This is a genomic window from Mucilaginibacter yixingensis (genome assembly GCF_041080815.1).
GTDB classification, from domain to species: domain Bacteria; phylum Bacteroidota; class Bacteroidia; order Sphingobacteriales; family Sphingobacteriaceae; genus Mucilaginibacter; species Mucilaginibacter yixingensis.
Window position 1 is genome coordinate 3,287,275 of sequence record NZ_CP160205.1, and the last position, 115,343, is coordinate 3,402,617.

Sequence of the window (115,343 nt, forward strand, 5' to 3'; positions counted from 1 at the left end):
CTGGCAGCTTCATTATCGCCTGTTAATGAAGGGAACTTTACCGTCGCATCAGCAGAGCATCTGCCCCTTGCAGATCATTCTTTTGACCTGGTGATTAGCAGTGCGGTGCTTCACTTCGCTAAAAATCCGGAACATTTTGACGATATGCTCCACTCGATGTGGCGGGTACTGAAACCCGGCGGCTATTTTTTTGCCAGGCTGGCCTCAGATATAGGTATTGAAACCCTGGTGCGTCCCCTGGATAATGGGCGTTATTTATTGCCTGATGGCAGCGAGCGTTTTCTTGTGAATCAGCAGATGCTCCTGAACTATACCGAAAGCCTGAACGCGCGGCTGCATGAACCCATCAAAACAACCAATGTGCAGAACCTGCGATGTATGACCACCTGGTGCCTGCAAAAAATCTGATCAAATTAGCCTACTAAGTATGAAAACATTAAACGCATTTAAAGCCTCCCTTGAATTAGCGGCCCCTCCTGTTGGATTGCCGGTACAACTCAAAAGCCTTTGGTATGACGGCAAAGGCGACTGGCACCAGGCCCACGCGCAGGTAGATGAACTGGACGACCAGGCATCAGCATGGATACATGCCTACCTGCACCGTAAAGAGGGAGATATTTGGAATGCCGATTACTGGTATAGACGGGCCGGAAAGCTGCGCCCCGATCTTTCTTTGGACGATGAATGGACACAATTAGCCTTACACTTTCTGGACCAACCTGCACTGTAAAGCTATTAGATAAAGGTTCCAAATAATAAACTTGCACTTGTTAGGGCACCTCTTGAAATTCCGATTCAATTTAACTCCGTAAATAACTGACCATTTGCAACTTGCGCTTGTTTTTCCGGGTATTTTTTCATAGCTTTAATAAAAAAAATCCCATGAAAAGAGTATTCACCCTAATGATCGCGATGATCCTGTGTGCTGCTACTTTTACTTATGCAGGCACAGCTTCTGCAGCCCTGAATACCAGGACCGCCAAACAGGTTAAAAAGAATGGTACGCCAGACAAGCGTTTTAAAGCCAATAAAACGGCAACGACACCTGCCGGACCACTCAAGAAAGACGGAACGCCGGATATGCGTTACAAAGCCAATAAAGGAGCGGCGGCAACAACGGCTCCCGCAGGACCGACCAAGAAAGATGGCGCTGCAGATATGCGCTTTAAAGCCAATAAACCCGCTAAAGCTGAACCGGCAAAAGCTGCTGCGCCCGCTAAAGCTGCACCTGTAAAAAAAGCGACCAAACCAGCAAAGAAGAAAGCCAAATAATAAACGAAAAAACATACAGTATGATAAAAGGCCGGCTTATATAGCCGGCCTTTTTAGTACTCCCCTTACTCCAGAAGAAATGGGATTTACACTTAATTCAATGGTTTTGTACTGTAAACATGATACTCACCCGGGGCCAAACTCATGCTATTGGTGGCCGAAGCAACATTGATGCTCTGTCCTGAAAAATTATCGTACCAGCTACCAGTTGATGGAAATAGCAACAGTGTGTTATGCGCAACAACGTCAAAATTGGCTACTGTCACCACGTTATTGCTGGCATCAGAAAGGCTGATGCTTTTTACCGGTCCGTCTAAACTATAGCTAAACGTGGATGTGTTGAACACCGCATTATTGATCTTCCATTTAATCATTTTGGAGTAAACGCTGTACAAATGTGCACGGCTGGCATCTTGCTGATATTCCCAGTGGATGGGTTTCTCGCCCGTGCGCCCGTTCTGGTCTATACTGATATCATAACCCAATTCACCAAACTGCCAGATCATTTTCGGACCGGGAGCCGATAGCATAATCACTGCGCCGGCTTCATCGCGGGCAAGGCCCGTAGCCTGGCTCTTCACATTATACGTACCTGAGCTGTTGCCATATTGCTCATTCTTGTATTGCAGGCGCTCTTCATCATGACTTTCAAAATAAGGGATCAGGCCGGCGGCAGTGCTAAAACCGTACCGGTCATAAAACAAACCAGAAACGTCCCAAACCGGTCCGGTGGCATAGCCCATGGTGGCCTGCTGGGCGGGAGTGCTCAGGTTGCTCCACATCATCATACCCTGGTTCACCAATTCGCTTTCTTCCTGGTTACCGGCAAAGTACTCTAAGATCACGTAAAAGTTGGGATCGATGCTTTTCATGTAACTGTTATACATTTTCCATAAAGCCACGCGACTGGCATCATAAGCAGCCCAACTGGCTTCGTCGGTTGTGTTGGTTTGCGTGAACCCCTTAGCCTGATCAAACCTGAAACCATCAATCTTGTACTCCTGCATCCAGAACTTCATTACGTTTTTGGTAAAATACTGGGTAGCGACGCTCTGATGATTAAACTGAAAACCAACCGCGTCGGGGTGCATGTTCTTTACGTCAAACCACGGATTATCTGCGCTCGGCGCATTGGCCGCGCTGTTGTAATACATCTGCACCATCGGGCTTGAACCGAAAGCATCTTCCAAAACAATATCCTGTATTACGGCAATGCCTTTTCCGTGGCAGGCGTCAATAAATGTCTTCAGATCATTCTTGGTACCGTAATATTTATCGGGCGCAAAAAAGTAGTTGGGATTATATCCCCAGGATGAATTGCCCTCAAACTCATTTATAGGCAACAGTTCTATGGCGTTAACGCCCAAGCGAGTGAGGTAGCTCAGCGTATCAGTCAACGTTTTATAGTTGTGTGCGGCAATAAAATCACGCACGTGCAACTCATAGATCACCAGTTTCTTTGGATCAGGCCGGGTGAATCCCGTATTTTTCCAGGTATAGGCCGGCTGGTTGGCCTGCATTACGCTTACAATACCAGTCTGCCCTGTTGGATACGCCTTGAGGTTTGGATAAACACTTGCAGGGATATTTTTATCATTATCCGGATCAAGCACCTTCTCGCAATAAGGATCGCCAACTTTTAGTGAACCGTTGATGAGGTATTGGTAAGCGTACTCTTTGTTTGGGTCGATGTTATCGATCTGCACCCACCAGCGTGTGCCGTCGGGGGTTTGGTTCATGGTTGTGGGCTGCCAGTTGTTAAACTCGCCAATCACACTAACCGACGCCTTGCCCGGCGCATAAAGATTAAAAATAACCGATGTGCCTGAGTTAATAAACGTTACGCCATCGTTAGCACCAGAGGGCAAGGGCTTGCCATTGGTTATGGTGGTAGTGCCGTTAGTGCCATTATCGGGCGATACATCCATGCTTTTTTTGCTGCAGGCTGTACCTAACATAGCAATTGAGGTAATTAGTAAGAGCAATCTTTTCATAGGTACAAGGCTTAAACCGGTAATTGATTATTGCTAAACTTATCATCGTGCTCGTCATGCACATAAAGCACAGACACCGCGCCGCAGAACATAAACAGGCCGGCCAGCACAATGGCGTAGATGGCCTGTCCGCCGAAGATGGTTTTCACTACCCATCCCCCGAAAAAGCCGTTTACTATTTGCGGCAGGGTGATGAACAGGTTAAAGATGCCCATGTAAACGCCCATCTTTTTGGCTGGGATAGCGCCAGAAAGTATGGCATAAGGCATGGCCAAAATGCTGCCCCAGGCCAGGCCAATACCCAGCATCGGCAATAGTAGCCAGTTGGCATTATGGATAAAGAACACCGACAACAGCCCTACCCCACCCGCAGCAAGCGAAAAAGCATGCGCCGCCCTGCGACCGGTAACCCGCGCTATTGCGGGCAAAAACAATGCATAAACAGCCGAAATTCCATTATAGACACCAAAACAAATCCCCACCCAGTTACCGGCATCGGCAAACTTGGCTGAGGTGGTATCGCCGGGTTTTACGTGGTAAATATGCTCGGCCACGGCTGGCGCCATAAATACCCACATAGAGAACAGGGCAAACCACGAGAAAAACTGCACCAGCCCTAACTGACGCATGGTGCGGGGCACATGTGCCAGGTCTTTAAAGATGGTGAGCAGCCCGCCCTGATGTTCTTCGGTTGCTTCCCGACTAAAGTGCTCGTAAACCTCCGGAGGATACTCTTTGGTGGTAACCATGGTATACACGAGGCTCAGCACCAGCACAGCGGCACCGGTATAGAAAGAGAACAGTACGTTATCTGGAATATGCCCCTGCGGCGCCGTTTTGGCAACGCCGAAGTATGACGAAAAAACATAAGGCAACCACGACCCCAACACCGCCCCTACGCCAATTAAAAACGTTTGCACAGAAAAGCCCAACCCTCGCTGGCTATCGGGCAGATTATCTGCCACCAGCGCCCTGAACGGTTCCATCGCCACGTTAAAGGTGGCGTCCATCAGCATTAGCATGCCGGCTCCTACCAGCAACGGCGGCAAAAACAACAACAAAGACGAGTTGGGCATTAGCACCAAAGCAATAGCTGCCAGTATGCCACCAGCCAGAAAGTAAGGTTTACGCCTGCCCAAACGGTTCCACGTACGATCACTATAATGACCAATAATGGGCTGAATGATCATGCCTGTTACCGGCGCTGCCAGCCAGAATAACGACAGATGCTCTACATCGGCGCCAAAAGTTTGCAGGATGCGCGAGGCATTGCCGTTCTGCAGGGCAAAGCCAAATTGTATGCCCAGAAAACCAAAGCTCATGTTAAAAATTTGCCAAAAGCTAAGGCGCGGGCGTTGCAGCAAACCACTCCCGGCGGATGCTGAACCTCTCATTTCATCAAGTGAAATCATCTCCTCAATTCAAAAACTAATGTGGTTTTAGCGGGGATAGTTAACTGTGTAAAATTGCTTAGCTGCCGGCCGGTAATAATGTTGGTGGCGCTGTTAAAGCCGGTCGTTCGTTCGCTATAGCGGGAGGTATTTGCGGTGGTTTCCTTATCGGTACTGTTGTAAATAACCATGATGGTTTGCTGCGCATCATACCTAAAGTAGGCATAAACCCCGTTTTGCGGGATAAATTGCATCAGCTTACCGGTTTGCAGCGCAGTGCTGGTTTTACGATAATTGGCCAGCGTGCGGATATAATTGAAAGCTTCGTTTTCTTTTTCAGTACGACCCTGAGCGGTAAACTTGTCGGCCTTATCGCCCGGCCAGCCGCCCGGAAAATCCAGGCGCACTTTGCCGTCGGGATCAGAGAGATTTTTCATCAAGATCTCGTCCCCATAATAAAGCTGGGGCACACCACGCATGGTGAGCAACATGGCCATGCCCGATTTAAACTTGGTAAAATCATCGCCCACGATGGACAGGAACCGGCTCATATCATGGTTATCCAGAAATACGGTATTGCGTGTTGCATCCTGGTATAAAAAATCCTGAGCCAATACCGAGTACAGGCGATTAACGCCATCGGTCCAGCCTTCTTTACCGTTCAGCGCTTCGGCAATGGCATCTTTTATTTGTGAGTCGGTTACGCCGGGCAATTGCGTGTCAAAACCGCGGTTAACGGTATTGCTCTGCGTAAAATAGGCCTGGTTGGCCACACTCCAAACCAGGGTCTCTCCAAAAATAGACAAGCGGGGAAACTCTGCCTTTACCTTACGCGCCCAATCGGCCATGTAGGCCGGATCATTATAGGGATAAGTATCGAGCCTGAAACCATCTACCCCGGCATACTCTACCCACCAGATGTGGTTTTGGGTGAGGTAGTTTTGCACGTAAGGGTTGCTCTCGTTCAAGTCGGCCATGCTGTGGTCAAACCAGCCGTCCTGCATCACTTTACGGTCCGCAGCCGAGGCATGAGGGTCCATCACCGCCGCATCCCTGAAGTTTGATTGGGTGTATTGCGGCCATTGGTGCACCCAACTTTTCATCGGCATATCTTTAATAAACCAATGCTCGGTACCCACGTGGTTGTGCACCAGGTCTTTTACTATTTTCAAGCCCATGGCATGCGCTTTGTCTACCAGCTCTTTATACAGTGCGTTGGTACCATAACGCGGGTCGACCTTGTAATGATCTGTCACGGCGTAGCCGTGGTATGAGGCATGGGGCTCGTCATTCTCAATCTCCGGCGTAAGCCAGATGGCAGTTGCACCCAAATCTTTCAGATAATCCAGGTGATTGATGATGCCCTGCAAATCGCCACCATGACGATAATACATGCTATCTCGATTCAGTGTGGTTTCGCGCATGCTGGCTACCACATCGTTAGACGGATCGCCATTGCTGAAACGATCAGGCATCAGCAGGTAGATCAAATCTTTGCTGGTCACGCCTTGCGCCCTGTTTGGTGAGCGGTCGCGCTGTTTCAATTCATAGCGATAGCTCAGGTTGCCACTGGCTTTTTTGAAGTTGATGGTAAAAGCGCCGGCTTTGGCCGATGGCGAGATCAGCAGATCTAAGAACAGGTAATTAGGGTTGTCCACCTTATGTACGGCAGCCAGCTTAACACCGGGATAAGCCAGAACAACGCTGCTTTGCGCAATGCCTTTACCGTGCACAATCAATTGCAGTTTGGGGTTCTTCATCCCTGCCCACCAAAACATGGGTTCTATCCTCTCCAGCGCCGGTAAGCCTTGCGCCCAAAGGTTTCCGGTTAAGGATAGTAATATAAAGGTGATGAATAGCCTGATCTTCATGCTGATGGATTGTTTTTAGTAGCTGATGGTAATTTGTTCTGATGTATTTTTGATAACGGCACTTTTCACTTTTGCTCCCTCAACCGGGTTATCTGAGCCTTGCGGATCAAAGCGCGAGATGGGTTGAATCATCGATGAAAAATCGTCTTTTACATTCAGCGCTTTACCGCCCATTTTAAAGGTACCGCCAAAGCCGTGCATTACCAATTTGATATTTTTAAATTTAGACGACAGGCTGCCCTCTGGCTTGGCTAGCGTGATGCTGTGTTTGGCCGCATCATAGCTAATGAGGCGTTTGTAATAATCGCCCTGCTCGTATTTATAGCTTTCGCCGTCATCTTCATAATAGGTAAAGCTGTTGTTGGCGTTACCTTGATAGATGTGGATGGTCAGCGTATCGGTTGGTTGTTGGGCTGTGCTTTGGATGAGCGATTGCATAGGGATTATGCTGCTCTCTTTTACGTAAACCGGCAGCTTGTTCATCTTCACGTCGATGATTTTCTGCTGGCTGCCTGTTTGCACCTCATCGTTATACAGATCATACCATTTACCTGCCGGGAAATAGACTTTACCATACTGTGCACCGCCCTCAAACGGCGCCACAAGGAAGGCATGACCAAACAAGTACTGATTCTGGAACAACGTGTTATAGATGTTCTGATCGAAGGTATAATCAATAGCCAGCGAGCGCACCACCGGATGCCCATTCTGCGTGGCCTCATAAAATGTGCTGTACAGGTATGGCAGCAAACGGTAACGCAGGTTGACGTAATTACGGGAGATCTCGGTCACCTCCTCGCCGAACGACCATGGCTCTGCCGATTTGGTGTTCACCGCCGTGTGATTGCGGAAATAAGGATTAAAAGCACCGATCTGCACCCAGCGGGCAAATAAAGATGGTGTGCCGTTACCGGTGAAACCGCCGATGTCCATGCCGGTAAAGGCCACACCACTTAAACCAAGACTACTTAACAAACGCACGCCTAAAAGCATGTGGCTGTCTTCGGCCCGGTTATCTCCGGTCCACATGGCCGAGTATCTTTGGAAGCCCGCATAACCTGCCCTTGTTAGCACAAATGGGCGTTTGCCAAAAGCTTCCTTAGCACCCTCATAACTGGCGCGTGCCATGTTGAGGGCGTAAACATTGTGCGCCTGCAGGTTAGATGCCTGGCGGCCATCATAATCATAAAGAATATTGTCGGGCGTTTTTTGTCCCCAGGTGGCAATCTCGTTCATATCGTTCCAGATGCCGCTTACACCGTCTTCGCCGTATTTTTTCAGTTCGGTACCCCACCAGGCCCTGGCTTTTGGATTTGTAAAATCAGGGAAATGGCACCAGCCTGGCCAAACCTCGCCGGTGTAATTGGTACTGTCAGGGTATTTGGCAAAAATGTTGGCGGCCAGGCCACGCTCGTAGGTACCGTAGCCTTTCTCTACCTTAACACCAGGGTCAACAATTACGGTTATTTTGAAACCCATCTCCTTCAGCTTGTCCGTCATTTTACGCGGATCGGGGAACCGGGCTTTATCCCAGGTAAACACTTTGTAATGATCCATGTAATGGATATCCAGCGTAATACCATCAGCCGGAATCTGCTTTTCGCGCAGCGTTTGGGCAATGCGCATCACCTCGGTCTCGGGATAGTAACTGTAACGGTTCTGCTGGTAGCCCAGGCTCCAGAGCGGCGGCATTTTCATCCGGCCGGTTAGGGCAGTGTATGAGGTAATGATATCGGCCAGATGTTTATGGTAGATGAAATAATAGTTCATCTCACCGCCGCGCGCCCCAAAAGATGAGAAGCGGTTATTGCTGGCACCAAAGTTAAAATCGCTTTGGTAGGTATTATCCAGGAAGATGCCATAGTTAAGGCCGTGGTGAATACCGATATAGAACGGAATGGTGCTGTAAATAGGATCTTGCCCGGTTGAGTAACCGAAAGAATCGGTATTCCAGTTGGTATACCCACTGCCGCGGCGATCAAGATCGCCGGTTTTTTCGCCCAGGCCAACGAAGCGTTCGCCCTCTTGCATTTTTTTATAAGTGGTTACCGATTCGTTTACCCATGAGGTAGCCAGTCCGGTTTCATCCTGGTTGATCACCTTGCCGTCAGGGGTGTAAAAGGTTACCGAGAAAGGCGCCTTACCTATCACCGCCTTCAGCGAATCTGTAACGATGCTGATCTGGCTGGCATCCTGCGTAATGCTGGCCTTCACCTTTTGCGGCTGCTCGATAACCGCGTAAGAGAAATCGGGCGTCAACTGCTGTTTATCCATCCTGATGCGGATCACATCGGGGCTGTACACCGTGATCTGCGCCCAGGCATTATCGGTTGTCAGCGAGATCTGCTGGCCATCTATCGTCACGTTCTTTACGTTGCCCGTCTTCTTCACCGGACTATTTTGGGCAAAACCCGCAGCGTATCCGGCCAGCGACAGTAACATTACAGCACAGTAGAATTTGATATTCATTTTTAAATTCTTTTCAGGGTCGACGCATTTCAATTAAAAATCTGCATAAAACCCTACGTATCAAACTATCAAATAAACAATCTTAAAACTAACCCACCCCGTAGGGCGGGCTAGTTATCAGTCTAGTTAATCGTGTTTTATTTTTTTACAAGGGTGTATGTAGGAGCTATAGGGTTGCCAAAGCTGAGTGAAATCAGATAGTTACCATTTGCAGGTACCGCAATATTGCCACCGTTGCTGCTGGTTAGCTGACCGTTCACCGGCGATACATCGCCATAGCTCAAAGCCCAGTCATGGTCTGCCCTGAATTTAATGGCCCCGGTTTTAACCAATGCCGTTGTAACCTGGTAAGCGTTGGCATTGATGCTGAACGTCAAGTCCACATCGTTCCCGGGGTTCCAGCCCTGGGCGCCGTCGCCAATTACGCTCCACAAGTGCTCAAACTTGGTGTAGGTAACCGTATTGGCATTCAGATCCACTGTAACCTGGTACAGACCAGCCCCCGGAGCAGTAAGGTTAGTGCCAGATGATAAACTGATCTTACCGCTACCAGCATCGCCATAAGATGTACTCCATGATTTGGCAGGCGTAAATTTGAACTGATCGCCGGCAGAGAAATGCAGGTAACCGGTATATATACCGTTACCGGTTGCTGATACCAAACTATCTGCCGTAGTAGGCTGCCATTGTAGCGTTGCATCGGTGTTTTGCATCATACCCGGCGCGTAGATGTAAGAGATGAGCGCGTAGGGCGTAACAGTTAGCGTAACTACGTTGCTGTAAACCGTTTTAATACTGCTGCTGGCGCTATACATAATACGGGCAGAGATTTGCGATGCTTTACCGGTAGGCAAGTTGAGCCTTAACAGCAGGCTGTTAAAATCATTAGTAGAAAAGCCCTGGCTATAGGTGTTGGCCAATAAGGTGACCGACTGCGGGCTGGCCCAGTTATCGGCCGTAGCATCAATTTGCAGGGTATTGGTTACTGCTGCGCTAAAGCCATAATCGGCCTTGCTGAATTTGAAGCTGACAACGGTGGCGGTATCCGCAGCCTTTGCTTTGACTAACACCACCGTAGTGCTATTAGCGCTTAACGTACCCGCCGTACCACTTGTGGCCGTAACCTTCATTTCATCTTTTTTGCAAGATGCCATGATGAGCAGCGCTATGCTGCCGGCGGCTAAAAACTTATTTAAAATCGTCTTCATTTTGAATGTCTTTAATATGGGTTAATAGCCTGGGTTTTGTTTCAGGTTGCTGTTAGCGTTAATATCATCTACCGGGATTGGGAACAGGTTGCGGAATGAAGGCACACCTGTACCTGTTTTCACCCCACCTTTCCATTGCCACAGGTAAGTAGACTCTGCAAACCGACCGTAGCGCACCAGGTCTGTACGACGCTGGCACTCCCAGTAAAGCTCGCGGGCACGTTCTTGCAGGATGAAGTCGGTAGTTAAGTCGCTGGCCGCAATGTTGCCGGTTGTTTTACCTGCATAAGCACGTGTGCGCAACTTATTGATGTAGGTTAAAGCTGTGGCAGCATCGCCACCGGTACCGCCGCGCAATACGGCTTCGGCATAGATCAGATACATCTCAGCCAGGCGGAAAACCGGAAAATCAACATCCGAGTAATCTTTGCTTGAGCCGGATTGTGCCGCATTGGTAGACAGCACGTTGCGGTATTTGTTTACGCCATAGCCGCCACCGGTAAAGTTGGTAACATCGCTAATGTCTGCAGTCTGTCCATCGGTCCAGAACTCGGCGCGGGTATCAGGGTTACCATTGTTAGGGAAGGCAGTGCTGGTATTAGCCGGAAACAGATCGCTCAGTGCGCGGGTGGTACGCATACCGCCCCAGCCACCATTTAAACCAAAGGCTGCTGCAGGCATGCTGCCGCCTACCTGGGCATGGGTCATAAAAGTGGTACCGCCGTAGCTGGTGGTTTTTAAACCATCGTAGTTGATGGTCCAGATAAACTCGGTGTTGGCTACGTTGTTATCGGCCAGCATCAGGTTATCATAAACCGGCATCAGCGTGTAACCTGCATTAATTACTTTATTGGCGTAGGTAATGGCATCGGCATAACGGGCAGTGCCTGTGTAAACCTGCGCATTCAGGTACAGACGGGCCAGCAATGCCCACTCTGCCGCCTGATCTGCGCGACCGTATTCGTTCGTTCTTGGCGCTTTCAAACTACCATCAATCGCTTTCAGTTCGCTCTCAATATAATTGAACAGCGTTTTACGGTCTGTTTGTGGCGGCAATGCAGAACCTACTGCATTGGCATCGGTAACAAAGGGTGGGTTACCAAACAAATCCATCAATACCCAGTACTGGAACGCGCGAATGAAGCGGGCTTCGGCAACGTAATAGTGCACATCGGTAGCATCACTACCGGTAATGCCGCGGCTGCTCAGGTTGGCATCGCTTGACTGGCGGATGAAATCGTTACAAAGCGTAATCTGGTACATACTTCTGTAGTATAAACCTTTCAGGAAGTTGTTAGACGAGTTCCAGTTCAGGTTATGGAAGTCAGCCAGACCGGCATCGCCCCAATTACTTACCGCCTCATCTGTAGAGAGCTCTTGTGCGCCCCACCAGGTACGGAAAAAATCTACGTTCTGGCCTTCATCGCCAATAGGCAAATCCGGGCTTCCAGACGGACCGGTGTTACCGGTAAGGGCCATGCTACCATAAACCTTTGCCAGCGCTTGTTTATAGCCAGCCGGGGTTGAGTAAACGCTCGACGCGGTAACCTGGTAGTTTGGTGTAAGGTCCATACCCTTTTTACAGGCTGATAGACTGCCCGCTACCAGGGCGGCCATCATTATATATTTTATTGAATTTCTTTTCATTGTCGTAATGTTTATCAAAAATGAGCTGCACTATTATCTAACACTCAGGTTAAGACCCAACACAAAGGTTCTGGGGCGCGGGTAGAAATTATTGTCTACACCGTTAGCAATCTCCGGATCGACACCGCTGTATTTGGTAATGAGGAACACGTTGTTAACGTTAGCGCTGATCTTCAGATCGGCAGAACCATTGAACAACTTGCCCACATTATAACCGATGTGCACATTATCCATACGCAGGAAAGAAGCGTTTTCAATGTAGTAGTCAGACAGGCGATCATTAGATGTATTGCCCGTCAGGTTGCTTTTCAGCACCGCCGTAGAGCCATTGTTGACGAAACCGCCCGATACACTTTGCAGCATACTGGCAACCACGCCTGCGTTAGATGCAATGTTGTTATAAGCGTAGTTACCCAGGTTGGCCCTTGCCACAAAACCGGCGTTCCATTTTTTGTAGTTTACGTCAGAGCTGAAACCGAAGTAGAATTTAGGGTCGGGGCTTTTGTAGAAGTACAAATCGCTGGCGTTGATGGTGCCATCGCCGTTACGATCAACAAACAAGTTTTCAATCGGCTGACCGGCAGCATTATAAACCTGCTGCAACACATAAAACGAGTGTACAGGGTAGCCGGTAAAGCTGGTTTCAATTTTAGAACCGGTACCGCCAGAGATAGCACCATCAGCAATACCCGGGTATGATACGCCTGGCAAACTGGTTACCTTGTTGCGGTTGTAGGTTACGTTGAAACCCACATTCCAGCTCAGATCTTGTTGTTTGATAACCTGGCCGTTGATGCTAAACTCAACACCGCTGTTGGTCATATCGCCCACGTTACCGGTAATCTGGTTAGAGAAGTTGGTACCGGCAGGCTGGTTGATCACGGCCAGCAGGTGCGTGGTTTTGCGGTGAAAGTAATCGATACTACCGGTTATGCGGTCTTCCAGGAAACCATAGTCAAAGCCTACGTTAGCGGTGGCTGTTTGCTCCCAGGTACGGCCAGGGTAGTAAGGTGACGGTCTGTAACCTTGATAATAAGTATTTCCTAATTGGTAGGAACCTGTTTTACCACTCAGCGTGTAATCGGCCAGGTAATCATAGTTGCCAATACCGTCCTGGTTACCTGTTACACCATATTCTACACGCAACTTCAGGTTAGACAATACCGGGTTATTTTTCAGAAAATCCTCTTCGCTGATCTTCCAGCCCAGGGCCACAGAAGGGAATGTACCGTAACGGCCAGACTTATCAAACTTAGAAGATCCGTCTCTACGGATGGTAGCCGTTAATAAATACTTATCGGCATAAGAGTAAATTAACCTGCCGTAGTACGACTGCAGCTTGTTCTCATCCAAACTGTACGCATAGTTTGGCGTACTGTTGGGTGTTTGTGCGCCATCATAGAAATAGCCAGGGTAATTGAAAACGGTTACCGCAACATCCTGATAAGAGTAGCCAGCAATTACGTTGATGTGGCTGTTGATGCTTTTAATCTGTTTATCATAACTCAGGTAACCCTCAAACAGCTTGTTGGCGCTGGTTTGTTTATAGATGCTCCGTTTACCGCCATGGTAAACTTTATTAGAATCAAGGTATGATTTTCTGTAGTTAGTGGCCGAGCTGTCAGAAATGTTATCATGCCCCTGTCCCCTGGTGCCGTCATAAGCAAAGTTCACGTTGGCATGCAAGTCAGGCAGGAAGTGGAAACGGTAATCCAATTGCAGGTTGCTGATCAATCGGTAAACATCGCTGCGGTTATCTTCCTGGTTAAGCAGGCCAACCGGGTTTTTAGGCGTATTCAGTTTCAGGTAAGTTGGCGAATTATTAGGGTCCAGCCATTGCCAGTAGCCACCGTAGTTGCTGTTTCCCGAGTAAACCGGCACCGTTGGGTTCATAAATACGGCACTGCTGATGGCGCTCTCATTAGCAAAACGCTGATGAACGTGCGCGCCGCTGGCATTAAAATTAATTTTCAGGTGTTTATCAAATAAGCTTGGGCTCAGGTTAATATTAGCGGTATTTCTTTGTAACGAGCTGGTTTTCAGAATACCGTTCTGATCGGTAAAACCAACAGAAACACGATACGGCAGTATACCGGTGGTACCAGAAACACCCACGTTATCATCTGTACTATAAGCGGTTTGATAGATCTCTTTTTGCCAGTCGGTATTGGCGTTGCCTAAAAATTTGGTGTAAAAGCCAGAACTATCATGTGCCGCCACAAACGAGCGGAACTGGCTTGCGCTCAATACGCTGGCCTCTTTAGGAAGCTTAGACATTGAAGCCTGTGCACTGAACGTGATAACCGGCTTGCCAGACTGTCCCTTTTTTGTGGTGATAATGATTACACCGTTGGAGGCACGGTTACCGTAAATAGCAGCGGCCGACGCATCCTTCAGGATAGAGAATGATTCGATATCGTTAGGATTGATCAAACTCAGCGGATCTGCCACGCCTGAAATTCTTGAAGTACCGTCAGGGTTACGCGTGTTATCAATCGGCACGCCATCAATAACAATTAACGGATTGTTGCTGCCGCTAATAGAAGCCCCTCCCCTGATGCGAATGGTGCTACCAGAACCCGGCGCGCCACTGTTAGAGATAATAGATACGCCTGGTACCTTACCCTGAATCAGTTGCTCAGGTGTTGTATTGGCGCCCTGGTTAAAATCTTTGGCTGTTACGTTGGCAACAGAACCGGTCAGATCGGTTTTTCTAACGGTACCGTAACCAATTACCACAATCTCGTTCAGTGCTTTTGATGCCGGCTGCAGATCAAAATCTACCGCCACGGTGGCACCACTCAGTGTAACTGATTTAGTTAGCGAATTATAACTTATAAAGCTGGCCACCAGATTGTAGGTACCGCGTTTTACATTGCTTATTCTAAAAACGCCGTTTGCATCTGTAGTAGTACCAATGGTGCTACCCTGCAAAACAACCGTTGCCCCGGGTAAAGGCTGCTGATGCTCGTCAACTACCTTACCGGTAATGCTTCCGGTTTGCGCAAATGTCAGTCCCGACATGAGCAGCAAAGCGAAAAGAAGCATGCATTTTTGTAAAATTTTATTTCTCATTGAGTTATATAATTTGGTTTATATCGTTTAGTGTATCCTAAGTTTGGTGTGAAATAATGGTGTTATTTCAGGTTGGGTAGAGTTTGTTCATACGCAGTTTTAATTAGTCAGGTTTCTATTTTCTTAAAGCTGCAACGGCAAAAGCTTAGCGAATAATAGGGCCGTTCATCCCTGTCCTCACGTTGGGGATAATTTGCCGGTTTCAGCATTTTGCTTTATGCGCTTTTAAGAAAGTATTTAATTGGTTTATAAGTCATGGTTGTGCACTGGCAGACATCCGTCTTCTGTAACAGAACCGTGACGATACAAATTAAGAGCGGGAAAAAATCGAAAACTACTTTTTTATAAAAAATTTAAATAAAATCGCCATTTTAAAAAATCAACTAATTGATTTACAGATAATTACAAAACAACAAGTGTAAAAAAATTTAACGCTTATTGCGAGTTTTCAACGATAAGAATGGGCTTTCAATGCCGGTTTTAGCTATGATATTACGTGTTTTGACACAGTAATGGCGAGATTATAAGGGAGTAAGAATAATTGTTAAAATTTGCCGCTAACATCAACCGCTTTTATGGCCATGATATTCTCCTCAAAACCATCTGCATTTATGGCTTTGGCCTTAATACGCATCTTATATACATAGATGGTTTTGTCTGAGTACTCCAGTATTTTGGCAATGGTTTCGGTATCTGTAATACCCATACGCATCAGGGCAAATATGCGCAGGTCTGTAGTAAGCACTTCATGCTCTTTGGGCCAGATCTGATCTTCTTTTTTAAATAAAGCGTTAAAGTCTTCAATAAAATGCGGGAAGATTTTCAGGAACACATGATCAAATGTATAGAACAAGGTTTCGCGTTCTTTTTTGATGTTGATCCTATCGGCCATGATCTGGATATCCTCATATTTTTTGAGTGATAACCGGGTATCTATAGAGCGCTTAATTTTTTCTAACTGAAGAATATAGCCTGAAATAAGATTGAAGAAGTAACCAATATATTCTTCTTTAATACGGGTGCCTTCCATCAAAGCTTCATTAACCTTCTCCAGCTGATTGTTTTTATCATCGATGATCTTCTCCTTGGTCTTCAGCTTTTGCAATTGCTTGAATAATATGACCGAGGTAACAATAACCAATATGGCCAAAACGGTTATCAGGCTTAAAAACACAATAAACCGGTGCTCCTCGCGCTCAATGTAAGTTAATTTCTCTGAAGCCACGATGGGCAACAAACTACCTATCTGGATCTTGCGCTGACGGGCGCCATAAAACTCGGCATCAACCAGTGCATGCTGTAAAGCAACATAAGCATTCTTGATATCGCCTTTTTTATAAAGCAGCTCTGCCAACCAAAAAAGGGCCAGGGTTTCTTTGGTAGATGAGCGAATATCGCTGATGGTGGCTTTGATGAGCAGTTCGGTACACTTATCGCGCTGCGAGGTATTAAGATAAACGTTGCTTAATGTGGAAGTAACGATGGCGTACTGGTGCTCGGTCAATTTTGTTCCCAACAGCTGGTTGAAGATCACCGCTGCCGAATCATAAGATCCGTTACGGAACTTCTTATAGCCCGTGAGATAAATATGATCATACGATCCAGGCTTACTCAAATCAATAGCCGAATCAATATACTGATTGGCCAGCCGGGTATAGTTGGGCGCATAGTTACGGTCGTTATCATAAGTAGCCAAGTCATAGTAAGCCCGCGTAATAATAGAGTAATACTCCATCTTAGAGCTATCGGCAAGGCGTTGCACATCAATGCCGTGCATACTATCAAAGGTTTCCTTAAACATTCCAGACGATAGCAGAATAAAACCCATCTGTATTTTACTCAGATCGCCGCGCTGTTTATCGTGCATATTGATACTCAGCTGTTGCAGCTTGTTAGCGTATACATAGGCCGAATCGAACTGATAGGATTTATACTCGTTATACAGATGATTGCTCAGCGTAAACTGCGATTGAAGGTTAACCGCATGAGTATGAATGAGCTGATCTTTGAGTTTTTGAATCCGTTGCTCCTTTTGCAGGTCGTAAGTGCTCTTTTTGTCAAATTCTTTTCTCAAAGTATCAAACAGCGCATCCGTGCGCGAGTCAGCAAAAGCCGGCACAAGGCCCAGGGTGCACAACAATAAAACAGCCAATAAACGCTTCATCAGGGGATAACTAAATTCGGTTTATGATTTAGTAGGATGGAAAAGTAGATATTTTTAGGCTTAGTAGAAAGTGCGATTTTAAATAATGGTTTAATACTTTTTCCACAACCAGCATCTTCGCCTTGTCAGATTTGTCCAAGTAATGGCCAATATCGTCCATTCTCAAAAGCTTATCGGCAACGTAGCTTTGAGTTATTCAATAATCACCTCATGAAAACATCAATTGTAAACGGCATTGCCATTAGCGGAGTTAGTGTTTACCAAAGCAAATATTCGGTGAAGAATACAACGGATAGGCTGCAAGCCGCACTGCAAAAACACAATGTAACCATATATGCCAGAATAGATCAGCAACAGGAATTACAAAAGGCGGGGTACACTATTTTACCGATGGAGTTTCTGCTATTCGGCAACCCTAAAGCCGGCGGACCGGTGATTATTGAAAATCCGGTAGCTGCGCTTGATCTGCCGTTGAAATTTATGATCTGGCAAGATGATCTGGATCAGGTACATGTTGCCTACAATGACGCTGAGTATATAAAAGATAGGTATCAACTCCCGGCAGACGTAGCTGCCCCGCTAAATCTTGATTCATTGATTTCTTCAGCATTATCATAACAGATCAAAATCATCAAAAAAATAAAATCACAAACACTCATTATAATCACCTTATAAAACTTATACTATCATGGCACAAACAGCAGAAAGACCATACCAAGGACAGGATGATCCGATGGTATTTAGCGAAATCAGACCGTTTTTAAAAGCACTGAACACCTCAGGCGGGCAGCCGCTTGAACAACTGAGCCCGGCAGATGCACGCCAGGTGTTAGTTGGCGCACAGGCATCTGTAACGGTTGACTATTCCGGAATTGAGGAAACAGAGCGCACCATCTCTCAAAACGGTTATGAAGTAAAAATCCACATCACCAAGCCTGAAGGCGCAAAAGCGGGTGCACCGGTTTTTATCTTTATTCACGGCGGCGGCTGGGTACTGGGAGATTACCCTACGCACAGGCGATTGGTTAGAGACCTGGTGGTTGCCAGTGGTGCAGTAGCTGTATTTCCAGACTATACGCCATCGCCAGAGGCCCAATACCCCACAGCTATTAACCAGATTTATGCAGCAACTGAATGGGTGGCAGCTCATGGTGCAGAAATTGGTGTAGATGGTAAAAACCTGGCCGTAGTTGGCAACAGCGTTGGCGGTAACATGACGGCGGCAATAGCTCTGATGGCTAAAGATAAAAACGGCCCTGAAATTAAATTGCAGGCCATGCTATGGCCGGTAACCGATGCCGGCTTTGAAACAGAGTCATACCAGCTTTTTGCCAATGGCCGTTTCCTCTCAAAAAATATGATGAAATGGTTTTGGGATAATTACCTGCCGGACGAAGCTAAAAGGAAAGAGATTTATGCTTCGCCATTACAGGCTACCGTTGAGCAACTGAAAGGGCTACCTCCGGCCCTGGTGCAAACCGCAGAAAACGACGTATTAAGAGATGAGGGCGAAGCCTATGCCCGCAAACTAAATGAAGCCGGCGTACTTGTTACGCTAACACGCTACGGCGGACTGATACATGATTATGGCTTGCTAAACCCCATAGCCCATGTACCGGCTATTAAGACAGCCATACAACAGGCAGCTGTTATAATTAAAAATAGCCTGAGCGAATAACCCATCAATATTAGAAATAAAAAAACCAGCAATTCAAATTGCTGGTTTTTTTATTGTGTGTTAAACTGCGGTGCAAATATGGTTAGGGCTTGCTCATCCTGAAAATTCATCCAGCATATCAAACGTAGGCACAAAAAACAGGGTGCCCGTTTTAGCAGTACTAAAGTCCAGTATACGGTCATAATTTCCCTCTGGTACCCCAACAAACATGTTAGTCAGCATTTTTTGTACAGTAGTGAACGTGCTGGCATAGGCAATAAAATAAGTACCCATCTGATTGGTTGACATTTTGCCGAACGGCATATTGTCGCGCACAATCTTCAGGTCATCACCCACATTGGCTAGTGCAATATGCGAGTTGGTGGGCTTAACATCATCGGCCATTTCTATATCATCTGCCTTTGACCGGCCAATCACGCGCTCTTGCGCTTCGGTAGACAGGTTTTTCCAGGCCTGCAGATCATGGATATATTTTTGCACAAACAGGTAACTACCGCCTTTGTAAGCCTCATCTTCATCACCCACTATTGCAAAAAGCTCACGGTCTACGCCCTGCGGATTTTCGGTACCGTCAACAAAACCCAGTATGGAGCGGCTGTCCCAGTACCTGAAACCATAAATCTCTTCAATACCATCAGCCACCGGTGCTAATATATCGGTCAGCGCAGCGGCCATATCGTAACAAATGCTGGTATCATCTGCACGGATATGCAAATGAATATCGCCTTTGGTAGCTACTGCTGTGTGCTTATTCCCGGCTATAGGCTCAAAATCAATCAGTTCTTTTGGCAAAGGCTGCGGAAGCCCCAGGCGAAGCCAGGCACCACGCCCAATACCCATTACACAACTGGCCCGCGACACCGGAAAACGCACATTGGCCGAATTATTAAGGTTAATAATCATTTTACACAGCCGGGCAAAAGCATCGCCAACAGCTATGTTTTCTTTAAAGTTCCACACCATGAAGATGGTGTTATTATTGGTATAATCTGTAACGTTCTGCGGATCAGGTGTCATAGTGCTGCTGCTTGTAAATGGCAACAAGATAAATAATAATTGGCTATATTCAGGCTCAATAAATCCACTTTATCCCCTATTACAAAATGCTACAACGTCAAAAAAACTGGTTCCAAAGACACATTGATTCCATGGACTTCGGCGAGCGTTTAGCCGACGCCGTTGCCGCCGGAATGGGCTCATGGCGATTCATTATAATTCAGACCATAATTGTCGCCGCATGGATGGTGCTCAATGCGGTGGCCTACATCTCCCACTGGGATCCTTATCCTTATATCCTGTTAAATCTGCTTTTTTCTACCCAGGCCGCTTATGCCGCGCCCATCATTATGATGGCCCAAAACCGCCAGAGCGACCGCGACCGTGTTAAAGCCGATGAGGATTTCCAAACCAATATTGATGCTAAAAAAGAGATAGAGCAGCTACAGATCAGGCTAAACAACATTGATATAGAAAAGCTGGACAAGATTATTGCCCTGCTTGAAAAACTGGATAAACAACAGTCTTAACCATACCTGATATCTATAAAAAAAGGGAGCAACCAATTAAGGCTGTTCCCTTTTTATGGAAACTTGCTATTGCCGCTATCTTGCCTTTGCAACAGCGTTTTTTAACTGCTCGGTTGAAGAAAAGCCTTGTTTACGCCATACCTCTTTACCATTCTGGTAATAGATCAGCGTTGGCAACACGTTTACTTTCAGGTTGCGTGCCAGAGCGGTATTATCATACTGCTCAATACTCACAATTTTGGGGGCAAAGCCTTGGGTTGATTTCAACGAATCTAAAACTGGCACCAATTTTTTGCAGGCCCCGCAGTAGCGCGAGCCAAAATCAATTAACACCTGCGGTGCTGATGCTGCCAATTGCTGATATTGTGAGGCTGATAATGACAAGCCTTTTTTAGTGTTAGACACAACCGGATAACCCGAGCCTACCCAGTTGGCCAATCCACCTGGCAATTCATATACTTGCTTAAAGCCTTTTTCGCGCAGTTCTGCAGATAGTACCGAGCTGCGGCCATTAGCAATGGAGTAAACAAACGTAGGCTTGTCTTTAGAAAGCGCCGCCAGTTGCTGTGCATATCCTGCAGCTTTGGCATCAAAGCTTACAGCACCCTTGATATGATTTTGCGCATATTCTTCGGCCGAACGGGCATCCAGTATCTGCGCGTTGTTACCGGCTGCTTTTAGTTTGCTTTCAAACTCGTTGATGGTAATCTTATTAGTTTGTTTGCCTGCCGTTTGCGCATAAACACTACCTACGCTAATGAACAGTGCTAACAGGCCAAGTTTTATAGTTTTCATATTGATTTTAGGTTAAATGATAAAAGGAGCCGCCCCGTGCGACGACTCCCCTATCCTGATTGTTTTATTGATTGTTTTCCAGGTGATGAATCTGTTTATTGCTGGCCTCAGAACGGCTGATAAACGGATAGATGTTGTTCTTTTTAGCCTCGGCATCAAACAGCGCTTTTAATTCGGCCAGTTTCTGCGGATACTTTTTGGCCAGGTCGTTACGCTCGTTAAAGTCGGTGGTCAGGTCATACAGTTTCCACTCGTCTTTGTCATAGCTTTGATCTGGTGGCGTTTTGCCGCCGGTAAACTGGAAGTCTACGTTGTCAGGATGATGCGCTGCTTCGGCTTTCCAGCCATCTTTATAAATAGATCTTGAAGCGAAGATGTAATAATACTGAACCTTGTGCAGCGACGGCGCCTGCGCATTGTTGAACGATGAGTATAGCGATTTACCCTGCAGCGTATCCTGCTTAATGCCTTTTACATACTCAGGCAATTTCAGGCCAGCTGCTTCAATAGTGGTTGGGAAGATGTCGCTCACGTGACCATATTGAGTACGGATACCACCTTTCTCTTTGATCAATTTAGGATAATAAACAATCAGCGGATTATGGGTACCGCCCTCGGCGTCAGCGTCAGATTTCCAGTATTTAAACGGCGTATTAGCTGCCTGCGCCCAACCCAGCGGATAGTTGGTTGAAGCCTCTGGCGTGCCAATCAGGTCAAACTCGTTCTCGTTGGCTTTAATGTAGGCGTCCTCTGATGCTGTAGCAGGCGAGTTTTTACCCGGACTAATCACACCGTGCAGCGAGCCTTCTTTACTGGCGCCGTTATCACCTATCATTACAAAGACCAGCGTGTTATCAAACTGTCCTGATTTTTTAAGGTAAGTAATCACCCGGCCCACCTGGTCATCAATATAGGTCAGGTAACCGGCATATACTTCCATAAAGCGAGCGTACAGCTTTTTCTGATCGGGCGACAGGCTGTTCCAGGCTTTGATGCGCTCGTTACGCTCTGGCAGTTGTGCATAAGCTGGTATTACGCCCAGCTTTTTCTGGTTGGCGAATACCTTTTCGCGGTAAGCATCCCAGCCGTCATCAAACTGGCCTTTGTACAAGTCGCTCCACTCGTGGCTTACCTGGTGCGGCGCATGGGTAGCGGCCGGGGCGTAGTACAGGAAGAACGGTTTATCGGGCGCAGCTTTATGGGCGGCATCAATATAAGCAATGGCCTTATCGGTAATCTGCTCGTTCAGGTTGCGGCCATCTGGTTTTACATGGAAGTTATCTTCAACCAAGTGCGGCGGGTGATACTGGTCTGTAGCCGATTCCAGGAAACCGAAGTGATGATCAAAACCTTTGCCTGTAGGCCAACGATCAAACGGACCGACGGCAGTGGTATCTTCATCTGGTGTTACCCCCCATTTACCCACAGCAAAGGTGCTGTAACCGTTCTCGCGCAGGGCTTCGGCAATAGTACCCTTATCTGCCGGGATGCGGCCATCATACCCCGGGAAACCGGCTGCTGATGAGGCATGCGCAAAATTGCCCATGTGCACATAATGATGGTTACGACCGGTTAACAACGATGAACGCGTAGGCGCACAAATACCAGCTGTATGAAAGTTGGTGTAACGCAAGCCATTGTTAGCCAGCGTATCAAAGTTAGGCGTACGGGCCAACCCGCCAAAGGTTGACGAGGCGCCAAAGCCCACGTCGTCCAGTAAGATCCAGACAATGTTTGGAGCCCCCGCTGGTGCATGGATAGGCTTTGGCCACCATTCTTTAGATTCTGACAGGCTTTTGCCTATAACTCCCTTGTAAGTGGCCGGTGTAGACGGCGGAATGTTTTGCTGTGCCGATGCCGAAAGCGCCAGCCCCGCCAGTGCGGCAACAAAGCCCAGTTGTTTAATTGTTTTCATGTTTTTTGTGATGTATTGTGATTGTTGTTATTGTGTTTTTTGTTTATGAGTATTGATTTAAAAGATTCTCCAATCCCTCCCTCGGGAGGGGCGCGTAAGAATATGCGGTGGCAGGGAGGGGTTTCGCCGCTTTGTTACATCGCTTGGCTAAACCCCTCCCTACACCCTCCCGAGGGAGGGAAGCGCAATGGCCCCGCGCTTTATTCGGATACCTTCAGTTTAAATTACCAGCCAGGGTTTTGCGTCAGCTTGCCATTGCTGTTATCAATCTCCTGCTGCGGTATGGGGAACAGGTAGAATTTACCTTTCACTCCATTATTTACATTGGTTTTGCCCACTTTTAGCATGGCAGCTTCCAGGATGCCGTTACCACTGGCGTCACGCTCGCGGATGAGATCAAACCAGCGTTGATACTCAAATACAAACTCCAGGCGGCGCTCCAGGTAAACCGCGTCGCGGAATTGCGCCTGTGTCAGTCCACTTAAAGGATCAAGACCTGCGCGGGCACGCACCCGATTGATAGAAGTATAGGCTTTAGTTGTAGGGCCATTTAACTCATTCTCCGCTTCAGCATGGATGAGCAATACTTCAGAGAAACGGATGATAGACACATTGGCACTCGATTCGGCTTCGTTTGATACCACACCTGGGTCCCAATATTTATTAAAGAAGGGAATTGAGTCATTAGCTATTTTGGTATCGTTCAGCTTGCCATAGTATTTGCCATCGGTCGGGCTCAAAAAGCGGGTAACAAAGGTGGCATTACGGCGCTTGTCTTTAGCCGAATAGAGTTTATAGACGCTGAAGAAATGGTCGATACCATCGGGTTTGGTAGCATCGGGCTGCGAGTAAAACACTACCTGTATGGCGTAACTGCCCACAATGCCAGGTATGCCATTCAGCACAGACCGAGGAGCCTCATTATTGCCCTGCCCCTGCGAGTTTGATTTAAATTGTGCCGAGAAAATATGCTCTTTACCATTTTTTGTAGCCGGCAGAAAAACGTCGGCATAACTGCTGAACAGGTCATACCCGTACGGGCCGTTAATTACTTCTTCGGCTTTGCTTACGGCATCGCTCCACTTGCGTTCGGTCAGGTAAACCTTGGCCAGGATAGATTTGGCGGCTCCGGCTGTAGCACGGCCAACATCGGCCCCGCTGTAGCTATTGGGCAGTGTGACTGCGGCTTCGGTCAGGTCTTTTTCTATTTGCGCATAAACTGTTGCGGCCGGTGCGCGTGGCACTTGCAAATCAGACAGGTTAATGGATGTTTGGTCATGCAGTACCAGCGGCACATCGCCATACAACCTTACCAGGTTAAAGTAGTAAAGCGCCCGCAAAAATTTGGCCTCGGCAACCAACCTGCCTCTAAGCGTAGCATCAAAGTTGATATGCGGAATAGTATCTATGGCAATGTTGGCCTTTTTGATACCGGCATAATGCTGCTGCCATAACTGCAACACGCGCAGGCCTGATGATGAATGCCCGAGTACCGATTGCGAGCGCACATCGGCATTGGTAGCGCCCGGGCCAGGACCAATATCATCAGACATAAAATCCATACCCGTATTGAGCAGCGTATTATAAGGCGTTTGCACCGAGTTAGAGCCTGCGTTAAGCAGCGAATAAGCCGCAGTTACGGCCGACACCGCATCGGCCTGTGTTTTATAAAACTGACTAGCCGGAATGAAGGACGACGGATCCTCCTTCAGCTTGGCGCACGATACCGCGCCCAAGGCCAGCAGCCATATAGCATATTTAAAATTCTTCATAATCATTACTTCTAAAAGTTTAAAGGGTTACCGAAAGGCCAGCCAGGATAGATTTGCTGTTTGGATAAGCCCCGTTATCTACACCAAGGTTAATAACCGATTGCTCGTTACTGCTCACCTCGGGGTCATACCCGGTATATTTTGTCCAGGTGATGAGGTTAGTGGCGGTAACATACAGGCGCACTTTTTTAATCTTAGAGATTTTCAGCAACGATTGCGGGAAGGTGTAGCCCAGCGTCAGGTTTTTGAGGCGCAGGTAAGAACCATCTTCCAAAAACCGGTCTGATATGGTTGCCGCCGGGTCCTGGAATGCGCTGTGCACATCGGTATTGGTGTTGGTTGGCGTCCAGCGGTTTAGCAAAGTGGTGGTAGCGTTGGTGTAACCGGTACCCAGTTCTAACACACCGCGCTGCTGATTGTAGATCTTGTTACCGTAAGATGTCTGCAAGAACACCGACAGGTCTACTCCTTTGTAAGTGAACGTATTGGTGATACCCCCCGTAAACTTAGGCTGCGCGTTACCCAGAATAGTGCGATCATCTGCCTGGGTAATTTTGCCGTCGCCGTTTAAGTCCTGGTAAGCCTGGCCGCCTGGCGAAGTATTGGCAGCCGGGGTAAGTGCCGGTCCGCCGGCTTTAATTAACCCATTGGTTTTGTAGCCGATGAAAGAGCCGATTGGCTGCCCCACGCGCAGAATAGACGGCAGTGATGAATCTGGAATAAACTGATTTACCCCATTACCCCCCAGGCTAAGCACTTTATTGCGGTTAACGGCAAACACAATGCTGGTGTTCCATTTAAAATCGCCAATCAGGTTGCGGGTGTTAATGCCTAATTCAAAGCCCTTATTTTCTACCGAACCCACGTTTTCATACTGCTGCGGGTTGGTAATGGCCGTATTGGTAATAACCGTCAAACCGCTGGTTGCCGGTAGCGGCAGATAAAGCAGTAGGTTGGTGGTTTTTTTGTAATAAACATCGGTAACCAGGCTGATGCGGTCTTTGAGCAAACCCAGATCGATACCAAAATCATACTGAGCAGTTTTCTCCCAGGTGAGGTTTGGGTTTGATAAACTGTTTGGCGCAAAGCCAGCAACCGTAGTACCGCCAAAATTATAGCGGTAGTAACCCAGCTGCGAGTAAGATTGATAGGCAGGAATATCGCTATTACCAGTACTGCCCGCGCTTAAACGGAATTTAAGCTGACTGATAGCGCTGGTGTTGCGTACCCAATCCTCATCGCTGGCGTTCCAGGCGATGGCTGCTGAAGGGAACGTGGCCCATTGGTGTCCCGGTGCAAATTTTGATGAGCCGTCAGCACGTAAGGTTAGGGTAAGCAAATACTTGCCATCAAAGCCATAGTTTACTCTACCCAGAAAAGAGTTAAGCGCCCAGGCACTGGCAGATGATGACGGTGCGATAGCAAAGCCACCTGCGGTGATAGATGTTACCGCGCCAGAACCCAGGTTGTTATAGGCTGAGTAATCGCTCACAAAACCAGATGAACCGGTTACAGACCCCTGCGCCTTAAACTGCTGCTGCGTAAAACCACCCAGCACGGTAAGCGAATGCTTGCCAAATTTATTATTGTAGGTAACGGTATTCTCATTCAGCCAGTTGGTAGAAAATAAGCTGCCTACCTCGCCCAAACCACCATAGCCAGAACCCTCATAAACAGTCGATGGCAGGTAACGGTTCTGTTTGTTGTCGATGATATCTACCCCGAATAATACCCGTGCGGTTAAGTGTTGAGAAAAGCGATAATCGCCGGCAATGTTTCCCAGTATGCGGTTGGTGGTGGTAGTATTCAGTTGATTATAAAGCGTATTGATGGGGTTGCCATAAACACCTTCAAAAATATTTTTCAGGAAGAAGGTACCATCGGCATTATAAATCGGCGTAGTTGGCGTCATTAATAAAATGGCAGGCACCACACCCGCAGGAGCCACTTGTGCCGAGGTACGACTAACGGTAACATTGCTTGATATTTTGAAGTCATCGTTATAATCGTGCTCCACATTTACCCGGCCGGCAAAGCGTTCAAAGTTGGTATTGTTAAGTACACCGTTCTGCTTAAAATAATTACCCGAAAAAGCCAGACGCGTTTTCTCTGTACCCGAGAGGATAGACAGCGAGTGATTCTGTTGACCAGCAGTGCGGAAGGCAGCAGCCTGCCAATCGGTGTTTACGTGGTATGGATTCAGTTGATCGGCTGTTTGGGTTGATTTGCCGCTGTTCACTAAGGCGTCGTTACGCAAAGCCCCCCACTGATCAGCATTGAGCAGCGAGATGGTTTTGGTAACCTTTTGCCAGCCATAACTGGCATCGTAACTAACGGATGACACACCTGCCTTACCTTTTTTTGTGGTGATGATAATCACCCCGTTTGCGCCGCGTGTACCATAGATGGCAGTGGCCGATGCATCTTTCAGCACCTCGATACTTTCAATATCTGCCGTATTGAGTGATGCCAGCGGGTTAATTTTCGGTCCGTTGGTTACGCCAGCATCAGTTAGTGAATTACTGTTAGAGGTTGGGAAACCATCTATCACGTACAATGGCTCGGCCACGGCATTGATGGAGTTTACCCCCCTGATCTGCACTGTGGCGCCAGCTCCTGGCTGACCGGTAGCCTGCGTTACCTGTATGCCGGAAACGTTGCCTTGTAAAACCCTATCGGGCGAGGCCACTGTTTGCTGCAGCGCCGCCGGAGATAAAGACGCAATGGAGCCGGTAATATCTTTACGTTTCTGCGTACCATAGCCTACCACCACCACGTCATTTAGCTGGTTGGTGGTGGCCTTTAACTCAACGGTAATAGGGCTGCCGTTGGCCGTTATCTTTTGTTGCTCATAACCTATAAAGGTTACAACGAGCGTGTACGGGAATTTTTGTCCGGTAACAAACTGAAACTTGCCATCGATATCTGTAGATACAACGTGGGTGGTTCCTTCAATGCGCACAACGGCGCCGGGCAGTGGATCTTTAGTAGCGCCGTCAAGAACACGGCCTACCAGTTTAGAATTAATAATGGGCGGATTTTGCTGCGCCGCCGCGCTTAACGGAACAAGAAAAAGTAGAAGTATTTTAAAGTACCTGCGCAATGTTTGGTATAAAGCCGGGGCATACCCCACCTTTATATCTGCATTATTTTGCATAATTTTGATCGAGTTTAAGATGTAAAAAATGGAAGCGGCTTCAACGCCAATCGATACCCGCTCCCGTTGTTTTAAGCTTGGGGGAAGAGCCTTGCTTTTCCCTTTTTTATTCAATTTATGTTTCCTTCATCATCAGTATTAACTGTTTAAAAACTACTTACTGATCACACACCTGAAACCCAGGTGCTCCATACCGCTGTCTTCGCTGGTTTTCATGCGGCGGGCCACGCGGTAGCCGGAGCAGTAACTATCATTACATAAAAACGAACCGCCGCGCACTACGCGTTTAACCGAGTAAGGCTCGTCAGGGTCATTCGAGCGGGCCGGTCCCTGTGGATTAGTTACCGTACTGTTACCTACCTGCCGGTAGTAATCAGCCGCGTAATAATCGCTGCACCATTCCCACACGTTGCCAGCCATGTCATACAAACCATAGCCGTTATGGTTAAAAGACGCTACCGGCGCCAGGTAATAAAATCCATCGCGCTGTGTATTTCGGTATGGAAAGTTCCCCTCCCAGGTATTGGCTTTTGCTTTACCCTGGCCAACGCGCTCATTTCCCCAGGGATAAATGTTGTTTTGCAATCCCCCACGGGCAGCCCACTCCCACTCAGCCTCAGTTGGCAGTCGTTTACCCGCCCATTTGCAATAAGCCTGTGCATCAAACCAGGAGATATGTACTACCGGGTAACGCGCCTTGCCTTTCAAATCGCTACCCGGCCCATGCGGGTGCCGCCAGCTGGCCCCGGGTTTCCATGCCCACCACTGACTGTAATCATTCAGCTCGACAGGTGTTTTTGAGGGCACAAACACCAGCGATGCAGGCACCAGTTCGCTATCAGCCGGTTTTGGTGTTCCGGGTGGCAGTTGCTTTTTCAGCTCGTTCCAGTCGGGTTTGCGTTCGGCCGTGGTCACATAGCCCGTGGCCTTTACAAAACGGGCAAACTGCTCATTGGTTACCTCGGTGGTATCCATCCAAAAGCCATTTATGCTTACGCGATGCTTGGGAAACTCATCTGGTTGTGCCTCGCTGTTATCGCCGCCCATCTGGTAGTTTCCCGCGGGAATCCATACCATCCCTGTATGTGTAGCCGCGCTATTAGCAACCTTGCCATCGCCTTTACCTTCCACATTACTGGCAAAACTGAACCGCTTCGGGATATTCTGTTCGCAGCACAACGCCTTTTTTGACAACGCCGGTAGTGGAACCGACGTAACCGCCTTACCTGCAGACGTTGTGCGTTCGCGGCACGCCGAGAAAGTCAGCGCCAGTAAGATCAGCATCAGCCCTGTTTTCATCCGCATTATGCGCCTGCGTTTACGGTTTGCAGCACTGGTTCGCCATTGGTCTGGGTAAACCCCACATCATGGTAACGTTTATCATTATACTGATGCGGTTGCAGCGGAACGTCCGCCCGTACCATTAACCCATCGGCAGCCAGTTCGCTCCCCTTAACCGGCGATTTAAAGATGGGCCACAATAACTGCGCATGCCACGGATCGCCCTCGTAATGTGAAATACCATAAGCCTTTGGATACTGGCGTGATATTAACGCCGTACCAAAAATGATATCCCAGAAAAAGAACATGTTGCCAAAGTTGCCTTTGTAATACCCCACACCATCGTCGGTTGTGGCCGCGTGATGAGCATGATGTGTAGCTGGCGTTGATATGGTGCGCTCTAATATCCAGGCCAGCGGATGCAAAGCTTTGTATTTATAGAAAGGCTTGTCCCACGGGATGCTGGAGTGCGCCAGCGTGGTAATAGTGCTTTTAATGCCCTTTACAACTATGGCAGGCGCACCCAGGCCCAGGTAAACCAGCGCCGCTGTTAAATAGGTTTGCGAGAAGAACAGTGTGTAAATAGCGTTCTGTCTGCTGGCCATAGCCATACCCATATAGCTGGCCGAGTGGTGCGTGCGGTGAAAACGCCACAACCACGGTATTTCATGATGCAGGCGATGGTACCAGTACTGGGTCAGATCATCTGCAATAGCGATGATAATTACGCCCCAGAAGAAAGGCACCCAACCGAAAACGTTTTTCAGATCGGCAAAGGCCCAGGGTAAAAAGGTAAGCGTGTAGTAAGCCACCAGCGGACGGATAACAAACTTTGGCAGTGTAAAGCAGGCAATATCTACCCAACGCTCATTTTTGGGCCACTTGCGCTTGTAAAGTCCGAAAGAAAACTCCAGGATGCCCAGCACCAACACCAGGGTTGAAAAGCCGAGGGCGTTAATGTTGTCGATGAAATGTTTAATCGTTTGGATCATGTTGATTAAGTTTTAATGATGATTGACTTTGATTAGGCTGCTTTCCTTTCGGCTGATGCTCCCAGGGGCGCTGGCCGCTGATATAGAAAGAGACAAACATGAGCGCCAGCGGCAGGAAGTAGATAAAAATGCTCAGCAGCACGTTCTTAACAATGCGCTGTTTAACGGCAGGTTCTATTTTCATGTGCGGGACGATTGAATTTGTTTAACAATCGGGGTATCCCCTGCCGGGCGCGATAGCAGTTTCTGCGTAAACCACAATCCGCCGAAAATGATGGTAAACGGTACTACCGTTACAATAATGCCTACCAGTATTTTTTTACCCAGCAGGCCTACGTCATTTAACGTCATAATTAATTATATAAAGTGAAACATAAATTGCAGGCAACATCAGCGCATAGCTATGCCAGGCGCATTTAGATAGCGTTAAAATTGGCCAACCTTACCGGTGGGCGCCATTAAGCTTTAAAAGGAAGATCTGAGAGAAAAATTTAGCAGCAACAACAACCGCTGCCAAAAATGAGGGCTTTAGCAATTGCGCCCCGAACGGGCATTGATGAATAATGATTAAGTAGAAGTTGTGTGCTCATATGCTGTTAAATAAGTTGAGTGATTAAACTTATGGTAACATCTTATGCAGCAAATGTAGCAACATTTTTGATATATACTACTAAATCTATAGATTTTATATAATTAATTACACAACTAGCAGCGCTTACCCTGCAAACATCATTATAAAAGCAAGGTATCATAAACAATGATGATGTAAAACAGGAGGATAATAACATAAACAAAAATGCAGCAATGTGTATTGCTGCACTTTTGTTTTGACTGCATTGAACTTGTCAATCTTTACCAGGACAATGCTTAAAAATTAGGATCGAAGTTAAAGTAGATAGGGTTTGACAAGCCCACCATTCTACCGCTCAATTGAGTTGATTGCGGTACTTGCGGGAATGGCGTGCCCGGGCCTTCAACCGTTACGCGGTAGTAAGTGCGATTAATCAGTGCAGGGGTGTCGGTAAACTCAATTACCGGGTTTTTGCCGGTCACTTTGTAGCTATTGAACGGATCGCCGTTTTTAACCACATTAACGGTATAAGTACTATCGGCCTGGGTTTTACCGGTTAGCTGCACCTTAAACTTAACCGGTTTGCCGGTAGATTTTACGTTGTCGCCCATCATCATATCAGGTTTACCGTCCTGGTTAACATCAGCGTAAAACTCAACGCGTGGAGCAAACGGGTTAGAGGATACACAAACACGGCCATTGGTCAGCGCATCAACCACGGCTTGTTTGGTACGGGCAGTAGCATATACCCAAGTGGTTGGGGTACCTACATAGTTAGCTTTGCGCTCAAAAGTATGGGCGCTTGCTTTATCCGGGCTATCAGGCTCGCCATGGTGCGCATCGCTACCGCCCCGACCGGTTAATTTACGGCCCGATGAAAGCATATCATCCCAAATCATAATAGCGTTGGCATTTTTTGGCCATACAGAAGAGTTCCATACCTCAATTGAGTTCACAATATCATAAGAGTAACCAAAATGATCTTTACCACTCGGGTGATTGGCAGACAGGTGGATACCCAGTTGTTTCTTGATAGAACCAATTACCACGTCGCGCTGATCGCGCACGTCAAATAAACGCTGATGATCATACGGCACGGCCGAAAATACGTTACCATGGCCGCGGGTGGTTGTCCACTCGGCACCATAAAGCAACAACACGGTGTCTGATTTAAACTCCGGATCTGCCCAGGTGTGATGAGCAACATCTCCTTTTACATGCACGTCATGGTCAGTAATAGCTACAAAATCTATCCCTACCGATTTAGAGAAATTGATGATTTTGGAGATCGGGTTGTTGGTTGACTCATGACTATGGCGCGAGTGCACATGCAAGTCGCCTTTCAGCCATACACCACCGGTCAGCGGTTGTACAGGCGGTAGCTGACCCAGTTCTGTAGGAGCCCAGGGGCTCACATGGCCGTTAGACTCATTTGTGGTTTGAGCAACAGCTGCGTTTAAAGAACCGGCAACCAGGGCAACGGTTAACGCCCAACACGCGGTGCGCAGGCGGCGTTTAAAAGATGGCTTTGTTTCCATGCGGGGTTTTAAGATTGTTTTTGATTGTAATACGCTACCCAACCACTTAGCCCCCACTTATTAATACATTCATAATACTCATTGGCTACTTTTATGGCATTACAGGCAAAATGTTACATTGATTAACAATTCCATAACCTAACACAGATCTTTTAGTCACATATTCATAACATATTTGCCCCGGGTTTATGGAAGGACAAATAGCGGCTTTAAAGAATGGCAACCTTGATGAGTTCAGGTTGGTTTATGCTGCTTATCACTCTAAACTCTACCACTTTATTTTCAGCCGCACTCAATCTGAGTATATAGCACAGGAAGTGGTTCAGCTTACCTTTATTAAGTTCTGGGAAAGACGCCAGCATATTTCTAACGATTATACGATTGATATCCAGCTATTCCGCATAGCCCGTACCGTACTGATTGACGAACTGCGTAAAGAGCGTACCCGCCAACGGCATAACGATCTGGCCAGCGCAGGCACCGAAGAAGCATTTGATCTGATGCGCGCCGAAGGCAAAGACGAGCTGAAACACGTGTTTGCCGCCATTGAGGATTTGCCGCCTGTGCGCAAAAAGGTATTTAAACTAAGTCGTATTAACGGACTGCCGTATAAAGATATAGCAGCCATTATGTCGTTATCGCCTAAAACGGTAGAAAACCATATCTCCAGAGCTATTAAACAATTGCGCAACGCCATCCATATTTTAATGCTAATGACATCGCTATTCGCGTTGGAACAAAGCAACCAGCAATGGGCTGCCATTAAAACCAAATTCAATCACTTAAAAAGTTATAAAAATATTTTCTAGCCCACTGGGGGTTACGCGTTTTTTGAACGTATGTTAATTATGGAGATGACCGAAGAGCTGATAAAGAAATACTTTTTGCAGGAATGCACATCAGACGAGCGCGCTGCGGTAAGCGCCTGGTTTGACGCGCACCCCGAAGAGCTTGACCGGTATCTGGATGATGACTCCTGGTTAAGGTTTGAGGCGCAGCAAACTGTGCAGCCACACCTGGCCGAGCAAATGCTGCAGCAAATTGAAGCGCACATTGCAAAAACAGAAGCAGAGCTTAAACCAATCAGATCTGTAAGTTATAGTCGCTGGGCTATTGCAGCGAGCGTGATACTGGCGGTAAGCGCTGGTCTGTTCTTTCTATTACGTGGACAGAAAAGTAACAACGCAAACCAAATGGCGCTGGCTCAACCATCGGCGGCAGCCATGGTTGATGACACAGTGGGCAATACTACTGGCAATATCAAAATTGTAACCCTGTCAGATGGATCGATAGTGAGTTTATCACCTCAAAGCCAGATCATCTTTCATAAAGACTTTGTTCAACCGCACCGCGATATCCGACTCACCGGCGAGGCCATGTTTAAAGTGGCCAAAGATAAAACGCGTCCGTTCACCGTTTACGCCGGCAGCTTGAGCACTACTGCCCTGGGTACCCGTTTCAAAGTAACGGCTTTTACCAAGGGTGAAATAAAAGTGATGCTATACACCGGCAAGGTGGTAATTAAGCAACATGACTCTGCTCAACAGATGCCCGATGTTTACCTGACCCCAGGCATGCAACTGGCCTGGCGTTCAAAAGATAATCGCCCGGAGGTAAGCAACTTTACACCCGAGGCAGGAAGCTCGGCGTTGGCGAACAATAACCGTACAATTATTAAAGGACAAACGATCACTTTCAATAACGAGTCTTTGACGCAGGTAATAGCTACGCTCAAGCACGCCTACGGTGTGGTAATAGAAGCTGACGAAGCATTGCTGAACAACAGTTATTACACTGGCACGGTAAACCTGCAAAAAGACGAAGCTGAAGACATATTGACAACCATTGCCGGCTTGAACAAGCTGAAACTGGTACACAAAAATGATGCTTACCTGCTGACGCGCTGATCAGCCTGCATCCCTTCTTGATTTTTAGACAGATACTCATTAAATGCATTAAAACAGGCATGACGCGCGCAAAAAAATGGCTACTCATTTTACTGATGCCATGGTGGTATGCCCTACATGCCCATGCGCAAATGCCACAGGTAACGGGCCGGGTGCAAGATGAAGACGGCGGCCCACTCCCTAACGTCGTAGTTACCCTTAAAAGCGCGTTTGCCAACTACCACACGCTTACAGATGCCAGCGGCAATTTCAATTTTAACAATGCTTTTTACGGGGGCCCTTATACCATCATTTTCAGCTATGTTGGATTTGATGAGCAGCAACTGAGCGACTATGTGCTCAAGCCCGGCAATCTCATCACCATATCGGTTAAGTTAAAAAGTGCTGTAAAGGCATTGCAACAGGTGGTGGTGGTGGGCTACGGAACTACGTTTAAAACCGATATCAGCAGTGCAGTAACCATAGTGCCTTCCTCAGAACTTAGTCGCGGCGTAGTCACTTCTGTTGGTGAGCTATTGCAGGGGCGGGTAGCCGGCCTGGATATCAGTAAAGATGGCAACCCCAACGGCTTGCCTATGGTTATTTTACGGGGGCCATCAACACTTAACCTGGCACAACAACCATTTTATGTGATAGATGATGTGCCCGATGCCGATATCTCGCTCGTCAGTCCGGATGATATTATGTCTGTAGAGGTATTAAAAGATGCCGCCGCAACGGCCATTTATGGTAACCGGGCAGCCAACGGAGTTATCTATATTACCACACGTAAAGGCAAGCCAGGCAATATGCAAACGGTTTATAATGGATATGTCGGGGTGCAAAAAATATCAAACACAATTGAGGTAGCCACAGCCTCGGAATTGCGCGATTTCCTAAAGGCCAACAACAAAGCACTTGCACCAGCTGATGACAACGGCGCCAATACCGACTGGCAAAAGGAGGTGAGCCGTACCGGTTTTGCCCAAAACCATAACCTGAGTTTTAACGGCGGCACCGATAAACTGCTGTATAGCGGCAGCATGAACTATTTTAAAAATGAGGCGATCCTGAAAAAATCATTCCTGGAACGGTTTGCCGGGCGCATTACCCTGGAGCATAAGGCATTGAATAATCGCGTGAAGTTTAAATATTCATTGTATAACACCATCAGCAATCAGGGTGATGTGGACTCGCTGGTGTTTTCTAACGTGCTCACTTTTCTGCCTACGCTAAATATCTACAACAGCGATGGCACCTTTCATGAAGATCTGACGCGCACCAAGACTTATAACCCACTGGCGCTGATAGAAAACAATCAGTACAACACCAAGATCAATACTTTTCTGGGCACTGCCGGCATGGAGGCACAGCTGCCGTTTGGTATCACCTGGAATTTTAATCTCGATTATCAAACCCGTACCACCAACTACAATAGCTACTATAACTCCTACTCCAAACTGGCCTACAGCTTAAACGGCGAAGCCCTGCGCTCAACCTACCAGGATCTGAAACGGGTGGTAGAAACCTATTTTGGCTATGAGTTTAAATGGCGCAAAAATCATCACCTGAAATTTCTGCTCGGCTACTCCTGGCAGCAGGATGATAATGGCGATGGCTTCCAGACCACCAACATCAATTTCCCTTCTGACGCTACCGGCTATTATAACCTGGGATTAGGGCAGCCGCCGCCCGGCTTCATCCCCAATTATGGCACTACCTCATTGGAAACCTTGCGCTTGATCTCCTTCTACTCGCGCATCAACTACAATTATAAAAACCAGCTGCTGTTCCAGGCCTCCCTGCGGCGCGATGGTTCTTCGGCCTTTGGTATCAATCATCGCTGGGGATATTTCCCATCGGTATCTGCCGCCTGGCGCCTGGTTGAAACAAAGTTTATCAAACAATTCAACAGCATCAGCGATCTGAAACTGCGCCTCAGTTATGGCATCACCGGCAATACCATTGGTTTTGACCCGCTCACGCCGCTGCTGCTCAATGGCTCTACCGGGGCATTTTATTATAACGGCACTTACATCAAATCTATCGGGCCAATCCAAAACCCTAACCCCAACTTGCAATGGGAAAAAACAGGACAGGTTAACGCCGGTCTTGATTTCGGTCTGTTCAACAACCGGGTTACCGGCACTATTGATGTTTATGATAAAAATACCACGGGCATCATCTACAAATACCAGCAACCGGCATCGGCATCATACACCCCCGGCAACGTAATTTATGCCAACGCCGGCTCTATGAATAACCGCGGCATTGAGTTTTCACTCAGCGCAACACCTGTTGATACCAAAACCTTTAAATGGAGCGGCAACCTCAACCTGGCCCATAACCGCAACGAGGTGACCACTTTATCCAACAACATTTACAAGGTTAATTACATCCTGACAGGATTAACATCAAACGCAGGGCAAAGCAGTGTTTACTCGCAGATCATTCAGGCCGGATATCCTGTGGGGGAATTTTATACGCTGCATTACCTGGGCAAAAATGCGGCCGGGGTATCTATGTTTGAAGATGCTAACGGCAAACCCACTACTGCCCCAAAGTCTACAGACCAGCGGTATATGGGCGATGCTCAGCCGCGACTGGTGTTTGGCTTCAGCAACAGTTTTAAGTTGTATAGCTGGTCGCTTGATTTGTTTTTCAGGGGCGTAACTGGTAACAAGATCTTAAACGCCACGCTGGCAGCCATTAATAGTCCCAGCGATGCCACCAACCATAATATTCCGAAACAAACACTATCAGAATCATATAATGATTTTAATGCCAATCTTTATTCAGACCGGTACCTGGAGAGCGGCTCTTACCTACGCCTGGACAACCTGACGCTGGGCTATACTTTTAACACCAAAAGCAAATACGTTAAAAGCATAAAAGCGCGGCTAACCGGCACTAACCTTTTCACACTCACCGGCTACTCGGGCATTGACCCGGAGATGAACGTCGGCACCATTACACCTGGCATTGATAACCATAACTATTACCCCAAAACGCGGTCGTTCATTGCCGGGCTGGCTTTTGAATTATAGATAGATTAACCATGCACTCCATAAAAAGATTTCTCAGACTGATCATACCGGCGCTTGCCCTGTTGCTGGGACTTACTGCCTGCACCAAGCTGGATGTTGATGTAAAATCTCAGCTGGCAGACAATAACTTCCCCCGCACTCCGCAAGAATATATTGAGGCTTCGGGCCCGGTTTATACGCAACTGCGTGATCAGTATGCCCAATCGTACTGGTTTATGCAGGAGCTTTGTACTGACGAAGCCATTATTGTAGCCCGCGCCGGTAACTGGTACGATGGCGGCAAATGGCGCGACCTGCACTACCACAGCTGGACCATTGACCACATACATGTTGATGGTACCTGGCAATGGGGGTTTAGTGAGGTGAGCGCGTGCAACCGCGTAATCCAACTACTAGACGCGGCCCCGGCAAGTGCGCCAAAAAAAACCACATTAGCTGAGGTACGTGCCACGCGCGCCCTTGCTAACTTTTTGATGATGGATCTGTTCGGCAACATCCCGCTCATTAAAAATTTTGGCGATACGGTTGCCCTGGCCACATCACAGCGCACGCAGGTTTTCAACTATATTGAGGGCGAACTAAAGGCCGTGTTGCCCGATCTGAGTCAGACTACGGGGGCTGCCACCTATGGCCGCCCTACCCGTTGGACAGCCTTCGCGCTGCTGGCCAAAATGTATATCAATGCCGAATATTATACCGGAACGCCCCGTTATAACGATGCTATTGCCATGTGCGATAGCATAATCCAAAGTCATCAGTTTGCGCTTGATGCAGATTATCTGCGCATGTTTGATATTGATAACGGTCCGCAGATCCGTGATTTTATCTTTGCCATTCCGTATGATAACATCCAGGCAAAAAACCAATACTTCGCCCGCTACAGCCTGCACACCGCGCTGAAAGACAAATACGGCATCCCTTTCATCCCCAGCGACCCGATGGCAACGTTGCCTGCCTTTTATAGTTTATACAATGATCCGAATGATATCCGGAACGGACAATGGCTGGTAGGTAAACAATATGATAACCAGGGCAATCCTATCATTATCCATACCACCAAAGCGGGGCTCGATCAAACTTATAAAGGAGCAGACGCTGATGCTTTAGTGGATTACCAGCTAACGTTCACCCCTGACCTGACGCTCGACCCCACCATCGACCCGTTAAAACTGGACGTGGGTAACGACGAACTGGGCAAGGCCAAAGGCTATCGCAACAACAAATTTTTCCCTGATAAAACCTCGCTGGACAGGAACCAGAGTAACGATGTCCCCGTCTTCCGTTATGCCGATATTTTACTTACCAAAGCCGAGGCCATTCTGCGCGGTGGCACACCAACTTTAGGCGATGATGCCCTTGGCCTGGTAAACCGCGTGCGGGCCCGTGCGCAGGCCCAACCGCTGGCAGCCGTAAACCTGCAAACTATTTTAGACGAACGCGGTCGCGAACTGGCCTTCGAGGGCTGGCGCCGTAATGATTTGATCCGCTTTGGCAAGTTTGAAGATAAATGGGGCTATAAAACCGATGCTGATCCCCGGCATCGTATTTATCCTATACCGGCTACGCAGATTCAGCTAAATCCGGGCTTGAGGCAGAATCCGGGGTATTAAAACACTTGACGGCCTTTCAACTTGTCATTTCGACCAACGGGAGAAATCTTATACGATTGCAATGTGGCAGCTTGCATGGTGAGCGGCTTAGTCCAGCGGTCGATCATCCGTATAAGATTCCTCCTCACCCAATCTCACATTCCCCGCTTCTGTTCGTTCGGAATGACAAACGAGCGCAACGTTATCCAATTTCCATCTTCGCAACATTTCTGCTCCTCTATTAAATAATTGTTAACAACTGGGGGATGTTTTTTTGACCACCGTATTAGTGATAGATCGATACCGGTAAACACTGATCTGAGCACTAAAAAGTAACACGTTAAAAAGGTCTATTAAACATCGCAACAATTAACAATTAACCTCCATGAAAAAATTATACGCCTTGAATAAAAGGCCATGGTATTTTATTGCGGTACGAGCGCTTTGTATGCTCCTGCTGTCAATTCAATTCTGTGCAACAGCATTTGCCCAGGGCCCTCAAACCGTAAAAGGTAACGTGGTAGACGAAAACAACAACCCGCTACCTGGTGTAACGGTAGCCATTAAGGGCACACAAAAAGCTACCACCTCAAATATCAACGGACAATATGTTATTAACGCCGATGCCAATGACGTACTGCGCTTTACCTTTGTTGGTTCTACCCCAAAAGAAGAAAACGTTGGTAATCGCAAAATCATCAACATAACCTTACGGTCTGACGCCAAAGCGTTGAAAGATGTGGTGGTTATTGGTTACGGTACCTCAAGCAAAAAAGAGGTAACCAGCTCTATCACCACCGTTAAGGCTGATGACTTTAATACCGGCGTGTTATCAACTCCGGCTGAGTTATTGCAGGGCAAAGTTGCCGGCTTAAACATCTCAAAAAGCGGCGACCCTAACTCAACCCCGTCAACCGTATTGCGTGGCCCATCTACCATAACCGGCTCAACCGAACCATTTTATGTGATTGACGGTGTACCCGGCGCTTCTATTGACCTGCTGGCACCTGCCGATATAGAAAGCATCGACGTATTGAAAGATGCCTCTGCATCAGCCATCTATGGTAACAGGGCATCAAACGGCGTAATTATGGTAACCACCCGCAAGGCTAAACCAGGCCAAACCCGTTTAAACTATAATGCTTACGCATCTACCGAAGCGGCGTCAAACCAGATCCATGTTTTAACCGGTCCGCAACTGCGTCAATACCTGGCCGATAACAAACAAACCCCACTTGTGCCAACTTTGAATGATGATGGTTCTGACACCAACTGGCAAAACCTGGTTGAGCGCAGAAGCTACTCGCAAAACCAAAATCTTTCGTTCAGTGGCGCATCTCCAACTGCTGATTATGGTGTTACCGCCAACTACATGACCAACAACGGCATCATCAAAACCACCTCCATGAGCCGCGTTATTTTGAAAGGCTATGTAAATCAGCGTTTCTTTAATAACCGTTTAAAATTAGGTTTAACGGTTACCAACAGCCACACCGTTAACAACAACGTACCTGTATCTTCGGTAATATCTGAGTCGGTATTTTATTTACCAACCGTAAGCCCATACAATGCAGACGGCAGCTACAAAGAGTATTATGACCGTACCGGTAGCGGCAACCGTAACCCGTTATCGTTAATTTACAACAACATTCTTAAAACCGACGACAGAAAAACGCTTTACAACGGTATTGCCTCTATAGACATTTTGAAAGGTTTGAAATATACCATCAGCGCTTCGGTACAAGAAGATCAGACCGATGGTTCTACCTATTACAACAGTCAATCGGGCCTTGCCATAGGCTTGAACGGTCAGGCTCAGAAAACCTCTTACCTGAATACCAACACCATTGTTGAATCATTCTTTAACTATGATCGTGATTTTGGTAAGCACTCTTTAAAACTGGTAGGTGGTTATTCTTACCAGTACGATAAACTGAATGACGGCTTTGGCGTAAAAACGCAAAACTTTATTGATGACGCACTGACTTACAACAATATCTCGTTATCAAACCCGGCTTCGTTATCTCAGATCCAACTGCAAACTCAGAATGTTTCTGCCACCAAGCTGATCTCATTTTACGGTCGTGCGCAATACAATTACGACAGCAAATACCTGTTCCAGGCTTCGTTACGTAATGATGGTTCGTCGGTATTCGGTACCAACCACAAATGGGGTTACTTCCCATCGGTATCTGCAGGCTGGAACATCAGCGACGAGGATTTCATGAAGAAGATCCCGGTTATCAACTACCTGAAACTGAGAGCGGGTTACGGTGTAACCGGTAACAGTGCCGGTATCAATGCTTTCTCTGCTATTGTGATCTACGGTCCGGCTGGTAAGTTTTTATACAACGGTAACATCACTAACACGGTAAGCCCTACTCAGAACGACAACCCTAACCTTAAATGGGAATCAACCGGTACATTAAACATCGGGTTGGACTTTGGCATCTTGAAAGATCGTATCAGCGGTACCATTGAGTATTACAATAAAAACACTTCCGACTTATTATTTGGCGGTTACTCGGTGTCAACCACTCAATACTTTGTACCTACAATTGCTGCTAACGTAGGTAAAGTGAACAACAAAGGTGTAGAGTTAACCTTAAACTTTACGCCTGTAAAAACCAGCGCTTTCAACTGGAAAACCTCCATGAACTTTGCGCACAACCACAACGAGGTAGTTTCATTATCAAACGATATTTTCCAAACGCCTTATATCAACACTGCTGATATTGGTGGCAAAGGTACCTCTGGTTTAAAAGCACAGCGTATTTTACCGGGCTATCCACTGGGCCAGTTCTTCCTGTGGCACTATGCGGGCAAAAATGCTGCCGGCGTAAGCACTTATCAAAAACCTGATGGTTCGGTTATTGCACAACAGCCATTAACTACCGATGCCATGCTGAGCGGCAACGCACAACCAAGCCTGATTTACGGCTGGACCAACAGTTTCACTTACAAAAACTTCGATCTGAACTTTGTGATTCGCGGTACACTGGGTAACAAAATCTTTAATAACACACTGGCCGCATTGAATGACCCTCAGGACGCTAAAGTGCAGAATATCCCAACCTTTACGCTGGGCGAGTCATACAACGACGTTAACGCTTACCTGCCTTCAGACCGTTTCCTGGAAAATGGCTCATACCTGCGTTTGGATAACGCTACCCTGGGTTACACCATCAAACCGCATGACCTGTCTATCAAAGCCATCCGCTTCTACCTTTCAGGCAACAACCTGTTCCTGATTACCAGCTACCGCGGTATCGACCCTGAGATTAACATCGGTGGCCAAACCCCGGGTATTGACAGCAACAACTTTTATCCTAAAACCCGCACATTCCTTTGTGGTGTGTCGGCTACTTTTTAATCAGAAAGCATAAAAAATACAGACATGAAAAAACTAAGTTATATCATTGCTGCTGTGCTGTTTATTGCGGTTAGCTCTTGCAGAAAACTGGACGTGCCGGTACAGTCGCAATACACCACGTCAAACTTTCCGGTAACCCAGGCAGATTTTAATGCACTGCTGGGTACCATGTACTCTAACCTGTCATCAACCTGGGGTATTACCTACTGGCGCACACAGGAACTATCTACAGACGAAGCCATTTTACCCGCCCGAGACGGCAACTTTGACGACGGTGGCGTGTACCGCCAGATGCACTACCACAGCTGGACGTTTGACCACTCTTACCTGATGACCACCTGGGCCTGGGGTTTTGGTACCGGCATTACCAACTGTAACCGTATCATTAACCTTATTGGCCAATCGCCTGCATCAGCATCAAGCAAAGCTGCTAGCGTGGCCGAAACCAGGGCTATGCGTGCGCTGTACTATTTCTTTATGATGGACTCTTATGGCAACGTGCCAATCTATACCGATTTTCCGGTTGCCAGTCCGCCGGCTACACAGCCAAGAGCCAAGGTGTTTGATTTTATTGAAAGCGAGTTAAAAGCCGTTATTCCGCTTTTACCGGCAAAAAGCAATAGCTCAGCTACTAATACCCTGCAATATGGCCGTGCTAACAAAGAGATGGCTTTTGCCATTCTGCAAAAAATGTATCTGAATGCTCAGGTTTACAACAATACCAACCGTTTGAACGACGCGGTGGCTATGGCCGATAGCATCCAGAAAAACCCTAACTACACACTTGACGCCAGCTACCGCAGTATCTTTTTGCCAAACAACGGTCCGCAGATTAGCGAAACTATTTTTGCTGTGCCGTATGACCAGCAGATCCCGGGCAACCAGTTTACCCGCTTTGGCTTCTTCCCTGCCCTGCTACCTTATTACACCGGGTTAAACTTTGTATCAGGCAGTATTGCCATGAGCACCACACCAGAGTTTTATGCACGCTTTAACCTGCAGGGCGATGTGCGCAACAATACCTGGCTGAACGGTCCGCAGTATATTCCTGACGGTAACGGTGGGTGGACAAACCAGCCTGCCATGTATAATGGTTCGCAAATTGTAATTACCGCTCCTATCATCCTGGTACCGGGCAAACCGTTTGACGTGGGTAACACAGCTGCTGCCCAGGCTGAAGGCGTACGCTCAATCAAGTACTATCCAGACCCTACTTATACCCAAACTGCCCGTTTAAATGGTAATGACATGCCGATGTTCCGCCTGGCCGACGTGCTGCTGATGAAAGCCGAAGCCATTTTACGCGGCGCAAATGCAACAACCGTAAACGGCGTACTACAAACACCAGATTATTTGGTTAACCTGATTCGTAAACGTGCAAATGCACCAACCGTTAGCGGCTTTACACTAGACCAAATGCTGGATGAACGCGGTCGTGAGTTATCATGGGAAGGCTGGCGCCGTAATGACCTGATCCGTTTCGGACAGTTTGAGAAGGAGTACCCGCTGCCAAATGACAACCTGAAAATGAATACCGACCCAACAAGACGCTTGTTCCCGGTACCATCAAACGAGTTGTTGCTGAACCCCAAACTGGTTCAAAACCCTGGTTATTAATTCAATAATCTCTGTACAAACAATATTTTGCAGAGCGTAAATTTGATATCAACTTTCTTGTGTTTTAATTAGCAAACAGTCCGGGGCCTTTTTGATTTGTGGCTCCGGCTGTTTATTTAAACTTCAAAAAACGATGAAACTACTTTTAAGTGCCTTACTGCTAGCTGCCATGCCAATGCTGCATGCCGATTTGGGTAAAGACAATACGCCCATTAACCAGATACAGGTTATTGGCTCGCACAACAGCTACAAACGGGCTATTGACCCGGCGCTGTTTAAAATGATGCTGGCTAATAACCCAAGAGTTAGCGCGCTGGATTACGAGCACATCCCCTTTGCCGATCAGCTGGATATGGGTTTGCGTAACCTGGAAATAGATGTTTATGCCGATTCTAAAGGCGGCAAATATGCCCACCCGAAAGGCCTGGATATGGTTCCAAACCAGGCACCTTATGATCCTAACGGTGAAATGAAAGAGCCGGGCTTTAAGATTTTCCACGTGGTTGGTTATGATTACCGCAGCAATGCACTTACTTTAAAAAGTGCGCTTAAACAACTGAAAGCATGGTCTGAAGCGCATCCCGGCCATAACCCTATCTTCATCACTCTTGAAGCTAAAGATGGTGAGGCCCGCTCTAAAGAAGATATTGCACCAGAAATGATGACCGATAAATTATTTGCTGATCTCGATCATGACCTGCTAACTTACCTGGGCAAACAGCACATTATTACCCCTGACGACGTGCGTGGCAAATACCAAACACTGGAAAGCGCCGTAACACACAGCAACTGGCCAACGCTGAAACAAGCCCGCGGCAAGTTCCTTTTCCTGCTGGATGACCATGCCCGCAAACGCGATCTATACATCGCCGGTCACCCGTCATTAAAAGGCCGCGTAATGTTTGCCTGTGCTGATCCAGGCACGCCGGAAGCCGGGATGACGATCCGTAATAATCCTAAAGATCCGAGTATTCCTGAACTGGTGAAAAAAGGCTATATCATCCGCACCCGTGCCGATGCCGATACCAAAGAAGCCCGTGTTAATGATCGCTCTGGCTTTGTGGCGGCCTGTAACTCAGGCGCACAGATCATCACTACGGACTATTATTTGAAAAGCACGCACTTCAAATCAGACTACGTGGTGTTTTTTGAAACCGGCGACAAGTATTTCCGTCCGAATCCGTTGTTTACAGATAAGTAAGTAATAGAAAGAGTTTGAGGCAGCCCCAGCCCTCATTACGCAAAAAGCCAGCATCTGTTTAGATGCTGGCTTTTGCATTCAAATAGTACTGTGCATCAGGCTTTATCCTGAATTTTAACTAACCAGGTTTGAGCTTTCGTTCACCTCATCAGTATACATACTTTCAATCTGGGCGTTGTATTTTTCTGTAATCACCTTACGTTTCATCTTTCCGGTCGGCGTAAGTTCGCCGCTGTTTAACGACCACTCGTTGGGGAGCAACTTGATCTTCTTCACTTGCTCAACATGGTTAAACTCGGGGTTGTATTCATCAATAATAGACTGATACATGGCAATCACCCTTTTATCGTGAATCATCTCATCGTGAGAGCCGCACGCAATCTCGTTTTTCTGGCACCAGGGCATTAAATGGGTGTAAGAAGGCACGATAAGCGCGCTGGCAAATTTCTTTCCATCGCCCACAACCATCATTTGCTCAATGAAATAGTTTTCTTTCATCCGGTTTTCAATCGGGGTTGGGGCCACATATTTGCCGCCTGATGTTTTAAAAATCTCTTTCTTCCGGTCGGTAATCTTTAAGAAACCGTCTTCGTCCAGCATACCTACGTCACCGGTATGAAACCAGCCATCCTGCATCACTTCGGCCGTTAGCTCCGGATTTTTATAATAGCCGGCCATAATGTTGGGCCCTTTGCATAGTATTTCGCCGTCTTCGGCTATCATTACCTGCACATCGTTGATCAACGGGCCTACGGTTCCAAACTTTCGCTTGCTTTCGGTATAGTGATTAACAGAGATAACCGGCGAGGTTTCGGTAAGCCCGTATCCCTCTAAAATAACAATGCCTGCAGCCGTAAAAATCTTTTCCAACCTAACCGAACAGGCCGAACTTCCTACCACTATCGCCTTCACATTACCCCCTATCGCGGCCCGCCACTTACTAAAGACCAACTTGTTGGCAATGGTCAGTTTAATATTGTACCACAGGCTTCTGTCGCCAAGTTCAAACTGATCGGCTACGCTGATGGCCCAGAAGAAGATCTTATGTTTGATACCAGTTAGCTTTCTGCCCTCCGTCATAATTCTCTCAAACACTTTTTCTAACACCCGGGGTACGGCACTGAATACAGATGGTTTCACCTCCCTTAAATTAGGCCCGATAGTCTCCATACTTTCGGCATAAAAAACAGAAAATCCTGAGAACAAATAAATGTAGGTGACTACCTTTTCAAAGATGTGATTTAAAGGCAAAAAGCTCAGCACCCGTTTTTCGGTAACAGGTATTTCGTTCAGTACCGCGCTTGAAGCTTCTACATTGCTTAGTATGTTCTTGTGGGTAAGCATTACACCTTTGGGGTGACCGGTGGTGCCCGATGTATAAATGATGGTGGTTACATCATTTTCAGTTACCGCATCGCTGGCGGCTTTGATGTTATGAAGGTCTTGCTCCTGCAGTGGTTTTAGCAATTCGGTCCAGTGCGAGGCGCCTACTATCGCATCAAGCGTAAATATAGTTTTGAGCGATGGCACGTGGCCTTGGATCTCGTTTACCTTATCATAAATCTCCTGGTTACTTACAAACACATATTTTACTTCGGCCTGATTCAAGATCTCTTCCAACTCATGAGCACTGCTGTTGGGATATAGCGGCACCAGCACGGCGCCAATCTGCTGCACGGCCAGATCAATAATCAGCCACTCGGGCCGACCGGCGCTAATCAAGGCTATTTTATCCCGCCCCTCGGTTGTACCATCGCCACTGGAAATGCCCATATTTAAAAGAGCGGCCGACAACTGGTTGACCATACCATGCACCTCCCGTGTGCTATATGCCTTCCATGTTCCGTTAACTTTGGCATTGAGCAAGCCGGACAGCGGGTTTTCTGCCTGCGTTGCCATGCAATCGAACAACCTTGTTGCCTTTTCCATGTGTACAATAGTTAATAAGGTAAAAAGTCACAAAACCACGAGAGCCTGAATGCCCGCCTTTTTATTGGTTACCTGTATCGCCCCTTATGGTTTATATCTATATCATCATAAAAGTTCAAATATGCCTGCTGCACCCTGGCCGGCCCCCACACACATGGTTACCATGCCATATTTCTTATTCCGTCTTCTCAGCTCATTAAAAAGCTGTACCGAAAGCTTCGTCCCCGTGCAACCCAGCGGATGGCCCAGCGCAATGGCTCCGCCATTTACGTTAACCACATCAGGATCAAGCCCCAAACCTTTAATTACTGCTACAGATTGCGATGCAAAAGCCTCATTAAGCTCTATCAAATCCAGATCCTGCTGGGTCATCCCCGCCATCTTCAGCACTTTAGGTATAGCAAACAACGGTCCGATCCCCATAATGCGCGGCGGAACGCCTACCACCGCATAGTTTACAAAACGGGCAATTGGCGTTAGGTTATGTGCTTTCAAAAAACGCTCGCTCACCACCATCACAAAAGCGGCACCATCGCTGGTTTGCGAAGAATTGCCTGCCGTTACTCCCCCCCTGGCATCAAATACAGGTTTCAGTTTTGACAGCGCATCTAATGATGTATCGGCGCGTGGCCCTTCATCGGTATCTACAATAAATTCTCTTTGTTTCTTTTTCCCCTGCTCATCCACGTAGGTTTCGGCAACGGTTATCGGTACAATCTCTTGTTTAAATTTCCCTTCCTGTATGGCGCTGACGGCCTTTTGATGCGAATGCAAAGCAAACTCATCCTGCTCGTCTCTACTAATCTGATACTCTTTCGCCACGGCCTCTGCCGTTAAACCCATACCCCAGTAATAATCAGGATGGGCTATGGCCACATCTGCATTCGGCATAATACGCCAGCCGCCCATGGGCACCAAACTCATGCTCTCTACCCCGCCCGCAATGATACAATCAGCCAATCCGCTATGGATCTTGGCAGACGCAATGGCAATTGTCTCCAAACCCGATGAGCAGTAGCGGTTCACGGTCATGCCAGGCACTTTGTCGGTATCCATCGCAATGAGCGAGATCAGGCGGCCCACGTTTAAGCCTTGTTCTGCTTCCGGGGTGGCGTTGCCTACAATAACGTCGTCAACCTGTTCCTTGTCAACGTTGGGTACATCGGCCAACAGTTGCTTGATCACGTCCACAGCAAGCTCATCCGGTCGTGTAAACCTGAAGCCTCCACGGGTGGCTTTGCCAACAGCGCTGCGGCGGGCCGCTACTATATACGCATTCATGATATCTGAATTTACTATATAAAAATCAGTTTCTCAATATTTTACCACCTGTTAAAATGGATTGTATCCGCTCCAGGGTTTTTCTTTCTGCGCAAAGCGATACAAAGGCCTCGCGCTCCAGATTTAACAGGTATTGCTCGCTGACCGGCGATGGCTGCGACAAGTCGCCGCCTGAAAGCACATAGGCCAATTTTTGCGAGATCTTCACATCGTGTTCGCTGATATAATTACCCGAGAACATGCTGTTAGCGCCAACATAAGCCAAACCCAACGACTGTTTACCCAGCACCCTGATATCTTTGCGTGGGGCCGGCTGCACATAGCCTTCATCTGCCAGTACCAGGCATTGCCGCTTGGCTTCTGCCAGTAACCGGTTGCGCGACATCACCACCACGTCTCTTCCTTTCTTCAAATAGCCCAAATCAAAAGCCTCATAGGCTGATGTGGAAACCTTTGCCTGCCCAATGGTCAGAAATCGCTCCTTAAAATTATTGAGTTCGATATCACCCTCCTGTAACTCATCCGACAGCCGGAGCGCAAACTCTTTGCTACCTCCCCCTGCGGGAATGAGGCCTACGCCAAACTCTACCAAACCCATGTATAACTCTGCGTGCGCAACCACCTTATCCGCATGTAAACAGATCTCACAGCCACCACCCAGGGTCATTTGATGCGGTGCCACCACCACCGGGATGGAAGAATAACGCACCCGCATCATGGTATCCTGAAAAGCTTTTACCACCATATTTAACTCGTCAAACTCCTGCTCAACGGCCAGCATCAGGATCAGTCCCACGTTGGCACCGGCACTAAAGTTGGCACCCTCGTTAGATACTACCAGCCCCCGGTAACTTTCCTCGGCAAGGGTGATGGCTTTGTTAATGCCTTCTATCACCTCGCTGCCAATGGTATTCATTTTGGTATGAAACTCCAGGTTGAGGATGCCATCGCCAATATCGGTAACAGTGGTGCCGCTGTTTTTCCAGATGGTTTTGGTTGGGCGGATGTTATCCAGCAGAATATAGTTTTCAGTCCCAGGTATGGCTTTATAGCTTTTGGACTGGATATCGTAATACAGCCGCATGCCGTCTTCCGTTTTATAAAAACTTTCTGCACCGGATGCCAGCATATCGTAAACCCATTGCGCGGGGATACTGCCGGCAGCTTCCATTTCTTTTATAGTACCAGCTACGCCCAGCGCGTCCCAGGTTTCAAACGGGCCCATTTCCCAGCCGAAGCCTGCGTTCATGGCGGCATCTATTTTGTAGAGTTCGTCGGCTATTTCGGGGATGCGGTTGCTTGAGTAAGCAAAAAGCGCGAAGAAGGTAGCCCGATAAAAATCGCCAGCCTTGTCTTTAGCACCGACTAGAATTTTAAGCCGATCTTTTAAGCTATCAACGGTCTTTGCCGTTTCTACCGATGCAAACTTTACCTTTTGCGATGGTTTGTACTCCAGCGTTTTCAGATCGAGTGCATAGATCTCACTACCTGTAGCTGTTTTCTCTTTTTTATAAAAGCCCTGACCGGTTTTGCTGCCCAGCCATTTGTTGACCATCATGGTATTGATAAAGTCGGGCATCTTGCACAGTTCGCCCAGCTCGGCATCCGGTGCGTTTTGGCTCAGCATGTTGGCTACGTGCACCAGGGTATCCAGCCCCACCACATCATTGGTACGAAACGTTGCTGATTTTGGGCGACCGATAGCAGGGCCGGTCAGCTTGTCCACCTCCTCTACCGTCATGCCTGTTTTATCTACATAATGCAGCACCGTCATGATGCTGAAAATGCCGATACGGTTGCCTATAAAGGCCGGGGTATCTTTAGCCAGCACCGTGGTTTTGCCCAGGTATTTCTCGCCATATTCTGTTAAAAAGCCTGCCACTTCTTTCGATGTGTCTGCAGTTGGAATGATCTCCAACAAGCGCAGGTATCGTGGCGGATTAAAAAAGTGCGTTCCGCAGAAATGTTGTTTGAAATCATCGCTGCGCCCCTGGGCCATTAAGTGGATGGGGATACCGGAGGTATTGGAGGTAACCAGCGTACCGGCTTTACGGTATTTATCTACCTTTTCAAATACCTTTTGTTTGATGTCTAAACGTTCCACCACCACTTCAATCACCCAATCGCATTCGGCAATTTTGGGCATATCATCGTCAAAATTACCTGTGGTGATCCGGCTGGCGAAAGATTTAAGATAGATAGGCGAAGGATTGGATTTTAAGGCAAAGGCCAGCGCATCATCTACTATTTTGTTCCTGGCTTTTTTATCGCCGGCGGCTGCGCCCTCGGGCACAATATCTAATAACAACACCTGCAGACCAATATTAGCGAAGTGGCAGGCAATGCGGCTCCCCATCACACCAGAACCTAATACGGCCACTTTCCTTATTATTCGTTTAGCATCCATACGGTACAAACTTTTATAGAAGGTTTATAGAAATTGGGCAGCACCAATTATGAAGTAATTTAAACATTAAGCATCGGCTTTAAAAGCAATATTTATTTTCGGCAATCATTTTTTCGGCAATGTTTCTGCGGGCCTGGGTGGTGTTGATATCGTCTGTTTTTGTGAAACGTTTTAACCCCATCATCATCATTTTCCTTTCGTCGCCCTCGGCAAATGAGTTGATGGCTTCCCGGCCCGAGCTGGCAATTTGTTCGGCAGCGTCATACAGATACACCCGCATCATGTCCAACTGTAGCTTGCAGTTCTCCTCTCCTTTTAAAGCGACGCACTTCTCTACCCGCAACTGCAATGATTCGCTTACATAAAGCTGGATCAACATATCGGCCAGGCACATCAGTACTTCCTGCTCTTTAGCCAGTTGTGTCATCAGTTTTTGCACAGCGGCACCAGCCACCAGCAACACGGCCTTTTTAAAATTGGCGATGTATTTTTTCTCTTTAGAAAATAAAGTCTCGTCATCGCCACTGCCAAAATCAGGAATACTAGTCAGTTCGCCGACTACCTTCTGCGCAGCGCTCATTAAGTCCAACTCACCTTTCATCGCACGTTTCAGCATCATGTCCACCGTTAGCAGGCGGTTAATTTCATTGGTACCCTCAAAAATCCGGTTGATCCTTGAATCGCGATATGAGCGTTCCATCGGGGCCTCGGCGCTATAGCCCATGCCGCCATAGATTTGTACGCCTTCATCGGCCACATAATTCAGCATTTCAGAGGCATGCACCTTGATAATAGCCGCCTCAATGGCAAACTGTTCTGTACCTTTCAACTTGGCCTTCGCTTCATCGACGCCCGAGGCGATGTACGCATGGGTGGCTTCTTCTATGTTTTGGCTAACGCGATATACCGCGGTCTCTGCTGCATAAGTAAGAATGGCCTGTTGCGCCAGTTTATAACGAATGGCCCCGTACTTTGAAATGGCCCGGCCAAATTGTTCCCGCTCGTTGGCATAGTTGAGCGCGGTGGTAATGATTTGTTTGGCTGCGCCGACTGTTGCACCTCCCAATTTTATACGACCTATATTCAGAATGTTTACCGCTATTTTAAAGCCGTTCTGCCGTTCAGACAGCAGGTTTTCTACCGGCACCTTGCAATCATTAAAAAACACCTGACGGGTTGAACTGCCCTTAATGCCCATTTTGTGTTCTTCGGGATTGAACGAGATGCCTTCAAAACTGCGTTCCACAATAAAGGCGCTCAAGTTTTCGTCGTCATCAATTTTGGCAAACACGGTAAACACATCGGCAAAACCTGCGTTGGTGATCCACATTTTCTGACCGGTGATGAGGTAATATTTACCATCATCAGAAAGCCTCGCCCGCGATTTCCCGGAGTTGGCATCAGAACCCGCCCCCGGTTCAGTGAGGCAATAAGCGCCCTTCCATTCACCAGTAGCCAGTTTGGGGATATATTTTTGTTTTTGCTCCTCGGTGCCATAGTATAAGATGGGCAAAGTGCCAATACCTGCATGAGCCGAAAAAGCCACCGAAAACGAATTACCGGCCCCCAGCTTTTCAGTCACCAGCATGGATGTTTTAAAATCCTTACCAAAGCCGCCGTAGGCCTCCGGTACAGAAATGCCTAATAGCCCCAACGCGCCGGCCTCTTCTACCAAGTGTGGCATTAAACCTTCCTCCTGCTCATCAATCCGTTTCAGGTTGGGGATAACGTTCTGGGCAAGAAAATCAGTGCAGGTTTGAGCAATCATCTGCTGTTCTTCGTCCCATTCTTCGGGGATAAAAATACTGTCGGCCGGGGTTTCTCTAATCAGAAACTCCCCTCCTTTAATGGCTTTTACTGTTTCTGTACCTTCCATAGTTAACTAATTAAAATACGGTAGATCAAGTGCAGGCCTTTTGTAAGACCTGGATAACGCCAATTGGCTATCTTTTAAATAAAATTAATCGCTTTTCCACTCGCAAAAAAGGGCTGTAATGCGGAGTTATTGGTCAAAAAGACGGGTAGAAAGGGAGACCCATCACTTATGACTTTGACGTGTAGATGCCGTTCGGTAATCTGAGGGTGATAAGCCGGTGTGTTTCTTAAAATATTTACCGAAGGTAGATTGATCAGGGAAGTTAACATTCTCGGCCACCTCAGCTACGCTGATCTGCTGATCTCTTAATAAAACTTTAGCCTCCAGTATCACGGCGTCTTCAATCCATTCGCCCGAGGTTCTTCCGGTTACTTCTTTTATGGTTTCTGTAAGATGCTTTGACGAAACGCAAAGCGCATCAGCATAAAACTGCACATTCCTGTGCTCTTTGTAAAAACGGAACACCAGGTTCTGAAAAAGCTGATTCAGCTCTTGCTTGCGGTTCTGGCCAGACTTTATGATTACGTGCTGTTTCTCGTAAATAAACTCCAGCTCGTAAAGCAGCATAATGAAAGCAGCACGGGTTATTTCCTGACGATAGGGATGCTCTTCCATTTCCAGTTTCTGCTGAATTAACCGGCAGGCATCAAGGATGATATTGGTGTCCCGGTGATCTGGATGGATGACCGGGTGCGACGTGCTTTTGAAATAACTGAACAGCTCAAGGAAAAGGCTATTGACATTATTGCCCGCCAGGAAATCTTTTGAGAAAACAATAAACCGGCATAAAAAATCATCGCTGCTGTTATAGATTCGCAGCACATGGAACGGTGTGGCCAGCAGCATGGCGCCGGGTGTGGCCTGGTAAACCTGCAGGTTTACCTCTACGCTGGCGCTTCCCCTGGTGCATATACCGATAATATACCCGTCAGACCGATAGGGATATTCGCTCAATTCCAACAACTGCTTCTCGTCTGTAATAAAAAACTCGGGGCCAATCATCTTATCTGCGTACAGATCCGCAAATCTTGATAAACTTAACTGTCCAATTTTTTTATTCATGGGTTGGTATTACGATTTATGCCCGGTTAATTAAAATTATTCAATTCTTCTTTTTCCTGGTCATGCCAAAACAAGCCAGCACATGATCTATCGTTGAACTATCTCTGGATACATTAAGCCGCAACTTGGTCATGGCATACTCAGACATTTGCCACCCCAACGGCAGTACCGGCGATAATGTATTTCTAGACAACTTGTCATCCGTTGGTCTGAACTGGAAAAAGCCGTAATGTTTCAGTTGCGCGTAAGAGTAGTTCCATCCGTCGGCCTTTTTGGTATAACCTATCCGGCTATCTAACAAACCCTTAGGCGGCACCAGCAGTTCAATTAAGTTCCCCGGCTTACCTATTGGTTCTGTGGCCAATATGGAGTTAGGCAGCGAAAAGAACTGGGGTTGTATGCGACCAAAAATGCTGTCTTCCTTCATCAGCTTACTGCGTACTCTTTCAAACACCGTCAGTACTTCGAGCGACGTTTCGGCGCCCGAATTATCCCAGGTTCCGCCGTCCATAAAATGGTGCCGCCCGTCCAGTCTGGCAGAAGGGCTGATGTAAGGGAACCGGGCACTCAGAAACGCCGCCGTACTGAGGCGCAAATCGCCTGGATCTTTAATTTCCTGCTCCAACATTATGGTCGACGGAAAATCCAGCTTATTCATTAATACCGGCGCTATAATGCCTTTTTTACCACTGTCTACATCAAAGGTATTGGCAAACAGCAGCGGTATTTCATAAGTTTTATTACGGTAAACCTGCCCTATGGTAAGCCGCATATTTATATGGTGGGCGGCGGTATGCCTTTCCCAATCCATCTCCATTAAACGGGCCCTGTCTGGCCAGGGCGCTATGCCTAGTGATGATGCCAGCATATCCCGCCCCAGCAACGCAGCCATGCTGGCGGTAAAATAGTCGTTCCGGTAAATGGCAAGCGAGTTTGACGGATAAAAGGCCGTATCATTTTTAGGCTGCTGCTCATGCTGATACCGGGCGCTGCAAAGCAACGTTAAACCAACCGTACCACCAGACGATCCGGAATAGGAGAATACATAATGTTGAAAATCGCGCAGCGAAGAATCTTTCTGTCCCCCGGCTCTTAACAGACTATCTAATGAACTGATCACCATGGTAGTCCACACGGTAGACCGCAAACCACCGCCGTAAGTATTGATAAAGAATACCGGATAAGGCTTGCCCGGGTGACTGGCCGTAAAATCTTTAATATCCTGTTTACGGTTGTTTAACCAGTGTTCGGTATAGCTATCTAATGAGTCTAGCGACTTACGGTAGTTCTTTTCTTTCTGAATATAAGCCTCATGATAAACCGTGGTGGTACTTGATGAGCGATATACCGCAAATACCAACATAAAGGTGATCAGGCTTAACCCCACCTTCTTACCCATAAACTGCAGAAATGAAAACAGCAACAGGTAGCTAACAAAAGCACATAATACCACCGGCATAGTAAAAAAGCGATTGTTGCGGGTAATGTTATTCAGAAAAGATGGGGAGTTACACAGGATGAAAAAGAGCAGGGCCAAAACTCCACTAAAAACAATTATAGGTGCCGCGTGCCATTTTGCTATTGCCTTGGAGGTGGTGCGCAGGGTAACGGTGATCAAAAACATCATCGACAGGAAAACCAGATCGAGCGATAAATAGGCCAGAAAATAGGGTTCGTGGTTCTGCCTGTCATAACCCCAACCCCATATCAGTAAAGGTAAGGTTAGTACCCCCATAGCAAACCAGTAACGCGCCCTGACTACCTGTCCGTCTTTTTTAAAGATGCGGTCAATCCACCGGTACTGCAATACAACCGTGTAAAAAGCCAGTACAGCTACCAAAATAATGATTGGCGGGATGCCACTGAGTTTATAGCCAATGTGGTACGTGGTCATGGCTTGCAATATGCCAATGGCAGGGATCAGAAATCCGGCCGCACCAAACAGGCGCGCGGTATTCACCTTTTCAGATGGTCTTCTGGCTGTCGGCCTTACTTTTGAAAAATCCAACGGGCCCATGAAAAACCTGCGGTAGCTGGTATTACGGGCATTATCAATTGCCTTTGGTAAATGCCAGCACAACAATGACAACAATGTGGTTGATAACAAAAAGCAAAAACTTGCCACACGGGATGTATTGATGGAAAAAAACAGATCCTGCACCTGGTTGCTAAAAATCCCCATTAAAAACACCACCAGCACCATTAATACAATACGGAACCGCCAGGCATAAAAACGCAGGCCACCCAGCCATACAGAAGTAAACTCCAGCCAAAGCCTGGGTTTGCCCAGTTTAAACGACTCATATAATAGCTTAACTGCGATAATGAACAGCAGAACGTACTTTGTCCACGCAAAAAGGCCGATGGTCCAGGCGTCGGGTAATGGTTTGTGAAGCCTGAAATGGTGCAGCATCCGGCTGGTGCCCAAGTTTACAACAACATCCATCAGCGCGGCAAGAATCGTTACAAAGCCTAATATCAAAACGATGGGCTGCGAGATAACAGACTTTCGGGGGTGCGCCTTCTGACAGCCCAGCCTGATGATGAGGATCAGCAAGATCAGCGTATAGTTGACAATAAAGCCGTAATCTGCTCTATTATGTAGTATAACGGCTTCAATACCGGTTACGGTTTGGGGTTGATAAGCATTGCTGGTATAGGTTTGCGTTTTTTTGAACCCGGCATGCCATTCTTTTAAGATAGAATCGCGGTGGGCGTTGCTCATATTGAGCTCCCAGTCAATAACCCCTGACGGCGTGTATTTGGTAACCACCAGGTAATGGTCTTTCCGGGTCATGCTTGCAATAACCAGCAAAGAAATAAGCAGCAATAAAAAAATAGGTTGGAAATGAACGTTAACCCGATATTGTAAACGCCGAAACATAATCCAGTGAATAAAGTTGCCTAATTAAAGTTACTGAAAAATTTATTTGTTAGCAGCAACCCTGAAATAATCAAAATCAGCAAATCCTTCTTTTTGCTCTGTGGCATTAGGGTCTATGCAAAACAGGCCCGTTTTAGCTCCAATCCAGTCGCCTTTTTCTAACTTGCAGCGCGTGCCAATGGTCTTGAAATCTTTACCATTGGTACTATACGCATACTGGCAGGTGGCATTTTCGTCAATCATGCCGCGCAGCCAAACTTGTACTGTATTTACTGGCTCACTGGCTAGCTCCGTCATCGGTTGGGTGCCTGCTTGTTTCTTGCCTTCATACAATACCAGCACAAGGCCGTCATCACGTTTCTCGATGCATAAACAAGTAAAATAGCTGCCCATCATCACCAGCCCGGCCCGCTCACCATTTTGCTCAGGTTTAAACTGCATTTGCGTGGTTACGGTAAACGCTGGTGCCGTTAGCTTTTGCAATAAGAGGTTACCGGCATAAAACAGGTTGCCATTACCAACGGGACGACTTGTAGCATTTAGTCTGATCTTCCCTTGTTGGGGCAGCAATGTGTACCACTTATCATCGGGTGCAGCCTGCCATTGCCACTGCAAGCCTAATTGATTGCTATTAAACTCATCTGTAGTTTGCGGTGCTGTGGCCGGGTAGGTTTTACCAACATTGGGTTTGCGGTAAGTCATTACGGGCTCGCCGGTGCCGTCGTGGTCATCATCCTGGCCGGTAACGGGCCAGCCGTTCTCCCAGTGAACGGGCTGTAAGTGTACAATGCGCCCGTACGCGCCTTTGGCCTGGAAGTGCATAAACCACCACTCGCCGGTTTGCGTTTCTACATAACCGCCCTGGTGCGGGCCGTTGATTTGGGTTTTACCCTGGTTCATCACAATCTTATCTTCATAAGGCCCGTAAATATTTTTTGAGCGGAAGATGGATTGCCAGCCGGTAGAAACACCACCGGCCGGAGCTGCAAAATAATAGTAGCCATCGCGCTTCTCCATAAACTTAAATCCTTCCAGCACGGGCTGCTTTTGCCTGTCCTGGTAGATCAACACTCCGGTATCTAGCAACGCATGACCGTCTGCCGACATTTTATGCAGTATAGCCGGACCAGCGCCTTTTTTGCCATGTAACAAATAAGCCTGCCCATCCTCATCCCAAAACGGACAAGGGTCTTCCCAACCTCTTACATTTTTAACTACATGCATCTCCCATTTTCCTGCAGGATCTGTGGTTTCGGCCATCAGCAGGCCTTCTTCGGGCGTGCATACGTACACGTAATACTTGCCGTTATGGTAGCGGATTGATGGCGCCCAACTGCCCTGCCCATGTTGCACCTGTTTATAGCGATCAAAGGGCAGGGTGATATACACGTAATTAATAATGGTCCAGTTTACCAAATCTTTAGAATGCAGTACCGGGATACCTGGCTGACAGGTAAAGCTCGATGCCACCAGATAGTAATCATCGCCGGTACGGATAACATCAGGGTCTGAATAATCTGCATACAACACCGGATTTTTGTAAGTGCTGTTGCCCAAATCGGGCATCCACACTTGGGCCCGACAGGTATATGAAAAGCTTATTAAAACAGTGGTAACTAGCGTTACTACTTTCAGTAGATTTTTGGCGGTCATTTTAAAGCTTGTTGGTAAGGTCTATCTGGTCAAAGCTAATAATTTCAATGGGCGCACTTAAGCCGGATGATAATAATTTGGATGTTTTATCAATTACTGGAATGGCGGCCGGATCATTCACCGCCTGTAAGGTTGAGGTGGTAAAGACGTTTTTATCTCCTCGCGGTTGGACAAAATCGCCAATAATGCGGTTTCTCCATGGATTCACGGCCCTGATCACCAGTGTATTTTTTCCGGGATGCACCAGTGCTGTAATATTTAGCGGGAAATTGGGTTCCCAGATATCACCAACAGATCTGTCGTTACATGTGATACCTGCCGCCGCACCGAAACGCGGGATCTTCAACTGAATGATCTTACCATTCCCGAAAAACGATTCAGGCAGATCAACATCGATTGTATAACGGGCGACGCCTGAATAATACTTGATTGCCGCATCTGTGGCATCGGTAAACGAGTGAAGTTTCATGTCCGTTACTTTCACATCAGGTTCACTCTCTAACTTAATGTCGGCAGCGGTGTCAAGGCTGATGCGTTGGGCCGCTCTCAGACTGATATCGATCGATTTTTCCTGGCTGGTCACCATGCGATAGACACCACCTTTCGGATTGCTGATGGTTAACTGACCGGCTGAATTGATGCTTGCCGACGGCATCGGCACCACCTGATTATCTGCCGACGGGAACAACGTGTGCCCTGCCTGATCTTGAATGGTCTGAATATGCGCCTTGTCTCCCGCCCCTGCTTCAAACACATAAAACAGCGATTGTTTTGGCCGCAAGGTAACCGGCAGCCATGTGGTACCGCTTTGTTGCGTATAAATTCCGGGATTAGTAACCTCGCCGGTCTCGGCATCCCAGCTGGACGGCGTTTTATCGCCAACTACAAAACCGGCTTCAAAGCTGACCGGTTTGAAATTATCAGTGTTGGTCAACTCATAAATTTCTGTTGTACCCGCCCGTTTGTGGAGCGTAAGCAATCCGTTTTGGCCGATGCCTTTTAATTGGACGTCTGGCACAATACCGCTGCTCTTAAGCGCATCAAGCGGATAAAAATGACCTTTGCCATAGTCTTTGTCAAAAATACTATCGGCTAGCGTGGTTAACTTTTGATCGTTAACCGCCTTGTCTTTAAGGGTGAAGGTGGTTTGCGGTTTCCGTCCATAAACAGTAGCACCTTGCTCTACCAGTTGAGCTATCCTTTCAAGCGTCCGCAGATCTAATTTTTCATCAGGCAGAATCAGGAAAACAAATGATGATTGGTTATCCAGCCATAGCTTGCCATCTTTAACGGAAAGATGGTTAAGCAGGATATCCCAATTGCAATAGTTATAAGTAATGGCCTCTGACAGTAGATTACTCGCTGGCCTGAACTGATCAAACGGCATTTCATCACCCTGATAGATCAGCACCTGCGGAGTAGCATCGCTATGCTGCAGCAAATATTGCATGCGGGCTTGTTCTTTAAAATAACTGCCTGCAAATGGCCACCAGGTATTATGACGGTTAAACGTCAGGCCATAAACGCCAAGGGTTAAGCCTGGCTTGCGCTCATTGGGCTGATGTACATAGCTGTGGAGGAACACCTGATTTACCCCTTGTGCAAAAACATTATCGCCATAGAGTTTAATATCCCACGGCGAATCGCTATACAGCGCTAAGCCGGTGTAAGACTCGGCACCAAGCACCGGTTTATGGTACAGGAAAGCCGCATGACTAACCAGGTTATGATTCATGACGCCAGACGGCACATATACATACGGGGTATCAACGGCGTTCCAGCGTGCCCAGAACTCCGTCATCGGCACATCGAAATATTTGTAGGCTTTCAGGATATCCAGCGGTGGATAGATCACGCCGCCGTAGATGCCCTCGCCATAAAACTTCATGCCGCTGCGGTGGCAGAGATCGGCCAGGTGTTTAAAGTAATACTCGCCAATCAGATCTGCAATAGTGCTGCGGTAATCATGCAGGAAGGCTTCTGATGATGGAACATCTTTTACAACCTCGCCACACAACACCGGCAGGTATGGAATCATGCTGTAGCCCCGGCGTTTTTCAAACTCGTGTTCAAAATTATCGGTCCAGTTTTGCAGCATGCACTCCCAGCTATCAACCAGGAAGTATTCAAAGGTTTTACCGGCATCACTGCCTGCTTCTTTAATCAGTTTTTCGGGGAAACTATGGTAATGCAGGTTGAGCGCCGTGGTATCCATTTTATCGCACTCCAAACCCTCCCCCTCTTTTGATGCCGGGTGATTGGTACGCCCCGTAGTAGTAAAGCCAAAGCGCAGGATTGTCCAATTGCCAGCCGGGGCTTTCCATTTTAAAATCCCATTCTGCACTTTGTCGGTAACGTCAATTACATCGCCTACCGGTTCAGCTTTAGGCATCCCTGGCACGTCTTCATAAAACTGTTGCAAACGCTGGCCCTCTGAGGTTACTGTTTTTGTGAGCAGATGACCAATAGCGGGATGATAATCGCCTACCTCATCCTTGCCCAGCAGGGCAACATCGCCTATCTCTATTGTTTTGGGTTGAGGTTTATCTTTAGGCAATTCCAATCTATAAACGGCGGCCGTAGTGCGCGGAATCGATATCGAGAATACTTCATTGTTAACAGGCACATCTATAACGGCAATTTGGTGCAAGTCGTTCTCATTATTGCCGGCTAATAGGTTAAAATGTGCCACATCTTTAGCGGCGGAGGTTCTGATACGGTTAGTGGCAATTTCTATCTTTTCTGCGGTGAAAGCTTTGCCGAAAGTCAGATCAATTATGGTGCCTGGTTTACATTCCATTACACTTACCGGGCTACCGTCTGTCACGGTATCGCCAATAGCAACGCCATTAAGTTTGGTTGAAGGATGGGCCAGGTCAAAAGAATTTGCCCCTGCAGATTGGTAGGCCAGTATGCGGTCATCCTTATAAAAGTTTTGTAAGCCAACCGGCTCATTCAGCTTAACAGTAACATGCCTGCCACCATTAATAAACGTTTTGCGCCAGATGTACTGTTTCATGGAGTTCTCAGGCTTGAGCCAGGGGCCACCACTTTCGCTCCAGCCATCGCAGTTTGACGTGCCGATGGTCATGCCCAAACGTTTAGCTTCTGCAATGGCAAAACGAAACATCTCATACCATTCTGGCGAGCCGAATTTAACCTGAGGATTGCCCTCCAGATTTTTCAAACGGTCTATATTGAGGATAGTTGCGCTATGGATCCCCTGGGCGTTCATCGCCTCCAAATCTTTAGTGATGCCGTCTTTGGTGATGTAGCCGCTCATCCAATGCCACCAGGCATTGATCTTATTGGTATCTGGAGGCGTTGAAAATGAGCCCCTGCTCAATGGCGATTGTGCTTGGGCAAAAGAAATACAGCCTGCCGATAACAGCAGGGCATAGCCCAGGATAAGCTTCTTTAGCATGTTGGTTTTATTGGTTCCGAAGTATGAATATACATGGTATTAATCTGCCGTCATAGTGTGTACCACAAACATTTTACAAACCATCGGGCTAAAAACCCTCCTGTTACAACGCCAACCTATATCGCAAGCAAAACATCATCAATAAAGCCCAACAAAAAAGGGGGACAACCGGTTAAGATTGTTCCCCTTTTTGCTATTAACGCGCTTAGCCCTGCCGAAATTTAATTAGTCTGCAGCTTATCCAGAATCGGTCGCTTCACTCCCGACACTGTGGTTTGACCCGTTTTCAGCTGCTCAAATATTTCTATCGTGTTAATACCTTTTTTCAACCACTCTGCCGGCAGGTAAACGGTTTGCTGCGGACCAATTTTCCAGTAACGACCCAGGTTATGGCCATTTACCCAAACCACGCCTTTGCCCCATGTGGATAGATCCAGGTAGGTATCGGCTACCGTTTGCAGGTTAAATGTCCCTTTGCGCATCACCGGCGCATTGCCTTTATAAACGGCAGATTGATATTTAATACCATCCAGCGTTTTAAATGGAAGGCTAAACATGTTCCAACCGGTTAATGCTGCGCCATTAAACAATACAGCCTCTGTAATGCCTTTTTTGTTTTGCAGCATGTATTTGCCAAAATTGATCCGGCCCAGGTTTTCTACCAGAATATCAAGCGTTACCTTGCCCGCAGGGAGGGTGATTTGCATGCTATCCTGCTTGGTCCGTCTGTCAAGCGTACCAACTGCACGTCCATTAACCATTACCACGGCATAATCGCGCAGTTCTTTCAGCTTCAGCATACCGCTTTTGCCTCCGGTAAGGGTGGTGCGGTAAAGCACGAAGCCGTAATCCTGATGGAGGGCTTCAAACGTAAGCGGCGTATCGTTTGCTACGGCCGCAAGCAACAAGCCGCTTAACGGTGCATATTGGTTAAGTTTAATATCAGCGATGGCGATGGACGGTTTTGCGGCAGGCACCTCCGGCAATTTTACGCCTTGCGGCAGATGCTTTTTGATGACGTTACGGAAAGCGATGAATTTTGGCGTAGGATTGCCTGCCTCGTCCAGCGGCGCATCATAGTCATAACTGCTAATCTGCGGCTCATATGGCGTGGTATCTTTAAAATTAGCCCCGTTCATAAAACCGCGTGTTGTGCCACCATGAAACATGTACATGTTGATGGAAATGCCTGCTGCCAGCGTAGTATCTAACCGGCCGGTATATTTTTCGGCTGGCACGGTGTGGTGCTCTGTTCCCCACCAGTCAAACCAGGCAGGATACCACTCGGCCACGTAATATGGACCTTTACCATCATGATTTTCATTTACCCAGCGATGTACGGCGTCGGGGTTGTCAATACCATTTACAGCTGGTAGCAAACCCGGCAAGTGCCCTTTTACCACATCGGGCACCGGGTCACAAGTATAAAGCAGGCCATCAAAACCAGCCTCTTTAAACAGTTTCTCGTTAATTTTCAGATACTCCTGGTCGCTGCCGTATGATCCATATTCATTTTCAATCTGCACCATCAGGATGTTGCCGCCATGGTTTACTTGCAGCGGCGCCAATTGCTTGCCAACTGCTTTAATATAGGCTTCATACTCTTTAAGATACTGGGCTTCTTTACTGCGCACCACCAGGCCTTTTTCATTTTGCAACCAGTACGGATAACCGCCAAACTCCCACTCGGCGCATACGTACGGACTAGGGCGCAGTATTACCCACAGCCCTTCCTGTCGGGCTATCTTTACAAACTCTGCAATGTCATTATTACCGCTAAAATCAAACACGCCTTTCTGCGGCTCATGCAGGTTCCAGAACACGTAGGTGCCAATGGTATTGAGGCCCATTGCCTTGGCCGCCTTCATACGGGCGCGCCATGCTTCGCGCGGGATACGGGGGTAATGCATCTCGCCGCTAATCATCTGGAAAGGCTTACCATCCAGCAGAAAATCTTTGTCGCCCAGAGTAAAAGTATGGGTAGCCTGCCCCCAGGATGAGGCATGTAGCATGACAAGGGCGCCTGTTAACAGGGCCAGCAACTTTAGTTTCATATGTCTTTAGATTTTACTTAACTGTCTTTTTATCAGCAGTTTGTTTTACTTGATCATAATAATTACGGAGAACGAAGAAGGCTTTCTTCTTTTCGCCTTTTTCGCCATAGAGGCCTTTGCGGTTCCAGCCCTCCTGATATAGCGGATTATTGCGTTTGGGCGAGCGGAAATCAACCATTACCCAGGGCGATACACCTACAAAATTATCGGGCATACGCTTAAACATAGCGGTTTGCTCTTTAAAGTACCACTCTTGAAACTCCTCGCTAAAACGGGTAAGTGAATCGGCATGGAAACCGGCCAGCGCTTCGGCACCTGTTTCGCTAATAAATAGCGGTTTATTGTAAGGCGTGCTCCAATTGGTGGTTCGGCATTTATCGGGCAGGCCACCATACCAGCCCAGGTATTCGTTAAAGGCAACCAGATCTACAAACTGCCCCAACGGGTCGTCTACTACATTTACATCTTTCAACGCCCCATAGTTTACCTCCAGCGCTGCCGAAACCATCCGGGTTTGATCCAACGATTTGGCTTCGGTAATCAAACTGTGCATAAAATCAGTACGGGTCTGACTGATCGGCGTTTCATTCCCTACAGACCAGATGATGATGCTGGCGCGATTATGATCGCGGTTAATCATCTCATGCAACTGCGCTTTGGCTTTGGCCAGCACGGCAGGGTTGCCAAAATCAATAGTCCAATACACTGGAATTTCTGACCATACCAGCACACCCAATGAATCGGCCGTGCGGGTCATCGCTTCATCATGCGGGTAATGGGCCAGGCGCACCATGTTACAATGCAACTCTTTAGCCTGGTTCAGCAGTTTGCGGGCATCATCATAACCCACTGCGCGGCGCACATCCCCGGCCATTTCTCCGTGGATACAAATACCACGCATAAAGATGGGCTTGCCATTTAAAAGCACCTGCTTTCCAAAGGCTTCAACCGTGCGGAAACCTATCTTATCTTCGGTTTTATCTGCAGATGATGAGATGATAACCTGGTAACGCTTCGGGTTCTCCGGCGACCATAATTGCATTTTAGGCAATCTAAATTTTACCGGGGTGATGGAGCCTGTGGCAGCAATTTGCTTCTTAAATTTCAGTTCAGGAATTTCTACAGTCAACTGTTCGCCTGCCGCAGGGGCCTTGTTCAACCTGATCCAGCCATCCACATCCGGCGTAGCCAATGGGGCCTTACCCGGGTCCGGTTTTTTGAGCTGGATCACAAAGTCCTGGATAAAATTTTGCGGCAGCTCCAACAGCTTTACTTCACGGGTAATGCCGCCGTAGTTCCACCAATCGGTATTCAGCGTGGGTACTTCATCAGCGTAACGCTTGTTATCAACCTTTACTACCAGGAAATTGCCTTTTTCTTTCAGCAAGCTGGCAGGCACCTCGAAATTGAAAGGCGTAAATCCACCTTTGTGCATGCCCAGCTTTTTACCGTTCAGGTAAACGTCGGCCCTGTAGTTAACGGCGCCGAACCAGATAAAGAACCGGTTGTTTGCCGATGCCTTGTTATAATCGAATGCTTTTTTGTACCAGATGGTACCCTCATAATATACAAACTCAGGTTTCTGGTGATTCCAATCGCCGGGTACATTAAGCGAGTATTTATCGTTATAGCCGTGCTCCTTCTTTTCGGTTTTGTTAGCAGGCACATCGGTATTCCAGTAGGCATCGCCGTTATCGGCTTTCAGCTCTTTGTAGCGGTAGTCATAAAATCCCGTTTCATAGGGATCAACAATATATTGCCATTTACCGTTCAGACTTAGTGCTTTGCGGGCAGGTACATTGCTGATGAGGCTGTCCTGCGCGCTGGCACCAAGGGCTAATGATAAGGCTAAGATTAAACAGTTTAGTTTTCGCATGTTAGTTCTTAAAATCGTCCAAACTCCAGGTATCCTTCCAATGTATCTCTATGTCATCACCCTTAAACTCGATGGGCAGCCATAGGTAGCGGCCGTCAATGGCGTTTTTAGGCGTCCATTTATCGGCCATAAAAATGTAAGCGTCTTTTTTACCGGCCACGGGCAACACATACGTGCTTTGACCACCAAAAGTGATCTGTGCCCCCTCGCCTTTGCAGGGATTGCCATGATAAGTCCACGGCCCCCAGATAGATGGCGCCGAGAACCAGCGCGCAGGATTGGGATTCCAGCCGGTAGTGCCGGAGCCAATCATATAATAAATACCATTACGTTTAAAAATGGCTGGCGCCTCGGTTGAGTGGCCTGCGTATACACGGGTGAATTTACCGGTATGCCCGGTATAATCATCCGTCAGCTCGGCTATATCGAGAGTTGCGTTTTCTTCAGCTGAAAAAATGTGGTAGGCTTTGCCGTCATCATCTACAAACACGTTCATATCGCGGGCCATTTGTCCGCCGGGCAGGTCGCGGCAAAAGTAGCCTTCGGCCTTGGTTTTAGGGTGATCGCAGTTTACCTTGTCGCTATCCGCTGTCCCCACCGGGTAAACAGGCACTTTGCCCGGATTAGGCCGATAGCTTCTGACGAAAGTATAAGGACCAGCCACCCTATCGGCGGTAGCCACCCCGGCACGGGCCGCCTTGTAGCCTTGTCTGCGCAGCTCCAGATGGAACCACATTACATATTTTTTTGTCTTTTTATTATAAACTACCTTGGGGCGCTCCAGAATACAGCCTTTGGCAATATCGTTGGTTGAATCTGCCGAAACAGTCAGCGCAATGCCTTCGTCTTTCCAGTTATATAAGTCTTTAGACGAGTAGCAGTGTACGCCAACCATGGCCAGGTTACCAGCTCCGCCCTCAATTTTGTGCTCGCCATACCAGTAGTAAGTTCCTTTTTGATACAGCATACCACCGCCGTGTGCATTGATGTGCACGCCCTTATTGTCTGGCCAGAGCTGCCCCGGGTGAAATGCTTTTTCTTGTGCCCAACTGCTTAAACTACAGCCCGCCAGCAATACCACGCCGACAAGCTTCTGTAGCTTTTGTTGTATAGTTACTCTCATTCGGTTATAATGTTTTCTCTTGGGTTGATGATGATTAACATGCAAGTTAATTTAAAGTGGCAGCTTTACAAGCTGCCACTTTAAACGCTATTAATTATAACCTGGGTTTTGTTCTAAAACTGCGTCTTTATTTAATTGAATTTCGCTTAGTGGTATAGGCAGTAACAAATTTGTTTTGGTTAAACCGCTGATAGGCTTGGCGGCATCATTGGCATTTAACCTCGTAGCACGATCAACCAAGGTACCGGTACGCATCAGGGTCATCCTGCGGTTTTCTTCGCCAATCAACTCACGGGCACGCTCATCCAAAATAAAATCAAGCGTCATTTGAGATGCGGTTACCTGGGCAGCGCCGGCACGGGTGCGCAAAACATTGATAGTTGCAGCAGCTGCGGCTGTTTTACCTTGCTGCACTTGCGCTTCGGCCAATAGCAGGTAAGTTTCGCCCAATCGCATCAGGATAAAGTCTTTGATCATGGCATAACCGAAGGTGTCATTCGGGTCAAACTGGCCCCATTTGGTGATGTAAGGACAGGTTTTGAATAGCGTATCGGCATTATTATAAGGCACAGGTTTGCCCAGCAGCGCCGGATAAGCCGGATCATTATAAACAAAACGACGGCGCAGGTTATAGCCTGAATTACGGATATCGCCTTTACCATACAGGCCATAAATTACCCAATTACTGATACGCATACGGGCAATGCTACGGCCACCCAATGAATCGGCCAGGGCCAAACCTGCAATATTGTAATAGGCAGCGCCCCAGATGCGGCGTTGCTGCGCATTATCGGTATTACCACCGGCAAGCGTAGTTGGATTTTCCTGTTCCAGTGTCCAGATCACCTCAGGGTTGTTTTGAGAACGACGTTGGTTGCCGTATTTAAAAATATCAGAATAATAATCGCCCGGTAAACTGGCCGCACTGCCAAACCTTGCTGATACTAAACTGAATTTCCCGCTGCTGATAATAGCCTGAGCGGTAGTTTCGGCCAGGTCATTTTGACCGGTACGCAGGTAAACTTCGGCAAGCAGCTGATAAGCCATCCACTTGTTGGCACGGCTGGCCGGCAAACCGGTAGTTGGGTTAGTTTTAGCACCCACACCACCTACATCAGGCAGGTTGGCACATGCGTAAGTTAAATCTGCAATAATCTGCGCGTTTACATCTGTCAACGAGGCTCTGGTATAGTCGGTTTTTGGAGCGGTAAGTGAGTGGACTACCAGCGGAACCCGACCATAAAGTGTAGCCAGTGTATTGTAGCCATACGCTCTGAAAAAACGAGCCTCGGCGTCAATGCGGTTACGGCCTTTTGTTACGCCTTTTACGTTTTGACCTTCAATCTGATCTATAACGTTGTTGGCGTTGTTAATCAGTGTATAGAACTTGCCCCAGGTGTAAGAAGCACCTGCGTCAGAACTGGTTAAAGTGGCATAGTTATAATAAGGCACCTCGATGCCCTCCTGGTTAGCGGTTGAGTTGGCTACATCGGTGCCCACCTGCCAAAGGCAATGGTATCCCTGACGACCAGAATAGGTTAACCAGGTACTATGCTGATTATATAAGCCTACCAGAGCCGCTTCAAAACCCAGCGAGTCTGTTAGTGTGATAGGCGCGTATGCAGAATAAGGTGTCTCCGCCAAAAAATTCTTTTTGCAGGAACTAATCAGGGTACCCAGCATTACCGCCAGGGCTGAATAGATGATGGTATATCTTTTCATAATTATTGTCCTTGATTTACTTTAAAGAGATGTTAACACCGAAAACAATGGTTCTGGTGAGCGGATAGTTATTGTCTGAGTTATTGCTAAAGTTGCTGTCGTTAGCAGTGCCGCCGCCGCCGCTGCCACGGGTATACAATGTTACCTCCGGATCGGTGCCTATCCATTTGGTATAGGTGTGGAGATTACGGCCGCTGGCAAACACGGTTAAGCCGCCCAAATGCAACTTATCTAAATAACGCTGAGGGAAAGTATAACTTAAAGTAACGTCTTTAATACGGGTGTAGCTGGCATCCTGCTCATAGCCATAAGGGTGATTGGTATTGGTATATGACAGCGAGTTAAAGAAATTCTCGCCGTTGGTAGGCGTCCAATAACCGATGGCAGCCGGGGTGTTTGCCCTGCCCTGTGCTTCGATGGTGTTCAGGTCTGTGTTGTAGCGCATCTGGCCCTGTGCAGTCTGAATAAATACACTTAACGAGATGTTTTTATAATGGAAGGTGTTGGTAAACCCACCTGTCCATTTTGGTGTGGTTTGGCCCTGAATTACTTTGTCATCTGCAGTGATCTTGCCATCACCATTAGTATCCTGGAATTTGATGTCGCCCGGCTTAGCAGTAGGGTCAGACTTTGATACGTCTTCGCCGGTTTGCCAGATACCAATCTTTTTGTAATCATAAATAACGCTGATAGGCTGACCAATAAACCAGCCGTTGCCTATATCGCTTTGCTGATTTCCGTACAAGTCAATAATCTTGTTTTTTACGGTAGAGAACACGATGGTTGATTCCCAGCGGAAATCTTTGCTATCAATGTTTTTGGTATTTAAGGTAATATCTAAACCTTTGTTGCTGATCTTGCCAATGTTATCCAATACGTTTACGTAACCAGATGCCGCCGGCAAAGCGCGATTTAATAACAAACCGGTAGTGCGTGCATTGTAGTAATCAATAGATCCGTTGATGCGATTGTGCAGTATGCCAAAGTCAAGACCTACGTTTACCCCTGTCTTGGTTTCCCAGTGCAGGTTACTGTTACCCAACTGGGTACCTGCTAAAGCACCTGTGTATACGGCACCTTCAAACGGATACCTAACAGCATTGTCTACACCAATGGTTTGATAAACACCAACGGCCTCGTTACCGGTACGACCATATGATGCGCGTAGTTTCAGGTTATCAATCAGGTGCACATCTTGCATAAACTTCTCGTTACTGATGTTCCAGCCGAAGCCACCTACAGGGAACCAACCATACTTATCAGTATTACCACCGAATACAGATGAACCATCACGACGAACGGTAAAGTTCAGCAGGTATCTGCTATCGTAAGAATAGTTTAAACGGCCCATCTGTGAACGCAAAGCTCTGTGGCTTGCATATGAAGATACCGATGGCGTTGTACCCGCACCCAGATTGTAAAACGTAATTACATCATTAACAAAACCTGATGATGACGCACCTGATGACAGGTAAGATGATTCCTGCTGACTGTACAAACCGGTAAAATCAATATGGTGCTTACCAAAGTTGCGGTTATAGGTCAACAAGTTTTCTAAAGTGTAGGTATTGGTTTCTGTGTTGTTGGCATAGCCGTTACCAACCAGGTTGTTGGCCGCACGACCGGTATAGCCATCATTACGGGTAGGTACAAAGTTGTAACCTGCATTCAGTCTGTATTTTAGGCCTTGCAGCACGCCTCCCAATTTAACTTCAGCAAAGCCATTGCCGCCTAAGTTTACCGAACGACGCAGCGCCGTTGTGGTTAAGCCCAGCAATGGGTTAGTATATAACTGCTCTGGCGCCATCGGGTAAATGCGGTAAGTGCCATCTGCATTATATTCCTGACCATAAGGACTCATGGCCTGGGCGAACACCAGGTTTGCACGGCCACCATCGTAATTGTTATTTGCGTAGTAAATATTAGAACCCAGGGTAAGGAAATCTGTTGCATTTACATCCAGGTTTGAGCGTACGGTAATACGTTTGTACTGATAACCTTTAACTACACCTTTCTGATCCAGATAATCGCCAGACAGGTAGTATTTTACGTTCTCTGAACCACCAGATACGCTCAGGTTATGATCCTGATAAGCACCTTGTTGGGTTACTTCTTTCAGCCAATCAGTTTGGATACCTGCATTGTAATTGGTTAACTCAATATTGTTAGGTACAACGTTGGTATTTTTAGGATCGTTCTGCGCCAGGTAATCTTTGTATTTCTGCGCGTACTCTGCGCCATCACGCGGGCGTAAAATGTGGGCAATGTTATCATAACCAACCGAACCTGAATAACGCAGCACAGGTTTGCCGGTTACACCGTGCTTAGTGGTAACCAAAATTACACCGTTAGCACCGTTGGTACCATAGATGGCTACTGCCGATGGATCTTTCAGTACCTCTACAGAAGCGATGTCATTAGGGTTGATATCATTTAAAGAACCGCCTGTTTTGCTAAGCGGAATACCATCTACAACCACATAAGGGTCTGACGATGCTGAGATAGAGTTACGGCCGCGGACAGAAGCACTTGGCTGCGTACCCGGAATACCAGATGGTGTACTAATGGTTAAGCCGGCCACGGTTCCTTCAACTGCCTGCAACACGTTAGTGGTTGGCAATTCAGATAACCGCGCTTTAGGTACCGATGTAACCGAACCTACCACATCTGCGCGTCTTTGCGTACCATAACCAACAACAACTACCTCGTTAAGATTTTTGCCGTTGTCTTTTAGCACTACAGTCACGTTGGTTTTGCCGGAGCTTACACTCACGGTTTGCGTGGCCATGCCCACAAAGCTGATGTTTAGTGTACTTGCTGATTCAAGCTTGATGCTAAACGCGCCGTTCACATCTGTGGTTACCCCTTTGTTTTGTCCCGATATTTGTACCGAAGCACCGGGCAGAGGCTGATTTTTTTCATCCACAACCTTGCCTTTTACAGTGAAGCTGGCTTGGGCAAATGTTAATTGGGATGAGGACAATAAGAAGAATACCGCTATAGCTAATAGTCTTCCAAATGAATGAGTAAAATTCATTCTCATAAATGATTGTTTTCTTTTGGTTTATAATTTGGTTTGTGGTTTGGGCGCGCAGCACCAATGGAACGATGCTACGCAAATAGCATCACTTCGTTTTTCTCATAACTAATAAGTGGTTTATAACTTGGTTTATGAAAGCTAAGTAAGGGTATTTTCGGGCCGGGCGGAGGGGGCAATCTGGTATATTATAGGGGGCAAATCTGTTAAATCATGCTAAAAAGCAGCTTTTTGGAGCACTCCCCCATCTTGCTTGCTGGTAAAGCAAAAAACAAACCCAGAAATTTGACCTTGTTTCCACGTCAAAATCCTGAGTTGCCAATAAGTTTAAAATGATTTTTTACACTGATGCCGGCATCATCTGGTAATATCTACCCTGTACCAGCTATTAAATGCAGCGCGGTGTTTTCTGATAAACTCCGAAGGGTTTAAACCAAACTGCTTTTTGAAATGCTCTCTGAAGTATTTCATATCGCCGAAACCTGTTTTAATGGCTGCCTCGTTCACGTTGCAATTGGTATTAATCATAATTTCTGCCGCTTTCCGCAAGCGCACAAATCTTACCAGAGCATTAACCGACTGGCCGCTGGCTGCCTTTACTTTTTTAAACAGGCTGGAGTAACTCATTCCCAGATCATCGGCAATCTTTTCTACGTCAAAATTGGGGTCGGCCAAATAGTTTTCTATAATGCCGATGCACTTGTACAGAAACTCTTTGTGAACATCTGAGATGCTCTTCGCATTGGTTTTAAGCGTTACCTCATTAAAAAAGTAGTTCTGCAGTTGTTTCCGGTCTTTCAGAATCCCTTTCACCCGGGCAACCAGCAAGTCCTTTTCAAACGGCTTGCTCACAAAGTCGACTGCGCCCACAGTAATGCCTTCTAACTTGGTTTCAGGATTTGAATCACCGCTGAGCAGCACTACCGGGATATGGCTAAGGGACTGGTCTTGCTTAATTTCTTTACACAAATCAATACCAGAGAGCTCGCCCATCACAATATCGCTGATCACCAGGTCGGGGATATATTTTCTGATTAGTTCCAGACCTTCTTCTGCGCTTGGCGCTTCATAGATCTTAAATTCTGCTTTAAAAATACTCTTGATGTAATTGCGGATCTCGGCATTATCGTCAATTAAAAGTATTGACTGCCTGTCAGAAATCAGGAGTTCTAAATTGCTGGGCTGCTCATCGGTTTCTGTACTCTCGGCGGTATCGTCCATGCGCAGTTCATTGAGCAGCTTTTCCGCACCCTCAGCCTCCTCACTAAACAATTCAGGCGATTTTGGCAGCGATAGCGTAAAGGTAGCCCCGCCATCAGCATTAGTTTTATATGCCACCGTGCCGTTATGCAGCTCTACAAAGCTTTTTACCAGGTAAAGCCCAATACCGAAGCCTGATTTTATGGAGTTGTTATCCTTGATCTGATAAAACTTATCGAATATTTTGTCCACCGTTTTTTCGGAGATACCGTGACCGGTATCGGCTATTTCAACTAAGACGGATTGATCCGTATCGTGCAGGTTTACGGTTATGCGCCCTTCCTGTGGTGTAAATTTCACGGCGTTAGAGATCAGGTTAAAAAGGGCAATTTCCAGCTTTTCCCGGTCGCCATTAATGTAAGCAGGCGTAGACAAACCGTTAAATACATAGTTAATGTGCCTTGATTTAGCCTGATAGCCGAAGCAAAGAAAAACGTCATGACAAATGGCATTAAAATCAAGCTTGGAAAGGTTAAGTTGCTCATTCTCTGTTTGCACCTTTCTAAACAACAGCAAATGATCCACCAATCCCAGCAATCGCCGGGCATTACGATAGGCTATATTCAGCTCGCCATTATCACGGTTTTCTGTACGATTAAGCATATCCTTGATCGGGTTGATGATTAAAGTGAGCGGTGCCCGAAACTCGTGACTTACATTGGTAAAAAAGGCCAGCTTCTTCTCGTTCATTTCCTTCTCCCGCTCCACCTCCAGGTTAGCCAGCTCTACTTCAAACTTCAATTTGGCTTGCCTGATGCGGTAGCGCCACAGCACGTATACAATGGTGAATATGGCCGCCGCATAAAGTAAATAGGCATACCACGTGCGATACCACGGCGGCAAAACAATTACCTTTAATGATAAGGTAGATGGTTCCCATGTGCCGTTTATGTTGGTGGCTTTTACTTTAAAATAGTAGGTACCCTCGTTCAATCGGGTGTAATAGGCCGTTTTTGCATGGCCAACGTAGTTCCAGCCGTGGTCCCAGTTTTCTAAATAGTATGCATATTGTGTTTTTTCAGGGAATGAATATTCTATGGCTGTGTAATCTATAGCAAGCGTTGCCTGATCATAAGCAACCTCTATAGATTTTAGATCAGGCAGGGCCACGTTATTGGTGTAGCTTTTATCGCCCTCAATGTTCTGATTATTGATGCGCAGCCCATCCAAAAGCAACCTGGACCGATGGCTGGCCATTTTAATGCTATCAGGATAAAAAATATTAAATCCTTTAATACCGCCAAAAGCAATCTCCCCCGATTTTAATAACAAACCGGCATTAAAGCTAAACTGGTTACTTTGCAGCCCATCGGCAGCGGTATAATTGGTAAATTTCTTTTGCAGTACATCATATTTGGTAACGCCATTGTAAGTGCTGCCCCATAAATTCCCGCGCCGGTCTATAATTAAATTCAGAATGGAGTTGCTGGGCAAACCATCTTTTTCTGTATACCGGGTCAGTTTCTCCGTGGCCAGATTTACGGCAATCAGGCCGCCGCCCTCGGTACCTATCCATAATTGGTTATCACGCCCTTCAACAATGGTTCTTACGGCGCTTTGCGTGTTAAAATATTTAAACTTCTTAGTGCGGGGATCAATTTTGATCAGATGCGAATAATCGCCCGCCCAGAGGTAACCACTATGATCTTCTGCAATGGCATGCACGTTGCTGATCTTGCTATCAAAAGGCTCAAAACGGTTTTGCTGCTCATTAAACACATATAAAAGCCCCCCGCTGGTTGATCCGGCCCACAAACGCTGCTGTTTATCAATATAGAGTTTCCAAAGATTATTATCCTCTGAGTTATTAACCGGGTTACTGCAAACATAATGCGTAAAATGGCCTGTAGCTTTATCGTACCTGTCAATCCCGCCGTTATACATGCCTATCCAGATGCGGTTTTTCTGATCTCTGACCAGGCTGGTCACAAAATTGCTGGACAAAGAATTAGGCCCGTCAGATCGCGTATAATTGACATATTTATTCTGTTTCCTGTTCCAAAAACTCAATCCGCCACCATCTGTGCCTATCCAAAGGTTACCATTTTCGTCCTCACAGAATGAGATGATGAAATTACTGATGAGACTGCCAGGATCAAGCGGATTTCGGGCTATGGTTTTAAACTGATTTCTGATATCATCAAATATGTTTACCCCTCCGCGCAGCGTAGCAATAAAAACACGCTCATGCTGATCTGGGAACAACATACTCACGGCATTACTTTTTAACGATCTCGGTGCGTTGCTCTCATTCATCACCAGCTGGATTTTATGCGTTACCGTATCCAGCACATTAACCCCACCACCATCAGTAGCCACCCAAAGCTGCCCTTTAACAAAAGCCAGATCGGTGATATTTTTGCTGCTTAACTTCCCATCAATATTGAGCGGAGAAAGACGTTTAGGATTTGTCTGAAACTTATAAAGCCCGTTTTCACACCCAATCAACAGGGTATTGGTATTTACAATGAGCATGCGATAGGCCGTACGCAAACCGGCATCAATTAAATGAAGTTTGGTTTGAGCTTTATCAAACTTGCACAAGCCAATGTTCTTTATAAACACCCAGGCACCGTTATCAGGAGATGCGGTTACAGCCTGCACAGAGAAATCGATAGCGCCGCCTGCAAACTTTGCCTGCGTGGCTATATCCTTTTTTATATCGTAGATAAACAGCCCGTTATTTTCTGTGCCGATGTATATGATACCGTCTGACCCTGCGGTAAGGGTTGAGATATTTTTAACCAGCTTCAGGGATGGCCCGTTGGATTGGGTTTTATACCGGATTGGGTAAAAGCGTGACGTATGGTAATCATAAAACATTACCCCCTTTTGTGTGCCCACAAATATTTTATCGCCGCAGGCAATGATCTTGTTAATGTGGTTGCTGTTGATTGATGAAGAATCGTTCCACACATTTCTGAAGGTTTTGATCAAGCTTCCATCAAAGCGGTTCAAACCATCATAGGTGCCAATCCATATATAACCATAAGCATCTTTACAAATACTGGTTACAGAATTGTTTGACAAGCCCTGATCAATGCCCAGGTACTTTATTTTTTGAAATGACTGTGCAGCTAAAAACGTACAATTAAGAAAAGTAAAACAGATCAGTAATGCTATTCTTTTATTTCTTCTCATCCTTGGTTTGGCAAAATCAATCAGCAATCACACGCAATCCGCGCTACAATCCTGTCAAGGATTGATGCAGATCATTTAAACTAATTTCGGGAAAGCTTGATAACTTGGTTCAGCACTAAGATAGAAAACAACTGTAAAAGCAACATTTTTTATTTTAAAATTAAATGGCGCACTAGGATTTGACTATTGAAGCAGAGCCAAACGGTTGTTATATCTTTTTGATGTTGTTACTTTTGAGGCAAAGCATACACCCGTGTTAACAGCAATCATCTTTATTCTTTCCTTATTTAGTAATTCCCCTAAGGCAACTGTCAACTCTGCTTTGTTAGCCCCTGTTTATACAAAAGCAGCCGCCATTACGCTAAATGGAGCACATGATATTACCATCAGCGGTAAATCTATTGTTGGGGGCAATGTACCCTGCATCACGCTTCAAAACTGTTATAACGTCCATATTACCGGCAATAAATTATCAAATGCTAAAGCGGTAGGCGTTTACCTATATAACTGTAAAAACATTACGGTAGACCATAACTATATCACCAACGTAAGTTCTGGTGTTTATGCAGATCAATCGGTTACGGGTGGGATAGTAGTAACCTATAACGAGTTTTATAACATGCAAGGGCCCTTCCCCCGCGGGCAATTTGTGCAGTTTAATAATGTTAACGGCAAAGGCAATGCCATCAGCTTTAATGTGGGCGAAAACATTTTAGGTAAAAGCTATGCTGAAGATGCAATTAGCCTATACGAAAGCAATGGCACGGCCGATAGTCCTATCCTTATCAATGGCAACCGCATCCGTGGCGGAGGCCCAAGCCCAAGCGGCGGCGGCATTATGCTGGGCGATAACGGTGGCTCGTACCAGTTGGCTACCAATAACACACTGGTTAATCCGGGACAATACGGTATGGCTATTGCCGGGGGCGATCATAATAGCATTGTTAATAATACCATTTTTGGCGCCCAACAGTCTTTCACCAATGTTGGTATTTACGTAAGTAATACGGGTAAAAACACCGTGAGCAATGCACGGGTAAGCGGTAACCAAGTATGCTTTTATAACAAGGTGAATTACCAAAACAATTGTTGGCTGGCTCCCGGTACAGCAAAACCCGATGGCTGGGATGATACCAACCAATGGGGGACCAAATTGGATGCGTCTATACTGCCAGCTACATTATTTTAGGCTTCAAAGCGCCGCTATTCCAAATAGAGGGGCAAAAACCAGGGAGCACTATAGCTGTGCCGCAACCGCCACATTGAGTATTGACAACCTTTCTCAAAATGCTTAACTTGCGTTCTGCACCGCATGAAAGAGCACCGCATCTTCCGTTTAGTTATTGTTGCTATTGCACTCATATTTGCCTTTGCCAGGGCGGGGCAATACTTTTTTGCGTTTGCGGCCGATCAAACCGTTAGCGTTACCACCTCAATAACCGCGCAATACCAGCATGACGATGCCGGGCACGATGTAGTGCTCAGGCACATGGGCAAAGCGGTAGAAGATCGTTTCGCATCGGTGCAACTGCCGGCTATACTTTTTGCCGGCCTGGCATTTTGCTACCTGCTGGCAGCTGCATTTAGCGCTACGGTGCAGCAGTCATCTGCTTATTCGTTTAATCCTGCTCCACTCCCGTCCGGCCAGCGTCTGGCCCTGTACGGCGTTTTCCGGCTATGATCTTCCTGGTTCGTTCCCTTTAACTAACCGTTGTGCCACGCATAAACGGCCAATTTCTTATTCCATTATTTTTTTGAACAAATGAAGATCCATTTTAAAGTAACAGGACCAGCATTGGGCCTGCTGTTTGCTGCTGCAAGTGTTAGCGGCCAGTCTATAAACGAAGCGCAAAAAGCCATCCGTACCGAGCAATATCAGAAAGCCAAAGCCATCCTCAAAAACCTGATTACCGCTAAACCAACCGAAGAAAACCAATTTTATCTGGGCTGGACCTACCTGCTGGAAGATTACTCAGATTCGGCCAAAACCGTATTTGAGAAAGGCATTGCATTAGAACCCAAATCGGCATTAAACTACGCCGGACTGGGCGCTGTGGCCAAACTCAACAACAATACATCGGCCATGACTCAAAACTTTGATCAGGCTTTGGCATTGGCCGGCAAACATACCGACCCTTATATTTATGTGGCCCGGGCTGCATTGCTTAAACCCGCCGATGCTAACCTGGCACTGAGCGTTTTAGCCAAAGCCGAAAAATATGGCGCCAAAGATGCCGAGTACCAAATGGCCAAGGGTGAAGCCAATCATACCAAACTTGATAACAGCGCTGCCATCAGCAATTATACTGATGCGCAAACCATCGATCCTAAAGACCCTGGTATCGCCGTAGCCATTGGCGCCATCTGGAAACAGGCTTTTAACTTTGACGCGGCTGATCAGAAACTGAAAGAAGCCCTGGCACTTGACCCAAACTATGGCCCTGCCTACCGCGAACTGGCCGAGAATAACCTGCTATGGGCACGCCATGACATGAAAGTAGCGTCTGATAAGATTAAAGAAGGCACTGCCTACTATAAGAAATATCTGGACCTGACGGACCACTCGCCCGAATCGCAAATGCGTTATGCCGATTTCCTGCTGGAATCTGGCGACTATAAAACGCTGGAGCAAGTGGCTGCCGATCTGGCAAAATCTGCTAATACTAACCTGCGCATTTACCGCTACCTGGGCTACGCCGCTTATGAGAACGGCAATTACCAGCAAGGCCTTACCTCTATCAACAAATGGATTGGACAAGCTGATGTTAAACGTGTGATCCCTCGCGACTACCTGTACCTGGGTCGCCTGCAACTGAAAACCAATCAAGACTCATTGGGCATGCTAAACCTGAGCAAGGCCGCATCGCTCGATAGTACTTTTGCCGATGCCTGGTCTGAAATTGCGGGAGCCCTATATAGTAAACAGAAGTATGCTGCCGCGGGCGATGCTTATAATAATTACATCGAAAAATCGCACAAGGGTAAACTGAATGATTACTTCCGCGAAGGCATGAGCTATTACTACGGCTATAGCGATCAGTATTATAAAACCTTTGACGATAAAAATGCACCCAAACCAGACTCGTTATTACTCACCAAAGCCGATTCTGCTTTTAGCTATGTGCAGCAAAAAACCAGCGCCAAACCGGTGGCCGACGTGATATTGTACCGTGCCCGTGTAAAAGACCTGGAAGAACCAGATCGCAACAATATTAAAGCCATAGCCAAACCCTACTATGAGCAGTACATCTCGCTTAAATCAACCGCCACGGATGATCGTTCTAAAAAGAGTTTAGGCGAGGCTTATGCATACCTTGGTTCATACTACAGCCTGGTAGCTAAAGACGAAGCACAGGCGCAAGATAATTTCCAAAAAGCACTGGCCGCCAACCCGGATAATAAACAAGCCAAGGCCTACTTTGATAAGAAAAGTCCACAGGCTCCCAAAGGCAAATAATCCTGTTTTGTAAGTTTTATCAGGATTAGAACAGAAGGCCGGCTTAACTCAGGAAGCCGGCCTTTCTGTTGATCGGCAGGCCGATTAATGCTCTTTTATTAATCTGACTATTGTTTTTTACTTCCATCATTGTATTTTTAAACTACTAAACATCAACCAAATAACAACACTACAACGCTAAGCCATGCATCAGTTTACAAGCAGTAAGGGGGCATCGCCAATAACCAACGGCTATTCTTTTGAAAGAACAGTTTTGCTTACTGCAATGATTTTACTGGGCACAATTTGTGTAGTTAATTTGTTTGTGCTCGGGGCATATCTTTTCCACTCTGAGTTACCGCAAGGTTTGTTTGTATTTGCTGTTATTGCATCTCTTGCACTTCCCTTTTTATTTGTAAGTAAGCTAGGTTTTACCACAAGCGCTATCACCTTACCGGTAACAATCAGCGTGGGTGTGTTGTCGCTTTCCCTCCTGGCATCCTGGTTTTATTTTGATTTATCGTGGGACGGGCAGTGGTATCAGCAGGCGGCTGTTTATAATCTGGCCAAGGGCTGGAATCCCTTGTTTAATCCGCTGGTGACACCAGACCATACAGATAATACCTCCATTCTCCATTTCCCCAAAAGTACCTGGTATTTTGGCGCGGCTGTTTTACAGCTGTTCGGCACCGTAGAAATGGGTAAGGCATATAACTTTATTCTGCTCTTCGCGGCATTTGGCGTAGTTTATCCTTTCTGCCGTAGCTTAAACTTATCAAAAGGTCGTTCAACAATTTTCGCCTTACTGGTTTTATTTAATCCGGTTGTTTGGAGTGAAGTAACCACCTACCTGAATGATGGCGACTTGTATCTGCTACTGGTTATTTACCTCACGGCAATCATATTGTGGCTGGGTGAGGCAAAGCCTATATATCTTGTAATTGCCATAATGGCTATTTGCTGTCTGGTAAACACCAAATTTACCGGACTGGTATTCTTCCTCGTCTCTGCGTTATTTCTTTTTGTTTATGTGATCATCCGGCACAGGCAACGGGTAAAACCTTTTCTGCTCTCGCATCTTTTAGCGGGCATGCTGGCCATTGGTGTGTTTGGTTTTAATCCTTACATCACCAATACCATCCAGCGCGGGCATCCCCTGTATCCGTTAATGGGGACACAGGCTTACCCCAGCGTATTTGCCAGTGGCAAAGACTCAAACGAAGCCTATGAAACCCCACATAATATGCAAGGGCAAAGCCTGCCGGTCAGACTGTTTTATGCCAACTTCGGTCAGCCGGGTAATGCGCCCTATAACCATGAAAAATTTGCCATCCTGGTTAATCCTTTCAATACAAATACCGCACATTGGACCGCCTACCATTATCATGAAACCCGGGTAAGTGGTTTCGGCCCATATTTTGGTATTTCGTTAATACTGATGCTAATTGCGCTCCCGCTGGTGCTATGGGGCGAAAAGCGTTTCTGGTTACCTACCGTATTCTTTATGGCCGCATTGATCTGTTGTTTATCATTCAGCCAACATTTCTGGTGGCCACGCTTCTTCCCCATGCTATGGCTGGCACCATTGCTGCCCTTGCTGCTGAAATGGAACCGGGAAGCCACAAGCCAATCAAACCCCATCATAAGATTTGCTTTTGGATGGTTGCCTGCCGCGCTGCTCTGCCTTAACGGATTGATTGTAGCCACGGTGCACATGCAATGGGAAACCAATGCCTCCATCAGTTTACGACGTGATCTTCAGCAGCTTCAAAATGATAACAGACCGATCGAGATCCGTTACGGTTCGTTTAAACGGTCAATAGAAGAAAAGCTGAAGTATTGGGATATCCGGTTTAAACCCGTAAAATTAAAACGTAAAGATCCTACCGTGCACAAGCTGCCCAGTGTGGTAGAGGGTTATCCTAATCAGGTAATTTACCGCCAGGAGTAGCGGCCAGCAATCAACTACGTTTAAATTCCGTCGGGCTCATGCCCCGGTACTTCTTGAATATACGGTTAAGGTGACTTTTATCGGTAAAGCCAAACTCATCTGCTATTTCGTTAACCCGCATATTGGTGTTTTTCAAACGGTTTTCAATCAGCTTCAGCTTATAATTTAGGATGTATTGCTGTAGGCTCTCGTTGGTATGTTTTTTAAAATAGGCGCCCAGGTAGCTTTCGGCTATGCCAAAATGATCGCTGATGGCTTCGGCACGCAGCCTGTCGGGGTAATAAACGTTTGACTGAATGTAGTTTAAAATATCAATGGTTTTACCCTCGCTGGTTTCATCTACAGACTCCGGAAACGCTTGACTGATATTACGAGCAATAATAACCAGCAGCGTATTAACCAACTGCGCAATTAGCTCCTTGTGATAAAGATCATGGGCCTGATGCTCTCCGATCAGCATCTGCATCAGGTTGATGGTATACCCGCGGTCGGCCTCATTTCTGATAATGCAGCCGGGCTCATGCCGGGCATTTGTCAAAATCATCTCCAGCTTTTGCAACAACTCTTTTTCTTTAGGCGATGATTGCACAAAGACATTGTTAAACCTGATGAAAAAGAATTGAGACCGCTGTTGGATCTTAAAAAGATGCGCATCATTAGGCGCCAGCAAAAACAGATCACCTGGTTTGTAGCTCACCTCCGCCTCGTTAATGCACTGCGTGCCGGTGCCATCTACAATGTAAATCAGCTCAAAAAAAGTGTGCGTGTGTGTCCCTCTCGGACAAACGTCCAGGTACTCTTTTAAAACCAGCTCAAACGGCTCCCTAAGGTGGTCTTTTACCATATCGTAAAAGTACACCTTTATAGGGTAAAAGTACAACTCGCGGTGGGCAAACCCGGCGTAATTTTGCTTCGTCACTTTTAATAAACAACACATTTAACAGCAAGAATATGAAAGCCTTAGTTTTAGAAAACTTTAACACCCCATACCAATTAAAGGAAGTAGCCAAACCCGTAGCCAGCAAAGGCCATGTACTGGTAAAAATTGAAGCCAGCAGCGTGAATCCGCTTGATCTGAAAATAAAATCAGGCCAGGCAGCACATGCCAAAGCTATACTGCCTGGCATTATGGGTATTGATATGGCCGGCACCGTAGAAGCCGTTGGCGAAGGCGTAACCGCTTTTAAACCCGGCGATGCCGTATATGGCATGACAGGCGGCATAGCCGGCGTACAAGGATCATTAGCACAATATGCCGCTGTCGACGCCGATCTGCTGGCACTGAAACCTGCCAACATCAGCATGCGCGAGGCTGCCGCCATTCCGCTGGTGTTTATTACCGCATGGGAAGGTTTGGTAGACCGTGCCAGCGTAGCGCCGGGGAAAACCGTGCTGGTACACGGCGGAGCAGGCGGCGTGGGCCATATTGCCGTACAAATTGCCCGGGCATTGGGTGCGGAAGTTTTTGCTACGGTAGATGCGGCGCAAAACGGTTTAATCGAATCATACGGTGCTACCCCTATCAACTACAAAACCCTGTCTGTAGAAGAATATGTGGAGCAATACTCCAGCGGCGAAGGCTTTGATATTGTTTTTGATACCGTTGGCGGCGCAACACTTGATAACTCTTTTAAAGCAGCCAAACAATACACAGGTCATGTCATCAGCATTTTAGGCTGGGGACAGCACAGTTTGGCACCACTATCATTTAGAGGCGCAACCTACTCTGGGGTGTTTACCCTGTATCCGCTTATTTCTGGCAAGGGCCGCAAACAGCACGGTAATATTATGCGCCAGGCCACTCGTTTAATTGAAAGCGACCAGCTAAAACCAATCTTAGACGCTGAAAACTATACGCTCGATACCGTAGAGGATGCCTACGAGGCTATAACTCAAGGTAAAACCAAAGGCAAAGTGGTGATTACCGTTGAGTAAGATCAAACAAAAAGGGAGGTCGATAAATCGGCCTCCCTTTGCTCCTATCACTTTGTTTGTTTATTTCCATTTGAATGGTAGATACCAATTGGCTTTGTTAGCCAATCGTGCACGAACAGCACCGGCATCCTGGCTGCCGCTGGCATCAAACTTGGCGCCTATTTTATTAGCCAGATAATTAGGATCAGTAGCTTGACGGCGCAAGGCAATGCGCAACAAGTCGGCCCAACGGTATCCTTCAAAAGCATTTTCCAGGCCCTCCTCATCAATCAGCTTGTTCTCGGTATCCTCAACCAGGTTGGTTTGATCAATGGTTACATTCTGGTTAACCGCCCGGCCGCGGATGCCGATACTGCGGTACCACATGCCATTATTTGGTGCGCCGTTGTACTTAAAATCATAAGGATATACTTCTACACTGCCATCCGCAGCCAGGGTTGTAGAACCACCCAGTTTGGTAAGCCCATCATTTAGCACAGCCGCAGCAATTTTGCTATGTGCGTCTCTGTTTGCAGCTTCGGCGTAGCGCAGGTGCAATTCTGAGGCACGGTACAAAATCCACACGCCGGTAACCTCATACGGGCTTGACGGGTTGTATTTGGCAGTAAACTTCAATACCTCGGCATCGGCACCCTGCATGCGGTAAGAAGCATTGAGGCCCCTTCTGTCGGTCAGGCCTCCATCACTGCGCACCTGGTTGTTCCAGTTGTTAATAGCCAGAGCCGACGGCTTTGCCAGGTAGTTTCTTGAATACGAAAACAAATCTACCAGCGGGTTCTTGTTGCCAAAGTTCTTATCCAGCGGCAATGTCCACATGCGCTCGCGGTTGGTTTGTGCCTCGGCCAAATCATTTGAGAAAATGTTTTGCCACGGGTTGGTAGTACCAATGGTCATTAGCGTTGAAGCACCGCTGTTATCATTTGTTATCCGGTAGGTATCATACTGATCAATCTGATAATCCGTCGAAGTCACCAGCTTGGTGCCGGTTTCCATTACATCTTTGTAATACTCAGCTGCCTTGTGGTAATTGCCTTTCCATAGTTGCAAATCGCCCAGCAAACTTCTGCGGTGGATAAAGAACTTGAATATACCATCCTTAATTACGTAGTTATTGGTAGCCATAATCAACGTTGGACTATTGGCCGACGTGTTTTGATCCAGAAACGGTGCCGGGATAGTGCTGGTATAAGCAATCAGACGATCCAGCAATTCATTAAAACTGATCTTAGCAAACTTAGATTCATCTTTCAGCTGATTGATGTCGTCAATCGGCTCGGTTACATAAGGGACGTTACCATAGTGGATACCCAGTTGCAGGTAAAGCCAGCTACGCAGTAAGCCCAGATCTGCCGCGCGCTGCCAGTATTGATTATAGTCCAGCAGTTTTTGATCATACATTCTCGACATGTTTTTCAACGCGTCATTGCAGTTGGCAATCACCTCGTAGAATGGTCGTGGGTCGGCATACGGGTTATCATCCGTCACCGCATGCGTGCTGAGCTGACGCAGGTAATTGTTTGATTTTACGGTAACATCCAGCAAATCGGCCCGCATTTCATTCAGCATGATATAGCGATCGCTCAGGTTAGAGAATTTACCGTAGATGCCCAGCATGGCGGCATCGGCATCGTAAACGGTTTTAAAGGTCTGGCTTTGCTGCAAAACGTTCTCAGGCGTATTGTCGAACATTTTTTTGCAACCGCCCAGGGTACTGATAACGAAAGCACCGACGGCTATTTTAGACAACAAGCTTAGCCGGCTTTTATTTGTATTTTTATATAACTTCATGTTTTGCAATAATTTATAAACCAACCCTAACTCCAAACAGCAACGATCTGAACTGTGGCTCCAAACCGGTATCAACTCCCCTTGCAAACGGACTTGGGGATGCGCTGAATTCAGGATCATAACCCAGGTATTTGGTAAACGTGAACACGTTATTAGCTATGCCATAAACCGTAAGCGAACGCAAAAAGGTGTTCTTTACCGGCACATCATAGCTAAGCGATACGGTGCGAAGGCGCAGATACGAGCCATCTTCTATCCAGCGGTCTGAAAAACGACTGTTGGCAGCAGGATCACCCCAAACGGCCCTTGGCATATTGGTAACCTGTCCGGCTGATTGCCAGCGGTTAGCAACGGCTGGTGTTTGGTTCTGAAAACCGCTCATTGACTCTAGTTCCTGCCTCACCCCATTGTAAATGCTATTGCCCTTGCTGAAGGCAAACAACGCCTCGAGCGAGATACGTTTAACCGTTAAACGCGAGTTGAAAGCACCCGTAAAATCAGGATTAGGATTACCGATCACAGTCCGGTCGCGCTCATCAACTACCTTGTCGCCGTTTCTGTCTACAAAGCGCACATCGCCGCCTTTGAACGGCACTAACGCGCCGCCGCTTACTTTATTTAACAGGCCCGACGCCGTAGCCTCGGCATCCGATGTATACACGCCATTGGTTTGGTAACCATAAAATGCATTGGCAGAACCGCCTTTGGTGGTGAGGAAGGTAGCACCGGCATAATCGGTAACAATATCTCCTGATGGCAGGGCCGTCATTTTGGTTTTGTAGCGACTGATGTTGAAGCCTGCATCCCACTTAATTTTTCTGGTGTTGATGATGCGTGCGTTGATAGCAAACTCGGCACCACGGTTAGTCATCGAACCAGAGTTAGAAAGCGCTGTGCTAAAGCCGGTAGAGGTATAAACCGGTTCATAGATCAGCATTTTAGAGATGTTATTCTGATACACATCAAAGCTGAATGACAGGCGATCTTTCAGTACCGATACGTCAAGACCGGCGTTGAGCTTGGTGTTATCTTCCCACTGCAAAGCAGAGTTACCAATGTTGCCCAGCACCAAGCCTTGGCGGCTCAGCAGGCTTTGCGTTACGTAATACTTGCGGGCCGAGTAATTGCCAATATCATCATTACCCACACGGCCAGCGCTCAGTCTCAGCTTCAGCGTTTCAATAAAGCCGTTCTGGGCCATAAAAGGCTCGGAAGAAATGAGCCAGGCCGCAGCTACCGATGGCATAACCGCAAACTTATTACCGTTGATGCTGAGGGTTGAAGGGATATCTTTTCCAAAGCGCGATGAACCATCTACCGCCAGATTAAGCGACAGGAAGTACTTATCATACGCCTTATAATCAACATTGGCATAGGTGTTCAGCCAGTTCCATTGGCCCAGATCGCCGCCTACAACACGCAGTAGGGCGTTACTGCCGCCAAGGGTTACAAACTTGTCACTGGCGGTGTTATAGCCTTGCCCGTAATCAGACTCGGTTTTGTTGTTGTTATAACGGAAGCCAACATTTGCAGAGAACTGGTGCGATGGGTTAACCGCGTAGTTGAATGATAAACGGGTATCATTATAAACCCCAAACAAACGCTGCACATCTGCCGCCGTACGGTTCAACGCTACCGCTGATGGCAGGTTGAGTGGAACGATGCCCTCCTGTGGGATAAAAGTGTTCTCTCTTACTTTATCAAAGTTTACCCCCAGTAAGGTTTGCAGCGTCCACTTTTTGTTAAACTCATAAACAAATGAGATAGACCCCGTAAAGCGATAGTTCCTGTTCAGTTCCTGAATTTTGGTAGCAGCGGCATAAGGGTTACTGATAGAAAAAATATCCGCATCGGCCACGTTAGGTGATGCTACGCCGGCGTCAGAAATTTCAAAAGGCGACAGGAACGGCGCTTTTACCTGCGCCAGGTACAGCGGGTTGGTGTCAAAGCTCAATCCCTGGTCGCGCAGTTGCTGCTCGCTCCTGGTAAAGGCCAGGTTAGCTTGCGCTTTTAGTTTTTGTGATAGGTTTAAGTTGGCGTTGAAACGTGTTTCATAACGTTTAAGCAAAGTGTTAGCGGTTAGGCCATCGTTGTTCAGGTAGCCTAATGACAGGGCGTAGGTAGCAATATTATCACCACCGGTAACCTTCAGATAATAGTTCTGAACATAGCCGTTTTGCATAACCTTATCCTGCCAGTCGGTATTCTGGTGGTAACGGTAATAATCAGGATTGCTGGTATTATCATTCATGTAAGGCTGCGCCTGGATAGACTGTGTGGTGTAAGCCGGATTAGTGCGCAACAATTCAGAAAGATAGCTTCTGTAAGTGCCGGCATTCATCACTGGAATCTCAGACACCTTGTTGTTAAAACCGCCGTAGGCCGCAAAATCAAAACGGGTAGCCACATCTTTTGCGCGGCCGGTAGTGATCAGAATAACACCGTTGGCGCCGCGGGTGCCGTACATAGAGGCACCATCTTTAATTACGGTGATGTTGTCAATATCTTTCAGATCAATATTTGCAAAATGGTTGGTAACGTGCCCGCCAATTAATGAGCTGCCGTACTGACTAACGTCATAGATCATTCCGTCAACTACAATCAACGGCTGCGAGGTGGCGTACAACGAGTTGTATCCCCTTAAAAGCAAATCGGCACCAATACCGGGCGTACCTGAACGGCGTGTAGCATTTAAGCCCGCCACGCGGCCCTGTAAATAAGCGTCGGGTGTCTCCGGCGCTTTGTTCCACGAGCCATTGGTTTGAATAGTGGTTACGGCCTGCGTGGTCTGCAAAAGCGGTTTGTTGGAATAACTGGTAGTGGCCACGTCTGAAAGCGATTGAAGGCTTTCATCATACAGCTCCACTTTCAGCGTTTCACGGCTTTTTAACGCTACCTGGCGTGCATGATAACCCTGACCGGAAAAATTCAGGATCACCCGTTTGTTGGGTACCGATAGTTTGAAATGACCGGTACTGTCTGTTAGCGCTGCAGAGAAACCAACCGCGCTAACGCTGATACCGGGAAGCGCCTTGCCGGTGGCAGCTTCGGTTACCACACCGTTTATTTTCAGGCCCGGCTGCGGCTTTTCCTGCGCAACCGACGTGATGGATATGAGGTTAAAAAATATGCCTGGCAACAGAAAAACCTTCACCAGTTTTTTAGAAATGTACATAGAGTTCAGGGATTAATGCGTTAGTTAACAGGCACAAGTTTGATATAATCGAGCGTTAAGGCAGTTGGCGCCGTACTTGAAGCGCCGGTGTTTGCCACCAGGAATGCATAAAGCGTTCCGTACTTATCTGGCGTGTACTCGCCTAGCACCACCTCGTTGTAGGCCGTTGGGTTAACCAAACCTGTTGTTGGATTGATTAACGGCGCTATCGCCTTGTATCCGGTACTGACCAATTGAGGATTCGCTGCCTTAGGGTAAGTCTGATTATTACCAAAATCTACCTTCATAGACACGTTTGAGGTATATATATCATTGATGGCCCGCCAGATCACTTTGTATTTAGTAGAATAAGCGGTGGTTTTATACCGCAGATGATACATCGGATCGGCTGTTGAGGTGATGCCGCTGGCCAGGATATCGGTAAAAAGTGCACCGGTATTGTCGCGCTTAATTTTACGCACCACAGCAGACGGTGTGCGGATAGAATCCGGATTTTCACCCTCTATCACGATAGTCGGGATTTTGTTTTCCAGCATCTGGTAATCCAGCTTATTAATCACGTAGGCAATACCGTTGCTCAGCTTGCGTGTTTCAACAATAGCATTGGCAGCCACCTGGAGCTTCACCCCGGCTAGTGACGTTACGCCCGCAGCCAGTTGATCCGGTGTTTTGATGCCCGAGATGGTGAGATCTTTTAGTACACTCCACTGAATTAAACTATCGGCTTTGTTTGCGTCATCCAGCTTAAAATAGTTTTTCAGCTTGCTCTTCTCCTGATCAAAGGCGGCGTCATTCAACACCAGGTAAGTGCACACGCTGTCCTCGCGGGACAAGTCGGCCACACGCTGATAGTAATAATTACGCTGAACCGGGAAGGTGGTGCCCGCCTGATAAACTGCCCTGCCGGTAACCGGGTCGGTATACATCTTTACCCCTTTTGAGGTGTCAATCTCGGTATGCTCCAGTTTTGACAGGAAGGTAAATTGCTTGCTCAGTCCTGAGGCATAGATTTTCAGGAACTCTGCCGCGTTAGGTTTTGGCAAAATGGCTTTATCAACAACATGCAGCACGCCGTTACCAACCTGACGATCGGCCGAGGTGATGCTGGCTTCTTCAAAAGTGGTGGTGCTGAAAACAATCTGTTTGCCATTTAAGGTTTTAATTTTTAGACCCTGCCCCACTGTTGTGCTGAAATAAACCTGCGGAGCAATGCAGTTGCCTATAAACGCTTTCAGCTTGGCAGTATCAGTTGGAACCGAGGCGTCCAGCGATTGCAGCGCGATATTATCAGGCGCCCAAACGGTGTATGTTTTACTGGATGCCAGCACTTTATCATAACCGGTTTGCGCCAAATACCCGGCAAACTTGCTTAGTTCTGGCTTCTCTTTAATGGCGTCCAGCAGATTTTTACCCAGCTCCTGGCTATTTAATTGGTTGTGGTCGTCCCATGGTTTTTTACAGGCCGTTACAGCCAGTAAACCAATCAGGAGCAAACGAACAATATGCTTGTAGTATGAATTGATCATTTTTTAATAGAATAATAGTACCCTGCGCAGCTATTGCCACGCAGGGTGACAAGGATTATGGTCTTGGAATTGGAGTGCCGTCTGGTTTGAATTTTGGATATTGCTGATCCATGTTAACAGGGATAAACTGCAGCATATCAATGTTATTGGTATTCTGCGAGCCGTTAACTGCCTGCAACCTGAGCCAGTACCTACCTGTTTGCGGGATATCTACAATACCCAGCAAGCGGGCCGATTGCGTGCCTGACGTTGTTTCCATATAGATCTTCCATCCAATAGCCTCTTCTACATCTGGTGCAGAACCCGGACGTTTTACGGTGAAACTCAATAACCTTGAGTTAGATAGCGGCACCGGCGTTTCACCAGCTTCACTGCTAATAAAAGCCTGCGCCTCGCTAACACCGCTTGATGCCGCCTGTACATAGTAGCCACACCAAAGCTTGTATCTGCCTCGCACTAACAGTGGCGTATGAAACTCCACCCAAACCGGACGACTGGTGGTACCAATAGGCGTTTGCAAAACATCACGGTTGTAAGAAGCAGACGAAGAACCTTGTGCTGAGCCATACAGATATTGCAATGAGCCTTCACTCGGTAAACTACTGAAGCGAATGCTGTTGGCCAGGCCCGGGATCTCTGCCCTGCTGAAGGGATAATTGGTTTTCTTATATACCGAGGTCATCTTCCTTATTTCTGGCACATCGCATACGTCCCAATATACCGGGTAAGGGTAACGTACTTTAATACCAAAGTGTGCCGATGCCTCGTGCAGTACGCCGTTGCTGGCGGTCTGATCGCTCTTGTCGCGCACCAGGCTGAAACCAATCTCATGGACGTTGTTAAAAATATCATCGTTCATCAGCACGGTTTGGCCGTCTAACTTTGACGTGAGTACCTCTAATGGCGCAAGGGTGGTATGCGCAGTGCTGACAATGATATCTGCCTGATATTTTGCATCATACAGTATGTGATACTTCATAAACAGGTTCAAGCTATCAGTAGCCAACGTTGGGTTGCCCGTGTTTGAGTATTTAGCTTTTAGCGCTGCGAAATCTGCAAAACCTGCAGTTTTTAACGATGCATTTGTCTCGGCTATAAAAGTGAGCCATCGCTTTGTAGTATCCGGGTTGTTGGCCGGCAAATAGTTCAAGGCATCATATAAACCTGTTGCCTTCAGTGCCTGAGTGAAAATAGAATAATCGGGGTTAGACTCTACCAACTGGGCCAGGGTTTGAGTTGCTGGTTTCAACGGATGATTGATAACGTGGATAATGCCATTTCCTACCGAAATATTGGCCTGAATAATATCAGCCTGGCGGTTTACCCGCAACACCGTTACGCCGTTCGTATTGACCGCGCTGGTAACCAGATACTGGCCATACATGGTTAAGTTTGGCAGCTTGCCATCGGTAAACCTTGAAGTCGGGATAGAATCTTCCAGCAGATGGAAGCGGATAAAATCTTTCCAATCCGCAGCCGGCACATCTTCTACTTTGGTTTTGCCTTTCTCTTGCAGGTACTCTTTAATGGCATCATTGGTTGGTGCAAAAAAGGTATAAGAGCCGTAGGCATTTAAAAACGAGGCTGTTTCTGACAGCTTTAAAACTTTGGATAGCTCAGAGAAAGTCTCGGGCCGGGTTTTAAAGTAGTTAGTCATGTTCACAGCATCTGTTGTGCTTTCAACAAGCGTGGTTTTTCTGCATGCTGTTAAGGCGGCCATACAAACCAGTATGATTGCTATCCAGCGAATCCTGATGTTAGAAATTTTTTCCATAATCGGTTTATTTGGATGGTTAGTTGTAAAATGAGTTTTGTACCAGAGACTTGTTTGTTTGCAGCTCGTAATAGTAGATAGGCAGGTAATGGCTGCGGTGATCTTTGTACTTGTTAATTACCGTCTGTTGTTTGCTTGGCGGGGCGCTGGCCGACACAATGTCAAGCAGCATTTTCTCGTTGGCGTAGTTGTTTCTTTTGGCATTGCGCAGAATATCAAACCAGCGCTTACCTTCAAAAGCCAGCTCGCGGCCGCGCTCGTCAAATACAAAAGCGGCTACTTTATCGCTCAGTGAAGGATCTGGTTGTTCAATTACTTTATCCATCACCACATTAAGCGCGCTACGATTAGTTCTCAACTGATTTACTATGGCAACGGCTTCGGTGCCGTTGGCCACGTTGCCGGGCTGTAACCAGGCCAGGGCTTCGGCTTTCATCAGCAAAACATCGGCATAGCGGTAAACAAACCAGTGTGTGTCTGACGTGGTGTTGGTTTTACCCAGGTACTTCAGAATTGAGCCGGTGGCCTCAGACATAGAGGTACCGTTACCCCTGATATCTTTGGTATTGTTAACCAGATCTATACCGTACAATCCGCCTTGTACCACCCAATCCCGCGCCATAAACTCGGAGTTGAACATGTTGTAGAACGGATTCTGTTTCTGAGCATCAAACTGAAACTCAAAGATTCCTTCGACCGAGTTGCCGTTAAAGAAAACATTGCGGTACCAGTCGTCCTGGTAAGTTCCGGCCGGGAAAATGAAGTATTTGTTTGATTGGATGACCTTGTTGCAGGCGGCTATACAGTTGGCATAATCGTCCATCCACAGGTAGGCGTCTGCCAGTGCAGCGTAGGCTGTATATTGATTAACGCGACCTTTATCTTCGGCTATCGTTTGATATACCGGCAGCGCGTTTTCTGCTGCATATTTCAAATCACTGATCACCTGGGCATAAACTTGCGCCTCGGTAGATTTGGCCAACGCCGTAATATCTTTATCAGTAGCGGTTGGATCCAGTTTAAGTGGCACTTCTTTAAACACACGCAGCAGGTAGAAATACATCAACCCACGCAGGCCTCGTACTTCGGCCAGGTAGGCGTTCAATTGCTGTTGGGTGAGCGTTTTATCGGTTTGCAATACATCCGGTGCAAATTTGATGACGGTGTTGCAATAGTTAATGGTTTTGTAAACCGCTTCCCAATTGGTGAAAGTGTTGGTGGCAGCAATGTCTGAACGAATCATGCTCAGTTCATCGCGCAGCTGAACGCCCAGTGCCGCCTCCCCTTCTTCGGTATCAGGCTCAAAGCGCGCGGCAACCATATCGCCACGCAATTCGCCCCAAATAAAGAGGTATTTAGACAGCGGGATGGTAGAACCGGCCAGCAACGAGCCATAACAGCCCATCACGGCAGCATCCAACTGTTCTTTGGTTTGCCAGTAATCTTGTTTAATTAAACCATCCTGCGGGCGTACATCCAGCCACTTTTTGCAAGACGATGAGCACATAGCCGCCACAAACATGGGCAGCAACAGCAGGTATCGATATTTTCTAAAATTTTTCATCTCAAATGCTTTTTTAAAATCCGGCGGTAACACCAAGGGTAAATGTGCGCGACAGCGGGGTGAGCGCATTATCTTTAGGATAAGAGAATGGGTTGCTGCTTCCGGCAGTGTTCACGTCCGGATTCTGGCCGGTATATTTTGTCCAGGTAAACAGGTTCTGGCCGGTCAGGTTAAACCTTAGCGAGCTTAGTCTTAAGCGTTTTACCACCGAGTTTTTCAGCGAGTAGCTGATATTTACGGCACTCAATCTGTAGAAAGAAGCATCCTCTACGTAGCGGTCAGACCCGAGCCAATTGTACCCCTCGTTGTACAGCGCTCTTGGCATGTTGGTAATATCACCGGGTTTGCGCCAGCGTGATAGTACCGCTGCACTCTGGTTATCCCAGTTATACATACGGGTGGTGTTCATACGTGCCAGGTTTACAATCTGATAACCTAAACGATAACTGAAGAATACAGATAGCTTGATGCCGCCTTTATAAGAGATAGTCGGGCCAAAACCGCCTACAAACTTTGGTACGCCGTTGCCCAGGTACACCATATCCATATAGTCTATGTTACCGTCTTTGTTAACGTCTTCATACATGGCATCACCCGGCTGGAAAACATAATCAACCTGCGGGTAGTTGTAGCGCATATAAATGGTTTGTCCGTTTGGACCGATGATGGGTTTACCATCCTGATCGCGGGCAACTGTGGCCGCTTTATCTTTATAAACTCCTTTAAACTTAAACCCGTAGTATGACCCAAACGGGTTACCTAAAATGAGGTATGATTTGTAGTTACCCTGCGCCGGCACCCCTACCGAGCTTTCGCGCGGGTAGAAATCTGATATGGAACGCATGCTGTTGGTGTTGCGGGCAATGTTAAAATCAAAATTTACGGTCCAATCTTTGGTTTTCAATGGCACGGTGTAAAGGCTCAGTTCCCAGCCGTCGTTATCCATGGTACCCACGTTCATATCTATCTTATTGAAGCCTGTTACGGTAGAGATGTTCAGGCCTGGATAGTACATATCCTTGGTAGTATTTTGATAAATCTCGGCATCCAGCGTAATGCGGTTCTTTAACAGCACCAGGTTAAAACCCAGGTTTTTGCCCACCACGGTTTCCCATTTCAGGCTGGATAGCTCCATGTTGGTTGGTACAATGGCAGCACGACCAGCATACGACCAATCTAACGGCTTATACGTGTTGAAATAGCTACCGCCCGGCGCCTTACCGCTGGCACCATAGCTAAAGCGCACGCTGAGCTCATCAATAAACTTGGTTGTCTTTTTCATGAACGGCTCACCAGAAACACGCCATCTGCCGGAAATACCGGGAAAGATGCCATAGCGATTATCCGGACCGAATTTGGAGTTGCCATCCATACGGGCGTTCAGGCTGATGATATAGCGGTCCAGGTATTCATATTGTGCCTGCGCCAGCAAACCAATATCTCTGGACAGACCCTGGGTTGATTGCAGGTTCAAACCATCAATATTCACCAGCGACGGCACAGATGGGTCTTGCAGGTAACTTGACGCAGTATTGGTAGAGGTAACGCCATAAGATGCAGAGCGGCTTTCGTTAGTCTGGAATGACATCAATGCACTCAGCTGGTGTTTGTCTGAGTTAAATCGCGGCGTATAGATCAGGTTAAACTTTGAGGCGATGTTGTATGAGTCGCCATCATTGTCGGTAGCGCGGTTAACGTTTACATCGGTACTCGGGCGACCGGTAGCAATCTGCGGTAAAAAGGTTTTTGATTTGGTGTTGTTGATATCAAACTGCACGTCGAAGGTACTTTGCAGCACGTTTGGAATAACATCATAAATCACCGAGAACTTAGGGGTAATGCGCTCGCCGTACAGCTTGCTGCTCCCCTCATTGGCCATGGCCAGCGGGTTGTAGGTTGATGAGTACTTACCCTGGATGTTAGACTCAGGCGAGAAATAAGCCGACGTGAGCGTGCCATACTCGTCATACAAATAAGGCGACATATTTGGCATCTTACGGAAGGCAATATCGCGGATACCGCTGCTGTAGTTCAGGTTATTAACTACGTGCGTGTAGGTTAAGTCGGTTCTGAACCGCAGTTTTTCAGACACGATATAATCCAGGTTGATTTTTGAGGTTAAACGATTTAACGCCGTACCTACGGTGGTACCCAGGTTGTTATAGTAGCCCACAGATGCATAATAGCGAGCTTTCTCGCCACCACCACTGATAGACATGTTATGATCCTGAATGGTGCCGTTGCGGGTAACTAAACCGGCCCAATCGGTATTGTTGCTGTAGTTGTAATAATAGAAAGGATCAGACGGATCATACTGGAAAGCCTTGTTCTGGCCACTGTTGCCCAAAAAGTCTAACGGCACGCCGGTGGCATTCATAAACTCTTCCGGGATCAGCATGGAGTATTGATCGCCGCTCAGCAGGGGGATCGGGTTGGGCTGCACTGATACAGAACCTTTAAAGTTATAGGTAATGACCGGCTTGCCAATGGTACCACGCTTGGTATTGATAATCAACACGCCGTTGGCAGCCCTTGAACCCCACAATGCGGTAGTGGCGGCATCTTTCAGTACGGTGATATCTTTAATATCAGACGGAGCGATGTTCAGTAACTGGGCATAACCCTGATCATCAGCGGTACCGAAGTTAAAATCGGCCGGGATCTCGGTTTCATAAGGCATACCGTCCAGCACAATCATGGGGTTAGCATTACCGGTGATAGATGAAGTACCGCGGATACGGATAGACATCCCCGCACCAGGATCACCTGAGGTGGTACCAAAATCCACACCTGAAAGACGGCCCTGCAGCGCTTGATCTATAGACGACACGGCCAGATCTTCTACATCCTTAGCGTTTAGGGTGGCCGTTGCCGCGGTAGAGTTACGTTTAGAAATATTGAGGCCACCGGTGCTCACCGTTTTGCTGGCCGTAATATTTACCTCGCCCAAACTGCTGGCACTTGGCTCAAGCACCACGTTGATGGTAGTTTGCTTGCCAATGGGGCCCGATGTAAAAGTTTTGTAGCCAATACTGGATACAACCAGTTTATTATTGGTGTTTGAAATACGGATAGCAAAGTTACCGTTGATATCTGTTGATACGCCGGTAACGGTTCGTTTGTCTTTATCTTGCTCAATTACAGTGGCGCCTATCACCGCCTGCTTGTCTGATTTATCAGTAATCCGTCCTTGCACAATAGTTTGTGCGGCGGCAGATCTCAGCAACAGAAAAGAACATAGAACTAAGAAAATACTGGTATAAAATGGTGTTTTCATGTCTGCGTGGACCTGTTATTTATTGTAGTTCAAATAGCTGTTAATGGAGTGAATGAGCGTACGGTTTGAAAGCTGGTTGCTCACAGCCACGCTTACAGTTGCCTGGCGGCCTTTATTGTCTGTTATCCTCATTTGGCCCACATCGTTCAGCACGTTTACCAGGGTGTTGTCACCCGCCTCTGTTTGCAGAAGGGTAATAAAGCTGTCAGACTTTTTGCCGTCGGCAGCAACGGTTGTTCCGTTGATAATGTGGTACAGGATAAACTTCCTTAACAGGTCTTTATCAGACTCGCTGGTTGGAGCAGCGGTTGGCAGTGCACCGGTTGCTTTGGTACCAGGCAGCAAACCATCTTTAATTGCCTGTGTAATGGCAGCGTTATCAGGGCACAGGATGGTGTAGTTATTATCTGCGCCCGCGTTTACACCGTTAATAGCCTTGGTAGTTTTGTTATAAAGGTTTGAGTTTGATACAAACCAAAAAAATGAGCTATAGCTTGATGGGTATTTAGTGGCCAGCTTTTCCAGGTGCTCACCTACGTTTTTCTCGGTGTAAGCAAGCAGGCCGCTCAGGAAAAAAGCCGAGCCATTGTAGGCTGTGGTTGGTCCTTTAACCACATCCAGGTCAACGCCACTATCAACGGTACCGCTGGTTTGGATCTTGCCGTTTTTATACTTGATGTATTCACCATTAAGGGCTTCTACTATGCCCTCGCCAGAAAGGCTCACTAAATCGCCGGGTAAAACGCCTGTTTTAATATAGCGCAGGATGATATCGCGGTTAATGCTGCTGTGCGAGTAAGAGCTGGATGTTGGTGCTTTATACCCCCAGGCAGTGGTTGAACTGGTGATGCTGGCTTCGTTATATCGCCAGCCGGCGGCAGTAAGCACATCATCAGGAGTAATTAGCAGCGTAAACTTAACGGTAGGCTGGGTAATCATAGGCTTTATACCGGTAACCGACTCGTTATAAGCCAACAGCGTAATACCATAATGCGGATCAAGGTATGGGATGCTATAAACAGTACGGAACACGTTAGCCTCGTGCATTTTATCCAACCCGTAGAAAAAGCCGTTGCTCAAGATCTTGCGATCTACCACATTAGTTAGTGGTATGGTAGGTAATTCAGCCTGAACGTTTTCGCTCGAGGTAAACTTTGACGGCCAGATGCTCTCGGGCATCATGCAGGAGTTGATCAGATCATAAACCAGCGATGACGGCGCTGTTTTGAAAAATGAACCGCCGTAGTTAGCCAGCAGCTTTTTGCGGTAGGCCTGCAAAACGGCGTTGTTAGGCACCATCATGGTATAGCCAGTGCGCTGCGACTCGGTATTGATGAAGCTGGAGGTAAACGGTACCTGGTAATTCTCGTTATTAGGCGAGAAAGCCAGCTGCCCGTTGTATGATTTGATATAAACCGAGTCTGTAGAGCCAGTCAGTACAAAGTTACGGTGGGTAAGATCTACGTTAGATACATAGACACTCACAGAGTCAAGCAGTTTTCTAAAATCGCTGTATTGCGAGGTTGACGACATGTACTGATCAAAGCTGGGCAGCGGTAAGATCACCTCGTCAATCTCGTGAATAAAGCCGTTCTCGGCAGCAATATCCGGCGTTACTACAGATGCGCCGGCTACGTTAAATGCGGTATATTTTCCCTCCGGATAGAAAAACGAATAATCGGTTGGAGAAAGACTGTTTTTGGCAAAGTACCCTCCGGTAAAATAAGGGATGTACTTGTTGTTGTTATCGCCGTTTACATACTTAAAATCATTTAGTATGGCGGTTGAAAGCGAGCTGGCCTTTTTAGTACCACTGTTACGGTTGGTGGCAACTATCTTTTTGTAAGGCGCGGGCCCCTCTTTTACCCAATCATAGTAAGCGGTTTTACGCTTAAATGCCATGTTGGCCCCCACCTCATCGCCGCCTGCGGTTTGGTAAGTTGATAACTGGTCTGAGCGGTAAGCATTATAAACCAACCCGAACTTAACGATAGAGCGCGCCAGTGAGTCGTTGATGTCCTTAATGTCGGCAATGTTGTTTTTGGTCATGAATTTGGCAAAGGCAGCATCATTGGGTGCAAAAAATGTCCAGTACCCGGCCTTGCTCAGGATGTCTTTGTACCCAGCCTTGTCAATACACACCAAAAGCCTGGTAAAATTGTTACGGGCTTGTAGTTGCTGGTAAATGGGAGGTTCAAGTGTACTGGGCCGCTCATAGAAAGAATCGAAGTCCTTTTTTTGGCAACCCGTCAGAATCAGGCACAATAAAAATGCACCGCGGAAGCTGGTAAAAAATTTAATCATAACGGGGTTTGTAAATGAACCGCACCGCGGGTACACGTGCTCAAACGGATATAGAAAATCCGTCCTTACCTTTTTAGGATCGGCAATACAAGATCAGGCCGGCTAAAGCCAGCTATACTTGCAATCGATTGTCAGAAAGTAAAATTGTGTACTAGCGGTTAGGCAATTATTGGTTTATTAATTGGTTTTAGTTTCAGCCAAATATAGACTGAACCACCCCGTTGCCTATTCAAATAACTGGGATAATGCTTCTAAAAATTAGTCAAAAATTAGGTTTTTTGAAGTTTGAAGGGAGTTTTGTCAAAAAACAAAAACAAAAAGGGGGAATTTATGCTTCCCCCGCTTCGTGTGATGAGATCGATTGTTCTTTGATATTTTTCAGGTACTCCGTAGGTGAGATCTGGTACCGCTCTTTGAAACAGGTACTAAAATAACCGGGACTGCTAAAGCCCACCTGGAAGGCTACTTGAGAGATATTGAACGCGCCGGTTTGCAGCAATTGTTCGGCCCGCCGTAAACGCATATCTTTTACAAAATCTACCGGGGCCAGGCCGGTTAATGCTTTTAACTTTTTAAAGAAAGTGCTGCGGCTTAGGCCCACCGCTGCGGCCACGTTGTCCATATTGAAATAGGCGTCGGCCATGCCGTCTTCAACTGCCCGCACGCAGCTGGTCAAAAACTTTTCATCGCGCGAGGTGATCTCCACCTCCCCGGGTTTCAAGGTAATTACCTTGCGGCTGTTCATAATGGCATCAACCTGCATTTTTCTATTCTTAAGCAGGGTGCGGATGGAGGCATGCAGAATATCAACATTAAAAGGCTTGGTAAGGTAAAGATCGGCCCCATAGCTCAGTCCTTCCAATTGGCTTTCCAGTGATGTTTTAGCCGTTAGCAGCACCACCGGGATATGGCTGGTTTCTGCATCATTCTTAAGCTTATCCAGCAGTTCAATGCCGTTCATGCGCGGCATCATAATATCAGAGATCACCACATCAGGCATCTTTTCAGCTATTTGCTGCAGCGCACGGATGCCGTTTTTAGCGTGCATCACCCTAAACTCGCGTTCCAGCGTCCTCACCAGGAAACTACACATATCGGGATTATCTTCTACCAGTAACACCAGCGGCGCCTTTTCATCACAAACGATCGTTGTTTGCTCGGCAGGCTCATATTCTGGTATAACTTCCTGCGGTTGTAAACGCGATTGTGGCGTGGTAGCGTCATTTACCTGGTGCATATCGCCTTTTCTAAAGTGCGCATCACCCTTCTTGAGCGTAACCATAAACGTCATCCCTCCTTCCGCATTGTTGACGGCTGATAACTCGCCCTCATGCTCCCTTACCAGCTCGCGGCTTAGTGCCAGGCCAATGCCAGTGCTTTTTAAATGATCTACCGGTGTATTACCACCATCATAGTACAACTCAAAAATGTCTTTCAGTTTAGCTTCATCAACGCCAAAACCTTCGTCAATCACGGCAATAGACACGTTATCCTGATCTTCTGAAACCGACAGCGTAATTTTTCTACCGGCAGGGGTAAACTTAAAAGCGTTTGACAACAGGTTGTGCAGCACAATATCCATCTTCTCCAAATCAACCCAGGCAAAAACTTCTTTATTGGCTGCCGTTACATCCAGGTCTATATTTTTCTCTATCCGTGCGCCTTCAAAATGACTGGCTACTTCTTTTACTATAGCAACGATGTTGCAATGTGATACCGATAGCTTCATTTTGCCGTTCTGTACCTTGCTAAAATCAAGCAGTTGGTCTACAAAACGAGTTAGGCGGGTAGCGTTTTTACCAATCAGCTGCAAATTCTCCTGATCTGCAACGGACAGCCCTGCAGACCGCGACACTTCCTGCAACGGACCAACAATCAAACTCAACGGTGTCCTTAACTCGTGCGAAAGATTGGTAAAAAACTGGATCTTGGTTTTAGCCACCTGCTGCTCCATATCTACCTTGTGCCGAAGGGTGATCATGGCCAGCACCAACCTGCGGGTAAGCACAAATATGGCTATGGCCATCAAAAAATAGATACAATAGGCCCACCAGGTGCGCCAAAACGGCGGCAGAATGGTGATCCTGATTTGTTTTTGGGGCTTATGGTCAAAAAGATGGATATTGTTGGAACATACCTTAAAAATATAATCGCCCGGCGGAATATTGGTGTAGGTAGCTTTCCGCTCTTCGCCCACATTGCGCCATGATTGGTCAAAACCCTCCAATTTATACTGATACGAAATGGGCTCATCCCTAAAATCGAGCACGGTGTAATCAATGCTTACCATATTCTGATTACAGGCGAGCGTCAGGTGGTCGGTTTCATTAATAGAATAATCAAGTGGCGAGTCATCAGCCTGGGGCGTAAGCGCCTTATAATACACTTCCATATCCGTGAGAACCATGTTGGCGTGAATGCGGTTTACTTTGATCTTACGCGGATCAAAGGTTACATAACCATTCAAACACCCGAAATACAGTGTGCCGGAACGAGAACTAAGACAAGCCGATTCAGAAAAATCCGTTGCCGGCAGGCCATTATAGGCATTAAACGAGGTAACACGATTTTCTGATACCCGGTATCTGGCCAGCCCGTTCTCGGTAGCTATCCAGATATCGCCTCTTTGATCGCCGGTAATACTCATCACCAGATCATTAGGCAAACCATCGCGTGTGGTAATGGCCTTGAAAGAGATTCTACCCGGAAAATCGTTAGCAACTACCTTACTTACACCACCGCCCGATGTGCCCAGCCACATATTGCCGTGCGCATCTCGGTAAATACATTGCACCCCATTGTTACTTAAGCTGGTAGAATCATTTGGCTGCTTCTGATAATTTACAAATTGGTAGTTATCGGGACTGCCTTTATTAGGGTTGAAAACAATCAGACCGTTATTTGAGCCTACCCAAATATTCCCCTTGGTGTCTTCGCTTAAGCAACGCGCAACCCGGCCGCCGCCCGGATAATTTTTAAAAGAGTTACGTGTACTTTTAAAAGAGATCTTACCATGATCATTTACCACCAGGTTTATGGCACCGCCAAGTGTTGATACCCAAACCCTTCCTTTGCTATCCTCTAAAATAGAGTAAACCAAATCATTACTTAAGCTGCTTCTATCGCCATTGTGCTGAAAACGGGTAACCGTATATTTATGAGGATCGGCGCTTAAAGGTTTGGCCAATAAAAGACCATCTCTTTTAGTGCCTATCCAAACATTGCCCTGCCTGTCGCCTGTAATAGCATAAACGTTTCCAAATTCGGCCGAAGCCATATCAGTAAATACATCTACTGGCTGCCCGTGTTCAAGCACATACAAACGACCAGCCTTGGTGGCTATCCAGGTGCGGCCGTAACGATCTTCATAAATGGCTCTAACCTCGTTTTCTGATTTGCTTTTGAAATTTGGGACCAACAGATGAAAGGCAAAATTATTTTCAGGAAAAATGATCTTACTGAACCCGCCATCATCGCCGGCAACCCACATAATGCCATCCCTATCATAGTGAATGGCCCTGATAATGTTAGGAAATTTTCTTTCAGGTAATTGCGGATCAGAGAAGCCGGAGATCCGGTCGGTGCTCCGGTCGTAATAACCGAAACCGCCCCCTTTCATGCTCGTCCACAACAACCCGCGCCGGTCTTCAAATACCGAATATTGCTCATGAATGGTCATGGCGCTGGTATCGGTTTGCTGAATGAATTTTTTCAGGGTATGATCTGCCGGATTAAACCTCACAATGCCCTTCTTTTCTGGCTCCAGCCATAACAAACCTTTCTTATCCTCATAGATTGAAAGATACGGTCCGCCGCTACCCGCTTCGGTAGCTTTTGTAGCGCCCGGTAAAATCATGCGCAATCCACGGGAAGTGGTAACATAGAGCGCACCAGCGGCATTACGGTGCACAGCATTGATCTTCTCGCCGAGAATAGTCCAGTTACTCCATTGACCGCCTTTTGCATTATAAGCCAGCACATTGCCGTCCTCCGTACCCAGATAAAACCACTGTTTTTCGCGAATAGCTGCCGTGCATGATGCGTTGCCTATTAAACCAGCCACGTGCGGCGTCAATGTTACTTTTTGATAACCATCGCCATTGCGTTTGTAGTATACCGCACCTTTCGGTGTACCAATCCAGATATTGTTGTCACTGTCTTCTGTTACAAAACGAATGGTATTATCAGGAATCTGATATTTTCCGCGGGAGGTTGAGAACCGGTAGATTACCGGACGCTGACTGCCATTTGCAGGATAATGTGCGCACAACAATCCGTGCCGGGAAGTGGTGATCCAGATATCGCCTGACGAAGCAACAGTGGCTTGTTTAGCCTCTGCAGAGCTAATATCCGTGGCCGACTGAAATCCGGTCAGTGCTTCAAACTGTTCGGTCTTTTTATCAAACCGATAGATCTGCTTATCATAGGTTATAATCCATAAACACCCGCGCTGATCCTCGGTAATCGTTCTGATCTTATTGCTTTTTATGCTGGAATTATCGCCCGGCCTGCCTTTATACACCATAAACCGGTTACCGTCAAAACGGTTCAGACCATCGCGCGTGCCCAACCATACAAAACCTTCACGGTCCCGGAGTATACAAAATACTTCTTTATGAGAAAGGCCATCGGCGGTTGTATAACGTTTAAGGCTGGTTGAGATTTGTGCCGATGCCGGTTGAGCGGTAATTACAATACCGTAAACAAGCAGGATCTGGCAAATAATGTTCAGGTTTCTTTTTGGAAAGATGATTTCAAAACGTGCTGCTAGCCGCGAAATAATTGAAGCAGGCAATAGCACATGCGTTTGTAAAGCACGCAAGCGCCTGGTTAACGTTTGTAAGTTTTCCATAAGATAAGGCACCCCAAAACCTGCTATGTGCGAGGCCGCACTTCACTGGTTCTCATTAAAAAGAAAAGGGCTTGGTTTAAAGTTTTAGTTCCAAATGCAAGGCAACATAACAAAAATAAGTTGGTTGCAAATCATAAAGGTTAATTTTTTAACGCAAATGGTTTAATATTCGTTTTACCGCTTTCACCCCCATTACAAATGAGCTATCGTTGGATTTCCCCCCTAAGCAATGATTCAGGCCTGCGCCAGATCGATATCTTCACTAAGCATAGAGCTATTTATTAATACAATTATGCATAAGTGCCTGTATCTTCTCAATTAATTGAGTTGGCAGTAACAATAACCGTTGCGCTACGGTTAAATATTCTTAAAAAACAGGTACCGTACCAATAATTAAACATCTTTCGTCAATTATTGAAAATGATAGATCAATCTTCTAATTATCATTGTGTCCCGATTATAAACCGATTTACCGTGTAAAACAAATGCTTGACCGGCAGCGCCTGAAGTGCTGATGCTGGCCATAGTCTAAAAAACTGTCAACGATGGATGGGCATTGCTATGACTTGTTATTTTATGCGGTAAGCTTAGGTTATTATGCGGCTTAATGAGCTAACCAACAACCAAATAATATATGAGAATTTTTACCCTTAAACGCTGTCAACTAGCATTGATAGCTCTTTTAGGTGCGTGGCAGGCAAAGGCCCAAACACCCGCTTTTCCTGGCGCTATGGGTTTTGGCAAGTACGCGCCGGGCGTCAGGGGCTCTTCAACCCGCGAAGTTTACGTGGTAACCAACCTAAACGACAGCGGCACCGGCTCATTCCGCGATGCGGTAAGTAAATCCGGCCGCGTGGTGGTGTTTGCCGTGGGCGGTATTGTAAAGCTCACAACGGATGTTTCTGTAGCATCAAACATTACCATTGCCGGTCAAACTGCCCCTGGTGATGGCATCGTATTTTTTAACAAAGGCATCAGCTTTACAGGTGCCGATAATACCATTTGCCGCTTTCTGAGAATCCGCCTGGGCGCTACCGGTAACTCTGGCAATGACGCCACCGGCCTGGCACATGGCAGAAACATCATCTTTGATCACCTCTCGGTATCGTGGGGTATGGATGAAAACTTTTCTATTAACTGGGATAACAAAGGCAACTCGCCCGATAACATCACTATCCAAAACTCCATCATCGGTCAGGGCCTCTTCCGTGAGAACCACTCGGCAGGCGGTCTGATTCAAACCCCCGATGGCGGTCGCGTGAGTTTGCTGCAAAACCTGTACATGAGCAACAAAACCCGTAACCCCAAAGTAAAAGGGGTGAACGAGTTTGTAAACAACGTGGTTTACGACTGGGGTAATGGGCACCGTTTAGATCAGGATTTCAATTACGAATGGGCTGCTGATGCCTACATTATGGGCGGCTCGACCGGTGTATCTGAAGTGAACGTCATCAATAACTATTTTGTGGGCGGACCATTGACACCTCCCACCAAAACTACGCCGTTCTCTCGCGGTACTGGAACCTTTAACATCTATGGATCAGGTAATTATTTTGACAACAACCAAAATGGTGCTTTAGATGGCGCCGAGGTTCCGTTTGACTCAACTGGTTACCCAGGCATTACCGCTGAGGCGTTTAAACAACAACCTTTCCTCTATCCTACCATTAACCCAACAATGACCGCCGCACAGGCCTATCAGCATGTGCTCGACAGTGTAGGTGCCTGGTACCCACGCCGTGACCAGGTTGACGGGCTGATGCTTGACGAGGTGGCCTCTAAAGGCACCAAAGGCATGTATGTTTACCGCGAAACCGATCTGCCTTTTTCAAACGGTGGCTTAGGTAACGTTTTTGGCGCTCCGGCCCCGCTTGATACCGATGGTGACGGCATGCCTGACGCCTGGGAAGATGCCAATGGCTTGAATAAGAATGATAAGTCAGACGCCGTTGCTTTCAGCACCAACGACCCAAGGTATTTGAACATTGAGATGTACATCAACTCTTTGGTAAGCACACCTCCTCCGGTGTTTATCAAACCTCCTACCAACCTGGCACTCACTGCTACCTCGGTTGAAACACCGCCAAGCAGCAAAGTAAAACTAACCTGGGTTGATAATGCCGATAATGAAACCAACTTTGTTGTGGAGCGCTCTACCAATGGCTCTACCTTTACAGATATTGCTCATCCTAACGCCAACGCGCTTACTTATACCGATAGCGTTGGATTGGTACCTAACACCACCTATTACTACCGTGTAAAAGCGGTTAACGCAACAGATGTATCGGCATATACATCGGTAGTTTCTATTGCTACGCCGCCTGTTCCAACAGCGCCGGCATTAACTGCCAACCCTACGCCTACTAACGGATTTCAATATGCATCGCTCACATCGGGCAAGCTTACCCTGAAATGGACCGGCGGCACCAATACCCTAACTTACTCGGTTTACCTGGGTACCGATACCGCCAGCATGGTAAAACAGGGTGATGTGGCGTACTCAACCGCACCGTCATACACCACCGGTGTGCTAAACGACAACACTGTATACTACTGGCGTGTTGATGCCGTAAACGCAAAAGGCTTGGCTAAAGGACAAGTCTGGAGCTTCAGAACCCCGCCTATCATTCCGCAGGGACTGGTTGGTAACTGGGCCTTTGATGAGCCACTGGATGCGGGCACCACCCAAGTGGCCGACTCGACCGCTTATAACAACACCGGCGCTTTAGGTTTAGATGCCGATAACAACGTGCGCATAGTTGGTAAAATAAAGAACGGACTAGATTTTGCCAGTGCAGATCCAAGCATCTACGTAGTTCGTCTGCCTAACCAGGACCAGCTGTACCTGGATAAAAGCTCGTTCTCAATATCCTTCTGGATGAAAGCGCCTGCTACCCTGCTGCCGCAGGATAACAATACCAGCGCTTACCTGCTTTGCAAGGGTTCTATCACCAGAAACGCTACTACCGGCGCACTAGGTAAACGCTTTGACATTGAGTTTAAAAACAAACAGATCCGCTTTGCTATAGACGATGATAACGATGCCGGCGGCGGTGGTAAAGATGAGTTGCAGGTTAACGGCGTACCATTCTTTACCAACAACTGGACCCACGTGGTTGTGGTGCGCGATGTAACCAGCAAAAAACTACTCATGTACATGAACGGCACGCAAGTTGGCTCGGTAGCCATCAGCAAGGCTAACTCGGGTATTGGCGAGGCCAGCGCACTGGTGCTAGGTAATATTGGCGAGTTGGAGTTTTTAGCAACCACTAATAAACCTGCGCCTTACAAAGGCATGCTGGACGAGGTAAAAGTTTATAACTATGTGCTTTCACCATCAGAAATAACCGCTTTGGCCAGCGTTAAAAACACGCAAACCATTGCCTTTACTGCTATACCGGAACAAAAAGTAGACGCCGCCGATTTTGCACCACAAGCCATTGCAAGCTCCGGACTACCTGTAACGCTGAGCAGTTCTGACACTACCGTGGCTACCATTGTTAACGGCAAGATCCACATTATTGCCGCTGGTACCGCAAACATCACAGCCAAACAGGGCGGCGATGCCAATTATTATGCAGCAGCTAATGCAAGCCAGCAATTAAAAGTGACCAAATACAATCAGACTATTGATTTTGCTGCTATTGCTGAACAAAAAGTAGATGCTGCCGATTTTGCACCGCAAGTTGTTGCAAGTTCTGGCCTGCCGGTAACACTGAGCAGCTCTGATACTACCGTGGCCACCATTGTTAACGGCAAAATTCACGTTGTTGCTGCGGGTATGGCAAACATCATGGCCAAACAAAACGGTAATGCCAAATACTATTCGGCTGATTCTACCAGCCAACAACTGACGGTTACCAAATACAAGCAAACCATTGCCTTCAGCACACTACCAGGCAAAATTGCTGGCGATGCTGATTTCAGTATATCGGCAACCGCAAGCTCTGGCCTGCCGGTAACTTTTACCAGCAGCAATAACAGCGTTGCAACAGTAAGCGGCAACACGGTTCATATCACCGGCACTGGTAGCGTATTGATTAAAGCCACACAAGCAGGCAATGCACACTATGCCGATACCTCCTCTACTCAAACATTAACCGTACGCAACCTAAACGTGCAGGTGCAGGCCCTTGATGGCGATAATGGCAAGCTGACCAACAACACCATCAGGCCATATCTAAAACTGGTTAACAGCGATTCTGTAGCCGTAACCTACAATCAACTAACCGCTCGCTACTGGTTTACTGCCGAAAACTTTACCGGCATCAACACCTTTATTGATTACGCGCAGATGGGCAGTGGTAACGTAAGTATGCAGTACGTTGCCCTGAGTCAGCCACGCAATGGCGCCCTGGGTTATGTGGAATATACCTTTACAGGCAACACGTCGCTTGCCGCAGGCGCTAACTCCGGACCAATACAATCGCGCGTAGCAAATAAAGATTGGTCTGATTTGTCTGAAGCCGACGATTATTCATATCCAGGCAGCACCAGCACTTATACCGCCAATCCGCATATCACGCTTTACCGTAACGGTTTGCTTATCTACGGTCAGGAGCCTGAGGTTGCACCTGCTGTAGCTAAAGTCAATGTTACCTATCAAAGCCAAAACGGTGGCAACAACACCATCGGCACTTATCTGGCTGTAAATAATACGGGCAATGTGCCGCTTAATTATGGTGATCTTAAAGTGCGTTACTGGTTCACTAAAGAAGGTACCGCCAGCTTAAACTATACTGTAGATTACGCCAAACTGGGCAACAGCCAAATCAGCGGAACCTTTGCCCCTATATCGCCTGTGCAGAACGCCGATACTTATTTGGAGTTATCATTTGCCTCTTCAGCCGGAGCATTAAGTCCGCTGAGCAGCACTGGTAACATTCAGTACAGGATTACCAAGACCGATTGGTCGGCCTTTACGCAAACCAATGATTATTCCTATCTGGCACGCACATCAGCCATGCAGGAGAACAGCCACATTGCGGTTTACTACCAGGGGCAGTTAATTTATGGCACAGAGCCGGGCACCAACGGAACAAACGCCCTGGCGCTCAACAACTACGCTGCATCTATGCTTGCGCCTGTACAAAACGGCAGCAGCTTAGCTAATGATTTGCCAGAGAGCATCCTGGTATATCCAAACCCATTAGCCAGCAGCAGACAACTTTCGGTAAACCTGACATCAGACCTGCTGAACAAGGATATCAACCTGAAAATCGTAAACTCGTTTGGCCAGGTAATGCAAACCAACTCGTTCCATGGTAACAACGGTTCTATCAGCTTTGCTGTAAATGGTAATTACATGCCAGGCGTTTACTTTATTAAGGTGAACGACAAGCCAATGGTTCGCCTGTTGGTTAATTAATCATTCAACAAACCTTTCCCTTATACAATTGAAGCCTGTGGAGCATACTCCGCAGGCTTTTTTATTTGCATTTTTACAACACCCCACTTCAACATTACTTCAGAATTATTTAGTTTCTTTACTACTGAATATGCATCACGAACAACACCTCAAAAGCTCTGATACCATCCGCGATATTGTGATCGGTATGTCAGACGGATTGACTGTCCCCTTTGCTTTGGCTGCCGGTTTAAGCGGCGCGGTTAATGCGTCGGGGATAGTAGTTACTGCTGGTCTGGCCGAGATTGTTGCCGGTTCCATTGCCATGGGACTGGGCGGTTTCCTGGCCGGAAAAACAGAAATGGATCATTACCGTTCTGAGCTGAAACGTGAGTACGAAGAAGTAGAGAAAGTGCCCGAGGTAGAGAAAAAGGAAGTAATGGAGATATTTGCCGACTTTGGACTATCAGAACCACTCCAGCAACAAATAGCCGATGAAATGGCTCGTGACAAAGATAAATGGGTTGATTTTATGATGCGCTATGAGCTCGGACTTGAAGAACCGCATCCAAACGCGGCCACTAAAAGCGCCGCTACCATTGGCCTCTCCTACGCTATCGGGGGAATCATCCCGTTATCGCCTTACTTCTTTATCAGCTCGGCTAATACCGCACTGGGCTATTCTTGCATCATCGGGCTTTTGTGTCTGTTTATTTTTGGCTATTTAAAAAGCAAAGTAACCGGCCAGCCGGTGTGGAGCGGCGCTATTAAAGTGGCCATTACCGGCGCGTTGGCAGCCGGGGCGGCCTTTGGCATTGCAAAACTTATTGGCGCACACTAATCAAATATCTACCAGGCATATACCTATGACAGCTATTACCCCTATCCGAACAGACATTGACCATCCGCAAAGAACAAAACGCTACTCATCGTCGCTACGGCTTTGGCATTGGCTCAATGCGGTAGTTATCACGGGCTCGTTGCTTACCGTGCTGGTCAATTCTACCATACTTAAATCAAAGACAGCTACACAGGCGGTAAAATCTGCCCTGGCCGAAAAAAAGGTTACCGTTGACGATGGCCAGGCCAAGGCAGTTGTACATCAATTGCGCGACACGGTGTGGGAGTGGCATACCTACATCGGCTACACCCTAGCCGCACTATTTTTGTTCAGGCTGATCATGGAGTTCTTTCAGCTCGCAGATCAAAAGTTAACACATAAAATCAGTAAGGCCTATCACCAGTTTTTTATCGTCAAAAAGCAGCGTGAACTTTCCCGGCATGAGTTTTGGGTAAAAACACTCTACGCCGTGTTTTATCTGCTATTACTTATCACCGTAATAACGGGCTTGGATCTGGCTTTTGAAGACCAAATTCCGGCACTAAAGTCATTCCATTTTCTAAAACAGGTGCATGCCTTTAATATGTACCTCATCATTGCGTTTATCATCGTCCACCTGGTGGGCGTCTGTCTCGCTGAGCGTAAGGAAAGAGATAAGGGGATTGTATCGGATATGATCAATGGCGGGAACGCGTAAGTTCTGCCCGCTATAAAACTAAAACATCCCAACCCTGTGTCCGAAGACACGGGGGATGGGAGTTGACTTACACTTGGAAAAGATCTTTATTTCGATGCGTCGTATCGCATCTTAGTTATTGATAACCTGGCTATTTCACACCGTTTACATCGGCAACAAACTGTTCGGGCGTCTCATTCGGGAAACCGTCCCAGGCTTTTAGCACCTTGCCATTTTCATCAACCAGCAAGGTATAAGGAAATTTGCCTTCAGCATTATACTTGTCGGCCAACGCTTCATTCAGCTTGATCTGTTCCTTACTGGGCAGATTCTTTTTCTGACGCGGAAAATCAGCCCGCACCAGCACCAGGTGATCTTTGGCGTAGCTTTCAAAAGTACTGGTTTCCAATACCTCGTTACGCAGGCGGATACACGGTCCGCACCAATCTGATCCCGAGAAATTGATCAATATACGCTTGTGCGTTTTAACGGCCTCGTTTTTTGCCGCGCTAAAATCGCCCAGCCACGCGGCACCAGGGCTAAATAATAAGGCTATGGAAATGAGTAAAAGTTTCATTGTACTGTTTATTTAAAACCAAGACTTAATGAGATCACATCAGACACCAGGCCTGTTGTTTGCTGATAATGCCCGTAGCGCAATTCCAATTCATGCAGGCTTTGCCAACCAGCCACACCCTTAGGTGGCGACAGCCTGATACCCGCACCAAAGAAATTGCTATGAAACTGCGCGTATTCATAATTACTGGTATAATAAGTATCTGTTGCCAAATGGCCCTCATAAGGCGCAAAGTATTTGGCTGCTGTTTGATCGTAATATCGGTAAAACGGTGCAATTGAGAAGAATGGCGAAATTTTTACCGGAACTTCCAGATTTACGGTGTTAGAGTGCGTGCCCCAATCGTCGGTATAATAACGGTAATAGGTACGGATGATAAACCGATCGCCCAGAAAGTAGTTGGCCCTGATGCCAACCGGCAATTTAAAGCGTGTTGACGGCAAATGTTCTATGGTATCTTTCCCGGTGTTAAAATAAACCCGGTGAAATGGCAGCCCCAAATAGCCGTTTTGCGTTACCACATCGGCCAGCAGCATAATTTGCAGCCTGGAGTTGATAATCTGGCTATAGGAGAACGAACCGCTGTAGGTATTGCGCGGACTGGTTGGAATGCTCTCTTTATAACTGCGTGAGCCTGAGCTAAGCGTAGATGTACGTCCGCTGGCTGTAGTAACAATGGTTACGCCGCCGGTGGTAACCGTGGTGTTTCCGGGTACCAGCTCAGACGGATAGATCATGGTCACCTGGTCAAAATAGCCCTGAAACTTGGCACCAAACTCGCCCATTTTATTGGGTGTTTTAAAAGAAAAATGCAGATCGGCGCCCAAAGATTTGTAGTTATATTCCGAAGAGACGTAGGTACCTAAACCGAAGGATGAGCCCTTCTTCTCATTCTCGCTCGTCCAGTCTAACGAGGGATAGATACGGGTACCAGTCGGACTGGAAGCGCCTGATTTATTGACATAAGCCTGCGATGCCGAGGTATGATTATCAAAACCCAAGCCTGCATCCAGTGTGTTTTTATGCTGACCGGGGCCGGTCCAGATCATTTTTACGTTGATGCCATTGGAAAGATCGGTAACGTGTTCTGTACCAATACCCCCGGTTACGGCAGAGTGATTACCATCTTGCAGGTAATAACTGGATACCAGGTTTACCTCATCCACCCGGAGCGGTTTGGTTTGGTAACCCGAGCTGTCACTTGTTGCAACGGGCCGATACAGGCTGAAAGTACTTCTGCTGCTATCGGGTCTTTCGGTTTGCGAGTAGGCGTTAATGCGGCAGAGCATGGCAAAGCCGGCGGCTGATAAAAATAATTTCTTCATCTGCGTGCCGTGTTAATTACAACCGCAACCACCACCCGTCTTACCCGCATTGGCGCCCGAAGCCGCCTCTCGGTATGACTCGAAATTAAGTTCGTTCTTTTCAACCTTGCGGTTTGAGAGCGTCATCTCGGCATCGTTCAGTTTGTTTTTCTGATACTCGCGCACCTGTACGCAGGATGATGCTGCGCCGCAGACCACCAGTGCCATCAAAAGTTTAAAAATGTGCTTATTCATATATTAATAGGGGAATCAGTTTAAATGGATGTTGCGGGAAGTGTAGATCTGGTTATCATCGTCAATAATAATGGCTTCCATATCTGCCAGTTGGTTAATCAGATCAAGCCCCGGCCCAATGCCCATTACCATTACTGGCGTGGCCATTGCATCGGCCAGCTCGGCGTGTGCTGTAATAATGGTTACGCTTTTAATGCCAGTAACCGGCAACCCGGTTTTGGGGTTGATGGTATGCGAGTAGCGTTTACCATCAATCATCACAAACTTTTCATAACTACCAGATGTGGCTACGGCCAGGTTACTCATTTCCAGGTAAGAAAAAACCTCGCGCGACCAGTCTGGGTTGGCAATCCCCACCGTCCAAGGCATACCGTTGGCCTGCATGCCCCAGGCGCTCAAATCGCCGGAGGCATTAACCACGCCGTGTTGTACGCCTAACTGTTGCATTACTATTTTGGCCCTATCGGCAGCGTAGCCTTTGCCAATGCCGCCAAAGCCTATGCGCATGCCACGTTCTTTTAAGAATACAGTACAGTTGACATCATCCAGAATCACATGACGATAATTAATGAGGCGAACCATTTGACTGGCCGTTGCGCTATCGGGCAAAGCCGTCATCTGCTGATCGAAATTCCAGAGGCGCTTATCAATCGAGCCGTAGGTAATATCAAAGGCACCTTGTGTAATGCCCGAAATGCGCAGCGAGCGACGGATCAGCTCAAATGTTTCCCGGCTAACTTTAACCGGTGCTATGCCGGCTGATGAATTGATCTTTGCAGTTTCGCTGTCATCACTAAAAGTAGTGAGCAAGCGCTCTATCCGGCGAATCTCTTCGATACCGGCTTCAATACAGCGCTCGGCCCAGGCCACATCATCCGTCACCACACTTAGTTCAAAATGATTGCCCATGAGCCGGCATCCTTGCTTAACCAACTGCTTTGCTTGCATACTTAGGGGTATTTACAAACACAATAGTAACGGTAGATTCTGTATTTATGATGAAATTTTGCCATGTATCGATATATAGCCGTTTTGTATCGGCGAAATATTAGATATCGACCGCCGAAGCCGGAATAATAACGGAATCATCGCGTTGGTCTTTGTATCTACATTGTGACGCATAATCAGGCCGGATCCCTACAGATACCCAACAGAAAATATCACAATTAACTGAACTAATTTCGATATTGCCAACGCTTTTTAATTGCCCTCCCTGGCAGTTTAAAAGAGCATTTGCATTATCATATTCAAACCAATTTCAGACCTTCAAATGATGCGAACAAAGTTTTCTATAAGGCAGCAGGGCGCGCTTTTGCTCACCCTTTCAGTCATATATAGTTGCAGCACGGCAAAGCACACGTCGTCAAAATCATCGGCGCAAAAACAAAATATGGTAGAGCTGGCGCTGCCTGCCCCTACCCCTATGCCGCCAAGCCCGGCGCCGCTGCCTGTGGGCTCTGTGCCAATGGGCGATACCACCGGCGTTAAGGCAATAAATATGGATTTCCCAATGGCCAAAGGCCCGTTTGAACCAACCTGGAACTCTATAGCTCAGCACTATCAGGAAGATGCGGTAAGCTGGCTCAGGGAAGCAAAGTTTGGTATTTGGGTGCACTTCGGTCCGCAGGCCTCTGGCTTAAGTGGCGATTGGTTTGCCCGTAAAATGTATATTAAAGGCACACCGGCTTATGAGAATCATCTAAAAAAATATGGTTCACCAGTAGACTCTGGTTATAAAGACATGCTGCACGAGTGGAACCCTAAGGAGCTGGATCCGGCCAAACTGGTGAAGCTTTATCACGATATCGGTGCCCGCTTTTTGCTGATCCAGGGTGTGCATCATGACAACTTTGATTTATGGAACTCTAAATATCAGCCGTGGAATTCGGTTAACATCGGTCCGCATAAAGACCTGCTTGGCGAGTGGTCTAAAGCTGTGAAACAACAGGGCATGCACTTCGGTATCGCTTTTCACCACGAGTATACCTGGTGGTGGTGGCAAACCGCCTACCGGACCGACGACAATGGCAAAATGTATGACGGCCGCCTAACCCTGGCAGACGGCAAAGGCAAATGGTGGGAAGGCTATGACCCTAAACTGCTGTACGGTATCAACCTGCGTGAGTATAAAGGAATGGACGACTTTATGAGCAAACCCGATGGAGGCATTTTTACCCGCCACTTAGATTACGCCAAATGGTATGTAAACCGCTGGGCCTTGCGCATACTGGACGCAGTGAATAAATACGACCCCGATTTTGTTTATACCGATGGCGACAGTAAGCAGCCCTTTAGCGGCGATAAGACAGGCACCGGCATTAGATCTGATGCCGATCAACGTATGATTGCATCGTACTTCAACCTGGAACTTGCCCGCCGCGGCAAGCAGGACGTGTTTAGCATCACCAAGTTTTTCCCTGCCGGTCAGAAAGGCATTGTAACCACCATGGAAGGCCACTTCCCCGCTAAAATAAAAACCGACCAGCCCTGGATGGGCGAAAATGCTGTTGGTGACTGGTACTACGCGCCGGGATTTATATATGACCCCAACGCTGTTATACACTGCCTGCTAGAAAACGTGTGTAAAGATGGTGCCTACGCGGTAAGCATCCCTATCAGGCCCGATGGATCGCTGGAACCGGCATGTTTGAAAATGCTGCATGAAATTGGCGACTGGATGAAGATTAACGGCAGCGCCATTTATGGCAGCAAGGCCTGGGTTAAATTTGGTGAAGGCAAAGACGGCAAGATATCGGTTTTACCCAGCGGCAACCTGGGCTCCAAGCAATCTGACTTTAAATTCGGGCCTGAAGATCTGAGATTTACTGTGGGTAAGGATGGCAGCCTGAATGTATTTACCATGATGGTTCCACCTTCGGGCTCAAAACTGATTGTCCGCTCGCTCAATAAAGGTAATGCTGATTATAAAGCCATCTCTTCTGTTCGGTTGCTGGGTTATAACGGCAAAATTGATTGGACGCAGGACGAAAACGGCTTGCACAT

Annotated in this window: 67 protein-coding genes (2 of these 67 only partly in view); 22 read left to right on the plus strand and 45 right to left on the minus strand. The window is 47.1% G+C overall.

Annotated features, from left to right (window positions below; all coding sequences use genetic code 11):
• The 3 genes from ABZR88_RS13275 to ABZR88_RS13285 form a co-directional block, all read left to right on the plus strand.
• Nucleotides 1-408 carry the 3' portion of a bifunctional 2-polyprenyl-6-hydroxyphenol methylase/3-demethylubiquinol 3-O-methyltransferase UbiG gene (locus ABZR88_RS13275; protein ID WP_107826867.1) on the plus strand. The gene continues 201 nt to the left of window position 1, outside the view, so only the last 408 of its 609 coding nucleotides appear in the window; the start codon falls outside the window, past its left edge; it ends in the stop codon at nt 406-408.
• Nucleotides 409-427: 19 nt separating this feature from the next.
• Nucleotides 428-730 carry a hypothetical protein gene (locus ABZR88_RS13280; protein ID WP_107826866.1) on the plus strand — a complete coding sequence of 101 codons (303 nt, stop codon included), beginning with the start codon at nt 428-430 and terminating at the stop codon, nt 728-730.
• Nucleotides 731-882: 152 nt separating this feature from the next.
• Nucleotides 883-1,272, plus strand: coding sequence for a hypothetical protein (locus ABZR88_RS13285; RefSeq protein ID WP_146166461.1), 390 nt, complete (start codon nt 883-885; stop codon nt 1,270-1,272).
• A 92-nt stretch (nt 1,273-1,364) separates the two neighbouring features.
• Here the strand turns inward: ABZR88_RS13285 and ABZR88_RS13290 are convergent, their stop codons facing one another.
• The 8 genes from ABZR88_RS13290 to ABZR88_RS13325 form a co-directional block, all read right to left on the minus strand.
• Complete coding sequence (locus tag ABZR88_RS13290; RefSeq protein ID WP_107826865.1) at nt 1,365-3,266, minus strand: alpha-amylase family glycosyl hydrolase; 1,902 nt, start codon at nt 3,264-3,266, stop codon at nt 1,365-1,367.
• 11 nt (nt 3,267-3,277) lie between these two features.
• Entirely contained in the window at nt 3,278-4,588 is a 1,311-nt protein-coding gene (locus ABZR88_RS13295) for an MFS transporter (protein ID WP_369434691.1), read from the minus strand.
• 86 nt (nt 4,589-4,674) lie between these two features.
• On the minus strand, nt 4,675-6,528 hold the full coding sequence (locus ABZR88_RS13300) for a glycoside hydrolase family 13 protein (protein ID WP_107826864.1): 1,854 nt from the start codon (nt 6,526-6,528) through the stop codon (nt 4,675-4,677).
• Nucleotides 6,529-6,543: 15 nt separating this feature from the next.
• Nucleotides 6,544-8,997 (minus strand): glycoside hydrolase family 31 protein, encoded by a 2,454-nt coding sequence (locus tag ABZR88_RS13305; RefSeq protein ID WP_107826863.1) that lies wholly within the window; start codon nt 8,995-8,997, stop codon nt 6,544-6,546.
• A 137-nt stretch (nt 8,998-9,134) separates the two neighbouring features.
• A complete protein-coding gene (locus ABZR88_RS13310; protein ID WP_107826862.1) occupies nt 9,135-10,205 on the minus strand; it encodes a SusE domain-containing protein in 1,071 nt (356 codons plus the stop codon).
• A gap of 21 nt (nt 10,206-10,226) precedes the next feature.
• Nucleotides 10,227-11,852, minus strand: a complete 1,626-nt coding sequence (locus ABZR88_RS13315) for a RagB/SusD family nutrient uptake outer membrane protein (protein ID WP_107826861.1) — start codon at nt 11,850-11,852, stop codon at nt 10,227-10,229.
• Nucleotides 11,853-11,885: 33 nt separating this feature from the next.
• Entirely contained in the window at nt 11,886-14,927 is a 3,042-nt protein-coding gene (locus ABZR88_RS13320) for a TonB-dependent receptor (protein WP_107826860.1), read from the minus strand.
• A gap of 544 nt (nt 14,928-15,471) precedes the next feature.
• On the minus strand, nt 15,472-17,091 hold the full coding sequence (locus tag ABZR88_RS13325) for a DUF6377 domain-containing protein (protein ID WP_107826859.1): 1,620 nt from the start codon (nt 17,089-17,091) through the stop codon (nt 15,472-15,474).
• 210 nt (nt 17,092-17,301) lie between these two features.
• Here ABZR88_RS13325 and ABZR88_RS13330 point away from each other — a divergent pair, with 210 nt between their 5' ends.
• Together ABZR88_RS13330 and ABZR88_RS13335 are read left to right on the plus strand one after the other, a co-directional pair.
• Entirely contained in the window at nt 17,302-17,709 is a 408-nt protein-coding gene (locus ABZR88_RS13330; protein WP_107826858.1) for a DUF302 domain-containing protein, read from the plus strand.
• 70 nt (nt 17,710-17,779) lie between these two features.
• Entirely contained in the window at nt 17,780-18,769 is a 990-nt protein-coding gene (locus tag ABZR88_RS13335; RefSeq protein ID WP_107826857.1) for an alpha/beta hydrolase, read from the plus strand.
• A gap of 93 nt (nt 18,770-18,862) precedes the next feature.
• On the opposite strand, the gene ABZR88_RS13340 is transcribed toward ABZR88_RS13335, so the two are convergent.
• Nucleotides 18,863-19,786 carry a Dyp-type peroxidase gene (locus ABZR88_RS13340; protein WP_107826856.1) on the minus strand — a complete coding sequence of 308 codons (924 nt, stop codon included), beginning with the start codon at nt 19,784-19,786 and terminating at the stop codon, nt 18,863-18,865.
• Between the two features lie 86 nt (nt 19,787-19,872).
• Here ABZR88_RS13340 and ABZR88_RS13345 point away from each other — a divergent pair, with 86 nt between their 5' ends.
• Entirely contained in the window at nt 19,873-20,295 is a 423-nt protein-coding gene (locus ABZR88_RS13345; RefSeq protein ID WP_107826855.1) for a DUF1003 domain-containing protein, read from the plus strand.
• A gap of 75 nt (nt 20,296-20,370) precedes the next feature.
• Here ABZR88_RS13345 and ABZR88_RS13350 read toward each other — a convergent pair whose 3' ends face one another.
• The 9 genes from ABZR88_RS13350 to ABZR88_RS13390 all read right to left on the minus strand — a co-directional run bounded on the left by ABZR88_RS13350 (nt 20,371) and on the right by ABZR88_RS13390 (nt 32,316).
• The gene (locus tag ABZR88_RS13350) at nt 20,371-21,090 is read right to left on the minus strand and encodes a rhodanese-like domain-containing protein (protein ID WP_107826854.1); all 720 of its coding nucleotides are present in this window, start codon (nt 21,088-21,090) and stop codon (nt 20,371-20,373) included.
• A 64-nt stretch (nt 21,091-21,154) separates the two neighbouring features.
• Nucleotides 21,155-23,005 (minus strand): arylsulfatase, encoded by a 1,851-nt coding sequence (locus ABZR88_RS13355; RefSeq protein WP_107826853.1) that lies wholly within the window; start codon nt 23,003-23,005, stop codon nt 21,155-21,157.
• Nucleotides 23,006-23,229: 224 nt separating this feature from the next.
• Complete coding sequence (locus tag ABZR88_RS13360) at nt 23,230-24,777, minus strand: RagB/SusD family nutrient uptake outer membrane protein (protein ID WP_107827122.1); 1,548 nt, start codon at nt 24,775-24,777, stop codon at nt 23,230-23,232.
• Between the two features lie 19 nt (nt 24,778-24,796).
• On the minus strand, nt 24,797-27,934 hold the full coding sequence (locus ABZR88_RS13365; protein ID WP_107826852.1) for a TonB-dependent receptor: 3,138 nt from the start codon (nt 27,932-27,934) through the stop codon (nt 24,797-24,799).
• 153 nt (nt 27,935-28,087) lie between these two features.
• On the minus strand, nt 28,088-29,239 hold the full coding sequence (locus ABZR88_RS13370; RefSeq protein ID WP_369434692.1) for a formylglycine-generating enzyme family protein: 1,152 nt from the start codon (nt 29,237-29,239) through the stop codon (nt 28,088-28,090).
• On the minus strand, nt 29,239-30,207 hold the full coding sequence (locus ABZR88_RS13375) for a sterol desaturase family protein (RefSeq protein ID WP_107826851.1): 969 nt from the start codon (nt 30,205-30,207) through the stop codon (nt 29,239-29,241). The genes ABZR88_RS13370 and ABZR88_RS13375 overlap by 1 nt, the downstream gene beginning before the upstream one ends.
• The gene (locus tag ABZR88_RS13380; protein ID WP_107826850.1) at nt 30,191-30,391 is read right to left on the minus strand and encodes a hypothetical protein; all 201 of its coding nucleotides are present in this window, start codon (nt 30,389-30,391) and stop codon (nt 30,191-30,193) included. The genes ABZR88_RS13375 and ABZR88_RS13380 overlap by 17 nt, the downstream gene beginning before the upstream one ends.
• A complete protein-coding gene (locus tag ABZR88_RS13385) occupies nt 30,388-30,558 on the minus strand; it encodes a hypothetical protein (RefSeq protein ID WP_170113529.1) in 171 nt (56 codons plus the stop codon). Before ABZR88_RS13385 ends, ABZR88_RS13380 begins: the two co-directional genes overlap by 4 nt.
• 516 nt (nt 30,559-31,074) lie before the next feature.
• Nucleotides 31,075-32,316, minus strand: coding sequence for a CehA/McbA family metallohydrolase (locus ABZR88_RS13390; RefSeq protein ID WP_170113528.1), 1,242 nt, complete (start codon nt 32,314-32,316; stop codon nt 31,075-31,077).
• Between the two features lie 188 nt (nt 32,317-32,504).
• Between ABZR88_RS13390 and ABZR88_RS13395 the strand changes: the two genes are divergently transcribed.
• From ABZR88_RS13395 to ABZR88_RS13425, 7 genes are all read left to right on the plus strand, one after another.
• Nucleotides 32,505-33,125, plus strand: coding sequence for a sigma-70 family RNA polymerase sigma factor (locus tag ABZR88_RS13395; protein WP_107826849.1), 621 nt, complete (start codon nt 32,505-32,507; stop codon nt 33,123-33,125).
• Between the two features lie 39 nt (nt 33,126-33,164).
• The gene (locus ABZR88_RS13400) at nt 33,165-34,223 is read left to right on the plus strand and encodes a FecR family protein (protein WP_170113527.1); all 1,059 of its coding nucleotides are present in this window, start codon (nt 33,165-33,167) and stop codon (nt 34,221-34,223) included.
• A 59-nt stretch (nt 34,224-34,282) separates the two neighbouring features.
• Nucleotides 34,283-37,249: a SusC/RagA family TonB-linked outer membrane protein gene (locus ABZR88_RS13405; RefSeq protein ID WP_107826847.1), complete on the plus strand. Its 2,967-nt coding sequence runs from the start codon at nt 34,283-34,285 to the stop codon at nt 37,247-37,249.
• An 11-nt stretch (nt 37,250-37,260) separates the two neighbouring features.
• On the plus strand, nt 37,261-38,859 hold the full coding sequence (locus ABZR88_RS13410; protein ID WP_107826846.1) for a RagB/SusD family nutrient uptake outer membrane protein: 1,599 nt from the start codon (nt 37,261-37,263) through the stop codon (nt 38,857-38,859).
• Nucleotides 38,860-39,223: 364 nt separating this feature from the next.
• Nucleotides 39,224-42,211, plus strand: a complete 2,988-nt coding sequence (locus ABZR88_RS13415) for a TonB-dependent receptor (protein ID WP_107826845.1) — start codon at nt 39,224-39,226, stop codon at nt 42,209-42,211.
• Between the two features lie 24 nt (nt 42,212-42,235).
• A complete protein-coding gene (locus ABZR88_RS13420) occupies nt 42,236-43,828 on the plus strand; it encodes a RagB/SusD family nutrient uptake outer membrane protein (protein ID WP_107826844.1) in 1,593 nt (530 codons plus the stop codon).
• A gap of 133 nt (nt 43,829-43,961) precedes the next feature.
• Entirely contained in the window at nt 43,962-45,029 is a 1,068-nt protein-coding gene (locus tag ABZR88_RS13425) for a phosphatidylinositol-specific phospholipase C1-like protein (RefSeq protein ID WP_107826843.1), read from the plus strand.
• Between the two features lie 114 nt (nt 45,030-45,143).
• Here the strand turns inward: ABZR88_RS13425 and ABZR88_RS13430 are convergent, their stop codons facing one another.
• The 14 genes from ABZR88_RS13430 to ABZR88_RS13495 form a co-directional block, all read right to left on the minus strand.
• Entirely contained in the window at nt 45,144-46,958 is a 1,815-nt protein-coding gene (locus ABZR88_RS13430) for a long-chain fatty acid--CoA ligase (RefSeq protein WP_107826842.1), read from the minus strand.
• A gap of 105 nt (nt 46,959-47,063) precedes the next feature.
• On the minus strand, nt 47,064-48,239 hold the full coding sequence (locus tag ABZR88_RS13435) for an acetyl-CoA C-acyltransferase (protein WP_107826841.1): 1,176 nt from the start codon (nt 48,237-48,239) through the stop codon (nt 47,064-47,066).
• Between the two features lie 25 nt (nt 48,240-48,264).
• The gene (locus tag ABZR88_RS13440) at nt 48,265-50,646 is read right to left on the minus strand and encodes a 3-hydroxyacyl-CoA dehydrogenase/enoyl-CoA hydratase family protein (RefSeq protein ID WP_107826840.1); all 2,382 of its coding nucleotides are present in this window, start codon (nt 50,644-50,646) and stop codon (nt 48,265-48,267) included.
• Between the two features lie 79 nt (nt 50,647-50,725).
• On the minus strand, nt 50,726-52,522 hold the full coding sequence (locus tag ABZR88_RS13445; protein WP_107826839.1) for an acyl-CoA dehydrogenase family protein: 1,797 nt from the start codon (nt 52,520-52,522) through the stop codon (nt 50,726-50,728).
• Between the two features lie 162 nt (nt 52,523-52,684).
• A complete protein-coding gene (locus ABZR88_RS13450) occupies nt 52,685-53,584 on the minus strand; it encodes an AraC family transcriptional regulator (protein ID WP_107826838.1) in 900 nt (299 codons plus the stop codon).
• A 40-nt stretch (nt 53,585-53,624) separates the two neighbouring features.
• Nucleotides 53,625-56,381 carry a hypothetical protein gene (locus tag ABZR88_RS13455; RefSeq protein WP_170113526.1) on the minus strand — a complete coding sequence of 919 codons (2,757 nt, stop codon included), beginning with the start codon at nt 56,379-56,381 and terminating at the stop codon, nt 53,625-53,627.
• Between the two features lie 129 nt (nt 56,382-56,510).
• Entirely contained in the window at nt 56,511-58,121 is a 1,611-nt protein-coding gene (locus ABZR88_RS13460; RefSeq protein ID WP_211309740.1) for a glycoside hydrolase 43 family protein, read from the minus strand.
• A 1-nt stretch (nt 58,122) separates the two neighbouring features.
• On the minus strand, nt 58,123-61,545 hold the full coding sequence (locus ABZR88_RS13465) for a glycosyl hydrolase (RefSeq protein WP_107826836.1): 3,423 nt from the start codon (nt 61,543-61,545) through the stop codon (nt 58,123-58,125).
• A gap of 221 nt (nt 61,546-61,766) precedes the next feature.
• Complete coding sequence (locus ABZR88_RS13470; RefSeq protein WP_107826834.1) at nt 61,767-63,599, minus strand: beta-galactosidase family protein; 1,833 nt, start codon at nt 63,597-63,599, stop codon at nt 61,767-61,769.
• 13 nt (nt 63,600-63,612) lie between these two features.
• Nucleotides 63,613-65,475, minus strand: a complete 1,863-nt coding sequence (locus ABZR88_RS13475) for a glycoside hydrolase family 2 protein (RefSeq protein WP_107826833.1) — start codon at nt 65,473-65,475, stop codon at nt 63,613-63,615.
• Between the two features lies 1 nt (nt 65,476).
• Nucleotides 65,477-66,598 (minus strand): glycoside hydrolase family 43 protein, encoded by a 1,122-nt coding sequence (locus ABZR88_RS13480; RefSeq protein WP_107826832.1) that lies wholly within the window; start codon nt 66,596-66,598, stop codon nt 65,477-65,479.
• Between the two features lie 90 nt (nt 66,599-66,688).
• Complete coding sequence (locus ABZR88_RS13485) at nt 66,689-68,320, minus strand: RagB/SusD family nutrient uptake outer membrane protein (protein WP_107826831.1); 1,632 nt, start codon at nt 68,318-68,320, stop codon at nt 66,689-66,691.
• A 16-nt stretch (nt 68,321-68,336) separates the two neighbouring features.
• Nucleotides 68,337-71,363, minus strand: a complete 3,027-nt coding sequence (locus ABZR88_RS13490; protein ID WP_369434693.1) for a SusC/RagA family TonB-linked outer membrane protein — start codon at nt 71,361-71,363, stop codon at nt 68,337-68,339.
• 351 nt (nt 71,364-71,714) lie between these two features.
• Nucleotides 71,715-75,758 carry a hybrid sensor histidine kinase/response regulator transcription factor gene (locus ABZR88_RS13495; protein WP_107826829.1) on the minus strand — a complete coding sequence of 1,348 codons (4,044 nt, stop codon included), beginning with the start codon at nt 75,756-75,758 and terminating at the stop codon, nt 71,715-71,717.
• 322 nt (nt 75,759-76,080) lie between these two features.
• Between ABZR88_RS13495 and ABZR88_RS13500 the strand changes: the two genes are divergently transcribed.
• The 4 genes from ABZR88_RS13500 to ABZR88_RS13515 all read left to right on the plus strand — a co-directional run bounded on the left by ABZR88_RS13500 (nt 76,081) and on the right by ABZR88_RS13515 (nt 81,145).
• Nucleotides 76,081-76,947, plus strand: coding sequence for a right-handed parallel beta-helix repeat-containing protein (locus ABZR88_RS13500; RefSeq protein ID WP_170113525.1), 867 nt, complete (start codon nt 76,081-76,083; stop codon nt 76,945-76,947).
• Nucleotides 76,948-77,070: 123 nt separating this feature from the next.
• On the plus strand, nt 77,071-77,439 hold the full coding sequence (locus ABZR88_RS13505; protein ID WP_107826827.1) for a hypothetical protein: 369 nt from the start codon (nt 77,071-77,073) through the stop codon (nt 77,437-77,439).
• Nucleotides 77,440-77,520: 81 nt separating this feature from the next.
• Nucleotides 77,521-79,215, plus strand: a complete 1,695-nt coding sequence (locus ABZR88_RS13510; protein ID WP_107826826.1) for a lipopolysaccharide assembly protein LapB — start codon at nt 77,521-77,523, stop codon at nt 79,213-79,215.
• 184 nt (nt 79,216-79,399) lie between these two features.
• The gene (locus tag ABZR88_RS13515; RefSeq protein WP_146166459.1) at nt 79,400-81,145 is read left to right on the plus strand and encodes a hypothetical protein; all 1,746 of its coding nucleotides are present in this window, start codon (nt 79,400-79,402) and stop codon (nt 81,143-81,145) included.
• Between the two features lie 10 nt (nt 81,146-81,155).
• Here the strand turns inward: ABZR88_RS13515 and ABZR88_RS13520 are convergent, their stop codons facing one another.
• Nucleotides 81,156-82,064: an AraC family transcriptional regulator gene (locus ABZR88_RS13520; RefSeq protein WP_211309739.1), complete on the minus strand. Its 909-nt coding sequence runs from the start codon at nt 82,062-82,064 to the stop codon at nt 81,156-81,158.
• A 32-nt stretch (nt 82,065-82,096) separates the two neighbouring features.
• Between ABZR88_RS13520 and ABZR88_RS13525 the strand changes: the two genes are divergently transcribed.
• A complete protein-coding gene (locus ABZR88_RS13525; protein WP_107826824.1) occupies nt 82,097-83,080 on the plus strand; it encodes a zinc-dependent alcohol dehydrogenase family protein in 984 nt (327 codons plus the stop codon).
• A 60-nt stretch (nt 83,081-83,140) separates the two neighbouring features.
• Here ABZR88_RS13525 and ABZR88_RS13530 read toward each other — a convergent pair whose 3' ends face one another.
• The 8 genes from ABZR88_RS13530 to ABZR88_RS13565 form a co-directional block, all read right to left on the minus strand.
• Nucleotides 83,141-84,868: a RagB/SusD family nutrient uptake outer membrane protein gene (locus ABZR88_RS13530; protein WP_170113524.1), complete on the minus strand. Its 1,728-nt coding sequence runs from the start codon at nt 84,866-84,868 to the stop codon at nt 83,141-83,143.
• Nucleotides 84,869-84,881: 13 nt separating this feature from the next.
• Complete coding sequence (locus ABZR88_RS13535) at nt 84,882-88,043, minus strand: SusC/RagA family TonB-linked outer membrane protein (RefSeq protein ID WP_107826822.1); 3,162 nt, start codon at nt 88,041-88,043, stop codon at nt 84,882-84,884.
• Between the two features lie 20 nt (nt 88,044-88,063).
• On the minus strand, nt 88,064-89,569 hold the full coding sequence (locus tag ABZR88_RS13540; protein ID WP_107826821.1) for a fasciclin domain-containing protein: 1,506 nt from the start codon (nt 89,567-89,569) through the stop codon (nt 88,064-88,066).
• A 55-nt stretch (nt 89,570-89,624) separates the two neighbouring features.
• The gene (locus ABZR88_RS13545; protein ID WP_107826820.1) at nt 89,625-91,343 is read right to left on the minus strand and encodes a fasciclin domain-containing protein; all 1,719 of its coding nucleotides are present in this window, start codon (nt 91,341-91,343) and stop codon (nt 89,625-89,627) included.
• A 19-nt stretch (nt 91,344-91,362) separates the two neighbouring features.
• Entirely contained in the window at nt 91,363-92,907 is a 1,545-nt protein-coding gene (locus tag ABZR88_RS13550) for a RagB/SusD family nutrient uptake outer membrane protein (RefSeq protein ID WP_107827117.1), read from the minus strand.
• Nucleotides 92,908-92,920: 13 nt separating this feature from the next.
• Entirely contained in the window at nt 92,921-96,184 is a 3,264-nt protein-coding gene (locus tag ABZR88_RS13555; RefSeq protein ID WP_107826819.1) for a SusC/RagA family TonB-linked outer membrane protein, read from the minus strand.
• 15 nt (nt 96,185-96,199) lie between these two features.
• Nucleotides 96,200-98,488 carry a fasciclin domain-containing protein gene (locus ABZR88_RS13560; RefSeq protein ID WP_107826818.1) on the minus strand — a complete coding sequence of 763 codons (2,289 nt, stop codon included), beginning with the start codon at nt 98,486-98,488 and terminating at the stop codon, nt 96,200-96,202.
• Nucleotides 98,489-98,816: 328 nt separating this feature from the next.
• Complete coding sequence (locus tag ABZR88_RS13565; protein ID WP_107826817.1) at nt 98,817-103,340, minus strand: hybrid sensor histidine kinase/response regulator transcription factor; 4,524 nt, start codon at nt 103,338-103,340, stop codon at nt 98,817-98,819.
• Nucleotides 103,341-103,974: 634 nt separating this feature from the next.
• On the opposite strand from ABZR88_RS13565, the gene ABZR88_RS13570 reads away from it, so the two are divergent.
• From ABZR88_RS13570 to ABZR88_RS13580, 3 genes are all read left to right on the plus strand, one after another.
• Nucleotides 103,975-108,708, plus strand: coding sequence for a cellulose binding domain-containing protein (locus ABZR88_RS13570; RefSeq protein WP_146166458.1), 4,734 nt, complete (start codon nt 103,975-103,977; stop codon nt 108,706-108,708).
• A gap of 130 nt (nt 108,709-108,838) precedes the next feature.
• A complete protein-coding gene (locus ABZR88_RS13575) occupies nt 108,839-109,528 on the plus strand; it encodes a VIT1/CCC1 transporter family protein (RefSeq protein ID WP_107826815.1) in 690 nt (229 codons plus the stop codon).
• A 25-nt stretch (nt 109,529-109,553) separates the two neighbouring features.
• Nucleotides 109,554-110,225 carry a cytochrome b/b6 domain-containing protein gene (locus ABZR88_RS13580; protein ID WP_107826814.1) on the plus strand — a complete coding sequence of 224 codons (672 nt, stop codon included), beginning with the start codon at nt 109,554-109,556 and terminating at the stop codon, nt 110,223-110,225.
• A 130-nt stretch (nt 110,226-110,355) separates the two neighbouring features.
• Here the strand turns inward: ABZR88_RS13580 and ABZR88_RS13585 are convergent, their stop codons facing one another.
• Genes ABZR88_RS13585 through ABZR88_RS13600 form a run of 4 tightly spaced genes read right to left on the minus strand, consistent with a single transcriptional unit; the run spans nt 110,356 to nt 113,288 of the window.
• Nucleotides 110,356-110,781, minus strand: a complete 426-nt coding sequence (locus tag ABZR88_RS13585; RefSeq protein WP_107826813.1) for a thioredoxin family protein — start codon at nt 110,779-110,781, stop codon at nt 110,356-110,358.
• Nucleotides 110,782-110,789: 8 nt separating this feature from the next.
• Nucleotides 110,790-112,106, minus strand: coding sequence for a DUF3570 domain-containing protein (locus ABZR88_RS13590; RefSeq protein WP_107826812.1), 1,317 nt, complete (start codon nt 112,104-112,106; stop codon nt 110,790-110,792).
• A gap of 12 nt (nt 112,107-112,118) precedes the next feature.
• Nucleotides 112,119-112,340, minus strand: a complete 222-nt coding sequence (locus ABZR88_RS13595) for a DUF4266 domain-containing protein (RefSeq protein WP_107826811.1) — start codon at nt 112,338-112,340, stop codon at nt 112,119-112,121.
• Between the two features lie 15 nt (nt 112,341-112,355).
• Entirely contained in the window at nt 112,356-113,288 is a 933-nt protein-coding gene (locus ABZR88_RS13600) for an FAD:protein FMN transferase (RefSeq protein ID WP_107826810.1), read from the minus strand.
• Between the two features lie 322 nt (nt 113,289-113,610).
• Here ABZR88_RS13600 and ABZR88_RS13605 point away from each other — a divergent pair, with 322 nt between their 5' ends.
• On the plus strand, nt 113,611-115,343 hold the 5' portion of the coding sequence (locus tag ABZR88_RS13605; protein ID WP_107826809.1) for an alpha-L-fucosidase. The gene runs 55 nt beyond the window's last position; the window shows 1,733 of its 1,788 coding nt (coding positions 1-1,733); it begins with the start codon at nt 113,611-113,613; the stop codon falls past the right edge of the window.

Bases quoted from the DNA above. Each gene is read 5' to 3' on its own strand.
- ABZR88_RS13280 (WP_107826866.1), top strand. From the start codon at position 428: ATGAAAACATTAAACGCATTTAAAGCCTCCCTTGAATTAGCGGCCCCT.
- ABZR88_RS13285 (WP_146166461.1), top strand. From the start codon at position 883: ATGAAAAGAGTATTCACCCTAATGATCGCGATGATCCTGTGTGCTGCT.
- ABZR88_RS13290 (WP_107826865.1), bottom strand. From the start codon at position 3,266: ATGAAAAGATTGCTCTTACTAATTACCTCAATTGCTATGTTAGGTACA.
- ABZR88_RS13295 (WP_369434691.1), bottom strand. From the start codon at position 4,588: ATGAGCTTTGGTTTTCTGGGCATACAATTTGGCTTTGCCCTGCAGAAC.
- ABZR88_RS13300 (WP_107826864.1), bottom strand. From the start codon at position 6,528: ATGAAGATCAGGCTATTCATCACCTTTATATTACTATCCTTAACCGGA.
- ABZR88_RS13305 (WP_107826863.1), bottom strand. From the start codon at position 8,997: ATGAATATCAAATTCTACTGTGCTGTAATGTTACTGTCGCTGGCCGGA.
- ABZR88_RS13310 (WP_107826862.1), bottom strand. From the start codon at position 10,205: ATGAAGACGATTTTAAATAAGTTTTTAGCCGCCGGCAGCATAGCGCTG.
- ABZR88_RS13315 (WP_107826861.1), bottom strand. From the start codon at position 11,852: ATGAAAAGAAATTCAATAAAATATATAATGATGGCCGCCCTGGTAGCG.
- ABZR88_RS13320 (WP_107826860.1), bottom strand. From the start codon at position 14,927: ATGAGAAATAAAATTTTACAAAAATGCATGCTTCTTTTCGCTTTGCTG.
- ABZR88_RS13325 (WP_107826859.1), bottom strand. From the start codon at position 17,091: ATGAAGCGTTTATTGGCTGTTTTATTGTTGTGCACCCTGGGCCTTGTG.
- ABZR88_RS13330 (WP_107826858.1), top strand. From the start codon at position 17,302: ATGAAAACATCAATTGTAAACGGCATTGCCATTAGCGGAGTTAGTGTT.
- ABZR88_RS13335 (WP_107826857.1), top strand. From the start codon at position 17,780: ATGGCACAAACAGCAGAAAGACCATACCAAGGACAGGATGATCCGATG.
- ABZR88_RS13340 (WP_107826856.1), bottom strand. From the start codon at position 19,786: ATGACACCTGATCCGCAGAACGTTACAGATTATACCAATAATAACACC.
- ABZR88_RS13345 (WP_107826855.1), top strand. From the start codon at position 19,873: ATGCTACAACGTCAAAAAAACTGGTTCCAAAGACACATTGATTCCATG.
- ABZR88_RS13350 (WP_107826854.1), bottom strand. From the start codon at position 21,090: ATGAAAACTATAAAACTTGGCCTGTTAGCACTGTTCATTAGCGTAGGT.
- ABZR88_RS13355 (WP_107826853.1), bottom strand. From the start codon at position 23,005: ATGAAAACAATTAAACAACTGGGCTTTGTTGCCGCACTGGCGGGGCTG.
- ABZR88_RS13360 (WP_107827122.1), bottom strand. From the start codon at position 24,777: ATGAAGAATTTTAAATATGCTATATGGCTGCTGGCCTTGGGCGCGGTA.
- ABZR88_RS13365 (WP_107826852.1), bottom strand. From the start codon at position 27,934: ATGCAAAATAATGCAGATATAAAGGTGGGGTATGCCCCGGCTTTATAC.
- ABZR88_RS13370 (WP_369434692.1), bottom strand. From the start codon at position 29,239: ATGCGGATGAAAACAGGGCTGATGCTGATCTTACTGGCGCTGACTTTC.
- ABZR88_RS13375 (WP_107826851.1), bottom strand. From the start codon at position 30,207: ATGATCCAAACGATTAAACATTTCATCGACAACATTAACGCCCTCGGC.
- ABZR88_RS13380 (WP_107826850.1), bottom strand. From the start codon at position 30,391: ATGAAAATAGAACCTGCCGTTAAACAGCGCATTGTTAAGAACGTGCTG.
- ABZR88_RS13385 (WP_170113529.1), bottom strand. From the start codon at position 30,558: ATGACGTTAAATGACGTAGGCCTGCTGGGTAAAAAAATACTGGTAGGC.
- ABZR88_RS13390 (WP_170113528.1), bottom strand. From the start codon at position 32,316: ATGGAAACAAAGCCATCTTTTAAACGCCGCCTGCGCACCGCGTGTTGG.
- ABZR88_RS13395 (WP_107826849.1), top strand. From the start codon at position 32,505: ATGGAAGGACAAATAGCGGCTTTAAAGAATGGCAACCTTGATGAGTTC.
- ABZR88_RS13400 (WP_170113527.1), top strand. From the start codon at position 33,165: ATGGAGATGACCGAAGAGCTGATAAAGAAATACTTTTTGCAGGAATGC.
- ABZR88_RS13405 (WP_107826847.1), top strand. From the start codon at position 34,283: ATGACGCGCGCAAAAAAATGGCTACTCATTTTACTGATGCCATGGTGG.
- ABZR88_RS13410 (WP_107826846.1), top strand. From the start codon at position 37,261: ATGCACTCCATAAAAAGATTTCTCAGACTGATCATACCGGCGCTTGCC.
- ABZR88_RS13415 (WP_107826845.1), top strand. From the start codon at position 39,224: ATGAAAAAATTATACGCCTTGAATAAAAGGCCATGGTATTTTATTGCG.
- ABZR88_RS13420 (WP_107826844.1), top strand. From the start codon at position 42,236: ATGAAAAAACTAAGTTATATCATTGCTGCTGTGCTGTTTATTGCGGTT.
- ABZR88_RS13425 (WP_107826843.1), top strand. From the start codon at position 43,962: ATGAAACTACTTTTAAGTGCCTTACTGCTAGCTGCCATGCCAATGCTG.
- ABZR88_RS13430 (WP_107826842.1), bottom strand. From the start codon at position 46,958: ATGGAAAAGGCAACAAGGTTGTTCGATTGCATGGCAACGCAGGCAGAA.
- ABZR88_RS13435 (WP_107826841.1), bottom strand. From the start codon at position 48,239: ATGAATGCGTATATAGTAGCGGCCCGCCGCAGCGCTGTTGGCAAAGCC.
- ABZR88_RS13440 (WP_107826840.1), bottom strand. From the start codon at position 50,646: ATGGATGCTAAACGAATAATAAGGAAAGTGGCCGTATTAGGTTCTGGT.
- ABZR88_RS13445 (WP_107826839.1), bottom strand. From the start codon at position 52,522: ATGGAAGGTACAGAAACAGTAAAAGCCATTAAAGGAGGGGAGTTTCTG.
- ABZR88_RS13450 (WP_107826838.1), bottom strand. From the start codon at position 53,584: ATGAATAAAAAAATTGGACAGTTAAGTTTATCAAGATTTGCGGATCTG.
- ABZR88_RS13455 (WP_170113526.1), bottom strand. From the start codon at position 56,381: ATGACCCGGAAAGACCATTACCTGGTGGTTACCAAATACACGCCGTCA.
- ABZR88_RS13460 (WP_211309740.1), bottom strand. From the start codon at position 58,121: ATGACCGCCAAAAATCTACTGAAAGTAGTAACGCTAGTTACCACTGTT.
- ABZR88_RS13465 (WP_107826836.1), bottom strand. From the start codon at position 61,545: ATGCTAAAGAAGCTTATCCTGGGCTATGCCCTGCTGTTATCGGCAGGC.
- ABZR88_RS13470 (WP_107826834.1), bottom strand. From the start codon at position 63,599: ATGAAACTAAAGTTGCTGGCCCTGTTAACAGGCGCCCTTGTCATGCTA.
- ABZR88_RS13475 (WP_107826833.1), bottom strand. From the start codon at position 65,475: ATGCGAAAACTAAACTGTTTAATCTTAGCCTTATCATTAGCCCTTGGT.
- ABZR88_RS13480 (WP_107826832.1), bottom strand. From the start codon at position 66,598: ATGAGAGTAACTATACAACAAAAGCTACAGAAGCTTGTCGGCGTGGTA.
- ABZR88_RS13485 (WP_107826831.1), bottom strand. From the start codon at position 68,320: ATGAAAAGATATACCATCATCTATTCAGCCCTGGCGGTAATGCTGGGT.
- ABZR88_RS13490 (WP_369434693.1), bottom strand. From the start codon at position 71,363: ATGAGAATGAATTTTACTCATTCATTTGGAAGACTATTAGCTATAGCG.
- ABZR88_RS13495 (WP_107826829.1), bottom strand. From the start codon at position 75,758: ATGAGAAGAAATAAAAGAATAGCATTACTGATCTGTTTTACTTTTCTT.
- ABZR88_RS13505 (WP_107826827.1), top strand. From the start codon at position 77,071: ATGAAAGAGCACCGCATCTTCCGTTTAGTTATTGTTGCTATTGCACTC.
- ABZR88_RS13510 (WP_107826826.1), top strand. From the start codon at position 77,521: ATGAAGATCCATTTTAAAGTAACAGGACCAGCATTGGGCCTGCTGTTT.
- ABZR88_RS13515 (WP_146166459.1), top strand. From the start codon at position 79,400: ATGCATCAGTTTACAAGCAGTAAGGGGGCATCGCCAATAACCAACGGC.
- ABZR88_RS13525 (WP_107826824.1), top strand. From the start codon at position 82,097: ATGAAAGCCTTAGTTTTAGAAAACTTTAACACCCCATACCAATTAAAG.
- ABZR88_RS13530 (WP_170113524.1), bottom strand. From the start codon at position 84,868: ATGAAGTTATATAAAAATACAAATAAAAGCCGGCTAAGCTTGTTGTCT.
- ABZR88_RS13535 (WP_107826822.1), bottom strand. From the start codon at position 88,043: ATGTACATTTCTAAAAAACTGGTGAAGGTTTTTCTGTTGCCAGGCATA.
- ABZR88_RS13540 (WP_107826821.1), bottom strand. From the start codon at position 89,569: ATGATCAATTCATACTACAAGCATATTGTTCGTTTGCTCCTGATTGGT.
- ABZR88_RS13545 (WP_107826820.1), bottom strand. From the start codon at position 91,343: ATGGAAAAAATTTCTAACATCAGGATTCGCTGGATAGCAATCATACTG.
- ABZR88_RS13550 (WP_107827117.1), bottom strand. From the start codon at position 92,907: ATGAAAAATTTTAGAAAATATCGATACCTGCTGTTGCTGCCCATGTTT.
- ABZR88_RS13555 (WP_107826819.1), bottom strand. From the start codon at position 96,184: ATGAAAACACCATTTTATACCAGTATTTTCTTAGTTCTATGTTCTTTT.
- ABZR88_RS13560 (WP_107826818.1), bottom strand. From the start codon at position 98,488: ATGATTAAATTTTTTACCAGCTTCCGCGGTGCATTTTTATTGTGCCTG.
- ABZR88_RS13565 (WP_107826817.1), bottom strand. From the start codon at position 103,340: ATGGAAAACTTACAAACGTTAACCAGGCGCTTGCGTGCTTTACAAACG.
- ABZR88_RS13570 (WP_146166458.1), top strand. From the start codon at position 103,975: ATGAGAATTTTTACCCTTAAACGCTGTCAACTAGCATTGATAGCTCTT.
- ABZR88_RS13575 (WP_107826815.1), top strand. From the start codon at position 108,839: ATGCATCACGAACAACACCTCAAAAGCTCTGATACCATCCGCGATATT.
- ABZR88_RS13580 (WP_107826814.1), top strand. From the start codon at position 109,554: ATGACAGCTATTACCCCTATCCGAACAGACATTGACCATCCGCAAAGA.
- ABZR88_RS13585 (WP_107826813.1), bottom strand. From the start codon at position 110,781: ATGAAACTTTTACTCATTTCCATAGCCTTATTATTTAGCCCTGGTGCC.
- ABZR88_RS13590 (WP_107826812.1), bottom strand. From the start codon at position 112,106: ATGAAGAAATTATTTTTATCAGCCGCCGGCTTTGCCATGCTCTGCCGC.
- ABZR88_RS13595 (WP_107826811.1), bottom strand. From the start codon at position 112,340: ATGAATAAGCACATTTTTAAACTTTTGATGGCACTGGTGGTCTGCGGC.
- ABZR88_RS13600 (WP_107826810.1), bottom strand. From the start codon at position 113,288: ATGCAAGCAAAGCAGTTGGTTAAGCAAGGATGCCGGCTCATGGGCAAT.